Source organism: Barnesiella sp. An22, assembly GCF_963931395.1.
GTDB lineage: Bacteria > Bacteroidota > Bacteroidia > Bacteroidales > Barnesiellaceae > Barnesiella > Barnesiella merdigallinarum.
The window spans coordinates 1,787,309-1,902,651 of sequence record NZ_OZ007014.1 but is presented as its reverse complement, the minus strand read 5'-3'; the positions used below and the strand labels follow the sequence as shown (position 1 = coordinate 1,902,651).

At 50.0% G+C, this 115,343-nt stretch carries 99 protein-coding genes, 1 other RNA gene, 2 pseudogenes and 1 riboswitch (2 of these 103 running past the window's edge); of the genes and pseudogenes, 54 read left to right on the top strand and 48 right to left on the bottom strand.

Features of this window, described 5'->3' with window-relative positions; all coding sequences use genetic code 11:
• Both ABGT88_RS07770 and ABGT88_RS07765 read right to left on the bottom strand, forming a co-directional pair.
• On the bottom strand, positions 1-474 hold the 5' end (the start) of the coding sequence (locus ABGT88_RS07770) for a SusD/RagB family nutrient-binding outer membrane lipoprotein (RefSeq protein WP_346701366.1). It extends 1,311 nt beyond the left edge of the window; 474 of the gene's 1,785 nt are visible here — the first part of the coding sequence; its start codon is at positions 472-474; its stop codon lies beyond the left edge, outside the window.
• A gap of 28 nt (positions 475-502) precedes the next feature.
• The gene (locus ABGT88_RS07765; protein WP_346701364.1) at positions 503-3,820 is read right to left on the bottom strand and encodes a SusC/RagA family TonB-linked outer membrane protein; all 3,318 of its coding nucleotides are present in this window, start codon (positions 3,818-3,820) and stop codon (positions 503-505) included.
• 695 nt (positions 3,821-4,515) lie between these two features.
• On the opposite strand from ABGT88_RS07765, the gene ABGT88_RS07760 reads away from it, so the two are divergent.
• The 3 genes from ABGT88_RS07760 to ABGT88_RS07750 are packed head-to-tail and all read left to right on the top strand — an operon-like array spanning position 4,516 to position 10,253.
• Positions 4,516-5,766, top strand: coding sequence for an efflux RND transporter periplasmic adaptor subunit (locus ABGT88_RS07760; protein ID WP_346701362.1), 1,251 nt, complete (start codon positions 4,516-4,518; stop codon positions 5,764-5,766).
• Between the two features lie 6 nt (positions 5,767-5,772).
• Positions 5,773-8,871 (top strand): multidrug efflux RND transporter permease subunit, encoded by a 3,099-nt coding sequence (locus ABGT88_RS07755; protein ID WP_346701360.1) that lies wholly within the window; start codon positions 5,773-5,775, stop codon positions 8,869-8,871.
• Complete coding sequence (locus tag ABGT88_RS07750) at positions 8,868-10,253, top strand: efflux transporter outer membrane subunit (RefSeq protein ID WP_258327889.1); 1,386 nt, start codon at positions 8,868-8,870, stop codon at positions 10,251-10,253. Before ABGT88_RS07755 ends, ABGT88_RS07750 begins: the two co-directional genes overlap by 4 nt.
• A 90-nt stretch (positions 10,254-10,343) precedes the next feature.
• Here the strand turns inward: ABGT88_RS07750 and galK are convergent, their stop codons facing one another.
• From galK to queC, 5 genes are all read right to left on the bottom strand, one after another.
• Entirely contained in the window at positions 10,344-11,495 is a 1,152-nt protein-coding gene (galK, locus tag ABGT88_RS07745; RefSeq protein ID WP_087407500.1) for a galactokinase, read from the bottom strand.
• A 37-nt stretch (positions 11,496-11,532) separates the two neighbouring features.
• On the bottom strand, positions 11,533-12,609 hold the full coding sequence (locus ABGT88_RS07740) for an aldose epimerase family protein (protein WP_087407501.1): 1,077 nt from the start codon (positions 12,607-12,609) through the stop codon (positions 11,533-11,535).
• 286 nt (positions 12,610-12,895) lie between these two features.
• On the bottom strand, positions 12,896-13,477 hold the full coding sequence (locus ABGT88_RS07735) for a radical SAM protein (RefSeq protein ID WP_087407502.1): 582 nt from the start codon (positions 13,475-13,477) through the stop codon (positions 12,896-12,898).
• A complete protein-coding gene (locus ABGT88_RS07730; protein ID WP_087407503.1) occupies positions 13,474-13,833 on the bottom strand; it encodes a 6-carboxytetrahydropterin synthase in 360 nt (119 codons plus the stop codon). The genes ABGT88_RS07735 and ABGT88_RS07730 overlap by 4 nt, the downstream gene beginning before the upstream one ends.
• Positions 13,834-13,853: 20 nt before the next feature.
• Positions 13,854-14,507, bottom strand: coding sequence for a 7-cyano-7-deazaguanine synthase QueC (queC, locus tag ABGT88_RS07725; protein ID WP_346701356.1), 654 nt, complete (start codon positions 14,505-14,507; stop codon positions 13,854-13,856).
• A 406-nt stretch (positions 14,508-14,913) separates the two neighbouring features.
• Here queC and ABGT88_RS07720 point away from each other — a divergent pair, with 406 nt between their 5' ends.
• The 5 genes from ABGT88_RS07720 (at position 14,914) to ABGT88_RS07700 (ending at position 18,321) form a co-directional block, all read left to right on the top strand.
• Positions 14,914-15,342: a hypothetical protein gene (locus tag ABGT88_RS07720; protein ID WP_258327221.1), complete on the top strand. Its 429-nt coding sequence runs from the start codon at positions 14,914-14,916 to the stop codon at positions 15,340-15,342.
• A gap of 71 nt (positions 15,343-15,413) precedes the next feature.
• A complete protein-coding gene (gene trxA, locus ABGT88_RS07715) occupies positions 15,414-15,710 on the top strand; it encodes a thioredoxin (protein WP_258327222.1) in 297 nt (98 codons plus the stop codon).
• A 174-nt stretch (positions 15,711-15,884) separates the two neighbouring features.
• Complete coding sequence (locus tag ABGT88_RS07710) at positions 15,885-16,460, top strand: chromate transporter (protein WP_087407507.1); 576 nt, start codon at positions 15,885-15,887, stop codon at positions 16,458-16,460.
• Between the two features lie 9 nt (positions 16,461-16,469).
• On the top strand, positions 16,470-17,018 hold the full coding sequence (locus tag ABGT88_RS07705; protein WP_346702844.1) for a chromate transporter: 549 nt from the start codon (positions 16,470-16,472) through the stop codon (positions 17,016-17,018).
• A gap of 10 nt (positions 17,019-17,028) precedes the next feature.
• Complete coding sequence (locus ABGT88_RS07700) at positions 17,029-18,321, top strand: folylpolyglutamate synthase/dihydrofolate synthase family protein (RefSeq protein WP_346701353.1); 1,293 nt, start codon at positions 17,029-17,031, stop codon at positions 18,319-18,321.
• Here the strand turns inward: ABGT88_RS07700 and ABGT88_RS07695 are convergent.
• The 3 genes from ABGT88_RS07695 to rnpB all read right to left on the bottom strand — a co-directional run bounded on the left by ABGT88_RS07695 (position 18,302) and on the right by rnpB (position 20,446).
• On the bottom strand, positions 18,302-18,679 hold the full coding sequence (locus ABGT88_RS07695) for a RidA family protein (protein ID WP_289540910.1): 378 nt from the start codon (positions 18,677-18,679) through the stop codon (positions 18,302-18,304). The two genes, ABGT88_RS07700 and ABGT88_RS07695, sit on opposite strands and share 20 nt — an antisense overlap.
• An 11-nt stretch (positions 18,680-18,690) precedes the next feature.
• The gene (locus tag ABGT88_RS07690) at positions 18,691-20,064 is read right to left on the bottom strand and encodes a YihY/virulence factor BrkB family protein (protein WP_258327224.1); all 1,374 of its coding nucleotides are present in this window, start codon (positions 20,062-20,064) and stop codon (positions 18,691-18,693) included.
• 33 nt (positions 20,065-20,097) lie between these two features.
• Positions 20,098-20,446, bottom strand: an RNA gene (gene rnpB / locus ABGT88_RS07685) — RNase P RNA component class A.
• Between the two features lie 276 nt (positions 20,447-20,722).
• On the opposite strand from rnpB, the gene ABGT88_RS07680 reads away from it, so the two are divergent.
• The 8 genes from ABGT88_RS07680 to leuB all read left to right on the top strand — a co-directional run bounded on the left by ABGT88_RS07680 (position 20,723) and on the right by leuB (position 30,530).
• Positions 20,723-22,222 carry a Do family serine endopeptidase gene (locus ABGT88_RS07680; RefSeq protein WP_087407512.1) on the top strand — a complete coding sequence of 500 codons (1,500 nt, stop codon included), beginning with the start codon at positions 20,723-20,725 and terminating at the stop codon, positions 22,220-22,222.
• Positions 22,223-22,455: 233 nt separating this feature from the next.
• Positions 22,456-23,316: an RNA polymerase sigma factor RpoD/SigA gene (locus tag ABGT88_RS07675; protein ID WP_008862117.1), complete on the top strand. Its 861-nt coding sequence runs from the start codon at positions 22,456-22,458 to the stop codon at positions 23,314-23,316.
• Between the two features lie 133 nt (positions 23,317-23,449).
• Positions 23,450-24,064 (top strand): hypothetical protein, encoded by a 615-nt coding sequence (locus ABGT88_RS07670; RefSeq protein WP_346701350.1) that lies wholly within the window; start codon positions 23,450-23,452, stop codon positions 24,062-24,064.
• 315 nt (positions 24,065-24,379) lie between these two features.
• Positions 24,380-25,876: a 2-isopropylmalate synthase gene (locus ABGT88_RS07665; RefSeq protein WP_087407514.1), complete on the top strand. Its 1,497-nt coding sequence runs from the start codon at positions 24,380-24,382 to the stop codon at positions 25,874-25,876.
• A 10-nt stretch (positions 25,877-25,886) separates the two neighbouring features.
• The gene (gene leuC / locus ABGT88_RS07660) at positions 25,887-27,281 is read left to right on the top strand and encodes a 3-isopropylmalate dehydratase large subunit (protein ID WP_346701348.1); all 1,395 of its coding nucleotides are present in this window, start codon (positions 25,887-25,889) and stop codon (positions 27,279-27,281) included.
• Between the two features lie 12 nt (positions 27,282-27,293).
• The gene (leuD, locus tag ABGT88_RS07655; RefSeq protein WP_298664064.1) at positions 27,294-27,884 is read left to right on the top strand and encodes a 3-isopropylmalate dehydratase small subunit; all 591 of its coding nucleotides are present in this window, start codon (positions 27,294-27,296) and stop codon (positions 27,882-27,884) included.
• 10 nt (positions 27,885-27,894) lie between these two features.
• A complete protein-coding gene (locus ABGT88_RS07650; protein WP_162611664.1) occupies positions 27,895-29,442 on the top strand; it encodes an alpha-isopropylmalate synthase regulatory domain-containing protein in 1,548 nt (515 codons plus the stop codon).
• Between the two features lie 11 nt (positions 29,443-29,453).
• A complete protein-coding gene (leuB, locus tag ABGT88_RS07645) occupies positions 29,454-30,530 on the top strand; it encodes a 3-isopropylmalate dehydrogenase (protein WP_346701345.1) in 1,077 nt (358 codons plus the stop codon).
• A gap of 89 nt (positions 30,531-30,619) precedes the next feature.
• Here the strand turns inward: leuB and ABGT88_RS07640 are convergent, their stop codons facing one another.
• On the bottom strand, positions 30,620-31,807 hold the full coding sequence (locus ABGT88_RS07640) for an OmpA family protein (RefSeq protein WP_346701343.1): 1,188 nt from the start codon (positions 31,805-31,807) through the stop codon (positions 30,620-30,622).
• A 276-nt stretch (positions 31,808-32,083) separates the two neighbouring features.
• Between ABGT88_RS07640 and ABGT88_RS07635 the strand changes: the two genes are divergently transcribed.
• The 13 genes from ABGT88_RS07635 (at position 32,084) to ABGT88_RS07575 (ending at position 46,962) form a co-directional block, all read left to right on the top strand.
• Positions 32,084-32,953, top strand: coding sequence for a murein hydrolase activator EnvC (locus ABGT88_RS07635; protein ID WP_258327230.1), 870 nt, complete (start codon positions 32,084-32,086; stop codon positions 32,951-32,953).
• A 76-nt stretch (positions 32,954-33,029) separates the two neighbouring features.
• A complete protein-coding gene (locus ABGT88_RS07630) occupies positions 33,030-34,181 on the top strand; it encodes a 1-deoxy-D-xylulose-5-phosphate reductoisomerase (protein WP_346701341.1) in 1,152 nt (383 codons plus the stop codon).
• Positions 34,182-34,207: 26 nt separating this feature from the next.
• A complete protein-coding gene (gene rseP, locus ABGT88_RS07625; protein ID WP_346701339.1) occupies positions 34,208-35,530 on the top strand; it encodes an RIP metalloprotease RseP in 1,323 nt (440 codons plus the stop codon).
• Positions 35,531-35,536: 6 nt separating this feature from the next.
• Positions 35,537-36,718, top strand: a complete 1,182-nt coding sequence (locus ABGT88_RS07620) for a class I SAM-dependent rRNA methyltransferase (protein ID WP_346701337.1) — start codon at positions 35,537-35,539, stop codon at positions 36,716-36,718.
• A 22-nt stretch (positions 36,719-36,740) separates the two neighbouring features.
• Positions 36,741-38,789 (top strand): dipeptidyl-peptidase 3 family protein, encoded by a 2,049-nt coding sequence (locus tag ABGT88_RS07615; protein ID WP_346701335.1) that lies wholly within the window; start codon positions 36,741-36,743, stop codon positions 38,787-38,789.
• 125 nt (positions 38,790-38,914) lie between these two features.
• A complete protein-coding gene (locus ABGT88_RS07610) occupies positions 38,915-39,601 on the top strand; it encodes a DNA alkylation repair protein (RefSeq protein WP_346701333.1) in 687 nt (228 codons plus the stop codon).
• Between the two features lie 55 nt (positions 39,602-39,656).
• Positions 39,657-40,133: a Fur family transcriptional regulator gene (locus tag ABGT88_RS07605; protein ID WP_087407760.1), complete on the top strand. Its 477-nt coding sequence runs from the start codon at positions 39,657-39,659 to the stop codon at positions 40,131-40,133.
• A gap of 34 nt (positions 40,134-40,167) precedes the next feature.
• Positions 40,168-41,436 carry an adenylosuccinate synthase gene (locus ABGT88_RS07600; RefSeq protein ID WP_087407524.1) on the top strand — a complete coding sequence of 423 codons (1,269 nt, stop codon included), beginning with the start codon at positions 40,168-40,170 and terminating at the stop codon, positions 41,434-41,436.
• Positions 41,437-41,453: 17 nt separating this feature from the next.
• Positions 41,454-42,698: a DUF1015 domain-containing protein gene (locus ABGT88_RS07595; protein ID WP_346701331.1), complete on the top strand. Its 1,245-nt coding sequence runs from the start codon at positions 41,454-41,456 to the stop codon at positions 42,696-42,698.
• 159 nt (positions 42,699-42,857) lie between these two features.
• A complete protein-coding gene (locus ABGT88_RS07590) occupies positions 42,858-43,388 on the top strand; it encodes an RNA polymerase sigma factor (protein ID WP_087407526.1) in 531 nt (176 codons plus the stop codon).
• A 12-nt stretch (positions 43,389-43,400) separates the two neighbouring features.
• Positions 43,401-44,630: an outer membrane beta-barrel protein gene (locus ABGT88_RS07585; RefSeq protein WP_346701328.1), complete on the top strand. Its 1,230-nt coding sequence runs from the start codon at positions 43,401-43,403 to the stop codon at positions 44,628-44,630.
• Positions 44,631-44,679: 49 nt separating this feature from the next.
• Entirely contained in the window at positions 44,680-45,408 is a 729-nt protein-coding gene (locus ABGT88_RS07580) for a hypothetical protein (protein WP_346701326.1), read from the top strand.
• 417 nt (positions 45,409-45,825) lie between these two features.
• Complete coding sequence (locus ABGT88_RS07575; protein WP_346701324.1) at positions 45,826-46,962, top strand: hypothetical protein; 1,137 nt, start codon at positions 45,826-45,828, stop codon at positions 46,960-46,962.
• 96 nt (positions 46,963-47,058) lie between these two features.
• Here the strand turns inward: ABGT88_RS07575 and ABGT88_RS07570 are convergent, their stop codons facing one another.
• From ABGT88_RS07570 to ABGT88_RS07475, 20 genes and pseudogenes are all read right to left on the bottom strand, one after another.
• Positions 47,059-48,147 (bottom strand): GDP-L-fucose synthase, encoded by a 1,089-nt coding sequence (locus tag ABGT88_RS07570; RefSeq protein WP_346701322.1) that lies wholly within the window; start codon positions 48,145-48,147, stop codon positions 47,059-47,061.
• Positions 48,148-48,159: 12 nt separating this feature from the next.
• Positions 48,160-49,248, bottom strand: coding sequence for a GDP-mannose 4,6-dehydratase (gene gmd, locus ABGT88_RS07565; RefSeq protein ID WP_258327237.1), 1,089 nt, complete (start codon positions 49,246-49,248; stop codon positions 48,160-48,162).
• 147 nt (positions 49,249-49,395) lie between these two features.
• On the bottom strand, positions 49,396-50,157 hold the full coding sequence (locus ABGT88_RS07560) for a WecB/TagA/CpsF family glycosyltransferase (protein ID WP_346701320.1): 762 nt from the start codon (positions 50,155-50,157) through the stop codon (positions 49,396-49,398).
• Positions 50,158-50,346: 189 nt separating this feature from the next.
• Positions 50,347-51,510, bottom strand: a complete 1,164-nt coding sequence (locus tag ABGT88_RS07555; RefSeq protein ID WP_346701318.1) for a glycosyltransferase family 4 protein — start codon at positions 51,508-51,510, stop codon at positions 50,347-50,349.
• A 1-nt stretch (position 51,511) separates the two neighbouring features.
• Positions 51,512-52,684, bottom strand: coding sequence for a glycosyltransferase (locus ABGT88_RS07550; protein ID WP_346701316.1), 1,173 nt, complete (start codon positions 52,682-52,684; stop codon positions 51,512-51,514).
• Entirely contained in the window at positions 52,681-53,610 is a 930-nt protein-coding gene (locus ABGT88_RS07545) for a glycosyltransferase family A protein (protein WP_346701314.1), read from the bottom strand. The genes ABGT88_RS07550 and ABGT88_RS07545 overlap by 4 nt, the downstream gene beginning before the upstream one ends.
• A pseudogene (locus ABGT88_RS07540) lies at positions 53,607-54,398 on the bottom strand (DUF6625 family protein); the annotation flags it as partial. The pseudogene ABGT88_RS07540 and the gene ABGT88_RS07545, both read right to left, overlap by 4 nt.
• A 186-nt stretch (positions 54,399-54,584) precedes the next feature.
• Positions 54,585-55,970 carry a transposase gene (locus ABGT88_RS07535; RefSeq protein ID WP_346699889.1) on the bottom strand — a complete coding sequence of 462 codons (1,386 nt, stop codon included), beginning with the start codon at positions 55,968-55,970 and terminating at the stop codon, positions 54,585-54,587.
• Positions 55,971-56,259: 289 nt separating this feature from the next.
• Positions 56,260-57,558, bottom strand: coding sequence for an O-antigen ligase family protein (locus ABGT88_RS07530; protein ID WP_346701312.1), 1,299 nt, complete (start codon positions 57,556-57,558; stop codon positions 56,260-56,262).
• The gene (locus ABGT88_RS07525; protein WP_346702842.1) at positions 57,559-58,647 is read right to left on the bottom strand and encodes a glycosyltransferase family 4 protein; all 1,089 of its coding nucleotides are present in this window, start codon (positions 58,645-58,647) and stop codon (positions 57,559-57,561) included.
• Positions 58,648-58,680: 33 nt separating this feature from the next.
• Complete coding sequence (locus ABGT88_RS07520) at positions 58,681-59,802, bottom strand: hypothetical protein (protein ID WP_346701310.1); 1,122 nt, start codon at positions 59,800-59,802, stop codon at positions 58,681-58,683.
• Positions 59,802-60,521, bottom strand: coding sequence for a PIG-L deacetylase family protein (locus ABGT88_RS07515; RefSeq protein WP_346701308.1), 720 nt, complete (start codon positions 60,519-60,521; stop codon positions 59,802-59,804). Before ABGT88_RS07515 ends, ABGT88_RS07520 begins: the two co-directional genes overlap by 1 nt.
• Positions 60,518-61,747 (bottom strand): glycosyltransferase, encoded by a 1,230-nt coding sequence (locus ABGT88_RS07510; RefSeq protein ID WP_346701306.1) that lies wholly within the window; start codon positions 61,745-61,747, stop codon positions 60,518-60,520. The genes ABGT88_RS07515 and ABGT88_RS07510 overlap by 4 nt, the downstream gene beginning before the upstream one ends.
• A 32-nt stretch (positions 61,748-61,779) precedes the next feature.
• On the bottom strand, positions 61,780-62,928 hold the full coding sequence (gene wecB, locus ABGT88_RS07505) for a non-hydrolyzing UDP-N-acetylglucosamine 2-epimerase (RefSeq protein ID WP_258327250.1): 1,149 nt from the start codon (positions 62,926-62,928) through the stop codon (positions 61,780-61,782).
• 39 nt (positions 62,929-62,967) lie between these two features.
• A complete protein-coding gene (locus ABGT88_RS07500; RefSeq protein ID WP_346701304.1) occupies positions 62,968-64,206 on the bottom strand; it encodes a polysaccharide pyruvyl transferase family protein in 1,239 nt (412 codons plus the stop codon).
• Entirely contained in the window at positions 64,203-65,129 is a 927-nt protein-coding gene (locus tag ABGT88_RS07495) for a nitroreductase family protein (protein WP_346701302.1), read from the bottom strand. Before ABGT88_RS07495 ends, ABGT88_RS07500 begins: the two co-directional genes overlap by 4 nt.
• Positions 65,126-66,667 (bottom strand): sugar transporter, encoded by a 1,542-nt coding sequence (locus ABGT88_RS07490; protein ID WP_346701300.1) that lies wholly within the window; start codon positions 66,665-66,667, stop codon positions 65,126-65,128. The genes ABGT88_RS07495 and ABGT88_RS07490 overlap by 4 nt, the downstream gene beginning before the upstream one ends.
• Positions 66,668-66,717: 50 nt before the next feature.
• Complete coding sequence (locus ABGT88_RS07485) at positions 66,718-69,135, bottom strand: polysaccharide biosynthesis tyrosine autokinase (protein ID WP_346701298.1); 2,418 nt, start codon at positions 69,133-69,135, stop codon at positions 66,718-66,720.
• A gap of 11 nt (positions 69,136-69,146) precedes the next feature.
• Positions 69,147-69,881: a polysaccharide biosynthesis/export family protein gene (locus tag ABGT88_RS07480; protein ID WP_346701296.1), complete on the bottom strand. Its 735-nt coding sequence runs from the start codon at positions 69,879-69,881 to the stop codon at positions 69,147-69,149.
• A 97-nt stretch (positions 69,882-69,978) separates the two neighbouring features.
• Positions 69,979-71,100, bottom strand: a complete 1,122-nt coding sequence (locus tag ABGT88_RS07475; protein ID WP_346701294.1) for an MraY family glycosyltransferase — start codon at positions 71,098-71,100, stop codon at positions 69,979-69,981.
• Between the two features lie 793 nt (positions 71,101-71,893).
• Here ABGT88_RS07475 and ABGT88_RS07470 point away from each other — a divergent pair.
• Together ABGT88_RS07470 and ABGT88_RS07465 are read left to right on the top strand one after the other, a co-directional pair.
• Positions 71,894-73,180, top strand: coding sequence for a transposase (locus ABGT88_RS07470; protein WP_346701292.1), 1,287 nt, complete (start codon positions 71,894-71,896; stop codon positions 73,178-73,180).
• Between the two features lie 65 nt (positions 73,181-73,245).
• A pseudogene (locus ABGT88_RS07465) lies at positions 73,246-73,488 on the top strand (helix-turn-helix domain-containing protein); the annotation flags it as partial.
• A gap of 295 nt (positions 73,489-73,783) precedes the next feature.
• Here ABGT88_RS07465 and ABGT88_RS07460 read toward each other — a convergent pair.
• Positions 73,784-74,197: a hypothetical protein gene (locus ABGT88_RS07460; protein ID WP_346701290.1), complete on the bottom strand. Its 414-nt coding sequence runs from the start codon at positions 74,195-74,197 to the stop codon at positions 73,784-73,786.
• Positions 74,198-74,219: 22 nt separating this feature from the next.
• Positions 74,220-74,663, bottom strand: a complete 444-nt coding sequence (locus ABGT88_RS07455; RefSeq protein ID WP_022232494.1) for a DUF6557 family protein — start codon at positions 74,661-74,663, stop codon at positions 74,220-74,222.
• A 165-nt stretch (positions 74,664-74,828) separates the two neighbouring features.
• On the opposite strand from ABGT88_RS07455, the gene ABGT88_RS07450 reads away from it, so the two are divergent.
• Positions 74,829-75,623, top strand: coding sequence for a hypothetical protein (locus ABGT88_RS07450; protein ID WP_022232493.1), 795 nt, complete (start codon positions 74,829-74,831; stop codon positions 75,621-75,623).
• 129 nt (positions 75,624-75,752) lie between these two features.
• On the opposite strand, the gene ABGT88_RS07445 is transcribed toward ABGT88_RS07450, so the two are convergent.
• From ABGT88_RS07445 to ABGT88_RS07425, 5 genes are all read right to left on the bottom strand, one after another.
• Positions 75,753-78,041, bottom strand: a complete 2,289-nt coding sequence (locus tag ABGT88_RS07445) for a hypothetical protein (RefSeq protein ID WP_346701287.1) — start codon at positions 78,039-78,041, stop codon at positions 75,753-75,755.
• Positions 78,042-78,142: 101 nt separating this feature from the next.
• Positions 78,143-79,003, bottom strand: coding sequence for a hypothetical protein (locus ABGT88_RS07440; protein WP_346701285.1), 861 nt, complete (start codon positions 79,001-79,003; stop codon positions 78,143-78,145).
• 73 nt (positions 79,004-79,076) lie between these two features.
• Positions 79,077-79,820 carry a hypothetical protein gene (locus ABGT88_RS07435; protein ID WP_346701283.1) on the bottom strand — a complete coding sequence of 248 codons (744 nt, stop codon included), beginning with the start codon at positions 79,818-79,820 and terminating at the stop codon, positions 79,077-79,079.
• 1 nt (position 79,821) lies between these two features.
• Complete coding sequence (locus ABGT88_RS07430) at positions 79,822-81,087, bottom strand: RtcB family protein (protein WP_346701281.1); 1,266 nt, start codon at positions 81,085-81,087, stop codon at positions 79,822-79,824.
• A gap of 6 nt (positions 81,088-81,093) precedes the next feature.
• On the bottom strand, positions 81,094-81,612 hold the full coding sequence (locus ABGT88_RS07425; RefSeq protein WP_346701279.1) for a hypothetical protein: 519 nt from the start codon (positions 81,610-81,612) through the stop codon (positions 81,094-81,096).
• A 171-nt stretch (positions 81,613-81,783) separates the two neighbouring features.
• Between ABGT88_RS07425 and ABGT88_RS07420 the strand changes: the two genes are divergently transcribed.
• From ABGT88_RS07420 to ABGT88_RS07400, 5 genes are all read left to right on the top strand, one after another.
• Positions 81,784-82,746, top strand: coding sequence for a WYL domain-containing protein (locus ABGT88_RS07420; RefSeq protein ID WP_346701277.1), 963 nt, complete (start codon positions 81,784-81,786; stop codon positions 82,744-82,746).
• A complete protein-coding gene (locus ABGT88_RS07415) occupies positions 82,734-83,282 on the top strand; it encodes a 3'-5' exonuclease (protein ID WP_346701275.1) in 549 nt (182 codons plus the stop codon). The genes ABGT88_RS07420 and ABGT88_RS07415 overlap by 13 nt, the downstream gene beginning before the upstream one ends.
• Before the next feature lie 54 nt (positions 83,283-83,336).
• Complete coding sequence (locus ABGT88_RS07410) at positions 83,337-84,020, top strand: hypothetical protein (protein ID WP_346701273.1); 684 nt, start codon at positions 83,337-83,339, stop codon at positions 84,018-84,020.
• A gap of 273 nt (positions 84,021-84,293) precedes the next feature.
• The gene (locus ABGT88_RS07405) at positions 84,294-85,679 is read left to right on the top strand and encodes a transposase (protein WP_346701271.1); all 1,386 of its coding nucleotides are present in this window, start codon (positions 84,294-84,296) and stop codon (positions 85,677-85,679) included.
• Between the two features lie 325 nt (positions 85,680-86,004).
• Positions 86,005-86,490, top strand: coding sequence for a PaaI family thioesterase (locus ABGT88_RS07400; protein ID WP_346701269.1), 486 nt, complete (start codon positions 86,005-86,007; stop codon positions 86,488-86,490).
• A 110-nt stretch (positions 86,491-86,600) separates the two neighbouring features.
• Here ABGT88_RS07400 and ABGT88_RS07395 read toward each other — a convergent pair whose 3' ends face one another.
• The 5 genes from ABGT88_RS07395 to gltB form a co-directional block, all read right to left on the bottom strand.
• Positions 86,601-87,554 (bottom strand): calcium/sodium antiporter, encoded by a 954-nt coding sequence (locus tag ABGT88_RS07395; protein ID WP_346702840.1) that lies wholly within the window; start codon positions 87,552-87,554, stop codon positions 86,601-86,603.
• Between the two features lie 359 nt (positions 87,555-87,913).
• Positions 87,914-90,103: a glutamine synthetase III gene (locus ABGT88_RS07390; protein WP_087407549.1), complete on the bottom strand. Its 2,190-nt coding sequence runs from the start codon at positions 90,101-90,103 to the stop codon at positions 87,914-87,916.
• A gap of 60 nt (positions 90,104-90,163) precedes the next feature.
• Positions 90,164-91,837 (bottom strand): asparagine synthase B, encoded by a 1,674-nt coding sequence (gene asnB / locus ABGT88_RS07385; RefSeq protein WP_258327258.1) that lies wholly within the window; start codon positions 91,835-91,837, stop codon positions 90,164-90,166.
• Between the two features lie 37 nt (positions 91,838-91,874).
• Entirely contained in the window at positions 91,875-93,224 is a 1,350-nt protein-coding gene (locus ABGT88_RS07380; protein WP_346701266.1) for a glutamate synthase subunit beta, read from the bottom strand.
• 48 nt (positions 93,225-93,272) lie between these two features.
• On the bottom strand, positions 93,273-97,790 hold the full coding sequence (gene gltB, locus ABGT88_RS07375; RefSeq protein WP_346701264.1) for a glutamate synthase large subunit: 4,518 nt from the start codon (positions 97,788-97,790) through the stop codon (positions 93,273-93,275).
• Between the two features lie 235 nt (positions 97,791-98,025).
• Positions 98,026-98,118, top strand: a riboswitch (TPP riboswitch).
• 46 nt (positions 98,119-98,164) lie between these two features.
• On the opposite strand from gltB, the gene thiD reads away from it, so the two are divergent.
• The 8 genes from thiD (at position 98,165) to ABGT88_RS07335 (ending at position 104,895) form a co-directional block, all read left to right on the top strand.
• Complete coding sequence (gene thiD, locus ABGT88_RS07370) at positions 98,165-99,022, top strand: bifunctional hydroxymethylpyrimidine kinase/phosphomethylpyrimidine kinase (protein ID WP_346701262.1); 858 nt, start codon at positions 98,165-98,167, stop codon at positions 99,020-99,022.
• Positions 99,023-99,029: 7 nt separating this feature from the next.
• Positions 99,030-99,230, top strand: a complete 201-nt coding sequence (thiS, locus tag ABGT88_RS07365; protein ID WP_087407553.1) for a sulfur carrier protein ThiS — start codon at positions 99,030-99,032, stop codon at positions 99,228-99,230.
• Positions 99,231-99,253: 23 nt separating this feature from the next.
• Positions 99,254-99,844, top strand: a complete 591-nt coding sequence (locus ABGT88_RS07360) for a thiamine phosphate synthase (RefSeq protein ID WP_298663263.1) — start codon at positions 99,254-99,256, stop codon at positions 99,842-99,844.
• 4 nt (positions 99,845-99,848) lie between these two features.
• Complete coding sequence (locus tag ABGT88_RS07355; protein ID WP_298663287.1) at positions 99,849-100,484, top strand: thiamine phosphate synthase; 636 nt, start codon at positions 99,849-99,851, stop codon at positions 100,482-100,484.
• Complete coding sequence (locus tag ABGT88_RS07350; RefSeq protein WP_087407556.1) at positions 100,481-101,251, top strand: thiazole synthase; 771 nt, start codon at positions 100,481-100,483, stop codon at positions 101,249-101,251. Before ABGT88_RS07355 ends, ABGT88_RS07350 begins: the two co-directional genes overlap by 4 nt.
• A 23-nt stretch (positions 101,252-101,274) precedes the next feature.
• Entirely contained in the window at positions 101,275-102,978 is a 1,704-nt protein-coding gene (gene thiC / locus ABGT88_RS07345) for a phosphomethylpyrimidine synthase ThiC (RefSeq protein WP_087407557.1), read from the top strand.
• A 118-nt stretch (positions 102,979-103,096) separates the two neighbouring features.
• Positions 103,097-104,206, top strand: a complete 1,110-nt coding sequence (gene thiH / locus ABGT88_RS07340) for a 2-iminoacetate synthase ThiH (protein WP_087407558.1) — start codon at positions 103,097-103,099, stop codon at positions 104,204-104,206.
• Positions 104,206-104,895 carry a HesA/MoeB/ThiF family protein gene (locus ABGT88_RS07335; protein WP_346701258.1) on the top strand — a complete coding sequence of 230 codons (690 nt, stop codon included), beginning with the start codon at positions 104,206-104,208 and terminating at the stop codon, positions 104,893-104,895. Before thiH ends, ABGT88_RS07335 begins: the two co-directional genes overlap by 1 nt.
• A 275-nt stretch (positions 104,896-105,170) precedes the next feature.
• Here the strand turns inward: ABGT88_RS07335 and ABGT88_RS07330 are convergent, their stop codons facing one another.
• Genes ABGT88_RS07330 through tsaB form a run of 5 tightly spaced genes read right to left on the bottom strand, consistent with a single transcriptional unit; the run spans position 105,171 to position 109,053 of the window.
• Positions 105,171-105,815 (bottom strand): nitroreductase family protein, encoded by a 645-nt coding sequence (locus tag ABGT88_RS07330; protein ID WP_258327265.1) that lies wholly within the window; start codon positions 105,813-105,815, stop codon positions 105,171-105,173.
• Positions 105,816-105,838: 23 nt separating this feature from the next.
• On the bottom strand, positions 105,839-106,357 hold the full coding sequence (rimM, locus tag ABGT88_RS07325; RefSeq protein ID WP_087407560.1) for a ribosome maturation factor RimM: 519 nt from the start codon (positions 106,355-106,357) through the stop codon (positions 105,839-105,841).
• Between the two features lie 16 nt (positions 106,358-106,373).
• Complete coding sequence (murA, locus tag ABGT88_RS07320; RefSeq protein WP_087407561.1) at positions 106,374-107,678, bottom strand: UDP-N-acetylglucosamine 1-carboxyvinyltransferase; 1,305 nt, start codon at positions 107,676-107,678, stop codon at positions 106,374-106,376.
• 48 nt (positions 107,679-107,726) lie between these two features.
• On the bottom strand, positions 107,727-108,335 hold the full coding sequence (locus ABGT88_RS07315) for a DUF4290 domain-containing protein (protein WP_087407562.1): 609 nt from the start codon (positions 108,333-108,335) through the stop codon (positions 107,727-107,729).
• Positions 108,336-108,360: 25 nt separating this feature from the next.
• Positions 108,361-109,053 (bottom strand): tRNA (adenosine(37)-N6)-threonylcarbamoyltransferase complex dimerization subunit type 1 TsaB, encoded by a 693-nt coding sequence (gene tsaB, locus ABGT88_RS07310; RefSeq protein ID WP_087407766.1) that lies wholly within the window; start codon positions 109,051-109,053, stop codon positions 108,361-108,363.
• 163 nt (positions 109,054-109,216) lie between these two features.
• Here tsaB and ABGT88_RS07305 point away from each other — a divergent pair, with 163 nt between their 5' ends.
• The 9 genes from ABGT88_RS07305 to ABGT88_RS07265 form a co-directional block, all read left to right on the top strand.
• Positions 109,217-110,089, top strand: coding sequence for a YicC/YloC family endoribonuclease (locus tag ABGT88_RS07305; protein ID WP_346701254.1), 873 nt, complete (start codon positions 109,217-109,219; stop codon positions 110,087-110,089).
• Positions 110,089-110,664: a guanylate kinase gene (gene gmk / locus ABGT88_RS07300; RefSeq protein WP_087407564.1), complete on the top strand. Its 576-nt coding sequence runs from the start codon at positions 110,089-110,091 to the stop codon at positions 110,662-110,664. Before ABGT88_RS07305 ends, gmk begins: the two co-directional genes overlap by 1 nt.
• Before the next feature lie 4 nt (positions 110,665-110,668).
• A complete protein-coding gene (gene nadD / locus ABGT88_RS07295) occupies positions 110,669-111,259 on the top strand; it encodes a nicotinate (nicotinamide) nucleotide adenylyltransferase (protein WP_346701252.1) in 591 nt (196 codons plus the stop codon).
• Entirely contained in the window at positions 111,259-111,909 is a 651-nt protein-coding gene (locus ABGT88_RS07290; protein WP_346701250.1) for a DUF5063 domain-containing protein, read from the top strand. Before nadD ends, ABGT88_RS07290 begins: the two co-directional genes overlap by 1 nt.
• Before the next feature lie 5 nt (positions 111,910-111,914).
• Entirely contained in the window at positions 111,915-112,553 is a 639-nt protein-coding gene (locus tag ABGT88_RS07285) for a 3'-5' exonuclease (protein ID WP_346701248.1), read from the top strand.
• A gap of 14 nt (positions 112,554-112,567) precedes the next feature.
• Positions 112,568-112,810, top strand: coding sequence for a hypothetical protein (locus tag ABGT88_RS07280; RefSeq protein ID WP_258327271.1), 243 nt, complete (start codon positions 112,568-112,570; stop codon positions 112,808-112,810).
• A gap of 23 nt (positions 112,811-112,833) precedes the next feature.
• Positions 112,834-113,358 (top strand): hypothetical protein, encoded by a 525-nt coding sequence (locus ABGT88_RS07275; protein ID WP_087407569.1) that lies wholly within the window; start codon positions 112,834-112,836, stop codon positions 113,356-113,358.
• A gap of 33 nt (positions 113,359-113,391) precedes the next feature.
• Positions 113,392-114,828 carry an MFS transporter gene (locus ABGT88_RS07270; RefSeq protein WP_087407570.1) on the top strand — a complete coding sequence of 479 codons (1,437 nt, stop codon included), beginning with the start codon at positions 113,392-113,394 and terminating at the stop codon, positions 114,826-114,828.
• Between the two features lie 200 nt (positions 114,829-115,028).
• Positions 115,029-115,343, top strand: partial view of a BlaI/MecI/CopY family transcriptional regulator gene (locus ABGT88_RS07265; RefSeq protein WP_087407571.1) — the 5' portion only. The gene runs 51 nt beyond the window's last position; the window shows 315 of its 366 coding nt (coding positions 1-315); its start codon is at positions 115,029-115,031; its stop codon lies off the right edge, out of view.

Below are 115,343 nucleotides of genomic sequence, written 5' to 3'. Positions count from 1 at the left end.
CATGGGGTGGTTGATCATGTTGGCGATGTTGTTCTTGATGCTGAGAAATGCACCATAAGGGCCATCGCAGTAGTCCTGATTGTAGGCATAGGTCGAGTTGAGCAAGCCACCCTGACCATTTGAAAAATTGTGGGGTACTACCAGATAACCGGCATAGTTATCGACCGTGATGTTGTAGACATACTGGTATTGGTGCGGACCCGGGGTCTGACCATCTTTACCACCACGCAGGTAGTATTGGGCCGTCTTCATCTGAGCAAAGTATTGCTGCAATTCGGACATAGCATCGTTGAAACCCTGCTCCGAAATCACTTTCCGATAGTCGATGCTATCGGCTTTACCTCTGTACACGACCGGGTCCAAATCGGTCTGACCGCCGGTAAAGGTATCGGTAGGCATATCGAAATCCAAACACGAGTGCAGGCTTGCAGCCGCAAGCATGGCACAAAATGCCGTTAAAATGGTTTTTTTCATATTTCTATCTTAATTATTGGCTACTTACTTAAAAATCAATTTTCAAATTCACACCGATCGAACGGGTTGCCGGCATATTGAAGATATCGAATGCACCCAAACCGTTTTTGGTCGAAAGGGCGATATCGGGATCAATCGGAGCGTTCTTGTAGATGAAGAAGAGGTTACGACCGATAACCGAGAGCGACAGGTTGCGGATAACGCCACCAAAGAGGTTGCGGAAGGTGTAACCCAGCGAGAGCTCGGCCAGACGGAAGTTGGTAGCATCGTATACATATTGCGAACCCATGTAGTTACCACCTACGGTCTGGTAATATTCCTGGATAGGAGCCACATTGCCGTCGGGCATAATCATACCCGGTTTCGTTACCGATCCGTCGGGCGAAGTCCATACCAGATTGTGAGCGGCAGCATAGTCGCGAGCGTCGCCTACACGTTTCGAAACGCCTTGATAGTCGAGGTAAGCCTCGGTGAGCGAAATGACTTTACCACCGATGCGGCCGTTGATCAGGAAGTAGAGCGAAAGGTCTTTCCAGGTAAAGGTGTTGCCCCAACCCAGTTGGAAATCGGAGTTCATGTTGCCCAGATAAACAAAGTCGGTCGTACTTACCTGAGGAGTACCTTCGGAGCTCAACCAGATGCTGCCGTCGGCATTGCGACGGAAGTCGAGGGCGTACATGTCGCCATACGAACCACCTTCGTCATAACGAACCAAGATATTACCACCGGCAATCTTCTGCTCGAGTTTGGCAGGGTTGCCTTGGTCGTCCTTGAAGGTTTTTACAATCTTGTTGTCGTTGTACGAGAAGTTAACCGAGGTTCTCCACATCCAGTCTTTCGAGAAGTTGAGCGAGTAAGAGAGCGTGGTCTCGATACCTTGGTTGCGGATCAAACCGGTATTTACAGGTTTCATCTTACCACCCGTAGTCGTCTGCAGGAAGTAGCTGTTGCAAAGTTGCGTGTGATAGTAGGTCAAATCCCAGTTGAGGGCACTCTCGAAGAGCGATACATCGAAACCGGCCTCGAACGATTTGGAAGTTTCGGGCAGCGGGTTGTCGAAGTAGCCGTAGGTCGACGATGCGATGGCACCGGTAGCCAGGTTCTCGGAACCCATGCTGAATACCTCGTTGGGAATCGAGTTACCTACCTCACTATACGATGCGCGCAGCTTCAGGTGAGTGATGAACTCGGGCATGGTGATGTATTTGTGCATCAAGGTGTTGGCACCTACCGAGAAGTAACCGTAGTTATCGGGAGTACCACGATATTCGAACTGTTTGAAAGCGCGGTACCAGTCTTGACGGTAGCTACCCTCCAAATATACATAGTCTTTATAACCGATTTGACCGGTGAAGAAGAGACCCTTGTCCCAGTTGGACGAGAGGCTGTAGGTGCTCACGTTACCGGCACCCCACGAAGCGGTGGGTTCGAAGAAGTTGATGCGGGTAGGCAGTTCGTTCATCGAGGTGTAGGAGAAGTAGGTAGCGCGGTTCCACATCTTTTGGGTTTCGCCTTTCACCGTGTGCCCTACCCAACCGGCCGATGCCGAAATCGAGAAGTCTTTGATCTCTTTGTTATAGCTCAACATGGCATCTACATAGATGTCGTTGCTCCACAGGAGGTCTTGACCATACATACCATAGTCTTCCATCGTGGCTACGTTCCAAGTGGTGGCGTAGCGGTTGGTGAAGCCTTTGTATTTGGCGCGGTCGATATTCAAACGACCTTGAGCTTTCAAGCCGGGGATAATTTCGTAGCTGGCCGAAATGTATCCGTAGGCACGCTCTTCGGTATTCTCGCTCCGGTTCATGCCGGTAATCCAGTAGGGGTTGTTGTTACCCGGCGAGAAGTAGGCCCACTGTTGCATGGGACCCGACAGTTGAGCAGTACCGTTGGCAATCCATTGTCTCTGTTCGTTGTAGTAACCATAGATATTCGAGGTCCAGGTGCCTTGGCCCATGTAGTTCTTGCGATAGTAATCCATGTCGATGTTACGCGGCATGCGATACAGGTCGTACAAGGGGTTCATCACCGTACCACCACCGGGACGATTTTTGGTCGTAGCGTGTACATAGTTCAACGACAGGTCGATGTTCAGTTTCTTTTTGAACAGCGAGTAGTTCTGACGGAACGAGAAGGTGTTACGTTGATACGAGTTGTTGGGCACCATACCGTCGGAATAGGAGTTGGCATACGAGAAATAGGAACGAACCTTCTCGGTACCACCGCTTATCGAAACCGAGTTGTTGTAGGTAGCACCCGTCTCGAAGAAGTCGGCGATATCGTTTTGGGTATAATTACGCAGATGAGCGCCCGAGTAGGCGAGCTCGTCGGCCGTCATATCCGACACCTTCTTACCCCAGCTCGTGGTAGAGAGCTGATTGGCAGCCACGTTGACATCGGCACCATAGGTGTTTTGAATTTGGGGGAGAACCAGCGGCGACTCGAACGTCACATTGGAGTTCACGCTCACCGAGATGCTACCCTCTTTACCGCGCTTGGTGGTAATCATCAGCACACCGTTGGCAGCAGCACTACCGTACAGGGCGGCGGCGTTGGCACCTTTCAGGATGTTGATGCTCTCGATGTCGTCGGGGTTCACCAACGAAAGAGCGTCGCCACCTTCGGCCGTGCTCGAATAGGTAAGAGAGTTACCATCGCTGCTCCATGCCGAAGCGGCACCACCAATCTGGTTGGTCATAGGAATACCGTCGACCACAATCAGCGGGCTGTTGTTACCCATAACCGACTTGTTACCACGCAACAGAATCTTGGAAGTACCACCGGCACCACCGGCACTCTGTGTAATCGTTACACCGGCAGCCTTACCTTGCAATGAGTTTACAAAGTTGGCATCCTGTACTTTCATCAGCTCATCGCCTTTGATCTCTTGAGTAGCATAGGTCAGCGACGACTCCTTACGGGTAATACCCATGGCGGTTACCACCACCTCGTCGAGCAACTTGTCGTTGCTGTCCATCACTACATCAATCTTGCTCTGTCCGTTGATAGCTCTCTTGATGGTCTCATAACCGATATACGAGAACTCCAACTCGTTGCTCCCCGCGGGAACTTTAATCGAATAGTTACCGTCGATATCGGTTGCTACGACTACATTGGTGCCCACAACCTTTACGGTAAGACCGATAAGAGTCTCGCCCGAGGGGTCGGTAACCGTACCCGTAACCACTTTCGTACCTGCGGCTACATTCTGATTTACACTCTGGGCTTGTGTCGTACTCGACGCCACAGCCGGGGCTGCACTGGCATGCGCAGCGGTACCGATTCCAAAACCTGAAACCAGTACAAAAGCTACAATAATTGCTTTTAGATTTCTTCTATACATACGTGCATTTATAGGTATTCGAATACTAAAAAAAATTTACCTCTCTCATAAAAAAAACTATTACTTAATCTCCATAGGCTTTATATATTATCATTATGCTATTTTTATTCAAGAAAAGCTATCACTTGTAAAAACCCATACAACAAATTTTACACGTTCCAAATAGAAAACGCTTGCAATATATAAATATTTTTTTGATTTCCCTGCAAAAAAAGAAATGTTTTTTTCATGGTTCGTTCTTCTGGCATATTATACATTATATATAGTTTGCTATTTTTTCTCACGATATATTAAATAACTCCATTTCCCGATTTTCCCCTAGTAAAAAAAAATATTTTTTTTCTATTTTGTGTAATCATGGTACGAAGAGTCAATTTGTTAAAATTTAAATTCATTTATATTCAGTAATTTAATCACTCAACAGAAGCATCTTTTTTAAGTAAAATAAAATATGTTCTTTTTTGTAAATTGATTTTTTTACAAAAAAAGGGCCTTTATCAAACTTTAGCCGCTGCAAATATCCGATTTAAGTTGGAATAAAACAAAAAAAACTCCATTTTTCGCGATTCTTTTTCTAAATATTGCAATAGAATAACGCATATAAAAGGGAAAAAGTGTATTTTTGCAAACCATTCCATTCTTCATTAAATTAGGATTACTGTGTTTCGACACTAAAAAACAACGAATTAAATTTTATGAGAAAACTTTCTTTTGAGAATATTCGGCGCACGGCCCGAAGAATCGGTGGTTACATTTTGCTGCTACGAGAGCAACTTCGCCGCATTTCGTTACGCTCGTGGATATATATAGGTATAGCCCTGCTTCTGATATGCGGTGGCTTATACTGGTTCTTGCGACCGGCACCTCCGGCTCCCAACCTGCCGATTGTAGAAGTAGAGCCCGTGAAGACCGACGATGTAGAGATTTATGGCGAATATGTGGGTCGCATCAGAGCCCAGCAGTTTGTCGAAATACGGGCCCGGGTCGAGGGCTTCCTCGAGAAAATGCTTTTCGACGAAGGCACCTATGTAAAAAAGGGTCAGCCACTTTTCATTATCGACCCTAAACTGTACCAGGCCCGAGCCAACAAAGCCAAAGCTCAGTTGAACAAGAACAAGGCTCTGGCCCTGAAAGCCGAGCGTGACCTGGAGCGTATACGCCCCCTCTACCAGCAGAATGCTGCCAGTCAACTCGACCTCGACAACGCCATCGCTTCGTACGAGAGCGCCAAGGCCGAGGTGGAGATGAGCGAAGCCGACCTCACCCAAGCCGAAACAGCATTGGGGTATACAACCGTAAGCTCGCCCATCTCGGGTTACATATCGGAACGTAATGTCGACATAGGTACCCTCGTGAGCCCGGGTGGACAGTCGCTGCTGGCTACGGTGGTCAAGAGCGACACGGTGCGCGTAGACTTCAGCATGACGGGGCTAGACTACCTGAAAAGTAAAGCCCGCAACGTGAATCTGGGACAGAAAGATACAACCCGCACGTGGGAACCCTATATCACCATCACCCTGCCCGACAACTCGGCCTACCCGCAACGGGGTATCGTCGACTTTGCCGACCCGCAGGTCGACCCGCAAACCGGTACCTTCTCGGTTCGTGCCGAGATGCCTAACCCCGAGCACATCCTGCTGCCGGGACAGTTTACCAAAGTGCGACTTCTGCTCGATGTACGGGAAAAAGCGGTCGTAGTACCTACCAAGGCAATCATTATCGAAAAGGGCGGCGCCTACATCTTTGTCGTAAGAACCGACAGCGTAGCCGAACGCCGGATGGTCGAACTCGGTCCCGAAGTGGGTAACAACGTAATCATAGAGCGTGGCCTTGTCCCCAACGAAAACATCGTTGTAGAGGGATACCACAAACTTACCCACGGCGACAAGGTGATACCGGCCATTTATCGAGAAGAGTCCAAAAAAGAAGAAAGTCCCAAAAATTAGTGCATTATGAAATCGGACTTCTTTATTGACAGGCCCATATTCTCGATTGTCATTTCAATCGTGATCGTAATTGTGGGTGTATTGGGCCTTATCCTCCTCCCCATAGACCAATATCCCCAGATTGTTCCCCCGGTAGTCAAGGTCTCGGCCTCCTATCCGGGAGCGAGTGCCCAAACCGTTACCCAAGCCGTAGCCACACCTATCGAGCAGGAGTTGAACGGTACCCCCGGTATGCTCTACATGGAGTCGACCAACAGCAACTCGGGTAGTTTTTCGGCAACCATCACCTTCGACATATCGACCGACCCCGACCTGGCGGCCGTAGAAATACAAAACCGGGTCAAGCAGGCCGAAGCCCGTCTGCCGGCCGAGGTGGTACAAAACGGCATCTCGGTAGAGAAGCAGGCTTCGAGCAAGCTGATGACCGTTACGCTGCTGTCGAACGACCCGAAATTCGACGAGATTTATCTGAGTAACTACGCGACACTCAACGTAGTAGATGTGCTGCGACGTGTCAAGGGCGTAGGTAGCGTGTCGAATGTCGGCAGTCGCTACTACGCCATGCAGATATGGGTTCAACCCGACCGACTGGCCAACCTCGGACTCACGGTCGAAGACCTGCAAAAGGCCCTGAAAGACCAGAACCGGGAATCGGCTGCCGGTGTGCTGGGTCAACAACCCATCGAAAACATCGACGTGACCACCCCTATCATCGCACAAGGGCGATTGTCGTCGGTAGCCGAGTTTGAAGAGATTGTGATTCGGGCCAACCCCGACGGGTCGCTGACCCGCTTGCGCGACGTGGCCCGCATCTCGCTCGAAGCCCAGTCGTACAACACCGAGAGCGGTATCAACGGCGGTAATGCTGCCGTGCTGAACATCAACATGTTGCCGGGAGCCAACGCCATGGAGGTAGCCAAATCGGTGAAGAAAGAGATGGAGGCTATCAGCCGCAACTTCCCCGAAGGCATTTCCTACGAGATTCCGTTCGATATGACCTCCTACATCTCGCAATCGATCAGCGAGGTGTATCACACCTTGTTCGAGGCTCTTGTTCTGGTTATTCTGGTGGTATTCCTCTCCCTGCAGAACTGGCGGGCTACCCTTATCCCCGTGATTGCCGTACCTATCTCGCTGATCGGTACCTTCGGTATCATGCTGGCATTCGGGTTTTCGCTCAACATGATGACTCTGTTGGGTCTCATTCTGGCTATCGGTATCGTGGTCGACGACGCCATTGTGGTAGTCGAGAATGTCGAGCGTATCATGAATGAAGAGCACCTCGACCCCTATACCGCCACCAAAAAGGCAATGCGGGGACTGGGCAGTGCCATTATTGCCACCTCGCTGGTATTGTGCGCCGTGTTTGTGCCTGTGAGCTTTCTGGCCGGAATCACGGGTCAGCTCTATCGCCAATTTACCATCACCATTGCCGTATCGGTGCTCATCTCGACCGTGGTCGCCCTCACGCTGAGTCCGGCCATGTGTGCCCTGCTGCTCCGTCCGGCCTCGGGTAAAAAGAAAAACAAGGTATTCCGCTATATCAATCTGTGGCTGGGACTCGGGAACCGGCTTTACGAGCGACTCATTCGCAAGGGCCTGAAAAATCCGCGCCGGGTGCTGGTAGCCTTCGGGCTCTCCCTGATTGCCATCTGGCTGCTCAACAAGGTAGTACCGCAAAGTTTCATGCCGCAGGAAGACCAGGGATACTTCACCGTAGAATTGGAGTTACCCGAAGGGGCTACCCTCGAGCGTACCCGGACAATAACCGACCGGGCCATGAACTATTTGATGTCACGCAAGGATGTAGACTATGTGCTCAACGTAACCGGCTCGAGCCCTCGTGTAGGTACCAACCAGTCACGCAGCCAGTTGACCGTTATTCTCAAACCGTGGGAAGAGCGCAAGTCGTCGAACCTGCGCGAAATCATGGAAGAGATTCGTGAAGAGCTGAATACATATCCCGAAAGCAAAGCCTACCTGAGCACGCCGCCCGTTATCCCGGGTCTGGGTAGTTCGGGAGGTTTCGAGATGGTACTCGAAGCCCGTGGCGACGCTTCTTACGAAGACCTGCAACGAGCGGCCGACACCCTGCTCTACTACGCTTCGCAACGTAAGGAAATCAGCGGCCTCTCCTCATCGATTCAGAACGATATTCCCCAGCTCTATTTCGATGTCGACCGCGACAAGGCTCAGATGTTGGGCGTGAAAATCTCCGATATATTCTCGACTCTCAAAACCTTTACGGGGTCGATTTATGTCAACGACTTCAACATGTTCAACCGCATCTATCGGGTTTACATCCAGGCCGAAGCCCCCTACCGGGCTCACAAGGAGAATCTGGGCCTATTCTTCGTCAAGGGCAGCAACAACGCCATGATACCCATCACGGCCCTCGGCACTACTTCGTACACGACCGGCCCGGGTACGATACGACGGTTCAACATGTTCACCTCGACTACCATATCGGGCGAAGCGGCTCCGGGCTACAGCTCGGGCCAGGTGATGACCATCCTCGAGGATATTGCCAAGAAGCACCTCCCCTCCAACATCGGTGTGGAATGGAGCGGCCTCTCCTATCAGGAGAAGCATGTAAGCGGACAAACCGGCTATGTGCTGGCACTGGCCCTACTCTTCGTCTTCCTGTTCCTGGCAGCCCAGTACGAGAGTTGGTCTATCCCGGTAGCCGTGATTCTGTCCCTGCCGATTGCCGGTGTGGGAGCCTATCTGGGCAACTGGATATGCGGGCTCGAAAACAACATCTACTTCCAAATCGGTTTGGTCATGCTCATCGGTTTGGTGGCCAAGAACGCCATCCTTATCGTCGAATTTGCCAAAGAGGAGGTGGAGAAAGGCAACAACGTAGTCAATGCGGTAATCAAGGCCGCACACCTGCGGTTCCGCCCCATTGTGATGACCTCGTTGGCCTTCATCCTCGGCATGCTGCCGCTTGTCTTTGCCAGCGGTCCGGGTTCGGCCAGCCGCCAAGGCATCGGTACCGGCGTATTTTTCGGTATGATCGTGGCCATCACGATAGGTATTATCTTTGTTCCCCTGCTCTTTGTATGGGTATACAAGCTGAAATTTAAACTGATGAAACGATGAAAGAGACAAAAATAGTTCTATTCATACTGCTGGCCGCGTTGCTCTTGAACGGCTGTTCCATACAGAAGCGCTGCCAGGCGCCCGAGCTCAATCTGCCGGACGAAATCATCGCGGGGGAAAACGATACCCTCACGCTGGCCGATATGGCCTGGTGGGAGTTATACTCCGACTCGACCCTGAGCAAACTCATCGACAAAACGCTGAACAACAACCGCAACATGCGGGCAGCCGAAGCGCATATCCGACAAATGGAGGAGTTGTACCGCGTGAGCAAGGCGTCGCTGTGGCCCTCGATCGGAGGCCAGGTATTTGCCGACCGCGAGACCAATGCCTACTACGGCGAAAAGACCAGCATCGAACCCGAACTCAGCCTGAAAGCCTCGCTGAGCTGGGAAGTAGACCTGTGGGGCAGCCTGCGCTGGAGCAAGAAAAAAGGAGCAGCCGAATACCTCAATTCGGTCGAAGCTGCACGGGCCATGCAGATGACTCTGATTGCCGAAACGGCCACCGCCTACTTCGAACTGGTTGCACTGGACCAAGAGCTCGAAATTGTGTTGCAGACGGTCGAGACCCGCGAGGAGAGCGTCAACCAGGCCCGCCTGCGGTTCGAGGGTGGTCTCACTTCCGAGACAGCCTACCAACAAGCTCAGGTGGAATTGGCCAACGCATCGGCCCTCATCCCGAATCTGGAACAGAAAATAGCCTTGAAAGAGAATCAAATAGCCGTTCTGTCGGGAGAATATCCTTCAAAGATAGAACGGAAAAAATTTGACCTCAACGCCTCGCTTCCCGAAGAGATTCCCATAGGTCTCCCCTCTACTCTGCTGCAACGACGCCCCGACGTACGACAGGCCGAACAGCAGCTCAAATCGGCCATGGCTTCGGTAGGCATTGCCTATGCCGACCGTTTTCCCAGGCTGACCATCAATCTGGTGGGTGGTTTCGAGAACGACGAACTGAGAGGCTACTTCCAATCGCCCTTCTCCTACGTGGCAGGCAATCTGGTAGCCCCGCTCTTTACCTTCGGGAAGAAGAAGGCGCAATACAAGGCTGCCCTGGCGGCATACGACGAAAAGCGCTATGCCTATGAGCAGAAGGTGCTCGAGGTCTTTCGCGAGGTCAACGATGCCGTCATCACCTACCAGAAGAAGCGGCGCACTTCGGAGTTGCAACTCAACCTCTACGAAGCGGCCCAAAAATATGTCGACCTGGCTCAACTGCAATACCTCAACGGGGTAATCCGCTACATCGACGTACTGGATGCTCATCGTAACTTCTTCGACGCTCAAATCGGGCTGAGCAATGCCATACGCGACGAATATCTGGCCATGGTCAATCTCTACAAGGTATTGGGCGGAGGCTGGAGCACACAAGCCTATTAAACACAGGCCGAGACCAATATAGTATAAAGAAAATCCCCGGTGTGCATGACACGCCGGGGATTTTTTCTATCGAGTTATCTCTTCTACCACTTAGCAGAGCTTGCGGGCTCCGTCGGAGATGACAACGTCGTATACCTTGGGCATACGGCCATAGGTCTCTTTATAGCGGGCTTTGGCCGTTTCGATAAAGTGATCGTAGAGTTCGTTTTTCACCAGATTGATGGTGCAACCGCCGAAGCCGCCACCCATCACGCGCGAACCGGTCACGCCACATTCTTTGGCTATTTCGTTCAAGAAGTCGAGTTCTTCACAGCTCACCTCATAGAGTTTGCTCATGCCATAGTGAGTCTCGTACATCTTCTTGCCCACGGTCTCGTAGTCGCCGCACTCGAGGGCGTCGCACACGTCGAGTACCCGTTGAACCTCACCGATTACATACTCGGCACGCATGTAATCCTCGGCCGTAATCTCACCCTTCACCTCGTTGAGCATATCCATGTTGGCATCGCGCAGGAACTCTACGTGGGGGTGTCTCTTCTGGATGGCAGCCACTACATTCTCGCACGATTTACGACGGTCGTTGTAGGCCGACGAAGCCAACTCGTGTTTCACTACCGAGTCGAGCAATACCAGACGGTAGCCCTCGGGATTGAAGGGGAAATATTGATACTCAAGCGAACGGCAGTCGAGACGGATAAGGTGGCCGGCTTTACCGAATACCGAGGCAAACTGGTCCATGATGCCACAGTTTACTCCGCAATAGTTGTGCTCGGTAGCCTGCCCAATCTTGGCCAACTCGAACTTGTCGATACCACAGTCGAACATATCGTTCAAGGCATAGGCATAGGTGCTCTCCAAAGCGGCCGACGAAGACATGCCGGCACCCAGAGGCACATCGCCGGCAAATGCCGTGTTGAAGCCGGCAATCTTTCCGCCGCGTTTGATAATCTCGCGGCATACACCAAAGATATAGCGTGCCCAGCTTGCCCGGGGAGCATCCTCCTCGTTCAAACCGAACTCTACATAATCTTTCAAATCTATCGAGTAAGCCCGCACTTTGTTGGTTCCGTTTATTTTGAGCTCAGCTACCATGCCTTTGTCGATTGCGCCGGGAAATACGAATCCACCGTTGTAATCGGTGTGCTCGCCAATCAGGTTAATACGTCCGGGAGAAGCATATACCGACCCCGTAGAGCCATCGAAGTGTTTGATAAAACGACTTCTTACAAATTCTATATCCATAATACTAAATTAAAATGATTGTAATTTATATAACTGATTATTTTTGAATCGAAAACTTGAACTGGGTGTGACTTTCGAATTTCTCGTGCGGACGTAAAATGACCGACGGATAGTTCTCATGGTTGGGACTGTCGGGGAAGTGTTGGGTCTCGAGACAGAGAGCGGCCCGCATGGGATAGCGCTGGCCGTTCTTGCCAATGAAATTGCCCGTCATCCAGTTACCGGTATAGAGCTGCACGCCGGGTTCGGTCGTATACACATCGAGCACGATGCCCGTCTTGGGCGATATGCACTCGGCACAGAAGGCAAACTCGCCCGGGTGTTTCTTGTTCAGTACGTAGGTGTGGTCATAGCCCTTGCCGTAGATGAGCTGAATGAAAGGCTCGTCGATGCGGCTCCCCACCTCGTAGAGTTTTCTGAAATCCATCGGGGTTCCCTCTACGGACGATTTCTCGCCATAGGGAATGGCTGTATCGTCGGTAGGCAGATAGTAATCGGCATCGATGCACAGCAGATGGTCGCCGATATAGGGATCGCCCGCTCCCGAAAGGTTGAAGTAAGAGTGGTTGGTCAGGTTGAGAATCGTAGCCTTGTCGGTCTCGGCCAGATAGGTAATATCCACGGCGTTTTCGTCGGTGAGTTTGAAGGTGACCTTTACCCGCAGGTTGCCGGGGAATCCCTCTTCGCCGTCGGGCGACAAGCGCGAGAACTCGATGGTCTGGCCATCGATCTGGCGGGCATCCCATACCTGGAAGTTAAAGCCCTTGATACCGCCGTGCAGCGTGTTGGGGCCGTTGTTGATGGCCAGCTTGTCGTACAGCACACCGTCGATTGTAAACTTACCTTTGGCAATACGATTGGCATATCGGCCGCACGTAGCACCAAAATAAGGTTCTTCCGAAGAGAGGTATTCCTGTATATTGTTGTGACCGGTAACTACATCTGTCATTTTCCCCGTTTTGTCGGGAACCATAAGCGAAACGATACGAGCCCCGTAATTCGTCAAGGCCAGTTCGCATCCGTTCTTGTTCACCAATACATAGAGGGCTGTTTTCTTTCCATCGACAACTCCTTGAAAATGTGTCGGATTCAAGCCTGAAAGAGTCATATCCATATTCTTCTTTTTAAGGTTAACTGAATTATTGATTGATTGTGTAAAGTTAATGTTATCTTTTTTTCTTGCAAAAATTTTGGGCGGCTTTTACTTAAAATTATTCCGATTGTTAATATTTAACAAAATTTTATACACCAAATCTTGAAGGAACTTAGTTTCCTCACAACACCGATAGAGCTTCTCGGTCAAACGGCTCTATCTAAACAGCTTATATGAAAAGCTTTTCTCCGGGCCCATGGCCATGCCCGGTACTCTCCCACCCTCCTGACTCGGCAGAGATTGTTCTTCACGGAATATGGATGAGTTTGTGTGTCTGGAGCGAAAGTCGCCACTCGGGATGCTCCTTGATATAGGCCACTGCTCCATCGAGCAGAGAGGCATTGCGGTCTGCATCGCCGGTATCGCAGGGCTGCAAACTGCGACAGGCACCGTACGAGCAGGCCATCGCCTCGTAGGGAGCCATATCCTGCCCCTCATAAACCACCTTGAGTTCATCGACCCGCCCGATTTTCACGGGCAGAGCCTTGGGCGAACAGGTAATCCAGTCGATTGCGGCGACCACATCGGGCTCCAAAGCTATCGAGCCATTGGTCTCGATTTGTACGAATTTCCCCGCCTCATGCAGTTTATCGACCAGCAGGCGAGTAAGTTGCAAGGTAGGCTCACCGCCGGTAATCACCACATGCCGGGCCGGATACGAAGCAATGGCTGCCACAATATCGTTTTCGGTATAAAGAGTATAATCGTCGTGGCGGGTATCGCAAAAACTGCAACGCAGGTTACACCCCGACAACCGGATAAAGATGGCCGCCGTGCCGGTGAACCGACCCTCGCCCTGCAGGGAATAGAAAATTTCGTTGACTCTCATAGGGCAAAATCGTCATCGGCACAGTCGTCTACCCGATAGACGGCAATGTTTCCGCCGCTCTCCTGTACCTTGGTCTTATAACATTCGGGTATCTGCTCGGTTATCCAGCGGGCTATGTTCTCGGCCGTGGGGTTGAAGGGCAACAACTCGTTGAGGTTACCGTGGTCGAGATAGCCGTGAATCTTGTCCTTGATGTGCTTGAAGTCGCACACCATACCGTCGGCATTGAGCTCCCGGGCCTTGCAATAGACGGTAACAATCCAGTTGTGGCCGTGCAACTGCTCGCACTTGCTTTCGTATGAGAGCGTCAATGCGTGCGCTCCCGCAATCTCCATAGTCTTTGCAACGTAATACATATCGATGCTCTGTTCTTTTGTTATTCTTCGTATTCGGTAGGGTCGTCGATTCCGGCATCGCGCAGGGCCTCTTTGCGCTCGACACAGGTACCACACTTGCCGCAATGCTTCTCGCCGCCCTTGTAGCACGACCAGGTCGCGGCATAGTCGACGTGCAACTGCTTGCCCCGGCGGGCGATGTCGGTTTTGGTAATCTCGGTATAGGGTGCCAATATCTCGATATGCTCGTAGGTTCCCTCGCGCATGGCTTCGTTCATGGCCCGGATGAAGGAGGAGCGGCAGTCGGGATAGATGGCATGGTCACCACCGTGATTGGCGATGAGTACCCGCTTGAGCCCGTTGCTCTCGGCTATGCCGCAGGCTATCGACAGCATGATGCCGTTGCGGAACGGCACGACGGTGCTCTTCATGTTCTCGTCGGCATAATGGCCCTCGGGTATCGCCTCGCCCCCGCTCAGCAACGAACTTTTGAAATACTCCTTCATAAAGGCGAGCGGTATGACAATGTGCTTGATACCCAACTGCTCGCAATGGAGCCGGGCAAACGGTATCTCTCTGGCATTGTGATTGGCCCCGTAATCGAACGATACCCCCAACGCTATGCGGTCGGCATACTCGTGCAGCAGTGTGATGCTGTCCATGCCGCCCGAAACGACTATCAACGAATCTTTCATACTCTTCTTTTCATTAAATTCTCCCGGGTAAAAACTGCCTGTCCCCACAACCCGGATATAATCAGGAACTCGCGGCGAGCGACAACCGGGCCTCTTCTACATACCCAAACGGCTCACTTCAAACCTTGCCGAACGGCTGTCAACCTTCGTTATGTGCAAAGATAAACTAAAAATTGCAATACTCCCGGCAAATAGCTCATAAGCCTTTCAAAAAATAGTTATCTTTGTAGAAAAGATAAAGCGGCCAAGGCAAAGCATCACAGGCTCGTCAGACTTTTGCCGTCGGCTGCAGACATCGTTTTACAAAAGAAGGGGGATACTTTCGGCAAAAGGGTACCGACAGACGGGTCACCCGACCGACGACTTCCCCCCTTTTGCTTCATGTACCATCAAATTCAAACCCGCAATGAAAGCCAAGACACGCGTTCGCATCATATTCCTTACCCTCACCGCACTGGCCGTCGGTTTTCCGCTGCTGTTTCTCACGGCGCCGCCTGTCCCGCATCCGGTGGGACCCGAGGTGATTGCCATCTCGTTTGTCGAGAACCTCACCAACGCCAATTTCGACGAAGCCCGCAAACTGGTCACACCCGAATCGGTCGAGACCGTACACCTGTTCGAGACTCTGGTGGGAAGCCAAAGCGACGAATTGAAGAGCGAACCCACTCATTTCACCGTATCGCGTTCGGAGATGAATGCGACACAAGACACCCTCTTTATCGATGGGAAACTATTCTTTTCGAACAAGCATAAAATCATACGGCGCATCAGTCTCGTTCTGGTCAATCGCGAAGGACGTTGGTTGGTCGACTGTCACGACAACAACATCTTTTAGTACAACGAACCAAACGACTCGCACAGCCGTTACTTGCACGATTATATATCGATTGTTTAATACTTATTGCAATGGGAAAATTTCAGGAAATTATTGCCGGCAACACGCCGGTATTGGTCGACTTCTTTGCCGAATGGTGCGGCCCCTGCAAAATGATGAAGCCGGTACTCGAAGAGTTGAAACACAAGATGGGCGACAGACTCATTGTCCTTAAAATCGACATCGACAAAAACCAGCCGATGGCCATGGCCTACCAGATTCAATCGGTACCCACACTCATCCTTTGGAAAAACGGGCAGATTGCCTGGCGGCAGTCGGGGGCGCTTCCCCTGTACGAGCTGGAGCAAATTCTATCGTCCTATCTCTGAGAAGAGAGTCCACGGCGAGAGAGAGTTACCAAGTTTTCCATCACGGAAGAGTAGCTTTTTATCGCGTGTACCATATTATTTCGTACCTTTGCAGCGCCTAAAAAAGAGGGGCCAGGCGATTGTGACCCATAGCCTGCCCCTGTTTTGTACTTATATCGAACAGAGCAAAAGCCTATGAAAGCAGGTATATATCTGAAACTATTTACGTCGTTCCTGAAGATAGGAGCCTTTACCTTCGGAGGCGGCTGGGCCATGATACCCATTATCGAACGGGAGGTTGTAGACAAGCAGCAGTGGATCAAGCGCGAAGACTTCATCGACGCTCTGGCCATCGCCCAATCGCTGCCGGGTATCCTGGCCGTAAACATCTCGATTCTGGTGGGCAACCGGTTACGGGGCCTGAAGGGCAGCCTGACCGCTACGCTGGGCACGATACTACCCTCGTTCCTGATTATCCTGGCCATCGCCATCTGGTTCGTACAGGTCTACGACAACCCGGTAATCGAAAGCATCTTCAAGGGTATACGACCGGCCGTAGTCGCACTCATCGTGTCGCCCGTACTCTCGACCGCCAAGACAGCCCGCATCAACCTCAAAAACGTAATCATCCCTATCGTCGTAGCCCTGGGTATCTGGATGGGAGGCATCTCTCCTATCTGGTTCGTCCTGCTGGGTGGTATCGGCGGCGTCATTTATTACAATCACATCATCAGTCGCATCAAAAAGCGGTATAACGAGAAAAAGAAATAAGCCATGTGGATTGTCTATCTTAACTTGTTCTGGGCCTATTTGAAGATTGGCCTGTTCGGATTCGGCGGCGGATACGCCATGCTCTCCCTCATTCAGCACGAAGCGGTCGAGGTCATCCACTATGGCGAAAGCCAACCGTGGCTCACCCCTACCGAGTTCACCGACATCGTGGCCATTTCGCAAATGACCCCCGGCCCCATCGGTATCAACAGTGCCACCTATGTAGGCTATGTAGCCACGGGCAACAGCGTGTGGGGCTCGCTGGTAGCCACCTTTGCCGTGTGTCTGCCCTCGTTCATTCTGGTACTGATGATCAGTCACTTTATCCTCAAGCACAAAGAAAATCCTATTATCAAAAGCATATTTGCCGGTTTACATCCCGTAGTCGTGGGGTTGATTGCCTCGGCAGCCCTGCTGCTTATGAACAAGGAGAATTTCCCCGACTACACGCTGAGTATCGCCATCGCGGTCGTCTCGTTCGTGCTGGTGCACTACACCCGGCTACACCCCATACTGGTGATTGTTCTGGCCGGTGTGGCGGGATATGCTCTCTATTAAACAGACGATCATGAACTACGAAGAGACTTTGGAATATCTATACCGGCAGCTCCCGGTGTTTCAGCAAGTAGGGAGCGCAGCTTACAAACCGGGATTGCAAAACAGCGAAGCACTCGACGAGTACTTCGGGCATCCCCACCGCAAATTCCACACCCTGCACATCGCCGGCACCAACGGAAAAGGTTCAGTATCGCATCTGCTGGCCTCGATACTGCAGTTCAACGGCTATAAAACGGGGCTGTATACATCGCCCCACCTGGTGGACTTCAGAGAGCGCATACGCATCGACGGCCAAATGATTCCCCGTCAGGAGGTCATCGACTTTGCCGAGAAGCATCTGGCTCCCACGCTCCACATCCACCCCTCGTTTTTCGAGTTGACCATGATGATGGCCTTCGACTATTTTGCCCGCCAGGCGGTCGACGCAGCCGTCATCGAGGTAGGATTGGGCGGACGTCTCGACAGTACCAACATCATCACTCCCGACTTGTGCGTGATTACCAACATCAGCTACGACCATGTGCAGATGCTGGGGCACACCCTGCCCCAGATTGCCCGCGAGAAGGCCGGCATCATCAAACACGGCATCCCCGTAGTCATCGGTGAGGCACAGGGCGAGGTCAAACAGGTATTCATCGACAAGGCCAGCGAGGTGGGTGCCCCTATCTTCTTTGCCGAGGAGTGCGTGCGCTTCGACTCGGCCCGGCAGAGTGCCCGCGGATGGGAATTCGACTCGCCGGCATATCCCCACCTCTTCGGCGAACTGGGCGGCCTCTGCCAGGAGAAGAATGCCGCCACCGTGCTCACAGCTGTGGCTCGTCTGCGCGAGCTGGGCTATCGCATCACCGACCAATCGGTCTACGAAGCCTTTGCCCACGTCACCCGGCTCACCGGATTGATGGGCCGCTGGCAGCAGTTGCAGGCATCGCCCCGACTCATCTGCGACACCGGCCACAACACCGGCGGCATGCAGTATATTGCCCGCCAACTACGCAACGAGCACTACGACACGCTGCGCATCGTCATCGGTATGGTCAACGACAAGGATATTTCGGGGGTACTGGCCATGCTGCCCAAGGAGGCTACCTACTACTTTACCCGGGCCTCGGTTCCCCGAGCCCTGCCGCAAGACAAACTCGAAGCGCTGGCTACCCAGGCCGGGCTGAAGGGGCGGAGCTTCCCCACGGTAAAAGAGGCGGTAACGGCCGCACAAAAAGAGAGCCGCCCCGAAGACCTTATCTTCGTAGGCGGCAGTACCTTTATCGTGGCCGATTTGTTACAGTTTATGCCTTTACCGCAATAACTTCGATTTCGACCAATGCCTGCTTGGGCAACTCTTTGACGGCGAAAGCCGAACGGGCCGGGAAGGCTCCCGAGAACTGTTGGGCATAGACCTCGTTCATGGGGGCGAAGAGCGACATGTCGGCCAGGTAGACCGTGGTCTTGACGATGTGATCGACCGTACAACCGGCCTCGGCCAGTATGGCCTTGATGTTTGCGAACGATTGGCGAGTTTGCGCCTCGATGCCCTCGGGCATGGTGCCCGTAGCCGGGTCGATGGGGAGTTGTCCCGAAAGGAAAATCATACCGCCGGCTTCGATAGCCTGGCTGTAAGGCCCGATGGCCTTGGGTGCTGCAGTCGTGGAAATTACTTTTTTCATATGTCCGTAGTTTATTTTTGCGGGAGTTCCACACGGCTCTCCTCGATTTCTAAATCTTTCAAACCAACCTTGTCGCCGGCCTCTTCCATGAGCCGACGGGTATCGACGATAACCCGCCACTCGCGGGGAAAGTCGTCCTTCAAATTATTGATGAAGTCTTCATCGCCCTCGCGATCGATAGCCCGCAACAGATAGCCTACCGACAGTTTATTGATGTCGATAGCCGGCTGGTAGGCAGGCACCCGCTCCTCCTCCGAGAGGGTTTGCGACACGACACCGGCCTCTTCCAACGTCTCGACTGTCCGCTCCACCAACTGTATGGGTATGGCATAACGGCGCGAAATCTGCCCCTTGGTCAGGGGCGGCAGCCCGTCTCTGAAACGATGCACGATGACCGTAGCAATAACCAGCACGATGTAGTCGGAGTAGCGGCGCGAAATCTGGTTGGTCTCCTTCTCGAAATTGAAATTGACTACATTCTGAGACGAATAGGTAAGCACCGCCCCGAACAGACAGATGAGCCACGAGAACTGCATCCAGATAAGCAACAGCGGCAGAAATGCGAAGCTACCGTAGATGGCATTGTACTTCGACACCCATATCTGTCCCGATATATATATGTATTGAAATATCTGGAAAGACGTTCCGCAAATGAGACCCGAGATGAAGGCATACTTGAACTTTACCTTCGTGTTGGGGATGAAGATATAAATGGCGGTAAAAAAGAGGGCCGTAAGGATGTAGGGAGCCAACCGGAAGACCCAGCGCAGCAACGGCGTCATGAACTCAAACACCACCGACGAGTTGAGCATGGTAGACATGAAGAGGGAAAAACCGCTCGAGGCCACCATAAGGATGGGCAGAATCAGAAACATCGAGGTGTAGTCGGTCACCTTGCGATAGAACGAGCGACCGCCCTGCACCTGCCAAATATCGTTGAAAGCCTTCTCGATATTCGATAGCAGACTGATAAGCGTCCACAGCAGAAAACAGAGGCCTATCCCCACAAATACCCCACCCTTCATCTGGTCGAGGTATTGGTCGACAAAACTCAACATATACTCCAGCGCCTGACGCTGGGCCGGGAAATAATCGAAGAGCTGGCTCTGCATGATGTGCTGGAAACCGAAACCCTTGCAGATGGCAAAGAGCATGGCCAGCGCCGGCACAATAGCCAGAATGGAACTGAAGGTCAAAGCCGAAGCCTTCTCCTGCAACTTCTCGTTCAGGAAGCAGCGGACCGACAGGTTCAGGGTTTTGAGTATATGGATGTGCAGTTTATACTCGGTAATATGCCATATATCGACCGAGACAAATTGCCAAAACCACCTCACCCACGAACTGACTCGAGCAAAAAACGAGGGTTTCTTCTTACGCTTAGCCATATATTTATATTGCTCGGAACATATTTCACAAAAAAATACAGCAGGCCTGTAAGCCGGGTTATGTACTCCCTTGCGGGAGCGTCTGTCATTTATCTCGACCCTGTGTCACCACAGGGCTCTAGCGGTTTACCCCCCGGCATCGGGCGAGCAACCCTACAACGCCGGTATACATAACCTTACAACCCATAAGACGTACGGCACTCTACATTGCTGTAAAGCCCGGTGAGCTCTTACCTCACCTTTTCACCCTTACTGCTTGCGCAGCGGTTATTTTCTGTTACGCGACTCTACCCTCACGAATAGCTTCCCGTTAGGAAATATGGTGCTCTGTGTTGCCCGGACTTTCCTCCCGCACAAGGCGAGCGACAGACCGTCCTGCTGTACGAGACAAAGATAAGCATAAAAATGGCAAAGAAGGCAAAAGTGTCAGCCGATTTTTGACAAATAGATAATTTAACAGTCAATCTGACATACCAATCACCCCCTCAAGTTCGTTTTTTACTTGTGCGCCGCGTTAACCCCTGTTAAGCCGCTATCCCGCTTATTAAAAGAGCTTAAAAAGAGGTTGGCACGATTATAATGGCACGAGAAATGTATTAAATTTAACGTCACAAAAACTTAAATACAACAGAATATTAACACTTAAAACAAATAGATTATGAATTCTTACGGAAAAAAATTGATGGGTATTGCTTTAGTGGCAATCCTAAGTTCCGGGGTTACCATCGGAGCATTCAGTTTAATCAATAGATCCGCCAATTCAAAAATCGAGGATCAACCACTCGAAAGCGGTTATGCACAGCCCACCCGCTTCACACGAGTTGCCAACCATCCGGCTGTCGAGACCGACTTTACCATAGCGGCCGAAAACACGGTCAATGCCGTGGTAAGCATCAAGTCGACCTCTACCCCCAAGCAAAGCCAGATGGGCGGATTTACCGACCCCTTCTTCGAATACTTCTTCGGACAGGGCGGCCGTAACATCGAGCCTCAACCCCGTACGGGTCTGGGTTCGGGTGTAATCATCACCCCCGACGGATATATCGTGACCAACAACCACGTGGTCGAAGGGGCCGACAAGCTCGACATCACCCTGAACGACAACCGCACCTTCAACGGCCGGGTAATCGGCACCGACCCCTCGACCGACCTGGCCCTGATTAAAATCGATGCCAAAGACCTGCCTATCGTCAAATTCGGCGATTCGGACAATCTGAAAGTGGGCGAATGGGTATTGGCCGTAGGTAACCCGCTGGGACTTACCTCGACCGTGACGGCCGGTATCGTCAGCGCCAAAGCCCGTAGCATCAGCGCTCTCAACCCCCACAGCCAGAAGATGGGTATCGAGGCCTTCATCCAGACCGATGCAGCCGTGAACCCCGGTAACAGTGGCGGTGCACTGGTCAACACCGCCGGCGAGCTGGTAGGTATCAATACCGCCATCTACTCCGAGACCGGTAGCTATGCAGGCTACTCGTTTGCCATTCCTACCTCGATTGTGAGCAAGGTCATTGCCGACCTCAAGGAATACGGAACCGTACAACGTGCCGTGCTGGGTATCGGATATGTCGAAATCAACTCCGACGTAGCCAAGGCCAAGAACCTCGAGGTACAAGAGGGTATCTATGTTGGCGAGGTTTATAACCGCAGCGCTGCCATGGAGGCCGGTATCAAGGAGGGCGATGTAATCACCTCGATCAACGATGTAAAAATCAAGAACGGTGCCATGCTCTCCGAGCAGTTGAGCAAATACCGTCCCGGCGACAAAATCAAAATCGGGTTGCTGAGAGGCAAAGAGTCGAAGACCGTATCGCTCACCCTCAAGAACAGCCAGGGTAATACCGAGATCACCAAAATCGCCGGTATGGACTCGCTGGGCGCCGGATTCAAGGAGCTCGACGCCAAGAGCTTGAGAGAGATGAATATCCGCTACGGTGTACAGGTTATCGGCCTGAAGAACGGCAAATTCAAATCGGCCGGTATCAGAGACGGGTTTGTCATCCTCGAAATCAACAACACCCCCATGAAATCGGTAAGCGATCTGGAGAGCATGTACGACTCGATTGTGAAGTCGAACCAACCCCAGAAAGTAATGTTCATCACGGGTGTATACCCCAATGGAAAGATGATGTACTACGCCGTAGATTTGGCTGACTAATCATACCGGGGATAAGGCTCGCGAGGGCCTTATCCCTGTTTCTGTATCCAAATTCCAAATATCATTAACGAGGGAAACAGAACGAACCATCGAGCGTTGTATTGATGCGGATGATAAAGCCTCGGTTCTCAAATCGAGGATTTTACCGACACGCGTTCAAAATTAAACATTTTTTGTTACGTTATTAACAACAAATATACTATATTTGCAATCCCAAATCTCTATATTGCAAGATGAGACAATTAAAAATTACAAAATCGATTACCAACCGGGAGAGTGCATCTCTGGATAAATACCTGCAAGAAATCGGACGCGAGGACTTAATTACGGTAGAAGAAGAGGTAGAGCTCGCCCAACGCATCAAAAAAGGCGACCATGCAGCTTTGGAGAAGTTGACGAGAGCCAACTTGCGTTTCGTTGTTTCGGTTGCCAAACAATATCAAAATCAGGGATTGAGCCTCCCCGACTTAATCAACGAAGGAAACTTAGGATTGATCAAAGCCGCCGAGAAATTCGATGAAACCCGAGGTTTCAAATTCATCTCTTATGCCGTATGGTGGATTCGTCAGTCCATTCTGCAAGCCTTGGCCGAGCAATCGCGTATCGTACGCTTGCCGCTCAACCAGGTAGGCTCACTCAACAAGATAAGCAAGGCGCTGTCGAAATTCGAACAGGAGAACGAACGTCGCCCGTCGCCCGAAGAGCTGGCCGAAGAGTTGGATATACCCGTCGACAAAATCTCCGATACGCTGAAGGTATCGGGCCGTCACATCTCGGTCGATGCCCCGTTTGTCGAGGGCGAAGACAACAGTCTGCTCGACGTGCTGGTCAACGACGACTCCCCCATTGCCGACCGCTCGCTTATCAACGAGTCGCTCTCGAAAGAGATAGACCGGGCACTGAAACAACTCACACCGCGTGAAAGCGAAATTATCAAAATGTTCTTCGGCATCGGTTGTCAAGAGATGACCCTCGAAGAGATTGGCGATAAATTCGGTTTGACCCGTGAGCGTGTACGCCAAATCAAAGAGAAGGCCATCAGACGGCTCCGCACCGCCTCGAGAAGCAAATTGTTAAAAACTTATTTGGGTTAACTGCCTGCCCGTAAAGACAGTAAAAAAACCGACCTGCATGCAAGTCGGTTTTTTTATTTTAAATTTTTTTCTTGCGCTTCGATTGCTTAATCGCCAGAAATCCTCTATCTTCGTTTTCACAAAGCATATCATTATGAACAAATACCTATATCGTATCTTATTGCCGGTTATCCTGTTCGTTTCGGTACAAAATGCAACAGCACAAGAGTCGACCACAGGTTTTGAAGACGGCAACAACCAGTATGTCATGCGGGAAAGCAACCTGGCCGACCTCGGTGAGGACAAAAAGATAAAACCCTTTACCTTCGGAGCCGAGGTAGGCGCCTCGATCGACATGGCAGGTAACGACCTCTCGACCTTCGATGTCGACATCTTTGCCGGCTATCGCTCGTCGATGATCAAGTGTCTGGGGCTGGGTGTTGGTCTGCACAACTCCTTCTCAAGCAATCGCCAGTACCTCCCCATCTATCTGCTGTTCCGTAGCAACCTGCTCAAAAACAAATCTCTCTTCTTTGTCGACTTTCGGGCCGGTTACTCAAGCAATCAGATGTGCAAGGGCGAGAATCAAGGCGGATTTTTCGGATCGGCCGGACTGGGTATCAACCTCTCGGTAAGCAAACGATTCGGGTCGCATCTGCTCATCGGTTACAACTTTTACCAGGTATCACCCTTCACCGACGAAAAGGGAGCCTTCCAGGACATCAACGGGAATCACTTGGTATCGGTACGGTTGGGGCTCAGTTTCTAAGAGCCCGGTCTCGAGTTGCAAATAGATACGTTTTAGCGGGAATCGATTGCAAAAAACCAACCTATCTCAATAAAAACAGTCTTTTTATTTTGTTTTCTCGAAATAATAATTACCTTTGCAATCGCATCAAGCCAATACGACATGACTATATCGCTGCTAAATAACCTGATTATTATTATTGATCTTCTATCGAACAGTCCCGACGAGAAGTGAGAATCAGTGTTGCGCAGTAAACCGATAAAGAAACGTATATAGCCTTTCTCACGAATATGTTGGGAAAGGCTTTTTTTATTAACCTCATATATGTGTAAAAGTATGTCAGACAGATTGTACATTTTCGACACTACCCTACGAGACGGCGAGCAAGTGCCCGGCTGTCAGCTCAACACCGTAGAAAAAATACAAGTGGCCAAAGCGCTCGAAGCCCTCGGGGTCGACGTCATCGAAGCCGGATTCCCGGTATCCAGTCCCGGCGACTTTGCATCTGTCGTAGCCATATCCAAGGCCGTGACCTGGCCCACCATCTGTGCCCTCACCCGGGCAGTCGAGAACGACATCAAGGTAGCGGCCGAGGCCCTGCAATATGCCAAGCACAAACGCATACACACCGGTATAGGCACCTCGGACTACCACATCAAATACAAGTTCAACTCGACTCGCGAAGAGATTGTCGAGCGGGCTGTCGCTGCCGTCAAGTATGCCAAACGATATGTCGAGGATGTACAATTCTACGCCGAAGATGCAGGCCGTACCGACAACGAATATCTGGCTCGCGTCGTCGAGGCCGTCATCAAGGCCGGGGCCACCGTCATCAACATACCCGACACCACCGGCTACTGCCTGCCCGACGAGTTCGGCCAGAAGATTCGCTACCTCATGGAGCACGTCGAGGGGATAGACCGCGTGGTCATCGCTACCCACTGCCACAACGACCTGGGTATGGCTACGGCCAACACCATGGCCGGCATCCAGAACGGAGCCCGGCAGGCCGAGGTGACCATCAACGGCATCGGCGAACGGGCCGGCAACACCTCGCTCGAGGAGGTAGCCATGATTTGCAAGTGCCACCACGACCTGCAAGTCGAAACCAACATCAACACCCAGAAGATTTACAGCACGAGCCGCCTCGTATCGAATCTGATGAATATGCCGGTACAGCCCAACAAGGCCATCGTGGGACGCAACGCCTTTGCCCACTCGTCGGGCATCCATCAGGACGGCGTGCTGAAGAATCGCGAGAGCTACGAGATTATCGACCCCAAAGAGGTGGGTATCGACGAAACCTCGATTGTATTGACCGCCCGCAGCGGACGAGCCGCCCTCAAGCACCGCCTTCACCTGCTGGGCATCGAGCTCGACAAAGAGGCGCTCGACAAAGCCTATGAGGCGTTCCTCAAACTGGCCGACCGCAAAAAAGACATCAACGACGACGATATACTGATGCTCGTGGGTAAAGAGCGCACGGCCAATGCCCGCATCCGCCTCGACTTCCTGCAAGTAACGGCAGGCGTAGGCATCAAGTCGGTAGCCAGCATCGGGCTCGACATTGCTGGCGAAAAGTTCGAGGCTGCCGCTTCGGGCAACGGACCCGTCGATGCCGCCATCAATGCCATCCGCTGCATCATCCACCGCAAGATGGTGGTGAGCGAATTTCTCATCCAGGCCATCACCCGAGGCAGCGACGACGTAGGCAAGGTGCACATGACCGTCGTCCACAACAACGCCTCCTACTACGGCTTCTCAGCCAATACCGACATCGTAGCCGCCTCGGCCGAAGCCTTTATCGACGCAATCAACAAATTTATCATATAAATCACACGACATGAACACGTTATTCGACAAGATATGGGACGCCCACGTAGTTACCTCGGTAGCCGGTGGTCCCGATCAGCTCTACATCGACCGGCACTACTGCCACGAAGTGACCAGTCCGCAGGCTTTCAACGAGTTGCGCGAACGTAAGTTGAAGGTATTCCGCCCGCAGAAGACCGTCTGCTCGCCCGACCACAACATACCCACGCTCCACCAGGACCGACCCATTGCCGACCCCGTGTCGCGCAACCAGGTCGACACGCTCGCCCGCAACGCCCGGGAGTTCGGCCTCACCTACTACGGTCTGGGCAATGAGAAGAACGGCATCATCCACGTAATCGGACCCGAGTACGGGCTCACCCTGCCGGGCATGACTATCGTATGCGGCGACAGCCACACCTCTACCCATGGAGCCTTCGGCGCCATCGCCTTCGGTATCGGTACCAGCGAGGTAGCTATGGTACTGGCCTCGCAGTGCATCTTGCAGCCCAAACCCCAAACCATGCGTATCAACATCGAGGGACAACTCGCCCCCGGTGTCACCGCCAAAGATATAGCCCTCTATATCATCGCCCGGATGACTACAGGCGGGGCTACCGGCTACTTTGTCGAGTATGCCGGCGAGGCCATCCGCGCCCTCAGCATGGAGGAGCGCATGACCGTATGCAACCTCAGTATCGAGATGGGAGCCCGCGGCGGACTGATTGCCCCCGACGAAACCACCTTTGCCTACGTCAAGGAGCGCGAGTTTGCCCCCAAAGGCGAAGCCTGGGACCGGGCCCTCGCCTACTGGAAGACGTTGCACAGCGATGCCGATGCCACCTTCGACCGCGAGGTGACCTTCCAGGCCGCCGACATCGCGCCTCGCATCACCTACGGGACCAACCCCGGCATGGGTATTGCCATCGACGAGGCCATCCCTACGGAAGAGAGTATCGACGAGAGCGGCAAGCTGTCGTTCCGCCAGGCGCTTCGCTACATGGGCTTCGAGGCCGGCGAAAAGCTGCTGGGCAAAAAAATCGACTACGTCTTCTTGGGCAGTTGCACCAACGGTCGCATCGAAGACTTCAGAGCCTTTGCCCGACTGGTGAAGGGGCATCGGAAAGCCGACCACGTGACCGCCTGGCTCGTGCCCGGTTCGCAAGCGGTAGCCCGCCAGATCAAGGCCGAAGGGCTCGACCGCACGCTGGCCGAAGCCGGGTTCGAGATACGTCAGCCGGGCTGCTCGGCCTGCCTGGCCATGAACGACGACAAAGTGCCGGCCGGCAAATATGCGGTATCGACCTCGAACCGCAACTTCGAAGGGCGTCAGGGCCCCGGAGCCCGCACCATCCTGGCCGGGCCGCTGGTAGCGGCAGCCGCAGCCATCACGGGTGAGATAACCGATCCACGAAAATTTTTATAACTTTACACTGCCATGATTGAAAAAATAAATATCATAACCTCGTCGTGCATTCCCCTTCCCCAGGAAAATGTCGACACCGACCAAATCATTCCGGCCCGATTCCTCAAAGCCGTATCGCGCGAGGGATTCGGCGAAAACCTCTTCCGCGACTGGCGCTACGACAAGGAGGGGAAACCCGTGGCCGACTTCGTGCTCAACAACCCCGCCTACTCGGGCCAGATACTGGTAGCCGGCAAAAACTTCGGCAGCGGCTCGAGCCGCGAGCATGCCGCCTGGGCCATCGCCGGGTATGGATTCCGGGTGGTGGTATCGAGCTTCTTTGCCGACATCTTCAAGAACAACGCCCTCAACAACGGGGTGTTGCCGGTCGTAGTCTCCGAAGAGTTCCTGGCCGACCTCTTCCGCCATATCCAGGCCAACCCGAAAGCGACCGTAACGGTCAATCTCGAGGCGCAAACCATCACCGACAACACCAGCGGCGTATCGGAACATTTCGAAATCAATCCCTATAAAAAGAGCTGCCTGCTCAACGGTTACGACGACATCGACTATCTGCTCAGCAAAAAGCCGCAAATCGAAGCGTGGGAAGCCTCACACCAGTAAACGATTGCCTATGTTTATAGAAATCATGGATACAACGCTGCGGGACGGCGAACAGACCTCGGGGGTATCTTTTGCCCGGCAAGAAAAATTGAGCATTGCCCGGCTGCTCCTCGAGGAGTTGAAGATCCCCCGCATCGAAATAGCTTCGGCCCGAGTCTCGTCGGGCGAATACGAAACTGCCACCCAACTGTGCGAATGGGCCCGGAAACGAGGACACATCGACAAAATAGAGATTCTGGGATTCCTCGACAACGGAGCCTCGATCGAGTGGATACGCTCGTGCGGGGCCCGGGTGATGAACCTGCTCTGCAAGGGCTCGGAAAAGCACTGCACCTTCCAGCTCAAAAAGACGGTACAGGAGCATATCGCCGACATCAAGGCAGCCATAAGAAAGGCTCGGGAAGCCGGACTGAAAATCAACCTCTACCTCGAGGACTGGTCGAACGGCATACAGCACTCGCCGCAATATGTCTACCAACTGGTCGACGCACTGAAGAACGAAGCCGTAGAGCGGTTCATGCTGCCCGACACGCTGGGCATTCTCAACCCGCTCCAGACCCTGAAGTATTGCCGGGCCATGCGTCGCCGCTACCCCAACCTGCGGTTCGACTTCCACGCCCACAACGACTACGACCTGGCCACGGCCAACACCTTCGCAGCCGCCCTTACCGGCATACAGGGGGTGCACTGTACCGTCAACGGACTGGGCGAACGGGCCGGGAACGCGCCTCTTACCAGTGTATTGGCCGTCCTGCACGACCAGGTGAAGGCCACGACGGGTGTCACCGAAAACATGCTCAACAAGGTGAGCCGCATCGTCGAATCCTACTCGGGTGTGCGGGTAGCCGCCAACAAGCCCATCATCGGCGAGTCGGTCTTCACCCAATGTGCCGGCGTCCATGCCGACGGCGACAACAAGAACAACCTCTACTACAACGACCTGCTGCCCGAGCGCTTCGGCCGCAAACGCGAGTATGCCTTGGGCAAGACCTCGGGGCGGGCCAACATCCGCAAGAATCTCGAATCGCTGGGCATCGAGCTCGACGAAGAATCGATACAGCGGGTTACCCAACGGGTGGTCGAGCTGAGCGACAAAAAAGAGATGGTCACCCCCGAAGACCTCCCCTACATCATCTCCGACGTGCTGAAGCACCAGACCATCGCCCAGCACGTGAAGGTGGTCAACTACACCCTCAACCTCTCGCAGGGGCTCAAGCCGGTAGCCATTATCGCCATCGACATCAACGGCCAGGTGTACGAGGGGGCATCGACCGGCGACGGTCAGTACGATGCCTTTGTAAAGGCCATCCGCAAAATCTACAAGGAGCAGCTGGGCCGCACCCTGCCCCTGCTCACCAACTACACGGTGAACATTCCGCCGGGTGGTCGCACCGACGCCCTCGTGCAGACCGTCATCTCGTGGGACTACAACGGCGGCGTGCTGAAAACCCAGGGCCTCGATGCCGACCAGATGGAGGCCGCCATACAGGCCACCATCAAAATGCTCAACCTCATCGAAGATAAAGAACACAAGGAACACATCATAGCAAATTCTTAAAACACAACCGCATGAAGGAATTACATATCGCAGTATTACCGGGCGACGGCATAGGCCCGGAGGTAGTGGAACAGGCCTTGAACGTGACTCTGGCCGTCGGTAAGAAATTCGGTCACACCATCTTGCACGAAACGGCCCCGGTGGGAGCCTGCGCCATCGAAGAAACCGGCTCGCCCTACCCCGACTCGACCCACGAGTTGTGCATGCGCTCCGACGCCGTACTGTTCGGTGCCATAGGCTCGCCCAAATACGACAACAACCCCAACGCCAAGGTTCGCCCCGAGCAGGGATTGCTCGCCATGCGCAAGAAGCTGGGGCTCTTTGCCAACATCCGCCCCATCACCACCTTCCCGGGGCTGATTCACAAGTCGCCCCTGCGGGCCGAACTGATTGACGGGGCCGACTTCATGTGCATCCGCGAACTCACCGGCGGCCTCTACTTCGGCCGTCCGCAAGGCCGCAGCGAAGACGGCAGCGTGGCCTACGACACCTGCATGTACAGCCGCGAAGAGATTACCCGCATCGTACAGCTCGCCTACGACTATGCCATGCGCCGACGCAAGAAGGTGACGATGGTCGACAAGGCCAACATCCTGGCCACCTCGCGGCTCTGGCGCGAAGTGACACAAGAGATTGCCGCCGAATATCCCGAAGTAGAGACCGAGTTTCTCTTCGTCGACAACGCCGCCATGCGCATGATTCAATGGCCCAAGAGCTTCGACGTCATCGTGACCGAAAACATGTTCGGCGACATCCTCACCGACGAGGGGTCGGTCATCACCGGCTCGCTGGGCATGCTGCCCTCGGCCTCGATCGGGTTGCACACCTCGGTATTCGAGCCCATACACGGCTCCTACCCGCAAGCCGCCGGCAAAGACATAGCCAACCCGCTGGCCACGATTCTGTCGGCCGCCATGATGTTCGAATACGCCTTCGATCTGAAAGCCGAGGCCGACCTCATCAGGCAGGCCGTGGCCGAGTCGATGAAAGCCGGCATCGTAACCGAGGATATTGCCGACCCGGGAGCCCCCACCTGCCACACCCACGAGGTAGGCGAGTGGATTGTAAAATGGATTGAGCAACATTAAGACCGAACCGAGTCGCACTACCGACATACAAAAAGCGGGTGACCTGCACACAAGGTCACCCGCTTTCGCATTAAAAACAGACTCTGTTGTCACTGGGCCGAACCGGCAAAGACGACGATGCGGTTCCAGTTATTGTTCTTCGGATACAGTTGCGAGTCGCTGCCGTTAGCTACGATTTGTATCCGTTTTTTATCGATGTTGTATTTCCCGGTGAGCAGCTTTACCACCGATTCGGCACGGCGTTGGCTCAGTTGCTTGTTATACTCGGGAGTACCCGTATCCTTGTCGGCATACCCTATCACCGAGATATTGCACGAGGGGTTGCTCTTGAGCCACTGGGCGATGTTGTAGACGTTGACCATCTCTTCGTCGGAGACCACGGCACTGTTGATGGTGAAGCGTACCACACCGGTCAACTCCTGGTTGCAGCTGGCCGGCTCAACAACCGTTACCTCCTCGACAACCGGTTCGGGACAGGGCGGGCACTCCACCTCTTGCGACTCACACTCCTCGAGCTGGCCTCTCAACCGGTTCACTTTGTTGTTCAGCTGGTTAATCATCATCTGGTCGGCATACGCATCATAAGCTTTGAAGCGCTCTTTACCGAACTTAATCGAGAAACCGCCGACAGCCGAAACGACACTCTCAACCTCTTTTCCCTCGACAATACCGTTGAAGTGGTCGCCAATGAGGTTGCCACGACCTTCGAGGAAGAAGTCGACATAGTGCGACAATCTGAAATTCAACTTGATACCGGCCGTAATGGGGAAAGCATAGGTCTTGCTGCCATACGGCGTATTGTGGAACGAATAGATACCACCGGCACCGGCAAAAGGAATAATCGAGAAGACACGACGCTCGTTATAGCCGTGGAAGGTGTTGAACATATCCCACATCAAATCGCCATAGACTGCAGCGTAACGCATGTGCGTCATCACCCCTTCGGAGAATGGCCAGTTGGTATGCAGGGCTCCACCCATAGCCGACAGACGGAATCCCAGATAAGGGCTTATCCACTTGCCTACGGCAAAGTTCATGGCCAAGGTATATTGAGCATCGCCCGTGTGCTCGGTCAAGAAAGTCTGACCACCGGCACCCAACGAAATGAACCAGTTGTTTTTATGGCTATCGGAGTAGTATCGAGGCTTGCCGGGCAGAACCTCGGTCACCGAAACATCTTCTTCGACGATAATCGCTTGTGCCGAAGCCGATTCGACATATCCGCAAAGCGATGTTGTAGCCGCAGCTACTGCTAAAAAAAAGAATTTTGTTTTCATCTTCATGCGTTTTAGTTATACAATTTTGCTGTTTACAGTTCAAAAAGAGAGCAGCCGGTCGTCGCTACTATCTGTTTTTGTAACCTAAAACAACCGGATAAAAGAATGTGTTCACCGGCCGAAGAGAAAAGAATAGGAAAAATCCATACTATTTAGCCCTTGTAAGCGTCTCATAAAAAATGAAAACAGCATATAGCGGTTGGTAATAAATTACTAAATTTGCACGTAGCCGATGAATATCATACCTTTATAGTAGCAAACAGAGTCATAGAATCTATGAAACGAAATAAAAAGAGTTCCGATTTCTTTCCCCGGAAACGATCCAAATACAAACTGACCTTCTTCAACGAGAGTTCGCTGGAGGATGTGTGGACCATCTGTTTCTCGCGGACGGGAGCCATCATAACCGCCATACTACTCGTTGCCCTTATCGTCATAGCCATACTCTCGATTATCGTAGGTACCCCGGTGAGGAATCTGCTGCCCGGCTACCTGAAGGCCGAAGAGCGTATCGAGATGGTCGACAAAATCCTGCGGGTCGACTCGCTGGCTGCCGAGGTGCAACGGCGCGATGCCTACATCGAGAACCTCGCGGCCATACTCACGGGCGAAATCAAAATCGACTCCATCGGCCAGCAGGCCGACAGTCTGCTCTCGACCCGCAGAGATACCCTGCTGCCCCAGTCGCAACGGATGAAAGAGTATGTAAAGCAGTACGAACAGGAAGAGAAATATACCCTCAACGTCTTTACCCCCACCACCCCTATCGACGGCAAACTCTTCTACACGCCGCTGAAGGGCGAAATCGTGCAGGGCTACGACCCGCATGCGGGACACTTCGGCGTAGAGGTGCAGTGCCCGCGCAATACGGCTGTATCGTCGGTGCTCGACGGGACCATCGTCTCGGCCGGATACACTCCCGACTATGGCTATGTGGTGGCCATACAGCACAGCAACAACTATCTGTCTATCTACAAATACAACTCGGGCATCCTGAAAGCTATCGGCGAAAAGGTGCTGGGCGGCGAGAAAATTGCCGTTACCGGCTGGGGAAAGGGCAAATCGTCGAAACAATCGTGCACAGCCGAATTTCAGTTATGGCACATGGGACAATCGCTCGACCCCGAAAAATATATTACTTTCTGACCTCGATTCGCAGAAGATAGACTTTATTTTATACCTTTGCATAGTTTAACCCGAGGATTCTGACATCTTAACCCGAATGAAAAAACAATTAGCCATATTAGGTTCGACAGGCTCGATCGGCACCCAGACTCTGGACGTGGTTGCCGAATATCCCGACCTGTTCGAAGTATATACCCTGACAGCCAACAACAACGTAGAGCTGCTTATCGAACAAGCCAAACGATTCAACCCCGACTCGGTAGTCATTGCCAACGAGGCCCACTACTCCCGGTTGAAAGAGGCCTTGAAGGAGTATCCCATCAAGGTCTATGCCGGCGACGAGGCCATAGCCCAAATCGTCGAGGCTGCCCCCATCGACATCGTGGTTACCGCCATGGTGGGCTACGCGGGGCTGAGACCGACCATCCGTGCCATCGAGGCTCACAAGACCATAGCCTTGGCCAACAAGGAGACCCTGGTTGTGGCGGGCGACCTCATCAAACAGCTCGCGCTCGAATACCACGCCCCCATTATTCCCGTCGACTCGGAGCACTCGGCCATCTTCCAATGCCTGATAGGCGAGTGGGACAACCCCATCGACAAGATTATCCTCACCGCTTCGGGCGGCCCCTTCAGAGAGTTGACAGCCGAACAGATGAAACACGTCACCAAAAACGACGCCCTCAAGCATCCCAAGTGGAACATGGGGCATAAAATCACCATCGACTCGGCCACTCTGATGAACAAGGGATTCGAGATGATTGAGGCCAAATGGCTTTTCGACGTCGACCCCAAAGACATAGAGATAGCCGTGCACCCGCAATCGATCGTGCACTCGATGGTACAGTTCAAAGACGGTACGGTGAAGGCTCAACTGGGCGTGCAGGACATGAGGCTGCCCATTCGCTACGCCCTCTCCTACCCGGCACGACTCGAGAGCCCCAACTCGAAACTCACTCTCGAGCAGTATGCCCACCTCACCTTCGAGCGTCCCGACCTCGAGCGGTTCCCCCTGCTGCGCTATGCCTTCGATGCCGTAGCCGAGGGGGGCAACATGCCCTGCATCATGAATGCCGCCAACGAAATAGCCGTGGCTGCCTTCCTCCACGATGCCATCGACTACCCCAGCATTGCCCGCATCGTGGCCGAAACGATGGCTCACATCGAGTTCATCGCCTCACCCCGATACGAAGATTACGTACACACCAACCAGCTGGCTCGCGACTATGCAACCACGCTGCTTCAATAACCCGCTAAAACAATTTGTATACGCCGATGGAAACATTCCTCATAAAAACCGTACAACTCCTGTTGAGCCTCTCGATACTGGTCATCGTACACGAGTTCGGACACTTCATCTTTGCCCGCCTGTTCAAGGTTCGTGTCGAGAAGTTCTACCTCTTTTTCGACCCCTGGTTCTCGCTCTTCAAGTTCAAGCCCAAAAACAGCCACACCGAGTATGGCGTGGGCTGGCTGCCGCTGGGCGGATATGTGAAGATTGCCGGCATGATAGACGAGTCGATGGACCGCGAGCAGATGAAACAGCCCCCCAAACCGTGGGAGTTCCGCTCGAAACCGGCCTGGCAGAGACTGCTCATCATGGTGGCCGGCGTGGTCTTCAACTTCATCCTGGCCATCTTCATCTACTCGATGATTGCCTACACATGGGGCACCACCTACATCCCGTTCAAAAATGCCTACGCCGGCATGGAGTATTGCCAGTCGGCCAAAGAGATAGGATTCCGCGACGGCGACATACCCTTGACGGCCGACGGGGCTGACCTCGGATTCATGTCGAGCGAGACCCTGCAGCAAATCGTAGAGGCCAAGCAGGTACAGGTGCTGCGCAACAACGACACGGTGACGATTGCCATACCCAAGGACTTCATGCTGCGCCTTATCGACAAGGAGGAGCAGTTTGCCATGTACCGCATTCCGCCGGTCGTTTATGAAGCCTCGGCCAATACGGGTGCCCAACGGGCCGGATTGCTGAAGGGCGACCGCATCCTCTCCATCGACAGCGTAGCCACCCCGTCGCTCGACGAGCTGCACCAGGTACTCTCGACTCGCCGCGACACCACCGTGACCGTAGCCTACCTGCGCAACGGTGCGTTGCAGACCACGGCCGTAGCCACCGACTCGGTAGGCAACCCGGGCATTCTCATCTCGCCCCTGGTCGAAAGCTACGAAGTGGTAACCGAGCACTACGGCTTCTGGGAGTCATTCCCCAAAGGTATCGAACTGGGTGTGAGCAAACTGACGAGCTACGTCAACAGCATGAAATATGTCTTCACCAAAGAGGGAGCGCAAAGCCTGGGGGGCTTCGGAGCCATTGGCAGCATCTTCCCCGAGCGGTGGAACTGGGAGTCGTTCTGGAGCATGACGGCCTTCCTGTCGGTCATCCTGGCCTTCATGAACATCCTGCCCATACCGGCCCTCGACGGCGGCCATGTGCTCTTCCTGCTCTACGAGGTGATAACCCGCCGCAAGCCCAACGAAAAATTCATGGAGTATGCCCAAATGTGCGGCATGATTTTCCTGCTGGCCCTGCTCATCTATGCCAACGGAAACGACATCGTCCGCTTCTTTTTCAAATAACCGATTATGAACTATACGAAAATAACATTGAAACCGGGTAAGGAAGATTCGTTCCACCGCTTCCACCCGTGGGTATTTTCCGGCGCCATATACCGCTTTGAGAAACAGCCGGAAGAGGGAGAAATTGTCGAAGTGACCGACCACCAGGGCAACTTTATCGGTGTCGGGCAATATCAGATCGGCAGCATCGCCGTGCGCATCCTGTCGTTCAAACCCGAGACCATCGACGAGGCTTTCTATGTGAAGCGCCTGCAAGAGGCCTACAACGTGCGGCTCAGTCTGGCACTGCTCAACGAGCACAACAACACCTGCCGCCTGGTACACGGCGAGGGCGACAACCTGCCGGGCCTCATCGTCGACCTCTATGACCGCACGGCCGTCATGCAGGCCCACACGCCGGGCATGCACTATGCCCGTCACCAGATTGCCGAAGCGTTGAAAACCGTCCTGGGCGACCGCATCGACAACATCTACTACAAGTCGGAGACGACCCTCCCCTACAAGGCCGAACTCGATGCCGAGAACGAATATCTGCTGGGAGGCGACGCCCCCAACATCGCCACCGAAAACGGACTGAAATTCTATGTCGACTGGGTGCGCGGACAAAAAACCGGCTTCTTTGTAGACCAACGCGAGAACCGTGCCCTGCTCGAGCGGTATGCCAGCGGCCGTTCGGTGTTGAACATGTTCTGCTACACGGGTGGATTCTCGTTCTATGCCATGCGAGGCAATGCCAAGCTGGTGCACTCGGTCGACAGTTCGTCGAAAGCCATCGACCTCACCTGCCGGAACGTGGAGCTGAACTTCCCCGGCGACAGCCGTCACCAGGCCTTTGCCGAGGATGCGTTCAAGTTTCTCGACTCCATGGGCGACCAGTACGACCTCATCATACTCGACCCACCGGCCTTCGCCAAACACAAGAAGGTGCTGAACAACGCCCTGCAAGGCTACCGCAAGCTCAATGCCAAGGCCATCGAGAAGATTCGCCCGGGCGGCATCCTCTTCACCTTCTCCTGTTCGCAGGTGGTAAGCAAGGAGAATTTCAGGCTGGCGGTCTTCAGCGCGGCGGCACAGACGGGGCGCAACGTGCGCATCCTGCACCAGCTCACCCAGCCGGCCGACCACCCCGTAAACATCTACCACCCCGAGGGCGAATACCTGAAAGGGCTGGTTCTCTATGTAGAATAAACCAATTTCAAAATCACATTATATGAAAAAAATCGTTTGTACCATGGCTTCATTGCTAATCTTGGCCTCGTGTGCTACCCAAGAAAAGAAAGACGACTTCGACTACACCGTAGAGTCGTTTGCCGATCTGGAAATCCTGCGCTACAAAGTACCGGGATTCGAAGAGTTGACACTTCAACAGAAAGAGCTGGTCTACTACCTCTCCGAGGCTGCCGCCTACGGTCGGGACATTCTCTATGACCAGAACGGAAAATGGAACCTGGCTATCCGCCGTACCCTCGAAGCAATCTATCAGGACTATACCGGCGACCGCCAAAGCGAAGACTTCAAGAACTTCGAAGTATACCTGAAACGGGTATGGTTCTCCAACGGTATCCACCACCACTACGGATGCGATAAATTCGTGCCCGGTTTCTCGCAAGGGTTCTTTGTCGATGCCGTGAAATCGCTCGACCCGAAGAAACTGCCGCTCACCGAAGGTGCTACGGTCGACGACCTCCTCAATACGCTGGTGCCCGTTATCTTCGACCCTACGGTCATGCCTAAACGGGTGAACCAGGCTGCCGGCGAAGACCTCATCGCCACCTCGGCCTGCAACTATTACGACGGGGTAACCCAAGCCGAAGCCGAGGCCTTCTACAGCAACATGAAGGACCCCAAAGACGAGACTCCCATCTCTTACGGACTGAACAGCCGTCTGATAAAACGCGACGGCAAGATTATGGAAGAGACCTACAAAGTAGGCGGCCTCTACACCGAAGCTATCGAAAAGATTGTATTCTGGTTGCAGAAAGCAGCCGGCGTAGCCGAGAACGACCAACAGAAACAGGTCATCGAGAAACTCATCGAATATTACCAGACAGGCGACCTGAAAGACTTTGACGAGTACGCTATCCTGTGGGTAAAAGACCTCGATTCGCAAGTCGACTTCGTAAACGGCTTTACCGAGACCTACGGCGACCCGCTGGGCATGAAAGCCAGCTGGGAGTCGATTGTCAACTTCAAGAACCTCGAAGCCTCGAAACGCACCCACACCATCAGCGAAAACGCCCAATGGTTCGAAGACCACTCGCCGATAGATGCCCGCTTCAAGAAAGAGGAGGTAAAGGGTGTATCGGCTAAGGTCATCACCGCTGCCATGCTGGCCGGCGACTGCTACCCCTCGACCCCGATCGGTATCAACCTGCCCAACTCCAACTGGATTCGCCACCTGCACGGCTCCAAGTCGGTAACCATCGAAAACATTACCGAGGCTTACGAGAAGGCTGCCCAGGGTAACGGATTCAACGACGAGTTCGTATGGAGCGACACCGAGCGCGACCTCATCAACAAATACCTGCTCCAGGCCGACAACCTGCACACCGACCTGCACGAGTGTCTGGGTCACGGCTCGGGCAAGCTGCTCCCCGGTGTAGACCCCGATGCTCTGAAGGCTTACAGCTCTACGCTCGAGGAGGCTCGCGCCGACCTCTTCGCCCTCTACTACATGGCCGATCCCAAAATTCTGGAACTGGGTCTGCTCCCCTCGCCCGATGCTTACAAAGCTGCTTACTATCAATACATGATGAACGGTCTGATGACTCAGCTCACCCGCATCGAGCCGGGCAAGAATATCGAAGAGTCGCACATGCGCAACCGTCAACTCATCGCCCGCTGGGCCTATGAGCACGGCAAAGCCGACAAGGTAATCGAGTTTGCCAAACGCGACGGCAAGACCTACGTGGTAGTGAACGACTACGAGAAACTGCGCACGCTCCTCGGACAACTGTTGGCCGAAGTACAACGCATCAAATCGGAAGGCGACTACGAGAGCGGTAAAAATCTGGTTGAACAATATGGTGTCATCGTCGACCCCGAACTGCACAAAGAGGTTCTGGCCCGTTACGAGAACCTGCACATCGCTCCCTACAAGGGATTTGTCAACCCCGTATACACGCCGGTTACCGATGCCAACGGCAACATTACCGACATCAAGATTTCGTACAACGAAGGTTATGCCGAGCAGATGCTGAGATACTCGAAAGATTACTCGCCGCTGCCCATCTGCACACCCTTCCCGGTTAAGAAATAAGTTCTTATCCCGATAACCCGCTCGGCCCGACATTTCCAAAATGCCGGGCCGAGTTTTTTTTGCCAACTATCTTGTGTGCTCCCTTGTTTTTAATTCGTATCTTGCGGAAAAATTCTGAAATCGTCATGCAACAAAAACTCAAAGAGATAAAAATCAAATTCCGGCATGCCATGAACGGCATCGTGTCGCACAACATGAGAAGCCAGGGTGCCGACTACAAAATAAACTTCGGGCTCACCCTGCCCCTGCTGAAACGGATTGCCGCCGAAACCCCGACCGATGCCCAACTGGCCAACGCCTTGTGGGCCGACACAGCCGTGCGCGAGTCGATGATGCTGGCCCCGCTGGTCTATCCGATCGACGAGTTCACCGAGGCCGAGGCCAATCGTTGGGTGGAGACCATGCCCAACACCGAGGTGGCCGACATCTGTTGCAAATTCCTCTTCAGCCGGCTTCCTTTCGCACGGCAAAAGGCTTGCGAATGGAGTTGCAGCGACCGGCCGCTGACCCAATACACCGCCTTCCAACTGGCTACCGCCTGGCTCGTCGCTCACCCCGAAAACACCGAAGCCTCGAACTTCGGGCCGGTCATCGATGCCGCCATTGCCCAGGCCACGGGGCAGCGCGACAACCGGGCTTTTGCTGCCGTCAACCTGCTGAAACAAGCCATGCACAACGACGCGTTGGCTGCCCACATTCTGCCCCTGTTACAGACCAAGGCCAAGGCCGACACAGCGGCCCAACCGCTGCTCGACATGCTGACCGAAGAGCAGACGCTGTACCGCGAATTTTCGGGCCGCGATTCCCGCTGATTTTGTTTTGCTTGTAATGCAAAAATCGCTAAATTTGTAACATAGGTTTTTGATCATGCCAGAAGAAAAATCGAAAGAAACTGTAAAACAGTTGTTTATACAATTCTTGGAAGCCCGAAAATTGCGTAAGACTCCCGAGCGGTTTGCCATATTGGAAAAAATATATACCACTACCCAGCACTTCGATGTAGAGACACTGTACGAAGCCATGATCGAGAACGGATACCGGGTGAGCAAAGCAACCGTCTACAACACGATAGATCTGCTGCTCGAGGCCAACCTGGTGCGCAAGCATCAGTTCGGCGGCAACCTGGCCCAATACGAGCGGGTATACAATACCAACCACCATCACCTTATCTGCATCAAGTGCGGCAAGGTGCGCGAAGTGAAAGACCTGGACCTGATGTCGAGCCTGAACACCCGTAAATTCAACAAATTCACCACATCGTACTACACCCTCTATGTCTATGGCATCTGCAGCCGGTGTAACCAGAAGAGCAAAAAAGAGAAAGACAAAAACGAAAAAAAATAAACCCAATTTAAACATTCACGAAACACACTAAGTTATGAAAGTAGATGTTCTCTTAGGATTGCAGTGGGGCGACGAAGGCAAAGGCAAAGTCGTCGATGTATTGACGCCCAGATATGATATTATCACCCGTTTTCAGGGAGGTCCCAATGCGGGTCACACATTGGAATTCAAGGGCGAAAAATATGTATTGCGTTCCATTCCCTCGGGTATCTTCCAGGGTGGGAAAATCAACATCATCGGCAACGGTGTCGTATTGGACCCCGTCCTCTTCAAAGAGGAGGCCGAGAGCCTGGCTGCCAGCGGTCACGACCTGACCCAATGCCTGTGCATCTCGAAAAAGGCACACCTCATTCTGCCCACACACCGCATACTCGATGCTGCCTACGAGGCCGCCAAGGGTAAATCGAAAATCGGTACCACGGGCAAAGGTATCGGCCCCACCTACTCCGACAAGATAAGCCGAAACGGCGTGCGGGTTGGCGACATCTTCCTCAACTTCAAGGAGATTTATGCCACGGCCAAAGCCAAACATGAGAACATACTGCGTTCGCTCAACTACGAATACAACATCGACGAGCTGGAGGCCAAGTGGTTCGAAGCCATCGAATACCTCAAACGCTTCCGCATCATCGACAGCGAACACGTCATCAACAACTACCTGAAAGAGGGCAAGTCGATTCTGGCCGAAGGAGCACAAGGCACGATGCTCGATGTCGACTTCGGTTCCTACCCCTTCGTTACGTCGTCGAACACCATCTGCGCCGGTGCCTGCACGGGTCTGGGCGTAGCTCCCAGCAAGATAGGCGAGGTATACGGTATCTTCAAAGCCTACTGCACCCGCGTAGGCAGCGGTCCCTTCCCCACCGAACTGTTCGACGAGACGGGTAAGACCATCCGGGCCATCGGTCACGAATATGGAGCCGTGACGGGTCGCGAGCGTCGCTGCGGCTGGATAGACCTGGTAGCTCTGAAGTATGCCATCATGATCGACGGTGTGACCAAACTGATCATGATGAAGAGCGACGTGCTCGACAACTTCGACACCATCAAGGCCTGCGTGGCCTACCGCATCGACGGCAAGGAGGTGACCGAATTCCCCTACTCGATCGAAGAGGGCATCGAACCCGTATACGTAGAACTGCCGGGCTGGAAAACCGACATGACCAAGATTCACAGCGAAGCCGAATTTCCGCAAAGATTCAAAGAGTACATCGCCTTCCTCGAAAAAGAGTTGCAGGTACCTATCTACATCGTATCGGTAGGTCCCGACCGCGAGCAGACGATTGTCCTCTCCAATAAATAACCTATAAACTTATTACTATGGCAAAGATTAAACCGTTCAAAGGATTACGTCCGCCGAAAGAACTGGTCGAGCAAGTGGCCTCGCGCCCTTACGATGTGTTAAACTCCGAAGAGGCTCGCCAAGAGGCTCAAGGAAATGAAAAATCGCTCTACCACATCATCAAACCCGAGATCGATTTTGCCCCCGGTACCGACGAACACAGCCCCGAGGTATACCACAAGGCAGTAGACAACTTCAACATGTTCCAGCAGAAAGGGTGGCTGGTACAAGACAACAAGGAGCACTACTACATCTATGCCCAGACGATGAACGGTCACACCCAGTACGGACTGGTCGTGGGGGCTAACGTCGACGACTACATGTCGGGCGTCATCAAGAAACACGAACTTACCCGCCGCGACAAGGAGGAAGACCGCATGAAACACGTGCGCATCAACAACGCCAACGTCGAGCCGGTATTCTTCGCTTACCCCGACAACGACGAGCTCGACGCCATCATCAAACGAGAGACGTCGCGCGCGCCCGAGTACGACTTTATTGCCCCCGACGGATTCGGCCACCACTTCTGGGTCATCGACGACGACAAGACGATAGCCCGCATCACCGAAATCTTTGCCCATATTCCCAGCCTCTACATTGCCGACGGTCACCACCGTACGGCTGCAGCGGCTCTGGTAGGCAACGAGAAGGCCCAGCAGAACCCCGAGCATCGCGGCGACGAGGAGTACAACTACTTCCTGGCCGTATGTTTCCCGGCCTCGCAACTGAAAATCATCGACTACAACCGCGTGGTAAAAGACCTGAACGGGCTCACTCCGCAAGAGTTTATCGAGAAATTGAAAGAGCACTTCACCGTCGAGGAGAAAGGCGAACAGATTTATCACCCCGCCAAACTGCACAACTTTGCACTCTACCTCGAAGGTAAATGGTACTCCCTCACGGCCAAAGAGGGCACCTATGACGACAACGACCCCATCGGGGTACTCGACGTCACCATCTCGTCGAACCTCATCTTGCGCGACATCCTGGGCATTACCGACCTGCGCACCGACAAACGCATCGATTTCGTGGGCGGTATCCGTGGCCTCGAAGAGTTGAAACGCCGGGTCGACAGCGGCGAGATGAAGATGGCCCTGGCTCTCTACCCCGTTTCGATGAAACAGCTGATGGACATCGCCGACACGGGCAACATCATGCCGCCCAAAACAACGTGGTTCGAACCGAAGTTGAGATCGGGTCTCATCATCCACAAACTGGATTGACGCCAAAGACCCTGATTTCCTGAAATATAGGAATAGCGGTTCTTTGTATAATATTCTTTAACAAAGAACCGCTATTTATTTTTTTACCCTCATGCAGCAAAAAGAGCTCGAATTACGTCTACCTAATAGTAGTTGTTATTCGGGCCGAGTAAAATCGGTATGGACGAGAAAAAGTTGATAGAAGCTTGCAAAAATAACGACTCTCGAGCGCAAAGGCAACTCTATGAAACCTTTGCGCGTAAAATGATGTCGGTATGTTTGCGCTATGCCGGCAATCGAGAAACCGCCGAAGACTTTCTGCAAGAGGGCTTTATCCGTGTCTTCTCGTCGATACAGAGTTACAACTACGAGGGTTCTTTTGAAGGTTGGATGCGACGTATTTTCGTGAACACGGCTTTGGAAGCGCTGCGCCGAAACGACTTGCTGCGCAACGGAGTAGAGCTGGAGGCACTCGAACCTCAGCAAGAGGCCGACTACTCGGCCGTAGACCGTATATCGGCCGACGAGTTGATGGAGCTTATCGCCCAGCTACCGCCGGGATTCCGCACCGTATTCAATATGTTTGCCGTCGAGGGTTACTCCCACCGGGAGATTGCCCAGGCGCTGCACATTACCGAAAGCACCTCGCGATCGCAATATACCCGGGCCAAAAGGCTGCTTCAAAAATGGATTCAAGAACTGGAACAATAGGTATTAACGACTATGCAGATAGACGACCGACAATTTGAAAAGACGATACAATCGAAACTGGCAGGGCACGAAGCCGATGTCAGAGGCGATTTGTGGGCGGCTATCGAGTCGAAGTTACCCCAGAACGCTCCGCAGATTGCGACCCGTAGAGTTCCGCTCTACCGGCGTATCATCGCCTACTCGGCAGCCGCTGCGGCTGTGGGTATAGTCGTCGCTGTCGTATGGTGGCAGACGCCCGAGAAGCCTCTGGTTACCCCGATAGCCAACCAGCTATCGACTGAGGGTGTGGAGATGGTACAACCGGCAACAAACGACAGCGAGCAACCCCTCATTGCAGCAGCTACTCAACCGCAAACCACACACCCGGCACCCCGGGTTGCCCACAGCAAAAGGGTAACAGCTCCCGAAACTCAATCGTTGTTGGGTCACGAAGCTCTTGCCCAACCGGCTGAGCCGACGACTCCAACCCAGGTTGTCGCTCAACCCGAAGCAGCTACCTCCTCTACCGCTGCACAAAAATCGAACAACACCGACGCAGACTATCGCCGCAAGCTGGACCAGTTTGAAAACGACGGTCGGGAACTGAAAGAGAGCGGACTCACGGCCGACGAGTCGACGAAGAGAAAAGACTCCGGCATTCAGATAGGCGTGATGGCAGCTAATGCCACTACCGACAAAAGCCAGAATACGGCAACGGCAATCCGCACCAAGACACCCATGCTGTTGTCGCGACGCAATCCCGTCTACCACTTCGAGCACAGAATGCCCATATCGGCGGGTATCACCGTATCGAAGACCTTACCTAAAAACTGGGAACTGGAATCGGGATTGGTCTACACCTACCTCTATTCGAAATACAGTTCGACCAACGGCAACGGCAGCCAAGAGCTGCACTATCTGGGTATCCCCCTCAACGCAGTCTACCGCTTTGCCCGCATCAAGCGCCTGTCGTTCTACGCGGCAGCCGGCGGACAGGTAGATTTCTACCTGGCGGGAAGACAAAAAGACGAGGGATACGACGAGGGTATATCGGGTTCGGGATATAAGGAGCTGAAACACGAAAACGTGCAATTCTCAGTACAAGCCAATCTGGGCGCAGCCCTCACGCTGTACAAGCAGACCGAGCTCTATCTGGAACCCTACATGGCCTACTACTTCGAAAACAAATCGGAAATACATAATATCTGGAAGGACAAGCCTTTCAACTTCGGCTTGACCTTTGGCATAAGAACCGGATTTTAATCATAACCTAACTACCAAAATAGCAAACCAAACAATCTACAAGAAAACAATGAAAGCATTGAAATTTGTATCGGCTCTATCGTTGCTTTGCGGCGTCTTAACCCTCTCAAGCTGTCTGGGCGAAGGTGGCAATACCTTGTCGGTATACACCACCGGCAGCATCTACAAAACCAATACGGGCACCTCGTATATGTACCTCGACCGTACCGGACTGTCGGTCACAAGTAGCGAATTGCAAAGCGAAGATTGGGAGGATGGCGACCGCCTGTTGGCCACAACGACTATCGACTTCGACAACCAAGGTACCCAAGTGTCGAACTACATCTATAACGCCACCATCTCGGGTATTCATCAATTCGATTGCAAAGACTATCTGTACAATGGTGCCTTCGGTGCATTCCAGAGCGATACCCTCCCCTCGCTCTACTCGATAGAGCCCTTTATCAACTATCGCAAAGACGATACTATCCTCACCTTTGCCTATGTGAAATACGAGGTTGAAAGCGGTGAAGCCGGTTCGCTGGAACTGATTCAGCCCAAGATGTTCGACTTCGAGACCAAGACCGATACTCTCTATCTCGTCTACAACAAAGGAAATATCAAGGAGTCGAAAAGCTCGGACTACATCTCGTTCAAGCTGCCGCAATATCCGGTCAATACCGACATCAACGTGGTTGTGAGATACCAGGCAGCCAGCTCGAACTTCTCGACCGGTGGCAACGACAAGACCAGCAGATACTTCTCGTTCACCTACAACCGGCCCGAGACCTTGGAATAAAATCGAAAGAAAGCAACTTTTATTTTTGATGTTTATAATTTCAGACGGGGGTGTCCGTGAGGATACCTCTTTTTTTTATACCCTCTCGCGACCCGGGTTGCCATGAAATAGAGCAATCTTTAAGCCTATCAGCACAAGTCTGTCTTCAGAATTGCCGGCTCGACCCGGCGAAAGAATTGATTGCGCCATATCCCAGATGCGGTCTGCATCAATATAAGCACACACTACATCAACACCTCGAAATAAAAGCTCAACCTACTTATATTGGAGTTAGGCCGGTTTCCTCACGAATTGCCCGCCAACACGATCGCAACGAAAAGTACCTTATTCTTTTAACAGCCCGAAAAAACTTCTAACTTTGTACCATCAAAAGCAGAACGGGGACATAAAAAAACTTTCAGTATAAAATTATACCTGATGAAGAATCACAGAAAAATCGTATACCTATTGCTCTGCATGGCAATTCTCGGGAATTCCTGCCGTCCGGAACAGCAATCAGAAACTCAGTTTATCGATAAGGCTCAACAGTTATTGACCCTGAATGACGAAGGTATCATACCCGATACGGCGATAGACCAATTTTTTGATTGGATTCGAGAGAATCCTCAATCCTTGGATTCTCAATTAACCGATAGGAACCATAACATAGAGTCCATGGAGATAGCCACCTCGCCCGATGGCAATATGCGAACATACAGCATCGAACTATATGGCTTTGGCGGAATACCTTCGTATGGATTCGAGACTCGCACCTTGCTTCAATATCGGGCCAACGATTCGGTCGTTTGTTTGGAACTGGACAGCATTCAAGGATATGTATCCCAGATAATCCGAATAGAGCCTTCGAAATCGCTATATATGCTTGCCGACTGCGAAGAGTTTAACACGCAAGGGTCTCATGTTTACATGAATCTGTGGGGCCTGCAGATAACCGACCAAGGAACTATTGCTCCGGCTCCGATATTTAAGAAGGAGACACATCTATTGACACATCTCGATTGGAGATGGGACGAATATGGTTACAATGACGAAACCGACCAAATCATCTTCTCGGCCGAGTTGTCCGAGCCGTATGAAATAGCTTATGATACCGTTTCGAACGAATTACATCTTCCTTATATCGTAACACATGGCGAATATTCCATAGCTACAGAAGCACATCGGGTATACCGGTGGAATGGAAAATATTTTGTAGACAAAGGGGTTGCTCCCCTGTTCGATTTGCATAGTGACGACTTCCATATTATCATCGATATACAGGCCAATGGCAATTACCGATATAGGTGTTGGAATAAGGGACGCAAAATCGATGACAAACCCGACTTGCAAATTGAAAACGGCATTAGAAAATGTTGGGACCAAGACGGAGAAGTCTTTGATTACAATGCTTTTTGTGAAAATTTTCAAGCCAAGCCTGCCGGACAAATATATCTGTTTCAAAACCGTGGCTTCCGATATGAATATCACATGGGAGATATTCAAGGTAAAGTCGTCAACAAGTTGTGTATCTATAATCCTCAGAACAATCTGATTTACGAGCAATCTTACGATTGACATCCATTTCTGAAAAATCGCAACAAAACAACGACAGCCAACCGATTCAGAAAGAACCGATTGGCTGTCGCTATATGACTGTATAGGAATTACGGATTACCGATACATCTCGGCATGATCGGCCGTGTACCAGTCGTACATCTTCTGTACGCCCTCCTCGATTTCGATTTTGTGGTGCCAGCCCAGGTTGTGCAGTTTGGTCACATCGGTGAGCTTGCGCATGGTACCGTCGGGTTTCTCAGGGTTGAAGCGAACCTCGCCCTTGTACCCGATAACCTCCTGGATGCGATGAGCCAGAGCGGCGATGGTAATCTCCTTGCCGGTACCGATGTTGATGTGGCAGTTGCGCACCTCGGGATTGTCGCCCTTAACATCGGCAAAATCGACATGCTCGAGAATATAGACCGAAGCGTCGGCCATCTCCTCGCTCCACAGAAACTCACGCAGCGGTTTGCCTGTACCCCACAGCTCTACCCGGTCGGGATAGATGCCATACTTGGCCAGCACGGCAAGGATAGCCTCGCTGGTAGCTTTACCGTCTACGCCCTCGACAGGTCGCAACGAGAGGTCTTTGCGCACAGCCTCCCAATCGTTTTCCATCAGACACTTGGCCAAATGTATTTTACGAATCATAGCCGGGAGCACATGGCTGCGCTCGAGGTCGAAGTTGTCGTTGGGCCCGTAAAGGTTGGTGGGCATCACGGCGATATAGTTGGTACCATATTGCAGGTTGAAGCTCTCGCACATCTTCAGTCCGGCAATCTTGGCAATGGCATAGGGCTCGTTGGTATACTCCAGCGGCGAGGTGAGCAGCGCATCCTCCTTCATCGGCTGCTGGGCATCGCGCGGATAGATGCAGGTACTGCCCAGGAAGAGCAGCTTTTTCACGCCATGACGGAAGCTCTCGCCGATGACGTTTTGCTGAATCTGCAAATTCTGATAGATGAAATCGGCCCGATAGATGCTGTTGGCCATGATACCCCCCACATGAGCGGCGGCCAGAATCACATATTCGGGTTGCTCCTCGTCGAAGAAGCGTTTCACGGCTACCCCGTCGAGCAGGTCGAGCTCTTTGTGCGAACGGCCGATGAGATGGGTATACCCTTTGTCCTGCAAGTTTTTCCATATAGCCGAGCCCACCAGACCGTGGTGACCAGCTACATAAATCTTGGCATCTTTTTCCATGATAAATATCTCCTATTTAACAATACCTTTTTCCAAATATTCGGCCAGGTTCATGCGAATCTCGTCGCCGGCACGCTCGACAGCCACCTTGGCCATATCGGCATCGACCATAATCTTCACGAGCTCTTCGAACGAAGTCTTCATCGGGTCCCAACCCAACTCGCGCTTGGCCTTCGAGGGATCGCCCCACAGGTTCACCACGTCGGTCGGGCGATAGAAATCGGGCGAAACTTCTACGAGCACACGGCCGGTAGCCCGGTCGATGCCCTTCTCGTTCTCTCCCTCGCCTACGAAATCGAGCTCGATGCCCACGTGGTGGAAAGCCAACTGGCAGAACTCACGAACGGAGTGCTGCACACCGGTAGCAATCACAAAATCTTCGGGCTTGTCGTTTTGCAGAATGAGCCACATGCACTCGACATAATCCTTGGCATAACCCCAGTCGCGCAACGACGAGAGATTACCCAGGTAGAGCTTGTCCTGTTTACCCTGAGCAATACGAGCGGCAGCCAGCGTAATCTTACGGGTTACGAAGGTCTCGCCACGACGCTCCGACTCGTGATTGAAGAGGATACCCGAGCAGCAGAACATGTTGTAAGCCTCGCGATACTCCTTCACAATCCAGTATCCATACAGCTTGGCTACGGCATACGGGCTATACGGGTGGAACGGAGTCTGCTCGTTCTGAGGCACCTGCTCTACCTTGCCATACAACTCGGAAGTCGAAGCCTGATAGATGCGACAGGTCTCGGCCAATCCGCATTGGCGAACGGCCTCCAGAATACGCAATACGCCTGTAGCGTCGACATCGGCCGTGAACTCGGGAGCATCAAACGACACCTGTACATGGCTCTGGGCGGCCAGATTGTAAATCTCGTCGGGGCGCACTTTGCCTACGACCTGAATCAGACTCATCGAGTCGCCCAAGTCGGCATAATGCAGGTGGAAATGCGGACGGCCCTCCAGGTGGGCGATACGCTCACGATAATCGACCGACGAGCGACGAATGGTTCCGTGCACGTCATAACCCTTTTCCAGCAGGAACTCTGCCAAGAACGATCCGTCTTGACCGGTAATACCGGTAATCAATGCTGTTTTCATCTTGTATGCTTATGTTTGATTGTTTTCTTTTATTATAAAACTCTGTTATCTGAACTATATTCGTCGATTACACGACTGCAAAATTATCTAAATTCGAGAGAATTGTCAACCTCAATCGGGCTCTATTTACGACCAACGACGAGGATTCTATTCGACCTTGCCCGGCAACTTCTTGCGCCGGCGTTTGCGATTCCACTCCTGAACGAGCAACTTGGGCAACGACTCGATAATCAGCCAGCAACGACGCAACTGCTTCTTGGGCTCGCAATAGATGCGATGCAGGAACTCGAGGTGGGCCCGCACCATCCAATAGGGCGCCCGGTTCACATCGGTACCGCTGTAAAATTTAAAAGCAGCTCCCACGGCAATCATCACCCCACTCTTCAGGTAAGGCTTCAACTTACTCATAAAAATCTCTTGCTTGGGAGCCCCCAGTGCTATCCAGATAATCTCGGCACGATCTTTCTCCAGCATCTGGGCAATGGCCGGATAGTCAAAATCGTCGACCGCCTTGTAGGGCAACGAGTAGAACCACATGTCGTTGATGCGCGGGTCAATCTCTGTCAAATGACGTTTCAGCCCGTCCAGCGTCTGCTGTGTAGTACCCAGAAAGGCCATGCGATAGCGCCGCTGATGAATGATATCCATAAAAATCTCGCTACCGCAGTATTGCTTGCGCTCGATACCATAGATCCATCGCAAATACAACGGCACATAACCGCTGTCGCAAATCGAGAACATCGACCCGTCTACCACCTGACAATAAGCCGGGTCGCGATTTACCGTGGCCAGAATCACACCGTCGGATACACAAATATACCCCGGCTTCTTCATTAACAACGCCTCGTCGATAGCCCGAAAAACTGCATGCTTGTCGAACTCGTACCTGATGTTGAAATACTTCTCCATAAAAAATGATGTGTAAAGTTACCGTCGAGACTCCCCTAATCCCGACTACAAAACAATCTCGTCTCTTTTGGATGAAATCGAGTGAACAGATATTCGCTCCACTCGATATTCAAGTGAATTATACCTTATTTCTTAAAAATATCTATTTAATTACCAATAGAATATCTCAACCTATGGATCTTGTAAAAACTAATGTTTTCTCACTAATTCTTGAAACAAACTATCCCACTTCTTATAAATTACCTCCGATGAGTATTCACATTGTAACTTTTCGAAAGCCATCTGCCCCAATCGTGCAATCTCATCTGTATTATTCCACAACGAAACGATTTGCCGTTCCAAATCGTCGAGATTATTGGGCTCGAACAATTTACCAATAGCCAAATCGCCCCGACCGATAATCTCGGTAAATCCCCCATGAGCTGGTCCGATTGTAGGCTTACCATAGCAGGCAGCCTCGAGAATCGACATCGGGAAACCTTCGTACCACTTACTGGCCATTACAAAAAAAGCTGCTTCTTGATAGAATTGCGACAACGCATCGCCCGATAAATATCCAACAAGTTCGCAATTAGCTGGAATTTGCTCCACCAACTCTTTATCACGAACCTCTCCCGCCAACTTGAACGAAATATTGGGATTTCGACGAGCAACCTCGAGAATCAAATCAACCCCCTTCTCTCGACTTATACGACCACAAAAGGCTACATACTTTCCAACACCCGGTCGATACGATTGAGGAATCGGTAAAAAATTAGGAATCACCCGTATCTTCTGTGCATCATATCCGGCAGCAATCAACTTCTGCCGCTGAAAATCGGTAATACAAGCAAAGGCATCGACATTCTTTCGATACGCCCCCGTCCAGCGAGCATAGACATTGCGAAGAGTATATCCCAGCGACTTCAAGCGACTATGTTCGCAGTTATATCGCACACAGCTCCACTCATTCCCCCGCTCCAAGCAAGTCTCACAAGGCATACCATCGCGCATGAACAAGCCCGTAGGACAAATCAATCGAAAGTTGTGAACCGTCATTACCACCGGTACACCAGCCTTTTTACACTCAAAAAGAGCCGCCGGACTAATAAAGGGATAGAGATTATGCACATTTACGACATCAGGGCGCTCCCGGCGCAAAGCCTCTCGCATCCCCCGCACTCCCAAGGGAGAATAGATACCTGACAGAAAGCCTGCTACCTTACCGACAGCCGACTCTCTCAACCCCTCGGTCGTTCGGCGATAAAACGCCACCTCATGGCCATGGGCCGAGAGCATCGCCGCCATCTTATCGACCACAGCCTCCTCACCGCTATACTTCCCGTAGTTGTTATGTACCAGTAAAATTTTCATTCTATATCGGTCTATAACGTCCTTTCCACAATGACAAAATAATTCTTTCTAATATCGAAATTTTCCGTGATTGGACTTTGTCTACATAACATATAGCATCAAAACAACCTGAGACAAACCTATCTAATCCCCATTTCTGAATGAGTCTTGATGATTGTTTCCCCATCTCTTCTTGTTCTTCTTTTGTGAGACGAGAAAATAGAGCCAAAGCATTTACTAAAGACTCTCGACAATACGGATCAAAGACGAATCCATTTACGCCATTCTGTACCAATGTTTTTGTAGCCCCACATCGAGAACTAACAATCACAGGCAAGCCACAAGCCATAGCTTCATTTATAACAAGGCCCCATGTTTCATCATGACTACTGGCTAATATAAACCCTTGCGCCTTTTTATATACACTTCTCAGTTCTTCTTGGCTCAAGAAAGGAAGAAATTGAACATTAGAAAGAGATTTTTCTAAGCAAATTTGTTTTAATGCATCTTTTTCTGGACCGTCACCAACAATCAAAAGTCTATATTTAGAATTATTCGGCCATTGAGAAAATGCCTCTATCAAAAACTTGAAATTCTTTTTACTTATGGCCCGTCCTACTGATACGAAGTAATTTTCTTTTTCTATAGAAATATCATCACCCTCCCAAAAATTATTATCGACAACATCAACACCATAAAATAATTGTTCTCCCTTAAATTGCCAATATAGTCCCGTCTCCGTCCAATCTTCAGAAGGATATAACATAGCATCTACACACTTATAAATACACTGCTTTATAAATGTTGTCATTTTGCCTCGAGGAACATCCTCAATTTTAGCATCATCAAAAATAACGACCTTCTTCTTATGCCGTTTTGCCCATGCTGTAGCTAAAGCTCCAGAAGGAAAAGCAATTGCTCCTGCTATGACGACATCAGGACTCAAACTATTCAAAATACTGTCTACCGCATGCTTGATTTTTCTATCTTCCAATTCTTCCATCTTTCGATCTGGGAATAGAATATGCCAATTCTTATTTTCATTATTTTTCTGAGCAAAAGCATAGGGACTCCCTACACCAGCAATTTCAACTACGGACAAAAAGATTTGCTTACTTTCTAAGAAACAAAATAATGCCCTTAACCTAGCAGGCCAGTAAATACGGAAATCTGTATGAATAAAAACAACTTTCATTGAGTATTGGAATATCTAAAAATTTTCTTTGAAAAAGAAATAGGAAGAAATATTAAAACGAAAAAGAATAGAATTTTAATATTTATATCATATTTCATAGAAATAAAACACTCTTTTAAAGCTAATCGTCTATGACCCTTTTCTATAAAAATTCGGGTTCTCATTTTATGCCACAAAGCTAAATATGAGTTCAAGCTTCTCACTGTATGATTCTCTGCATAAATATTAAGAAGTTCTTTCCCTACAATATCTTCAACCTCTGGCATTCGTTGCCTTTGATCCTTGTTGAATAAAACTTCATCTCGAATAAATACCGCCAAAGGAGTTCTTGAGTAAGCGATCTTTCCTTTTACAGCCAATTTTGCCCAAGTCAACAAGTCCTCACCCGATTTAATTCCTACCGGGAATCCTCCAATCCCTTGTATTGCCTGCTTTTTTACCATAACAGCAGATGTCCATAAAGGAGGATGCGAGCAACTGGCCACCTTAAAATAATTAGAGAGAATGCCATCTTCCCTCGTAAATGGTAACTTTCGAATAATCGTCGGGGTTACTTTTCCTTCCGTATCACGAAATTCATAATTACAAGCAAAGACATTGCAATCGGGATATTTTTGAGAAAGATGATATTGAGTAGCTAAATACTCCGGCATCCACACATCATCAGCATCCAAGAAAGCTATCAAATCACCCTTTGCCGCCTCAATACCCCGATTTCGTGCAGCCGATACACCTGCATTCTTTTGATGAATCAATCGAATTCGTGAATCACTGAATTTCTCTACCTCTGCAACACTTCCATCGGTAGAACCGTCATCAACAATTACAATCTCAAAATCTTGAAAAGTCTGATTCAGTACAGATTGTAACGTATGAGCAATTTGTTTCTCTTTGTTGTATAAAGGAATAACTACGGATATTTTCATCGTAATTGTTTAATTGCAACTTTTAAAATTTTCTTTAAATCTCCTCGTTGAAATAGTTTTATAGCAGTTGTACTTTTTTTCTTCATAGATTGATATATTTGTCTTATATAATTCAAGTTAACAAATAATTGACAAAATAACAATGGATTCTTTTCTTCCTTATAAAATCCCCATTTATTCACATAAAATCTATCAGGAATAGTAGACCACGAAGGAATAACAAAAAATGCAGACTGCTTTGCCACAACATAATGAAAGAATATATAACTATTCCCTTCAGCGAAAACATGCCCTCGATCCCATACAACTAAATTAGGCCTACATTCATATGCCACATTCATAAACAATGCTGAAAAAGAAGTATTATTCAATCGTTTTACGGCATCGCTAAATGACTCATAATCTACACCTTTCACCCGCAAAATTTCATCAAATGCGAAATGCCGTTCATCCTGAAATATTTGTTTCCAGCCTCTCGCCTGTTGATATAACAATCTCATAGAATCTATATTCCTCATGATAGTTAATGCTCCCGAAATATAATCTTTTGTTACAGTTAATAAATCATATTGCATTTTTAACGATTCTGAGAAAATAGAATTTATATCTCCAAAAATCAAATCGATATCACACCATCCAACAAAATTATATTCCTTAACATAATCCTCAAAAATATGAGGCCATGCTGGTTTTATATCACATAGTTTATATCCATTCGCTATATCAATCCTTATACTACACTTTCGGGTAGCTAAATCATTAAAACACTCCTTATCAAAAGGAATATTCTTTACATTAGGGACAGTCGTTTAATTCCGTCATTATGAGTCAATCGGCAGACTGTCCCGGTAATTTTTCCGATCGAACTCATCTTTTTATATTTTCGGCTCCGTTTCGGAGCCCCTTTTTTCATTTTTGGACCCAACTGGAGCCAATACTCCAGTGAAAGGGCCGTTTCTCACTCACCTCGAACATCAGGCAGCCTGGGCAATTTCGTTGACTTCCCGCCGGACGAGCTGTACTGCATTCGCCGTGTGGATGCCAAAGAAGATGTACAGGATTTCGGTCAACTTCGTCCTTGCCTTGATGCGTTTCAGGCCATAGTGTTCCTTCTGCGTTCCGAACGAGCCTTCCATCCTCGTTGCCCTCACCCTCGCCAGCTCGTTGCGGATGATGTCGTTCTCTTTCTTTTCCAAGGACGGACGGCCACGCTTGACGAATGACGTCTGTATTCCTCTATCCTTGCAGTACCCCCTGTTGGCGCTGCCGGCATAGCCTGCATCTCCTCCGACCTTCTTCGCCTCCACACCGAAGAGCTTTCGGTGCATCTTCAGGCAGTGCGTAAGCCTGGTTCCCTCGTTGAAGGCATTGAATGACAGCTTCTCGATGAATGAGAGTCCGTCAACCTGGATGTTGTTGCACTTCGCACCGAACTCTACGCTCTTCACTTCCTTGCCTCTCACGATTGGCCTCACATACGGCTTGCTGATGCTCACTATCCTGTCCTTGACACTCTCGCGAGGATTGTTGTTCTCGAAGTGGGCCTTCTGCTGGCGGTACACTCTTGTGATGATTTCAATATCGCTCTTCTGTCTGGCTGTCAGCAATTTCTCCGCGCCTGCATTCTCCCTCTCCAGTGTGCGGGTCTCCTTCAGTATCTTCCCCAAAAGGTTGAGCAGGCGTCTGGTCAGTTTCCTGGTCTGGACTTTCGTATGCCTGCGCCGCTTCCTGTACGACAGGTTGGCCTTCTCTACGTCTACGTACTTCGTCCTCGGACGGTGCACATTCAGCTTGGCACTCAGAGTGCACATTATCTCATATGACTTCTCTATTCCTTCCCACAGAAGCTTCGCATCCGTAGGATAGCGCATCTCGCTCTCGTAACAGGTCGCATCCGTATACATCGTATCCAGGTCCTTCATGTACGGTTCCCAGGCTCTTGCCAGTATCTCCTGCTGCTGTTGGATCTTCAGCCCGCGGGCCAGCTCCGAAAACACGTCGTCCAGAAGTTTGTAGTTCGTCAGAGGATGCATCGGGTCTATTCTCACATCGCAGAAGAGCTGATAGTGGACGTTGCCGTTAAGATGCTCCATCAACCTCGGGCTGCTCAGACCTGTGTACATCTTCAGGAACATCAGCGCAACCTTGCCCTCCGGGGTGAAGTATGTTTTTCGCCCTTTCTTCGCTCTCATGCTCTTGCTTATCAGTCCAAAGTTCTCTGCCATCTCACCAAGCGGCAGCCTCTTCCTGATTTTTCCCAGCTCGCTAGTCTCGAACGTCCGCCTATACAATTCATAAAAATCGAACTCCGTGAAAGGAAGATCGGGTGATATTCCAGAGAAATTTTGTACCTTAGCCATGCAGATTAATTTTTGCGATACCTCCAAATTTGGCTTTTCTAGGGCAATTGGAGGTATTCTTTTTATCTTTAGCTAAGATACAAATTTTATATTACATTGGCAATCAATTCGTTATAAAGTTTTATTCTTTTTACGACAGTCCCTACATTATCTGGTATGTATAAATTGTGCCAATTCCAATCTGTGAAAAAATAGAAATCTATATTTTCCTGATATGCACAACTTTTCAAAAAAAGTTTTATATAATTAGGAATATTCCCAAAATATATAATTATGATGGCTGTATTCTTCATACTCTAATATTAATATTCAATTTATATAAGTCTATAGCCTTTAGGAAAATACCTATAAACATAAACGGAAATACAAAACACTGCTGTGAATAAGTTATCACATTATCAAACGACATAGAAAATAAAACTCCTGCACTACTCCCAATAGCCATTGCTCCTGATATTAATATAAAATCATCTTTATATTTATACCATCCGCAATAAAAAACCTTACATATCAGAAATATAAAATAAAGGACAAATAATGATACTCCTATTATTCCCATATCGCACAACATTTGGACCCAATCACTATGTATCAGATGAACTGTAAAATTTTCCTTAGTATAAGAAACTGATTCCCCTAAGCCTGACCCTATCAAAGGACTAGGATCATAAAATCTCTCAAGATTTGTTTCCCAAATAAATTCTCGTCCATTTGATTGTATATTGTCTATATTTAATGTCGTATTATCATTAGAAGCATCTACAAACATTTTTTCTCGAACTTCCGGAATAAAAAACAAAACAAAAAAAATGGATACAATAATTAATAATATATATGGAACTGATTTCCATTTATAAATAATAAATAAAAAGAAGACAGATGCTAAGCAAATTCCACCTATCCCTGTACGAACAACTTCTAATACGCTTGATAATAATAGTATTAAAGCCGAAAATATATAGATTTTTTTCTTTGTCATTACATATAGAGATAATGGAATCACAATTAAAGATGAAAAAAAGTCAGCTAGTGAGGCATAAGCGATAAATAAAGCTCCTGTTCTATACAATAACAAGCCATATAGAAAAGAATATAATTTAGCAGCAAATCCACCTATTAAAAAAGCATATATAATTAAAACTACATTTGTTTTCTTTAATAAGAAGAAAAAATCTTCCTTGGTATTAACAGCATTATATCCTAACCATAAATACATTAACGGTAAAATATATTTAATTAGAAGCATCACACCTTGATTAATCTCAGAGCTATAAGATATTGAAAAAAGAGCCCACAAAAAGAATAAAATGTAAGAAACAACAATAGCATCAAACTTGAGTCTAAATGAGAACAAAATTTGTAACAATAACATAAATATCCAATATCCATACTTCACTAAGGAAAAAGGTCCTAAAAATACCATGGAAGTTGCAATACTGAACCATAAAAAATGAAGATGCCTATTTAACGAATAGGTCATTCCCTGATACACTGGATTTGATACAATTCTCAGATTTCGACTTGTATATATTCTTATTCCATAGAAAAACAATATAATCCCGGCTAATAAGTTGATAATAACAGACATTTATTTTCTTATTTTTGTATACAAATGCAAAAAGAGTGTCTTATATCGTTCGAAGCTATATTGCCCCACATACGCCATAGCCGCCTCTGAATAGTGCTGCAAAAGGGTTATATCACCCTCCAACGAACCTATTTTATCGGCCATATCGTCGATAGATTCAGGAGCATGCAGCAACCCCACTTCTCGATCGCGCACAACTTCGGGAAGGCCACCTGTACGAGAGGCCACCACTACACACCCGTTGGCCATCGCTTCGATAGCGGTAAGTCCGAAGCCTTCACTACGCGAAGGCATCAGCACAATATCCATACGACTATACCAATCAGACAGTCTCTCCTGAGGCTGTCTACCAACCCATTCAATCCCATCTGCACAACCCAATTCTTGAGCCTGCTGCCGCATTCGTGCGCGTAATGAGCCATCGCCTACTACAATCAAGCGAGTATCGGGATATTTTGCTCTTACCCGCGCCAAAGCCGGAACCACTAAATCCATACCCTTAATCTCTTCCAACCGACTGACAACCCCTAAAGTCACAGGCCGGCTAAAACAACGAGGCTCCCGCCGAATCGAAAATCCAGCAGGGAGAGCATTGTAAATCGTAAAGTGATTACGCCGTTTCAATGGAGTATCCTCACTATATAGCTGCGAAGAACCGAAAAACGATTGCTCGGCCAGCTCGGTAATGCAAGTAAACGCTCTCACACAATGTCGCTGAATGAAATGAACCAACCGCAGATTGGGATATATATCGGCCGCCGTATGGGCCGTAGCAATAATTTGCCGAAAGCCCAACAACCGCAACAACAAGACAGGAATAGCCCCAGGCGCCATATATTGCACATGAGCCACATCGGGCTTATATTGTTTCAATACTTTCCACAGACCCTTATAAAGGAACAAGATTCCTCGCCAACCACTAATCCGAGTCCCCGTCGAACTAAGGCAGACCACCTCACTACCCGACCGACGAAATCGAGAGACCATATCCTCACTATATTCAAAATAACATACAGTCACCACCCGATGACCTCCAGCCACAAGTGCCTGAACGAGATTCAACGTCTGTATCTCCGTTCCACCTGTCATCAAGCATGGTATGCAAACAAGGATTGTCATATTCTATGAATGCAGCTTTTGTCTAAATTTACATTTATAATAACACAATACAGGATTTAGATCCTTAAAATTGATATTGATAAAACATTTCGTTCTCAAAAAGTCTCTTATCCATGTCCATAATGAGATAGTACCATCCTTTACATAAAGAAAATCCAAAGAATAATTCATCATATATACTTCGTGGACTTTATTTTTATCAATTTCCATATCCGGAGTTAAATATAGGGCATGCAAATTTGCACCAGCTACTGTTGCAGCATATGCCAATCCCTCATTCCGAAAATTCACCTCCATAAAATAATTTTTATTGTCTTTATGTAAAAATTCCACACTAAAAGGGCCATAATAATTAGACCGTTCCAGGAAATGAGAAACGCCATGTACATCAATATCCAATTCCTGTATAGGTTTGAACAATCCATAAGCACCTGCTCCAACTAACCATGGATAATGACGAATCTTCCTCACAGCACCAGCGATATAAACTTCCTTCTCTGTTCTCACTCCTATGCAATCAAGTTCATACTCTTTATCAATAAACTCCTGCACAATAAAATCAGAGCAATGACTTTCCTCGGCTAAAGCATTTTGAACATCATTTTGGTTTTGGCAAATATGAATATCTCCTTTTTCTCCTTTTGTACTATTAAGAGGTTTTAAAAGAATCGGATACTTCACATAAAGGTCATCAAAACAATCAGAGCGATGGAAATTTATAGACTTAGGGACTGTCAATCCACATTCTTCAGCCAATTTACACTGTGCATCTTTATTAAACAACCCTCCTATATGTTTTCCCCGTGCGGGAGTCTTATAATAAGGCGATAATTCAGACTCTTGACTGTCTACAAACACCGCAGCTTCATCAAAACTGCAAATTATATATTGTATCCATTTGTTATCTCTCAATTGTTGCAATATGGACAAACACTCTTCTATTTTTTGAATATGATAGATCTTACTTTTCTTGAGATATTTACTTTTCGACACAAAACAAATATCCTCATCACATTTAAGAATCAAAATTTGGTCAATATGAGCTTCACCGAGGCTACGAACAACACTTAATGTATTATTTGTAGAATCACCTATAATAATAGCTCGCCGTCTAATTTCTTTCATTATTTTATTCTAAAATAAAGTTCCTTTCTCCATCGATTTGCCCAAACAAAGACAGAAGGTAAGACTCCTGACCAAGGATTGCCACAAGGAGCTTTCGGCTTTATGTAGGCATCGATTGCTTCATTCTTACGAGAGAGCTCCTCTTCAGTCATCGTTAAGACAAATGCCTTTTTTCTATCGATATTCCAAACATTGTAGTACCAAAACCAAACGCAATATTCATAGAGAAGAACATCCGCCATCTCACCTACTAATTTTTGAACAATTCGTCCTGCTTCCAAATGATCGCTCCACCCCTCACCTTTATGAGGCACAAAAATCACCTTTGGCTGCAACGTTTCAATCAACTTTTTCAGACGGTCTGTTTCTGAGCAATCAAAAACGATACTACCATCTGGATAATCCAGGAAATGAAGATTCTCTAACGGTAGACCTAATATCTTAGCGGCTTTTCGAGACAGATTACGACGCGACTCTATCAAAGTTGATTCATCAATTCTGCAACAACCCGCATGACTCTTGCCACCTCCCGATAGAATAACTACGTCTACCCGCTTACCTTCACTTAACAATCGTTGTATCAATCCCGAGCACCCCAGCACCTCATCATCGGGGTGCGGTGCTACAATCAATACGCTATTCGGCATTACCAATTTTGAAGAATCTTGGAATAATACACGAAAAAGTAAGACTCTTATTCGACGAATAAAATCTTTCACGACAGTAGTTCTTTATAAAGGTCTACAACTCTTTGTGATGAAAAGTTTTGATATAATAGATTTGTATCATACTCTTCAAAAAGTTTTCTCTGCTCCCAACTCTGATAAAGTTTCAATAACCCCGACTTGATAGACGTATACTTTTCGTTATTAACCGCAATACCACCACCATATTGAGATAGCATGTCTTTTGCAAAACCTTCTTGAGGAGAAACAGCTAAAATTGGTCTGTTTAGTTGTGCATAATCGGTAAATTTACTAGGGAAAAATATACCCTTGTTCATCTTAGCTTCCAACAAGACAAGCACATGATAAGACTGCATTTTTTCCAATGCTTCCAAATAAGGGAATCCTCCAATAAATGAAACATAACCATTTAATGAGTATTTCTCAATCAATTGTTGAGTATAATCATTTATATGCCCCATAATATCCAGTTTTATCAATGCATATCCTTCATCTATCAATTCCCGAATAGCTTTAAACAGCAACTCTGGATTTCGCTCCGAAGATAAATTGCCCGAGTGACACATATATAATTTATCATCGTTAGGAGAATTTTTCATTCCATGTAATAAACTATCGGGCATTGCTATATGTGGTATTACAGCATTCCTTTTATTCTTCAAAAATGGATAATACTCCTGAAAGTGATTCAATAACCAATTAGAGGGGAATGTATTGATTGTTGCATGAGACAGACAAAGCTTATTATATCTATCCAAAACACGATATACTCTCTCCGAAAAATGATGAGTATATGGTTCTGGCCAAATTGTAGAAGCAGGATCATTCCAGTTAGCCACCCATTTCACCCCTGTCTTTTTTGCAAACTTGTATCCCACAATATGAGGTATATCATTGGGAGATCTTGTAATTATCACATCGTAGTGGTTCTTTTTATGTAACTCTAATGCTTTTTGATATGCCCTTCTAGCCCAACGAATGCCATTAATGGGGAATCCACACATGACCATGCTCGATGTAAGCAAATCATACATTCTACTCAATTTTCCACCTAAAGGATAAGAAATTTCGTATGTATGTTCCTTCAATGCTAACCAAGGAACTTGCCACTCTGTACTATATGTAGGCCCTTCATCTTTCTTAGAAATAACATCTATACTCCATCCGGCCTCTTGCAATGCGTAAACAAGCTTACCATTACATAAGTTTTCTGAAAATGTATATGGTAGATAGCCAGTTGCTATAAATAAAACTTTCATCTATGTAAGATTTATATTATAACCTATAGTAATCACTTTATCAGTTGCTCTACGATTCTTTCACATGCCTTACCGTCTCCATAAGGATTCACAGCTTCACTCATAGTTTGATAGTATTGAGCATCCTCTATCAATTGTGAAACCTCTTTCACTATCTTATCATAGTCTGTTCCAACCAGTTTAACAGTCCCTGCCTCTAAAGCTTCTGGACGTTCTGTCGTATCGCGCATAACCAATACTGGCTTTCCCAATCCCGGAGCCTCTTCTTGAATACCTCCGCTATCGGTCAAAACAATTGCCGATTTTTCCATTAAATATACAAACGACAAATATTCAAGAGGCTCAATAAAAAACATATTCTCATACTGTTTTCCATCAAATGCTTCATGAATAGGTTTTCGCACATTGGGATTCAGGTGCATCGGATAAACAAAATCTACATTAGGATAGGTTTCTACCAATGTCTTTATGGCTCGACAAATTTGGGTAAATCCATCCCCGAAATTCTCACGACGATGCCCCGTAATCAAAACCATCTTCTTGCCTTGCGATAAACGGACTACATCATATCCGTTTTGCAAAAGCTCATTATTTAATGTTCGATCCAACTCATCGTCGTTTTTTATTCTATCCACAACCCAATAAAGAGCATCAATGACCGTATTCCCCGTCACAAATATATGATTCTCATCTACCCCTTCATGTAACAGATTTTCACGACTTAAAGGGGTCGGTGCAAAATGATAAGTAGCAATACGACCTGTCAATTGACGATTAATCTCTTCAGGCCATGGACTATATATGTTGTGCGTGCGCAAACCGGCCTCAACATGTCCAACTGGTATTTGTTGATAGAATGCCGCTAATGCTGCGGCCATAGACGTAGTTGTATCTCCATGAACCAAAACCACATCAGGTTTCACATCCCGTAATACGTCTCTTAACCCGACCAATACCCGAGCAGTCACATCATACAGATCCTGCCCTTGCTTCATAATATTCAAATCATAGTCGGGCTTAATATCAAAAATCTGTAAGACCTGATCTAACATCTCCCTATGCTGACCGGTCACACATACAACTGTCCTAAAATCGTTCGGGTATTGCTGAAATTTTTTTACCAAAGGAGCCATCTTGATGGCTTCCGGGCGTGTTCCAAATACCAATAATATTGTTTTCATTTTTTGCCTAATTAAGGAATTTATTATTCAGTAAAACACCTAATTTAAATATATAACCTTTTTTAGATCTCCCAAAATTTTATCCGATAAAACACGAGCTTTACTAAATAAAGACACTCCAACCTGATCAAGCTCAGATTCAATGTTATCAAGTTTATTCATTAATATTTCACTTGAAAGATTTTTATCAACTACACAATAAAAAGAAACCGAAAACTGCTTCATAAACTCCTCGGTTTTAGGATGATAAGCTATACCAATAAGAGGAGTTCCAGTAGCAAGAGCAAAAATTGTTGAATGAGTTTTGTGTCCGACAAAAATTTGACATTTCGCAACTTCTCGTAAGTGTTCATCTGTAGGTAAATCTCTATCAATAAAATCACACAGGTTTTTATTATCGATCCTACTTATAATATCCAATATAACAGGCCGATCATCAGGCAAAGAATTTTTCAACTCCATAGGGAAAAATCGAACCAGATACCCCTTATCTATCGCATAATCTGCAAATGATGAAATACACTCTACATATCGTTCTCTATTTTCCTCTTTAAGTTGTGTACTATATATAGCTATTCCTATTCTCTTTTCTCTCGCACTAGGATACTCATACGTCTTAAACAAAGAATTCAAACTCAAAACAGACTCATAAGTATCTTTAATTTTAGAACTTGATATACCTAATTGGAGCAAATATTGTCGAGCAACATCCTCTCTTACATATAAAGATATACACTTTTGCAAAATTTTCTGCGTAAGAATCTGATTTCTTTTATTATAGAAAACAAATGGGCCAAATGATTGAGAAAAACAACTCAAATTTTTTCCCATCGAAAGAATAGCCATCGCATCAAAATTTATAGAAGAGACCAAGTCTCTCGATAGAATTGTCGTAAAATGATGACCTCCAACACTGATGACTACATCTGCTTTTTTTGCGATTCTATAAAATATCGGATTGATTAAGAATGTATTAACTAATCTGGAACATCCATTTAAATAGCATTCCCGCATAAGTGTAAATGTATATTTTTTTAGTCGATTAATCTTATTCCAATACCATCGACATTTATCAATCCTCTCATAATCCCAAGCTGATGGAATAAATTCTATTTCTTGTTCCTTATAATATTCATAGTTATCCCACAATTCCGGAGAAGAAGTGGAAACACTAATGTGAACCGAGTTGTCCAATGATTTTATCATAGAGCACATCGCGAACAAGACAGCTCTGTCACCCTTGTTCCCAGCATACTGATGAATTAATAATATATTCATTCTACATTTTTTCTTATAGGTGTTAAATAACGATATAAAGGATAACCAAGTACGGCACAAAAAACAATAGTACAATCATCAGGAATAGACAATAAACTTTTTAACTGAAGTTCTTCTTGTTTATTTTTTTGAGCCCAAGACAAAACAGTTCCTGATACACCAAATGTTTCTGCTGCTAAAAAGAGATTCTGAGCTCCTAAACTCACATCAATATAAGGTAAATACATCTCACTGGGCCAGACATACCCTCTAACATTTGCAGTAAACGCCCAAAAAGAAGGTATATAATCGCTAAAACCTGTTCCGCCTTTACAACATGCCAAACACTTTTTTGATAAGTCAGGATTATTCGTAACAAATAGTTGTATCGGCTGTTTATTACAACTACTTGCAGCCCAATTTGCGACCTCTTTCAAATGTCTTATCACATCTTCTGAAATTTGTCGCTCCTTAAATACCCGATTAGAACGCCGTTGCTTAATTAATGAAAATAAATTTTCATAACTAATTTGCGATGTTACAGGTTCTCCACAAAATGGTTCAAATGATTTAGGATCTCGCTGAAGCATTTCATACTTTTCCAGCTTCGACTCTGCCCATATATATGTGGCATCTTTACTATATCTTGTTTTAGACAATTTTCCTATTAGTAATTTCAAGTTCTCATATACACTTTTACTATGTCCTGGTTCAGCATCTCTCCTATGCAAGCCCTTGTCTAATATATGTGCATATTTACGCATCAAAAGCACATCTTTTTCAGGACTATCTAGCAAAGATAGATTCATATACTTTTCGGCATCCTCTATAATTGATTTATAATATGATGGAACTATAATAAATCCATTTGCAACCAATTTATAATACTTAAATGGTAGCAATCGTCTTAATATTTTAGCAACAAATGATTTTAATCTTTTCATTTCTTTTTATTTATAAATCTATATAAAAAATTTTTCATTCCCGATGTAAATACAAATAATAAAATCATGCTACTAATCGAATATAACAATACGATTATACCAGCATACAAAATCCAAGAGAGAAAAGAGTGCGATGGATTTATATCAAGTATGGGTAAAAAGAATAACTCAATAGCAATCCATGGAATAAATATCAACATCACATATTTTATCCAAGTTCCCCAATAATAGAATACACTTTCTTTAAACCCACAATGATATAAAAAATAAGGCTTCCAAATTCCAACAATGAGTATTTGACTTACTATTCCACCCATTAGTACTCCTGGTAATCCATATAACTTACCACAAATAATAGCAGTCCCAAGATTTAACACAATCTCTGCAACAGGAGCCCAAACATCACGAAATAGACCATACCCATATAAGAATTGCATTACACCTCCTCGAGTATAACTTATAAATATACTAATCGTTATTAAAACAAGAATTATATGATCTAATATATACTCTTTTCCTAACCATAAAACAATAAACGGGTCTATTAAATGATAGATTGAGAAACAGATCGTTCCAGCAATAAAATAACGTGCACTGAGCAACTCCCAAAACACAGATTTTATTTTAGACTTATTCCCTTCTGCTATTAAATTTCCAATACCAGCCCCAGTACTTTCCAAAAATGTATTCACAAAAACAGCCAACTTATCTGTTATAATTGTATAATTACCATAGAAAGCTACTACTTTTAGATTTACAAATGTATATATCAAAAACGGAGTAGTTTGCCATTGAACTATGCCACTAATTTTTTGCACAAACAACTGCTTGGTGTATTTCATCACCTCCGGATACTTTTTGAACAGTTTCTTGCCCAAGCGGACTTCGCTGTGTAACCAGGGATAAACTTGATTGATTTTCCAGTTGAGTATAAAAGAGTAGATGACACCAAATGTCAACTCTATCACAACCCACAGGTAGTAGCTGCCCGTGTAGTAGGCACTTGCCATTTGGATAAGGGTCTTGATAATCGTTGCCGTTTGGAAATAGGCAGTGACCACGTAGTTCTTCTGATCGGCTCCTAAAAAGGTTTGCTTGTAGTTGGCAAAATAGCCGATTAGCGATGATGCCAAAAAGGAGAAATAGGCAAAGAAGATGATGCCCATCTCGAATTGGGTATTGGGAAATATCAGGGGGAGGAAGCAAGCCAATACAAGACCAGCGCCCAAGATAATAAATCCTATCCAGCGATAGAGATACCCAAAGACAGAAATAATTTCGTTGATTTTTTCTTCATCGTGATCGAATAGAGGCTTATACAACACATATCCAATAGCACTACCAATACCCAATTCGGCCAAGTTTAAAAAGCCAAGTAGATTCTGCAGTGTTCCCGTAAGGCCTACGAAATCGGCACCTAAAGTATCGAGAAATATTTTCCGAGAAAAGAACGATAGGACAAGAGTCAAAAAGTAGAATATGAGATTGACTCTCGCATTCAACAGTGACTTTTTGACCCGCGACTCTTGTTGAGGCATAGACTACTACTCTCTTACATACTACGATTAAAGTGATACTACTACCAAAATTATCCTCTAAAAATACGGACTATCTTATGTGCCCATTTATAGACGACGTTACGTTTTTTCTTTCGCCCTTGATCGGCACCATAACCATAGCCATAGCCGTAGCCATAACCGTAACCGTAACCATAGCCGTATTTCTTGCTCTCCATTTCAATGCCGTTGAGGACGACGGTGAGATTTTTGAATTTGTTATCTTGATAGAGTTTTTCCAATTCGGGCAGATAGCGACGATCCAAGACTCCGGAGCGAATGACATATATTGTAAGGTCGGCTACACGACCAATGATACCAGCATCGGCAACAACCATGGCGGGTACACAGTCGAGGATGACATAATCGTACAATTTCTTCAACTCTTCGATCAAGGCCGGGAAACGGTCGCTCATAAGCAGTTCTGAAGGATTGGGCGGCATAATTCCGGCCGAAATCATATCGAACTGTTTGTGAATATTACTGGGTTGTATCAGCTCGGCTACGTTGTTGTTTTTGCCCGACAGCCAAGTAGATACGCCATTTTTCGTAGTCAAGTCCAACGTCTTGCTCAAGGTCCGTTTACGCAAGTCCATATCGAGCAGGATAACTTTCTTGTTGGTCATGGCCAGTGTTACCGCAAAGTTACGAGAGACAAAGCTCTTACCCTCACCGGGAATAGTCGAGGTGAACATAATCACACGGGCTTTGGGCGCTACAAAATCCATATTGGAACGCAATAGACGGAACGACTCAGCTACACTGCTGGTCTTGTTCTCGGCCACGACAATAGCTTGCTCTCCCTTCTCCTCTTTCATTGATGGAATCTCGCCCAAGATAGGCATCGACGTATAGTCTTCCACATCCTTACGACCTCTTACGCTCGTATTCCACATCAGGCGCAGCAACTGGATAGCCAAGGGAATAATGAGACCTATGATAAATGCACCCATCAAGAACATTCTACGAGCCGGAGCTACGGGTGCCGACGAACCAAACGGAGTTTCTATCACTCGAATATTGGCTTCGGTAATAGCCAACTGCATGGCATTCTCTTCCCGTTTGTTCAGCAAGAAGGTATAGAGAGCCTCTTTTATGTTTTGTTGACGCATGATACCCAAGGCCTGCTTTTCCTGTTGGGGTACCGACTCGATATAATTCAAAGTTTGTTCCTCGACCTTGCGGGCCTTCTCCAGCTTCAGTTTCAACGTAGAGATGTAGTTGCTCAACGAAGAGGCCAAGTTGATTCTAACCGAAGCCAAGTTCTTGTCAAGATCACGTACCAAAGGGTTGTTCTCTCCCGAATTGGCAGCCAGGCGCTCACGTTGCAGCAGCATCTCATTGTAGGCTTCTATCTGGCTTTGCAAACCAGCATCGCCCACCCCCGACACATTCGGTATCAGCTGTTTATTGTCTTTATCATTGGTGAATGCCCGCTGTACGGCTTGCGCGATAGCATACTCGGTTTCAAGTTGTACCAGTTCAGTACGCATCTGGCTGTTCTCACTCATAAACTGATTGGCTGAAGCATCGATACTGACAATACGATTTTTCTGTTTGAAATCGGTCAATTCATTCTCGACATCGCCCAACTCCCGGCTGATAATCTCAACCCGCTCGTTGATAAACTTGGCCGTACTGGTAGCTATGCGGTTTTTATCTTCGATAATGGTTTCACGATACACATCGATTAAGGCCATCAGAATAGCTTCGGCACGAGAAATATTGGAGTCGACACAGTTAATCTGGACCAATGTCGTACGCTCACCAGCCAAGGCAGCCGAAATCAACGAGTGATAAATATCGGCTGCCGTATTCAAATCCATACGGGAAACCTCGACCGGGACATTGTAATATGCCGGGAGGAACTCGGGAACCGACTCAACTACAATGCGACCTGCATCCGAAACAAGGGTATCGCCAAAAGCAATCTGCTGGTTGCCTTCGTTGGTTTTCTTTCCTCCTACACTCAACTCCTTCAACGCATAATAATTCTCATCAATCGGCGATACTTTCATCGAAACTGGCAACGTGTAGGCATCGAGGAAATGGACCCGAAGGGGCGACTCGGCATACAACTGCTTGTTATGTAAGAAGTCTTTTACCTGATAGGTTACGTCGAGATTCAAACGCTCCACAACCTCGCGCATCAGTTGACGCGATTGCAAAATATAGATCTCGTTTTCTACGCCGCTACCCGATATACCGCCATTCAACTCCAAGAGAGCCGACATATCGTTATTCGATTTATTTTCGGCTTTGACCAGCATTACAGCACTTCGCTTGTACAGAGGTGTCTGCATGGCCAAATAGATCCAAGCAACCGAGACACACACGGCAACCGACAATACGATCCAATACCAGTTGTCGAATACCAACTCGACGATATCACGCAGGGTTATACCCCCTTCATTCTTCTTCTCGTTTTTAGTTTCTTGAATGAGCTCCATATATAGAGAAATTACTTGTCTTTTAATACTATAATCATTGATACGATAGATAATACCGAAGCGATAACCGATAAGATACTGCTACTGGCCGAAACAAACGACAGGGTAGCACTACCCTTCACCCCTATCGACTTGTTGGGCTGTACATACACAACATCGTTTTGCTTCAAATAGTAACAGGGCGAAGTCAGTACCTTTTCGCTCGAAGTCAAATCGACAACATAGCTTACTCGCTGGTCACCCTCCTCGCGGACAACCAGAATATTATCACGTTTTCCCGACGGAGTAAGGTCGCCCGCCATTGTCAAAGCTTCGAGAATCGTCACCCGATCGCCTGATATAGCTTGAACTCCCGGACTGTTTACCTCACCCATTACCGTCACCTTGAAATCTTTAAGTTGAACTGTTACCGTCGGATCATTCAGATACTCACCTTCAATCAATTTGGCTTCAATAGCCTTGGCCAGTTCACCGCGAGTCAATCCGGCAGCCTGCATCTCGCCCAAAATAGGAACCTCGATTTTCCCTTGCTTGTCGACCCGAAGACCTATTGCTTCTTGAATCGTTGAAGAAGAAGAGGTAGAACTACCTAAAAGTTGACTATTGGCAAAGAGCTCCAACAACTCTTCATCTTTGCTACTGACCGTAATCAGCAACTGATCGTCGGGAACAATCTTCAACTCATAATTCTGCGCGATGGTTTGAGGCGTTCCAGACATCTCTTCGGCACCTTGCAGATAAATCATTTTCTTGGAAGGGACACACGATACCAGTCCTACAAGTATCATGCACATGAAAACTCTTGAAATATATTTCATCAGATAAAAAATAACTGTTAGCAAATCAGTGTTTCGAATCGGAAGCTTCCTTTACCTGTTTTATCCGATAAGACAGATAAAGCTGCATCACAGTCCAAATAAAGATATCCAGGAACAACAGGACGTTGATATTTACATGAGTAAGCAACAACAAGTTCATGGCGGCAAATCCGGCAGAGATGAGCAGAATCGTAATCATGGCTGCCCGGTGTGTAAAACCTAATGCCAAGAACTTATGATGGATATGATTTTTGTCGGGACTGAAGATATTTTTATGAAAACGGGCCCGGTGCAAAATGACCCGAACCACATCGAATACGGGAGTAATCAATACCGAAAAGGCAATGACAATCGCATCAGGAACACGATGCAACACCGTGACATCGGACATACTGAAACGAATAGCCAGGATACTCAACACAAAGCCAATCGTCAAAGAACCGGTATCGCCCATGAAGATTTTACGACCCCGAGCAGGGTTGCCGAACACATTGTAGTAAAAAAACGGAATAAGTGTACCCAGTGTCACAATCGCAAGCGAAGCATACAACCACACTCGTTGATAGGCAAAGAGTACGGTAAAAAAGAGGAGAGCGATACCACTCAAGCCAGATGCCAAGCCATCGATTCCATCGATCAGGTTGATGGCGTTGGTGATAAACACAATCGTAAAGACGGTAAATGGAATCCCCACCGATGCCGGCAACTCATAAATTCCGAAAATGCCATACAGATTGTTTATCCACAATCCCGAGGTAACCAGCAGTATGGCACAGAATATCTGAACAATGAACTTTTGATAATAGCGAACGCCTATCAAATCGTCGGTAATACCAGTCAAATACAAGAGTAACAAGCTGCTCAACCCAAACGAAAGCACAGCCGTGTCGCCACTACTGATTATCGACGGGAATACTTCCGGACCGTAAATTCGATTCAGGCCAGTCATCAGCGCCAATGTAAAAATTACGGCCGGGAAAAACGAAACGCCACCCAAGCGAGGAATCACACCATGGTGTACTTTACGCTCATCCGGTATATCGAACAGATGCTTCTTGAACGAAATCAATAAAATTCTTGGAATAATAAATATGGAAAATCCCAAACTGATAAAAAAAAACAACAACAAAATCGAAATATAACCCATAAAAATATTAGATTTAATTCCTCATTTTACAATATATTTTCAACACATTGACCCAATTTCCATGCAGAAATATTCTATTGAATTTACAAGCTTATTATCATCCCCTATTCTCCCTTCATAAAATCAGCTTCATCTGATAAAAAGCATTACAAACATCCATTATGTTATTCTCAAACAAATGGTTAGTTCTAAGAACCTAGTTAAACACTTTTACATTCTCTGGGGACACCGAGAAGAGAATTTCCCGGTCTTCTAACAAATCCAACACCAGCCAAATTCTCCTTTCCCTATCGCAGAAGAGAGGAGGCAATTTGGGTTTTGCAGTATGTTCTTTCATCTACCCAATTGATGATTGACAAATCGATCAAATCTACCGATGTATAAGAACTTTATTCTCCAAAACAGGGATGCAAACAGTGAAACAATTAGGACTAATTATCTCATCTAATTCCCCTATTTCCAACAGCTGCAAAGGTAAGGACAATTCTAAAAACCACCATAAAAAAACTTATAAAAATATTATTATTTTACAGTTATCTTATAATCCTTTAATTTTTAATATTTTATATCACTTCTCATGGTTAAAAAAAGAATCAATAGCGATTCTGTCCATACAATTTCCTAAACAAACAAAAAATATATTTAGTTTAGGGACTGTCGTAAAAAGAATAAAACTTTATAACGAATTGATTGCCAATGTAATATAAAATTTGTATCTTAGCTAAAGATAAAAAGAATACCTCCAATTGCCCTAGAAAAGCCAAATTTGGAGGTATCGCAAAAATTAATCTGCATGGCTAAGGTACAAAATTTCTCTGAAATATCACCCGATCTTCCTTTCACGGAGTTCGATTTTTATGAATTGTATAGGCGGACGTTCGAGACTAGCGAGCTGGGAAAAATCAGGAAGAGGCTGCCGCTTGGTGAGATGGCAGAGAACTTTGGACTGATAAGCAAGAGCATGAGAGCGAAGAAAGGACGAAAAACATACTTCACCCCGGAGGGCAAGGTTGCGCTGATGTTCCTGAAGATGTACACAGGTCTGAGCAGCCCGAGGTTGATGGAGCATCTTAACGGCAACGTCCACTATCAGCTCTTCTGCGATTTGAGAATAGACCCGATGCATCCTCTGACGAACTACAAACTTCTGGACGACGTGTTTTCGGAGCTGGCCCGCGGGCTGAAGATCCAACAGCAGCAGGAGATACTGGCAAGAGCCTGGAAACCGTACATGAAGGACCTGGATACGATGTATACGGATGCAACCTGTTACGAGAGCGAGATGCGCTATCCTACGGATGCGAAGCTTCTGTGGGAAGGAATAGAGAAGTCATATGAGATAATGTGCACTCTGAGTGCCAAGCTGAATGTGCACCGTCCGAGGACGAAGTACGTAGACGTAGAGAAGGCCAACCTGTCGTACAGGAAGCGGCGCAGGCATACGAAAGTCCAGACCAGGAAACTGACCAGACGCCTGCTCAACCTTTTGGGGAAGATACTGAAGGAGACCCGCACACTGGAGAGGGAGAATGCAGGCGCGGAGAAATTGCTGACAGCCAGACAGAAGAGCGATATTGAAATCATCACAAGAGTGTACCGCCAGCAGAAGGCCCACTTCGAGAACAACAATCCTCGCGAGAGTGTCAAGGACAGGATAGTGAGCATCAGCAAGCCGTATGTGAGGCCGATCGTGAGAGGCAAGGAAGTGAAGAGCGTAGAGTTTGGTGCGAAGTGCAACAACATCCAGGTTGACGGACTCTCATTCATCGAGAAGCTGTCATTCAATGCCTTCAACGAGGGAACCAGGCTTACGCACTGCCTGAAGATGCACCGAAAGCTCTTCGGTGTGGAGGCGAAGAAGGTCGGAGGAGATGCAGGCTATGCCGGCAGCGCCAACAGGGGGTACTGCAAGGATAGAGGAATACAGACGTCATTCGTCAAGCGTGGCCGTCCGTCCTTGGAAAAGAAAGAGAACGACATCATCCGCAACGAGCTGGCGAGGGTGAGGGCAACGAGGATGGAAGGCTCGTTCGGAACGCAGAAGGAACACTATGGCCTGAAACGCATCAAAGTGAATTAGTCAAGACTTAATCTGACAGTTACGCATAAAAAGAGTAGATTTGTAACATAAAAGCAGATTAAGTTATGACCACATCAGAAAAAGTCATCAAGAACAAACTGGGACTGCTTGAGCTGTCCCAACAGTTGGGAAACGTGTCACGAGCCTGCAAGATCATGGGATACAGCCGTGACAGTTTTTATCGTTTCAAGGAACTGTACGAGCAGGGCGGAGAACTGGCCCTGCAGGAGATCTCCCGTAAAAAGCCGGTGATAAAGAACCGCGTGGAGGAGCGTATAGAACAGGCTGTAGTGCAGATGGCCATAGATGTAATAGTCAAGGCAAGGACGAAGTTGACCGAAATCCTGTACATCTTCTTTGGCATCCACACGGCGAATGCAGTACAGCTCGTCCGGCGGGAAGTCAACGAAATTGCTCAGGCTGCCTGATGTTCGAGGTGAGTGAGAAACGGCCCTTTCACTGGAGTATTGGCTCCAGTTGGGTCCAAAAATGAAAAAAGGGGCTCCGAAACGGAGCCGAAAATATAAAAAGATGAGTTCGATCGGAAAAATTACCGGGACAGTCTGCCGATTGACTCATAATGACGGAATTAAACGACTGTCCCTAATATAGCTCCAATTCTAATCCGTCACGCATGGCTTCAATGACAGGCGTGAGGTATTTTCTGCCGGAAGGAATTTCTTCAAACAGGATTCTCCGTTTCAAATGATGGCTTTCGTTTATCAGATTATTAACGGCAAATGTATTGAGCAACCAGTTGCGAATGCCTCCCTTTTGCATATCATCCGCATTTTCGATATAATAATAGTAACCTCCCTTTCGGTTACAATTGATATTTATATCAAATACTTGTTCGATGGCAATACGCCAGTTATGAAAGGTTCTTAAAGGAATATCCTCTCCCTCACTCAATCGTGAACGAAGCCAACGCTCATTAATTTCCTCAAACGTGATTTTCCCGGCTCTGTAGATAGTGTCTACTAACCAAATGTATTTGTCAAATAAATCTTTTGTCATATCATTCCTTTTACAAAATCAGCTATTTGAACATTTTTTTAAGATGTTCTTGAATCATTTCTTCTGTTTCTCCGTAATAAGTGATTTCCCAAAGCAATCCGGCTGTCAGTTCTTGTAAAGTGATTGTTACATCTTCGTCAATATGAATATCCATACCTAAAAGAGCAGACCAAGGAGAGTAGCTTGCCACTGGGTAATAATCGCTATCTTCATCTTTTGGGTCATAAACAGAGCAATTCATATCAATCATCGGTGAGCATCCTTCCCATCTTGACACCAAATAAATGGCATATTGGGATTCAGATACATCATGCATCTGGAGTTTTTGATATACGCTACGGTAAGCTTCCCAATTAGCATGTTGCGCTTGTTTGGGCTGGTTCCGCTGATATAATGCTTTAAACTCAGGTAAGATGTCGTCAAAACCAAACCGGATAAGTAAAGATTTGAATGTCAGTTGTTCCATAATACAAAAATTTAAATTCGATACTACAAATATCGCATAAAGTTATGCTAAACTAAAGCATATGCTAAAAAGATTTTGTTATTATGAGAGAAAAGTATTCCTATGCTTCCATCTGGCATAAAGCTGATTTATTTTTGCCGCATCATTAAACAAAATATGACGGTTATGGATTTATATGCAGATGATTTGACAGACTACATCTATCAAGAAAATGATGTGGATAAAAAACGGGCTTTACTATTGGAAGTGGAAGCGGGAATCAAGAAACTCATGGGTGAACAGGAAAAGGGTAGTCTTAATTTGAGGCATATCGGCGCAGTACAGATAGAAAAGATACAGGACTTGATAGGTATACGGAGCTTGATTCTCAACCGGATGTTTCAAGCAACCTCGCAGGAAATCAAACGCTTTGAGGCAGTAAACGAATTGCTGAATAACTTGACCAAGAAAATGTACCATCGCATGGCAAATCTCTATCGTACATTGATTGATAGCCCAAAAGATGAGGCTTTTGATGACGATTATGTAGTTCGCGGTACATTGAAATATGTGTATGGCGAGGAAGAATATTCTATTTTGAAATTACCGGAAGACAGCTTTTATGGTTCTGACTTTGCTTATATGATAGAATTGATTTACTTGCTGAATGAGGATTTCTGTGGGGGGATACCTGAAATAGAAGAATGTTCAATCTGCTATTTGCCCCAACACACTTCCGATATGACGGATGAACAGCTGCATTGTGTGGATGTATGGGATGATGGCGTGACATGGGCGGAAGGGCATTTACGCAGTCCGGAACTGGAGCATATTGTTGTGTGTCATGCCGTACATGACATTTGCACGCACAAGCCTTACTCCATTCCGGACTTATTGCGGTTAAATGATTTTTGGGTGGAAGCCCATCTGGTATGCCAGCACATTATAGACCAAAACGGGAAACGCTATAACTCTGATTGACTATCTGTCTTGCAAAGCGCCTGAAAGGTGGAGACATTGCCAAACTTTGTGCTCCATTTTTCCTCGCGTTGCCCTCCTTGCCATGCGTGTCCGAAAATGCGAACAAATGTTTTCCTTTATAGTCCAGTCTCATTCGTATTTCTCCTGTCTTTGGCGATGTCGCTCCCAATAATCACGCTCCCATTGAATAATTTCTTCCGTTTCTTTCCAGTGCGAACAGGTCATCTCAATGAAACAGGGACAAAACACATCTGCCCAAGTCACTTGTGGGAACATCATCCATCCTTCCTTTTCTCTTATCTCCACAGGCATATCAAGCGTTTCACTCCAAGGCATAAGATTCATAACAACATCTTCAAGATCTTGGTGGACGTACTTTTTTTCACGGGAGCTATAAAGCCAGTAATAGGTATAACCGCCTTCGCAAACAATACGGTCAATGCCTGTGTAGTGGAAATCTTCTCGTGAACTCATATCATCGAATGCGGATTTATACTTTTTCCATGAATGTTCTTTCCATATTGGATAGCCACCTTCTTTTATCTTTGCTTTCACGTCACTCCAATTCAAGCAGCGCATATAATAAGAGAGTGGCAAGAATACGGGATCAAACGAGGCTTCCGCGATGGGTTCGCATTTTTGTCCTTTGTTCCGTTTCAGCAAATAGTCAAGAAAGCCCAACTGGTCAAGGTTTATGATATTTTTCATGCAAACCTTGGTCAATGCTGAGTATTGTGGATTCCAATCTACGTGATAAAGCTCCGGGTTGTCAGAACAGTCAAGTTGGGTAAGGCGATTATTTTTCCGGATATTCAATATCTTCAACTTGTTGCCGCGGCAAACCAGGCGTCCCAGTCTTGGATTTTTGGAAACATTCAAACGTTTCAATCCTTGATTGACACAATACAAGTCGATAAGTATCGGACATTGCGTTACATCCAATGCTTTCAGTGTACACGTTTCGCAAGTGTAATGGAAAGAGGTGAGGGTATGAGTCTCATCACTTTTCAAGCAGATATGCCATTCTCCTTTTTTCACATACGTATGTTCCGCATGGATTTCTTCCCCTTTCTCATTGTTTATCTCTTCCACTTGTCCGTCACCCCAATCTATCGTAAATTGGCAATCGCCATAACTGGTGAACAAGAATCCGCAAACGGATTTCTGCCCTTGGGCAGCAACCGTCATTCTTATCTCATCCTTTTGCTCGAACAATATCTTTTTCAAGCGACGGAATGAACTGCGAGCAGACAGAATTTTGTTTTTCTCTTCCTCTGAATCATGCTCATAAATCTTTCTATCAACAATTTTGTGATAACATTCAAACGCTTTACGCAAATCCTTCTTCGTGCCAAGGCCCTGCTCATACATTCGCCCTATGTTATAATTGTCATTTGCCTGCTTATAATAATAAAATGCTTTTTCCATATCGGGTGTGGTGCCTTCGCCTCGTTCATACATTCCACCCAGTTTGTACACATATTCTCCTGCCAAATAGCATTCCAAGGCTTTTTTGTATTCCTTACGTTCATAATAGACATCTCCAGCCCAACAAGCAGACGAGCCTCCCGTTTTCATCCCGATACCCGTCAACATATCCAACGCTTCTTGGTTGCCATTCTTAGCCAAATCAGATAGTAAACGAAGTGCATTCCTCGCGGAATACTCGTTTTTCTTTTCACATTCTGCCTCGTGATCTAACAACAACCGGAACCAATCGGTATGCAACAATTCATGCTCATCTATCTGCAAGTCATAATATGGCTTCCTTTGTGGGCTTCGGTATTTGCTTTCCCAAATGCGAAGTAAATGGTCAGCAGAACGGTAACAACCTTTCTTTGCCCTTACATAGAGTATTTTCACTACTTTATCTTTCACCTTTTGGGGTACATGAGGCGAATGGAGTAGATTTCCTATAACACAAACATCAAAAAAAGAATCATCTCCGCCGCTTTCTAATGCTTCTATATATAAGGACAATGCATGATTGAAGTCACATTTTAGGGTAAAGAACGATGACTGCTTGATTACGTGTTTGGCGGACGAACAGCTAACTATCGGAGTATACCATTCGGCAAGTTCTACCATTGCCTTAATATGTTTTTGCTTAGCAGCTTTTTCGTACCAATCAATCATTTTGCTGAAATCAGAGAAATCAGCTTTACATAATTCTGGTTTCCTTGACAAGTCTGACCAAAATATAGCTTTCTCAAAGTTGGAGTAATTTCTGACTACTGCTTCCGCTTCATGTACCATTTTATGGTAAAGCAGTTCTCCCATCTCGTATTGTGCATCAGCATTGCCTCGCCGGGCAATAGGTTCCAACAGTTGGGCAGCTTCATCATATCGTTTGCTCCGCTCCAATTCATCCAGTTGCTTTCGCAAACGTTTGCTCACAACATTGCTTTTCTTTTCCATACTCTTCCATTTTTAGTTGTACATAGGGGAAAATAAAACCTCATCTTTCCATCTATTTCAATGCAAAGATGAGGTTAGGTTATGCCAAAGTGATTCACAAGTTATTCTTTCTTTAATAATTGGTCGATGTTTTCTTTGATGTCGGCAAGGATGGCATGATAATTATCCCAATGGGCTTTATCTGATATTGTAGAGTTGGGATGGTGGGTTTTGTAAGCCAACTCCACTTCCTTGATTGGCAATTTGGTCACATCGTGTACAGATAGGGAGGCTAACGGTAACGGTTCGCCATCCATGGTAAAGTTTTCCTGAATATATCTATAATACGTATTCTCACCTGGTCCTGTGAAGAAGATTAGAATGTTTGGTTTAAGAATCTCGATTTCTTTAGGAATGACATGAAAATATTCATGTTCAATCTCATGTACTGAAGCATCGACTGGTCCACCGCCCGACTTTGTAATGGCTGACATTTTGGAGATATTGTTCCAAATCATTGAGATGGTTTTACCTGGATAAGATTTTTCCATCTCTTCCATTAGACATGAAAGAATTCCATTTATGGAGAATTTAAATAACCGACTTCTTAGCTTGTCTTGGTCAAAATATCCACCGTTCTTGTGCGTTACATAATTATCATCCAAGAATTTTTCATATGTATACATCAGGTCACCCACATCTGGAGTTTTCATGTCCTCATCCCATTTCTCCCACATATAAGGTTCCTGACCGAAAAACATTATTCTAATGTCTGCGTCAGTATACCAAGCTTCATTTTCAGGATTTTCTTCTACATCCAATTTATTTTCTTCACGCTTTTTTTCAATGTCAGCTATTCGTAATGCAGAAATCAAGAAGGGGCATTGCAGTTGGCCTCTCAATCCGTTGGCTTTCAATTGTTCTATTAAGCCGCCCCACTTACGTTTGTAGAGTTCGGTTAATTGTTCTGATAGTGTTTCCATAATCAATAAGTTTTATGAAGTTCCTAACAAATATACCTTTTAGTTGTTAGATTACCTAATGTTACTCAAGTTTTCACTCCCACCACTCCCTCATCTTGTAAAGACGTATCCGGTAATACAGCCGCTCCATCTTGCGGACATATATCTTCTTGCCGTAATAGAGCTTGTCGGGAAGTGTGTCGGCTTCCTCACCCGGTGTCGGTGCTTCTTTGTAAGCGTCAACAAGGGAGGAAGGAACTATATCTCCTACATTCCTGATATTCATCTGCTCAATCTGTTCCTGAGAAATATGCAAGCCATCATCTTTGATGTATTTCAACTGGCTGATACAAGTGTCTATCCAGCGGTTGAAACCGAAGTTTCCATTCTCGTCCGCTATCAAGGAATGCGAGAAGTAGGCTCTCATGCAGCGTAGCTTGGCATACTCCAATTCATATAAGAACTGCCAGTCGTATTGGGGGGCATGGGCAGCGTGTTCCACCAGCTCGTCAATGAGCGGTTGCAAATGTCCTTTCTTCCATTCATTGAAACGTTTGCGGTGATACCATAAACCACGTTCATACCTTGCGGTAACCATTTTCTCGACGTTTCTTTCTTCCTCTGTGGGCTTATGTCCATCGCTGTAGCTGTACGTGTTCCATTCAGCAAATACTGTTACCCATTGTTCAAACTCCTCGTCAGAATGCAATTCATTCGGAATGTGCATTCCTCGTCTTAGCAAGTCCTGTTTCTCTTTTTCTGATAGATGGGAAACGTCGGCCAATGGGTAGTCATAACTACCTTGATTCAAATTTGTCAATTCTTTAGGTTCATCCATATTATTCCGCTGCTTTGAAATTATAGACTGGCTTTATCACATTCACAATGTTTACAGTGTAATGGATATTCCCGATGATTTCATCTTTCGGTTTGTACACCATGGGTGACTCATCCTTGGTTTCTTCCGACAGGCTTTCGCTGTATATGCCAAGCATGGAAGCACGATAATCATCCATAGAGATAGTCTTGAATGCCTGACTCCGGCTCATGATGCGTCCGGCACCATGTGGAGCGGAACAGTTCCACTCCACATTACCCTTACCGATGCAGATAAGTGAACCGTCGCGCATATTTAACGGAATGATACACTTTTGTCCCTCATAAGCGGCTATCGCCCCCTTGCGGATGATGTTGTCATCGCCTATGTAGTTATGTACACTTTCAAACGCCAAATCATAAGGCTTCGCTTCCACATGTCCCTGTAATATAAAATAATCCATGATGAGATTGACAATCAGACCTCGGTTCATCTTTGCCCACTGCTGGCAAAGGCGCATATCATGCAGGTAATCCTCACGATAAACACCTTCCAGATAGGACAAATCTGGCGGTATCGTGGGCTTGCGCATCTTGAACGAATTATGCAGCTGGCGTATGGCATCCTGCAATTCGTCCTTACGCCCTGCCGCTTTATATTCAGCAATCATGCGGTTTTGCTCTTCCATCAGTTCTGCCCAACCCGACTGGCATTTCACGGCCAGCTTCTGATAGATCTGCGCCACCTGCTTGCCTAAATTGCGGCTTCCGGTATGGACCACCAAGTAGGTCATGCCACATTTGTCCTTGTCCAGTTCGATAAAGTGATTTCCACCGCCCAATGAGCCTATGGAGGCGTTCAAGCGTTTAGTCTCTTTCAATTCGCGGTAACAACGCAACTGTTTGATGATGTCCTTGGCTTCACGATATACATCCATGTACTTTTGCGGGAGCGGTGCATAACGGCTATCCCGATAATTGCGGCCGGACGGTATACACCGAAGAATAAACTCGTTGAGGGCATGGTAGTCTATGTCACCCTTGCAGGCGAACGGTTGTACCAAGATGCCACAGCCGATGTCCACGCCCACGATATTCGGAATCACCTTGTCGCCTAAGTCTCCGGTAAAGCCTATGACACAGCCTGCTCCGGCATGTACATCGGGCATGATACGGATTTTACACTTGCTGAACACATCGATGGACAGCAACTCCTTGATTTGCTCACTGGCACTGTCCTCGATGTTGTCCGTGAAGATTCTTACGTTATAGCCTTCTATGGTTTTCATTTTGTTTTATGAAAGGATGCGTATTTTTAATTGTTTCTTTTCGTCTTCAACCAACTTGTCCCATAAGCGGGAACGCTGCAGGACGGATGCCGGAATATAATCCTGGTATTTCTCCAGAAACTCCATACTGTACAATTCATCCCGGCGATAGCAGTCGATGATTTCATTCCAGTCCCAATAGTCAGCAAATTGCTCCAAGAGCGCAGGAGTCAGTTCTACACTGGAATTACCCGACAATTTGGACCAATTCCAATAATCCTTGTATCTTTCCAGATTTTCCGCTGTAAACAAATGTTCGTTGTCGGAACCGGAAAGTTCCTCCCAATCCACTTTGTTCTTAAACTTCTCAATCATGGATACAGTCCAAAGGATATTACTATTGTCGGAAATCTCTTTCCATACCACCTTGTCCTTGTACTTTTCCAGCAGTTGTTCGTTCCAAGCGAACTCACTTGACAGTTCTTTCCATGCAGCCTCTTCCAATACTTTGGCCATAAAATCGTTGTTCCAGTTTTTTGTTGCCATACTACTTGTTATTAAATGGTTTAACACAAATTCTGCTGCAAATTAAGGGTTGTCAAGTGCCAAAATGAGGCATAACTACAAAAAAATAAATTGAAAAGCAGAAAAATAAGGTTGTGCCGCAATTTTTCACAAGTAAACTGCTAACTTTGTAGCAGAACATTAAATAACAGTATGGCAGCAAATCTCTTTGGGCGGTATGTATGGCTGATAGATACCCTGCGCCGATACAAACGCCTGACATTTCAAGAAATCAGCGAGCTTTGGCAGGAAAGCGGACTGGGCTACGGTGAGGAATTACCTTTGCGCACATTCCACAATCATCAGAAAGCCATCAAGGACATCTTCGACGTGTATATTGAGTGTGACCGGAAAGACGGCTATCGGTATTACATAGATGAACCGGAACGACTGGAAGGAAACAACCTGCAAAGTTGGCTGATAAGTTCCTATGCCACCTTGAACCAGATTCAGGCGGACAATAAACTGGAAGACCGGATTATTTTTGAGGATATTCCGTCGGGACAAACATGGCTCACACCCATAGTCGAAGCCATGCGGCGCAATCGTGTGTTGATCATCACACACCAGGGATTCGACAAACCGGAAGCCAGCACGTTTGAGATAGAACCATACTGCCTGAAAGTTGTGAAACGCCGCTGGTATGTGGTGGCACGCAGTCCCTACTATTCAAACCGGAATAAAGAGAAAGGCATCAAGCCTGCCGATGTCTACCGGGTATATGCCCTCGACCGTATCTCAGACATCCAGGACACTGGCAAGGCATTCAAGATGAAGAAGAACTTCGATGTCAACCAATACTTCGAAGGATGCTGTGGGGTAATCACATCGGATGAACCTATACAGCGCATTGTTCTTTTGGCTTACGGTGGTTTTGCTGACTATCTGCGCACCTTGCCCCTGCACGAATCACAACGGGAGATAGAGGGCGATGACGAGTCCACGCTCTTTGAGTACCATCTGAAACCGACATTCGACTTCTATCAGTTGGTTCTTGCCCAAGGCGACCAGGTGGAAGTGCTGGAGCCGGAATCCGTGCGTAACGAAATGCACAACTTTGCCAAAAATATGTTGGACTATTATACTTGGGAGGAGGATAAACCATGCAAGGAGTAAATTTCATTGCTATCGACTTTGAGACAGCTACAGGCAAACGTGCCTCCGTCTGTGAGGCAGGTATCTGCGTGGTGCGGAACGGAAAGATTGTGGAAACCCGTTCGTGGCTCGTCCGCCCGCAAGGAAACAGCTACAGCTATTGGAATATGCAGATTCACGGCATCCGGCCGAATGATACCGTCAATTCACCGGAATTTCCGGAAATATGGGCAGAAATATCCGGATACCTTAAGGACATTCCCGTGCTTGTGGCTCACAATGCCGCTTTCGACATCAACTGCATCCGCCACTCGTTGGAACTATATGGCATAGAGAAACCGGACATCACTTATTATTGTTCTCTCCGTGCGGCACGCAGGCTTTACAACTTCGGCTGCAACAGTCTGGATTATCTCTGCGACCAGTTCAAGATACCTTACGAACAGCACCACCGGGCAGGTGATGATGCGGAGATGTGTGCACGACTGTTCCTGAGAGAATTGGAGGATGCTGGATGCAGATTAGATAAGATGGATTATTGTAGTGGAAGAGTATAGAAATCAATTATTAAAGTTAAATTCATATATGACAATAAATAATAAGCTTCAATTATGCCAATAACAATCATTGCTGTCGGTAACGGTGGATATAATCTTGCCTCCGACATTAAGAATGCCAAGCTTTTCACGGATGCCAAACTTATCGTTTGTGATACAGATAACAAAGAACTTGCCAACAATGCCGCGCAAGCTGATGCAAGTGTTCATCTTGATGAAATACGCAAAGCAAAGTCTGATTTAACAGGCTTTGTGGAAGATGTCATTTCTCAAGTAACCGACGCTATTTTAATTTGTGCAACCTTAGGCGGACAGACAGGGAGTATCTATGCCCCACTGATAGCCCTTGCTGCCATTCTCAAAGGTAAATTTGTGTGTTCAGCCTTTTCTATGCCATTTTACTTTGAGGGAGAGCGCAAAATAAAACAGGCAGAAACAGCAAAGATGCAACTTATAACAGCATCGAACTTTGCTATTCAACAAAACAATGAGATGCTAAAGGAGATTGGCAATACTGATATTGCAAATATGAATACGCCTATTATCGAGGCGATTAAAACTGCGATAAGTAGTTATTCCCTCATAGAACTTGCATCAGCAAACAATAAGGAAATCCAGGAAATTATACCTGAAAACTATAGAAAACAAAAAGAGAAGCCATTGATATGGCTCCGCAGTGACTGCTATCGTGGTATATCTGACAAAGATCGAAAGGAAGTTTTTGACAGTTTTCTATAATTTAAACTAATTGGGATGACAATCATAGAATTAGCTGACAGCCTAACGCAATAAAAAGGAATAGAAATGAATAATGATTTAGTACAAAACATAGTGGATATCTTCGGAAATAAGCAGATATATTATAATAGGGACTGTCGTAAAAAGAATAAAACTTTATAACGAATTGATTGCCAATGTAATATAAAATTTGTATCTTAGCTAAAGATAAAAAGAATACCTCCAATTGCCCTAGAAAAGCCAAATTTGGAGGTATCGCAAAAATTAATCTGCATGGCTAAGGTACAAAATTTCTCTGGAATATCACCCGATCTTCCTTTCACGGAGTTCGATTTTTATGAATTGTATAGGCGGACGTTCGAGACTAGCGAGCTGGGAAAAATCAGGAAGAGGCTGCCGCTTGGTGAGATGGCAGAGAACTTTGGACTGATAAGCAAGAGCATGAGAGCGAAGAAAGGGCGAAAAACATACTTCACCCCGGAGGGCAAGGTTGCGCTGATGTTCCTGAAGATGTACACAGGTCTGAGCAGCCCGAGGTTGATGGAGCATCTTAACGGCAACGTCCACTATCAGCTCTTCTGCGATGTGAGAATAGACCCGATGCATCCTCTGACGAACTACAAACTTCTGGACGACGTGTTTTCGGAGCTGGCCCGCGGGCTGAAGATCCAACAGCAGCAGGAGATACTGACAAGAGCCTGGGAACCGTACATGAAGGACCTGGATACGATGTATACGGATGCGACCTGTTACGAGAGCGAGATGCGCTATCCTACGGATGCGAAGCTTCTGTGGGAAGGAATAGAGAAGTCATATGAGATAATGTGCACTCTGAGTGCCAAGCTGAATGTGCACCGTCCGAGGACGAAGTACGTAGACGTAGAGAAGGCCAACCTGTCGTACAGGAAGCGGCGCAGGCATACGAAAGTCCAGACCAGGAAACTGACCAGACGCCTGCTCAACCTTTTGGGGAAGATACTGAAGGAGACCCGCACACTGGAGAGGGAGAATGCAGGCGCGGAGAAATTGCTGACAGCCAGACAGAAGAGCGATATTGAAATCATCACAAGAGTGTACCGCCAGCAGAAGGCCCACTTCGAGAACAACAATCCTCGCGAGAGTGTCAAGGACAGGATAGTGAGCATCAGCAAGCCGTATGTGAGGCCGATCGTGAGAGGCAAGGAAGTGAAGAGCGTAGAGTTTGGTGCGAAGTGCAACAACATCCAGGTTGACGGACTCTCATTCATCGAGAAGCTGTCATTCAATGCCTTCAACGAGGGAACCAGGCTTACGCACTGCCTGAAGATGCACCGAAAGCTCTTCGGTGTGGAGGCGAAGAAGGTCGGAGGAGATGCAGGCTATGCCGGCAGCGCCAACAGGGGGTACTGCAAGGATAGAGGAATACAGACGTCATTCGTCAAGCGTGGCCGTCCGTCCTTGGAAAAGAAAGAGAACGACATCATCCGCAACGAGCTGGCGAGGGTGAGGGCAACGAGGATGGAAGGCTCGTTCGGAACGCAGAAGGAACACTATGGCCTGAAACGCATCAAGGCAAGGACGAAGTTGACCGAAATCCTGTACATCTTCTTTGGCATCCACACGGCGAATGCAGTACAGCTCGTCCGGCGGGAAGTCAACGAAATTGCCCAGGCTGCCTGATGTTCGAGGTGAGTGAGAAACGGCCCTTTCACTGGAGTATTGGCTCCAGTTGGGTCCAAAAATGAAAAAAGGGGCTCCGAAACGGAGCCGAAAATATAAAAAGATGAGTTCGATCGGAAAAATTACCGGGACAGTCTGCCGATTGACTCATAATGACGGAATTAAACGACTGTCCCTAGTTTAATTTCATTAAGAATATTTGTATCTCTCCACTCTATCTCGCTTTTTCTCTGTTCTTTACTAATTCTCATCGAAAAAAGAGACAATAGCCCGACAAACTATTATCTTTGGTCTCAAATTTTACCGAACAAACAAATTCTCTACAATGAAAAAGATTATAAACCCCTGGATTCGACTCGAAAACGAGGGATACAACTGCTTTGGCTGTGCCCCTCACAATCCCTACGGATTGAGAATGGAGTTTTACGAGGATGGCGACGACATCGTTTCGTTCTGGACTCCGACCGACAACTACCAAGGTTGGCTGCACACGCTGCACGGTGGCATTCAATCGCTACTCATCGACGAGATTGCCGGCTGGCTCGTAGCTCGAAAACTCCAAACCTCGGGCATGACTACCCACCTGGATGTCAAATTCAAAAAGTCTATCCCCACGGGGAGCGATATTACTCTGGAGATACGGGCTCGCCTCATCGAAATCAAACACAACTTTGCCTTTATAGCCGCCCAAATCAGTTGCAACGGCCAGGTTTGTACACAGGGCGAACTGACCTACTTCTGCTTTTCGAAAGAGAAAGCCCAGTCGGAGTTCCACTTTACCCATTGCCCCACGATCGACGAGATTGAATAATCCCCTTTGAAAGCGCACGGCCCCCACGAGTTGAAATTCTCGCGGAGGCCGTGTGTCATATTCTCGATGCAGTCACTCCTCTCCCATTTCCGAGAGAGGTTGAGCAACTCTTACAGCTGATAAATCAAATAACCGGTATAGATCACATAGGCAAGAATCATTACAATACCCTCGGTACGAGTAATCATGCGCTCCTTGTGGTACTTTCCTACGAAGAACATCAATACCGAAGCTCCCAACAGATAGAGCAGGTCGAAGTTGGTGATGCCACCCAGAGGCAGCGGCGAGATAGCGGCACTGGCCCCCAACACAAAAAAGACATTGAACAGGTTGGAACCTATCACATTACCGATGGCAATCTCGGGATTTTTCTTCAAAGCCGCTACCACCGAAGTAGCCAACTCGGGCAACGAGGTACCCATGGCCACCAGCGTCAGACCGATAATCGACTCGCCTACTCCCAGCGAACGGGCTATCTCGCTCGACCCGTCGACAAACAGCCGACCGCCGAATATCAGAGCCGCAAGTCCGCCTATGATGTAAACCACACAACGCCACACGGGCAACGATTTGATTTCGGCCGACTCCTCGTCGCTATGGTTATGGGCAATAGCAAACGTATAGCCCAGGAAAATCAAGAAGAAGCAGAGCATAAGTAACCCGTCGGCCCGGTTGATGACATTCTCGGTGCCGGTACCCAAAAACAGGTCATTGGCACAAATGAGCACGACTACCGACGAAAGTATCGCCAGCGGTATCTCTTTCGTCAGCGTACCCCGGGTAATGCGAATCGGTGCCACTACGGCCGTCACCCCCACAATCATCAGGATATTGAAAATGTTGCTTCCCACCACATTACCAATTGCCAGTTCGGCACTGCCGTTGATGGCCGAAACCACGCTCACCGTCAACTCGGGAGCCGATGTCCCGAAGGCTACAATCGTGAGACCTATCACCAGCGACGATATGTTGAAACGCTTGGCCAAAGCGGCAGCCCCGTCCGTCAAAAAATTGGCCCCCGACAGAATCAAAACCAACCCCACAAGCAGGAGTATCACATGTATTATCATACCTATTCTTTTTTTATGTTTTATATGGGAACAAAGATAGCGAAAGGCGAGAGCAGAGGCAAATGGAAAACGAAGTTTTCAACATTTGACTATGCCAAGCCGCATCTTATCTTATGTAAAGATAGCGAAAGGCGAGAGGAGGTGAGAGGAGAAGCAAACCAAAATGAAATTTCGAGTTTGATTATTCCAAACCGCCTCCTATCTTATATACATAAAGCAGAGAGGCAAAAAGAAAACGAGAGCTTTCCGTGTCCGGCATTACCATTCTCCCCTCTCCCGATACTGAAAAAGGCCGGCCCTCCCCGCAGAAAAGGAGGCTCCGGCCTTCGTCCATCTAACCAAACTTAACTTATTTATCTGATAAAAAGCAGTTCGCGGTATTTAGGCAACGTCCACATCTGATCATCGACAATCAATTCCAGTTTGTCGATATGGTAACGTATCTGTTCCAACATCGGGGCAATCGTGTCGTGGTAGGCTATGGCCTTCTCACGCTCATCGGCAATCTTGTTGGCCACCTTGCGGGCATCGATCATCGAGTCGACATGCTCCTTGATGTAGCTGGTATGCTCGGCAATCTTGCGGATAATAGCCAGATTCTCGGCCGAGAGTTCTCGAGTCTCCTCTTCCGAGAAGAGTCCGCGCATCTTATACACGTTGTCAATCAACTTGGTCTGATACTCGGTAGCAACCGGTACAATGTGGTTCATCACCAGGTCGCCCAATACACGAGCCTCGATCTGAATCTTCTTCGTGTAGGTCTCCCACTTCACTTCGTTACGAGCCTCGAGCTCCTTGCGGGTCATTACTCCGGTCGACTCAAACATCTTGATGCTCGACATCGAGAGGTAGTTGTCGAAGATTAGTGGAACACTCGTCTCGCAATCGAGCCCACGACGTTCGGCCTCGGCCTTCCACTCATCGCTGTAACCGTTGCCGTCGAAGCGGATAGGTTTGCTCAGTTTGATATACTTACGCAACACTTGAATGATAGCCGGAATCTTCTCCTCGCCTTTTCCAATCAGTTCGTCTACCTCGTTTTTGAAGATGACGAGCTGCTCGGCCACGGCGGAGTTCAACGCTATCATAGCGCTGGCACAGTTGGCCTCGGAACCTACGGCACGGAATTCGAAGCGGTTGCCGGTGAAGGCAAAGGGCGACGTACGGTTACGGTCGGTGTTATCGATAAGCAATTCGGGGATTTGCGGAATATCGAGTTTCATACCATGTTTGCCCGAGAGCACTACCAAATCGTCGGCGGAACTCTCTTCCATGTGGTCGAGTACCCGACTCAACTGCGTACCCAGGAACGACGAGATAATGGCGGGCGGTGCCTCGTTCGCACCCAGACGATGGGCGTTGGTGGCACTCATGATCGAGGCCTTCAGCAAACCGTTGTGACGATAAACCGCCATCAGCGTGTTCACCACGAAGGTGATGAAGCGCAGGTTCTCTTCCGGCGTTTTGCCCGGCGACATCAGCAAGATGCCCGTATCGGTACCCAGCGACCAGTTGTTGTGCTTGCCCGAACCGTTGACACCCTTGAAAGGTTTCTCGTGCAGCAGCACTCTGAAGCCGTGCGTGCGGGCTACCTTACGCATGAGCGACATCACCAGCATGTTGTGGTCGACGGCCAGATTGCACTCCTCGAAGATAGGAGCCAGCTCGAACTGGTTGGGGGCTACCTCGTTGTGACGGGTCTTAACCGGGATACCCAGCTCCAGAGCCTGTATCTCGAGATCTTTCATAAAGGCGGCTACCCGCGTAGGAATGGCACCGAAGTAGTGATCCTCGAGCTGCTGGTTTTTCGAAGCCTCGTGTCCCATCAGCGTGCGACCGGTCAAGAGCAAGTCGGGACGGGCAGCATACAGACCCTCGTCGACCAGGAAATACTCCTGTTCCCAACCCAGGTAGGCCATCACCTTCTTCACGTCGGGATTGAAATAGTGACATACGTCGACCGCAGCCTTGTCGACAGCGCGCAACGCTTTGAGCAACGGGGCCTTGTAATCGAGCGATTCGCCCGTATAGGCGATAAATACGGTGGGGATACAGAGGGTATCGTCTACCACAAAGACGGGCGACGAGGGATCCCAGGCACTGTAACCGCGGGCTTCGAACGTGTTGCGGATACCACCGTTGGGGAACGACGAGGCGTCGGGCTCCTGCTGCACGAGCAACTTGCCCGAAAATTCTTCCATCATACCCCCTTTGCCGTCATGTTCGACAAAGGCATCGTGTTTCTCTGCCGTGCCTTCGGTCAAAGGCTGGAACCAGTGGGTATAGTGGGTTGCACCCAGTTCCATCGCCCACTTTTTCATTCCGCGTGCTACCTCGTCGGCCATATCGCGGTCGAGGGTGGCACCGTGGTCTATCACATCGACCAAGCGGTTGTAGGTCGATGTAGGCAGATACTTGAACATCTTCTCCCGATTGAACACATACTTGGCGAAATAGTCGCTCGGGCGTTCGTTGGGTACCGATACCTCTACCGGTTTTGCCTGAAAGGCTTTCTCTACTACTCTAAATCTCAACGTTGACATACTGTCTTAAATTTTATGGTTGGTTATTTATATAGCTTTCGTTTTACGATTCTCCGGTTTTTACTTTTTCCCGTAGGCCTCTTCGTGCACACCGGTCACGGCCCGGCCGCTCGGCTCGTTCATGTGGGCAAACGAGGCATCCCAGGCCAGGGCTTCGGCCGTAGAGCAGGCTACGCTGGGTACACTGGGCACACTGCGGGCTGCACTTTCGCTGGGGAAATACTCCTCGAAAATCGAGCGGTAGTAATACTCCTCCTTGTTTTGCGGCGGATTGATGGGGAAACGCTCGGCGGCGTGCTGCATCTGCTCGTCGCTCACGGCTTGTGCGGTGACGGCCTTCAGGGTATCGATCCAACTGTACCCCACCCCGTCGCTGAACTGCTCCTTCTGTCGCCAGGCCACCGTGTCGGGCAGCATGTCGGCAAAGGCTTCGCGCACGATGCGCTTCTCGATGGTCTTGCCGGGGCACATCTTGGCCTGCGGATTGAGCCGCATGGCCACGTCGAGGAACTCCTTGTCGAGGAACGGTACACGTCCCTCCACCCCCCAGGCCGAGAGGGCCTTGTTGGCCCGCAGGCAGTCATAGAGGTAGAGCTTCGACAGTTTGCGCACCGTCTCCTCGTGGAATGCCCGCGCATCGGGTGCCTTGTGGAAGTAGAGGTAACCGCCGAATACCTCGTCGGCCCCCTCGCCGCTCAGCACCATCTTGATACCCATGCTCTTGATGACCCGAGCCAGCAGATACATGGGCGTAGAGGCGCGCACGGTAGTGACGTCGTAGGTCTCGATGTAATAGATGACGTCGCGCACGGCGTCGAGCCCCTCCTGTATGGTGTAGTTTATCTCGTGATGTACGGTGCCTATATAGTCGGCCACCTCGCGAGCCTTGGCCAGGTCGGGAGCTCCGCGCAACCCGATGGCAAAGGAGTGGAGCTGGGGCCACCAGGCTTCCTTCTGTCCGTCGGTTTCGACCCGTCGGGCAGCGAATCGCTTGGCTATGGCCGAGATTACCGAACTGTCGAGCCCGCCCGAGAGCAGCACCCCGTAGGGCACGTCGCTCATCAGTTGCCGACGCACGGCCTCCTCGAGCGCTTCGCGCAACTCGAATATCGAGGCGGGATTATCCTTGACGGCATCGTAGCGGGTCCATTCGCGTTTGTACCAACGGACCATCTTCCCCTCGCGGCTCGAATAGTAGTGGCCGGGCAGGAAGGGTTCGTAGCGCTCGCAGAAACCCTCGAGCGCCTTCAGTTCGCTGGCACAATAGAGGGTGCCGTCGCTGTCGTATCCGATATACAACGGAATGACACCTATGGGGTCGCGGGCGATGAGAAACTCGTCGCGCTCTTCGTCGTAGAGGGCAAAGGCAAAAATGCCGTTCAACTCCTCCAGAAAGTCGATACCCTTGTCGCGGTAGAGTGCCAGTATCACCTCGCAGTCGCTACCCGTCTGAAACTCGTATTGACCCGCATACCGTTGCCGGATTTCGCGGTGGTTGTAAATCTCGCCATTGACGGCAAGCACCTGCTTGCGGTCGGGCGAGTAGAGGGGCTGGCCTCCGCTCTGAGGGTCGACAATCGAGAGTCGCTCGTGGGCCAGGATGGCCGAGCTTCCGCAATAGATGCCGCTCCAGTCGGGGCCCCGGTGACGAATCTTCTTGGCCATGGCCAAGGCTTTCTTACGCCACTCGGGCGATTGGCTCTTAATATTGAATATGGCTGCTATTCCACACATGACAAGCGTTGTTTTATGCTGTTCTATACTCCTGTTTCTATCGTTGGCCGGTAGTGCAATACCGGTCTATCTCCTGCGCGGCACGATGTCCCGAGGCGATACATTTGACCACCAGACTGGCACCCGAGGCGGCATCGCCGGCCACGAATACATTCTCCGGCAGGTCGGGCAACTGAGGCTTGAGGAATCCCATCGCCAGCAACACCAGGTCGGCCTTCAAAATCTCTTTCCGTCCCGTAGGCCGCATCTGCGGGCGACCGCCGTCGGGAGCCGGCAACCAGTCGACCTCCTCGACCTCGACGCCGCACACCCGCCCGTTCTCACCGATAAAGCGGGTGGACGAGAGGCTCCAGCGACGTACGCATCCCTCCTCGTGGCTGCTGCTGGTCTTCAGCACAACAGGCCACTGGGGCCAAGGTGTCGCGGGATTGTATCCTACGGGCGGCTTCGGCATGATTTCTATCTGGGTCACGCTGGCCGCACCCTGCCGGTTGCTCGTGCCTATGCAGTCGCTGCCCGTATCGCCGCCACCGATTACCAGCACATCCTTGCCGCGTGCCGTGATGCGCTCTTCGTCGCTGAAGGTCTGGCCTGCCAACACCCGGTTTTGCTGAGCCAGCATCTCCATGGCAAAATGGATGCCGGCCAAATCGCGCCCCGGAATATTGAGGTCGCGGGCCTGGGGCGTACCCGTGCAGAGACAGTAGACGTCGAAACCCTCGGGCAGATGGTCGAGCTCGACGGCATGGTTCACCTCGAAGGTGATGCCCTCGGCCTCCATCACCCGCACCCGACGGTCGATGATGGGCTTGTGCAGTTTGAAGTTGGGAATACCGAAACGCAACAGACCGCCCACATACTCCAGCTTCTCGAATACGGTCACGTCGTAGCCCAGCCGGTTGAGCCGATTGGCCACCGAGAGCCCGGCCGGGCCCGACCCGATGACAGCCACACGCCTGCCGTTACGCTTGTAGTGGTGAGGCTTGACGAGCCCCTCGCGGAAGGCGGCCTCGATGATGGCGGCCTCGTTTTCGCGAATGGTCACCGGCGCCTCCATGCTCAGGTTGAGCACACAGCTCTTCTCGCACAGCGCCGGACAGATGCGCCCCGTAAACTCGGGGAAATCGTTGGTCTGGGTGAGCAGCCGGTAGGCCTCGTCCCATCGGCCCCGATAGAGGGCATCTTGAAATTCGGGCGGGCGGTTGCCCAGCGGGCAGGCCCAGTGGCAGAAAGGCACCCCGCAATCCATGCAACGCGAAGCCTGCAGCTTGCGTTCGCTGGTGTTGAGGGTCTGCTCCACCTCGCCGTAGTCCGAAATACGGTCGTGTACGGGGCGGTATCCGGCCTCCTGCCGGGGTATGGTTAAGAATGCTTTCGGGTTTCCCATAATGCTTTATATCTTGCTATATCTAATCGTTCGTTTTTTTCGATAGGGTTAATAATCTCTCTGTACTTCGGCAATCTTCTCCTGGAGCTTGCGCATCTGCTCTTCGGCCAGAACCTTCTTGAACTCGATGGGGGTTACCTGGATAAACTCGTCGACATAGCGGTTCCAGTTGTCGAGCATCGTGCGGGCCAGCGACGAGCTGGTGTAGAAGTAGTGCTGGCGGATGAGCTCGTGCAGCTCCTTGCGGGCAGCCGCGTCTTCCAGCAGCGAGAGCTCGACCATATCCATGTTGCAGAAGTAATCGAACTTGCGGTTCTTGTCCCACACGTAGGCCACGCCGCCGCTCATACCGGCAGCGAAGTTGCGGCCCGTCTCGCCCAGAACGACTACCCGACCGCCGGTCATGTACTCGCAGCAGTGGTCGCCCACCCCTTCGACTACGGCAATGGCACCCGAGTTGCGCACGGCAAAACGCTCACCGGCCCGGCCGTTGATGTAGACCTCGCCCGAGGTGGCTCCATAGAGCAGCGTGTTGCCGGCTATCGTATTGTCTTCGGCGGCAAAGGTGCTGCGCACCGGCGGGTGTACCGCAATGCGGCCGCCGCTCAACCCCTTGCCCAGATAGTCGTTGGCCTCGCCCTCGAGCCGGAAGTTGATACCCCGGGTGAGGAAGGCTCCGAAACTCTGTCCGGCCGAACCTCTGAACTTGACCTGAATCGTATCGTCGGGCAAACCGGCCTCGCCATACCGCGAGGCAATGGCCCCCGAGAGCATGGCACCTACCGAACGGTCGGTATTGCCGATGGTATATTCGAGCGAAACCTCGCGTCGGTTCTCGATGGCTTCGCGAGCGGCTGCAATCATGGTTACGTCGAGCACCCCGTCGATGTCGTGCTGTTGGGGCATGACCCGATGCAGGGCCGTACCGTTGTCGACCCGGTGCAACATGCGGCTGAAGTCGAGCAGCGAGGATTTGCTTCCCGGTTCGGCGGGAGCTATCTCAATCAGGTCGGTGCGACCCACGATGTCGTTCAACCGGGTGAAGCCCATCTCGGCCAGATACTCGCGCACCTCTTGGGCCAGGAACTGGAAGTAGTTGACCACGTACTGGTAGTGACCTCTGAAACGCTCGCGCAACTTGGGGTCTTGCGTGGCCACGCCCACCGGACAGGTATTGGCATGGCACTTGCGCATCATCACGCAACCCAGCACAATGAGGGCGGCGGTACCAAAGGCAAACTCTTCGGCCCCGAGCAACGCCATGCTGATGATGTCGCGCCCGGTTTTGAGCTGCCCGTCGGTCTGCAGGCGCACCTTGCCGCGAAGGCCGTTCAGCACCAGCGTCTGCTGCGTGTCGCTCAACCCGATTTCGGGCGGGATACCGGCGTAGCGCATCGACGAGGCGGGCGAAGCACCCGTGCCTCCCTCGGCTCCCGAGATGACAATCAGGTCGGCCTTGGCCTTGGCCACACCGGCAGCGATGGTGCCCACCCCGCTCTCGGCCACCAGCTTGACGCTGATTTGGGCCCGGGGATTGACATTCTTCAGGTCGAAGATGAGTTGGGCCAAATCTTCGATGGAGTAAATATCGTGATGGGGCGGCGGCGAAATGAGCGAAATGCCCGGTATCGAATGGCGGGTGCGGGCAATCACTTCGTCGACCTTGAAGCCCGGCAACTGTCCACCCTCGCCCGGCTTGGCGCCCTGTGCCACCTTGATCTGTATCTCTTCGGCATTGACCAGATATTCGGTAGTGACCCCGAAACGACCCGAAGCCACCTGCTTGGTCTTGCTGCAGAGCGAAATGCCGTCGTAGGTCTCGTGGAAGCGGACCGAATCTTCGCCACCCTCGCCCGTGTTGCTGCGGGTTCCCAGTTTGTTCATGGCCAAGGCAAGCGCCTCGTGGGCCTCCTTGCTGATGGCTCCGAACGAGATGGCCCCCGTCACGAAATGTTTTACGATCGACTCGACCGGCTCTACCTGGTCGATGGAAATCGGGTTGCGTTTGAAGCGGAAGAAGTCGCGCAGGAAGATGGGGCTCTCCTTGTGGTCTACCGCCTGGGTAAACTGTTTGAATTTATCGTAACTGCCCAACCGGGTAGCCAGTTGCAGCAGACTGATGGTCTCGGGATTCCAGGCATGTTTCTCGCCATCCTTGCGATAGGAGAACTGCCCGATGTAGGGCAAGGGCTCGTCCTCGTCGTCGAGCCGATAGCCGGCATCGTGGAATGCCTCGTAGTCACGGGCAATCTCATCGAGACGGATACCGCCCACCGACGAACAACGGGTACCGAACCAGCGGTTCAGCAGCTCTTCGCTCAACCCCACGGCCTCGAAAATCTTGGCACCGCGGTACGAACGTATGGTGCTGATACCCATCTTGCTCATGATTTTGTAGAGCCCCTTGCACACGGCCTTGATGTAGTTCTTCTCGGCCGTCTCGTAGTTCATCTGCACGTCGCCACGCTTTACCAGATCGTCGAGCACGGCAAAGACCATGTAGGGATTGATGGCGCTGGCACCGTAGCCCAGCAACAGGGCGGCGTGCATCACCTCGCGTATCTCGCCGCTCTCGACCACCAGAGCCGTCTGCACGCGCTTCTGCACCGAAATGAGGTGATGGTGCACGGCACTCACGGCCAGCAGGGCCGGTATGGCGGCGTGGTCGGCATCGATGTCGCGGTCGGTGAGGACGATGTAGTTTACCCCCTCGTCGACCGACTCCTCGGCCTTGCGGCAGAGGGCAACGAGCGCCTCTTCCAGTCCGGTTTTTCCCCGCCCGGCCTCGAAGAGCATGGGCAGTTTCACCGTCTTGAATCCCTTATAGCGGATGTTGCAGAGAATATCCAGTTGGGTGTTGTTGAGGATGGGATGCGGCAACCGCACCATCTTGCAGTGGCTCTCGTCGGGCAACAGAATGTTGTTGCCCACAGCGCCGATATACTCGGTGAGCGACATGACCAGCTCCTCGCGAATGGGGTCGATGGGCGGGTTGGTCACCTGGGCAAACTGCTGTCTGAAATAGTTGAAAAGCGATTGCGGACGTTCGGAGAGAACGGCCAGCGGCGTATCGTTACCCATCGAGGCGGTAGGCTCCGACCCGGTGGTACACATGGGCGTGATGGTGCGCTCCACATCCTCGCGGGTGAAGCCGAAGGCGCGCAACTTGCGCTCGTAATCGTCGACGGTATTCACCACCTTGCGGCCGCTCTTGAGCGTGTCGAGCTCGATGCGGTTCTCGGCCAGCCACTGACGGTAAGGCCGGGCCGAGGCGAGTTGCTGCTTCAGCTCCTCGTCGTAATAGATGCGACCCTCCTGCGTATCGACCAGCAGAATTTTACCGGGTTGCAGGCGGCCCTTCTCGCGGATGGTCTCGGGGGCAAAACTGATGACTCCCGCCTCACTGGCCACCACCATCATGTCGTTACGGGTAATCAGATAGCGGGCCGGGCGCAGACCGTTACGGTCGAGCATTCCGCCGGCATAGCGGCCGTCGCTGAAGAGCAGGGCGGCCGGGCCGTCCCACGGCTCCATCAAAATCGAATGGTATTCGTAGAAGGCCTTCAGGTCTTCGCTGATGGGGTTCTTGTCGTTGAACGACTCGGGCACGAGCATGGCCATGGCGTGCGGCAGGCTCAACCCCGACTGCACGAAAAACTCGAGCACGTTGTCGAGCGACGCACTGTCGCTCATGTCGGGTTGCAGAATGGGACGGATGTCCTTTACCGGTCCCAACAACGGTGTGGAGAGCACACTCTCGCGGGCCTCCATCCAACCCCGGTTGCCACGGATGGTATTGATTTCGCCGTTGTGCGCCAACAGCCGGAAGGGCTGGGCCAACCCCCAAGTGGGGAAGGTGTTGGTGCTGAAGCGGGAGTGGACAATGGCCAGACCGCTGGTGAAATAGGGCTGCGTGAGGTCGCAGAAGTATTCGCGCACCTGCACCGACGACAGCATGCCTTTATAGATGATGGTCTTGCTCGAAAGCGAGACGATGTAAAAATCCTTGTGCGAAACCCGACGCTCTATCTTTTTACGAATGAGGTAGAGCTTGCGCTCCAGGTCGTCGGCCTCGCCGGTGATAAAAATCTGCTTGATGTCGGGCTCGGTCTCGGCGGCGCTCTTTCCCAGAATCGACGAATTGACCGGCACCGAACGCACGTGCATGAGCGAGAGCTTCTCGCGCTCGATCTCCTCGGCCATGATGTCGAGTATCTCGGTCTGATCCTTCAGGCTCTTGGGCAGAAACACCAGCCCCGTGCCATATTTGCCCTTCTCGGGGACCGGGATACCTTGCAACAAAATGAACTCGTGCGGAATCTGCAACAGGATACCGGCACCGTCGCCGGTCTTGTTGTCGGCGCCCTCGGCTCCCCGGTGCTTCATGTTCTCGAGCACCTTCAGGGCCGAATCGACCAACTCGTGCGACTTGTTGCCGTGGATGTTGACAATCATACCTACTCCGCACGCATCGTGTTCGTTGGCCGGGTCATACAGACCGGCCAATCCCCTCTGCGCTGCTTTCTCCTTTATCTCTTTACCTTTGACAAATGTAGTACCCTTCATCGGTTTACAGTTTCTTTTTATTTCGTCGTTCAAAATAAGCATTTCAATTTGCTTGCAAAAATAAATAACAGCTTTCAAAAATACAAACATATTGTAGATTTATTTACAAAATAATCTCTTTACAGTAAAACCTCTTACTTTTTACTACACTATATAATAGCAAGATATAGAGCTCTTAATTTTTATTAAAACCCTGGGGTATATCCCTCGGGAAAAAAATAATAGCTAACTTTGTGGTGTAACAAAGGGGTGCCTAAAAGCGGCTGAGATCATACCCTATGAACCTGATACGGATAATGCCGGCGCAGGAATTGTTCATAGTCCTATCTGTTTCGATACGGTTTTAAGCTACCCCCGAAGATAAAGCGAACCGTATGAAGACTTATCCCGTCGTATTGACCATAGCCGGCTCGGACAGCAGCGGAGGAGCCGGGATACAAGCCGACCTGAAGACCATGTCGGCCATCGGTGTGTTCGGCACCTCGGCCATCACCGCCATCACGGCGCAAAACACCTGCGAAGTGCGGGCCATCCAGGGCATCGACCCGTCCATCGTGCGCCAGCAAATCGAGGCGGTGCTCGACGACCTGCCCTGCCGCACGGTGAAGTTGGGCATGCTCTACGCCCGTCCCACCATCGAAGCCATTGCCGACTGTCTGGCGCACTATCCCCTCGACCACATCGTGCTCGACCCGGTAATGGTATCGACCTCGGGCTGCCGGCTCATCGAAGAGGAGGCCATCGAGGCGGTCAAATCGCTGCTGTTGCCCCGGGCTACGCTCGTCACCCCCAACATACCCGAGACCGAAATCCTGAGTGGTCTGCCCGTCACCAACGAGCGGGATATGGAGCTGGCGGCCCAACGGCTCTTCCGCATCGGATGCCGGGCCGTACTCATCAAGGGAGGGCATCTGGAGGGGGCCGAGTCGTACGACCTGCTCTTCACCCCGCATGCCGACCCGGTGCGCTACACCTCGCCGCGGGTTGCCACGCGCAACACCCACGGCACGGGCTGCACCTTCTCGTCGGCCATTGCCTCGTACCTGGCCCTGGGCCGCACGCTGCCCGACGCCGTTGCCGCCGCCAAGCACTACCTGACCCAGGCTCTGCGGGCCGGGGCCGACGTGACAATAGGCCACGGCCACGGTGCCGTAAACCATCTGTTCGCCCCCTGTGTTTTAACCGCACGGGACAACGAAGCACTGAACGAAAAAGAGAAACCCACTCATTGATACAACAATGAAAGTATATATCAACCAAAACGAAACCGAGGTACCCGAGGGCATCACCGTAAAAGAGTGGCTCGACCGGCAGCAGATTGCCGCCGAGGGTACCGCCATTGCCATCGACAACAAACTGGTACCCAAGAGCGAATGGAGCAACCGCACACTGGCCGACGGCGACAAGATTACCCTCATTCGCGCCACCTTCGGCGGATAACCGGCAAAACCGAACGTAACGCGATGAAATACATAGGTATCACACCCGAAGGTTTCCTGCCCGGCGAGGAGTGCTTGATAGCCGCGCTGCTCGACCACGGTCTGGACCGTCTGCACCTGCGCAAACCCGGGGCCTCGCGCCACGAGGTGGAGCAACTGTTGCGCACGATTCCCGACCGCTGCTACAGCCGCATCGTACTGCACGACCACTTCGAGCTGGCCGCAACGTACAGGCTGGCCGGGGTACACCTCAACCGTCGCAACCCCGAGCCACCCGCACCGGCTGACGGCTACACCCCCGCCCTATCGCGCTCGTGCCACTCGATTGCCGAGCTGGCCCACGGCGAAGGGTATGCCTATCAGTTCCTGAGCCCTCTCTTCGACAGCATCTCGAAGCAGGGATATACCGCGGGCTTCACCCCCGACGAGCTGACGGAGGCCGCCAGCCAAGGCATCATCGGCGAGCGGGTAATCGCCCTGGGCGGTATCACTCCCGAACGGATGGCTGCCGTGCGGGCCTGGCACTTCGGCGGAGTAGCCCTGCTGGGCTACTTGTGGCAGGACCCCACCCCCGAGGGAGTGGTGGCCCGACTGAAACGAATACGAACTGTTTAACACCATAGTCATGTTACAATTCATTACACACCAAACCCTGCGCTTCGGCATTGTCGAAGGCGCTGTCGCCGCCCTGAACGGAGGCTGCAAATGGATACAGCTGCGCATGAAAGAGGCTCCCCTCGAAGAGGTCGAGAAGACGGCCCGGCAACTGATTCCGCTCTGCAAGGAGCACGAGGCGATACTCGTTCTCGACGACTATCCTCAACTGGCGGCCGACCTCGACGTAGACGGCGTGCACCTGGGCAAACTCGATATGCCCGTATCGGAGGCCCGCCTGCTCATCGGCGAAAAGTACATCATCGGCGGTACGGCCAACACCTTCGACGACATCCAGAACCTCGTACGTCAGGATGCCGACTATGTGGGTCTCGGCCCCTTCCGCTACACCGAGACCAAAAAGAACCTGAGTCCCATACTCGGGCTCGAGGGCTATGCCCGCATCATGCAGCAGTGCCGCGACAACGGGCTGAAGATTCCCGTGGTGGCCATCGGCGGCATCACGGCCAACGACATTCCGGCCATTATGGAAACGGGTGTGGCCGGCATCGCCCTGTCGGGCACCATCCTGCAGGCCGAAGACCCCGAGGCCGAAACCCGAAAGATTATAGATTTACTCAACCAATATCGTAAAGCATGAAAAAATTAGTGATTGGAGGACGGGAATTCTCCTCCCGACTGTTTGTCGGAACCGGCAAATTCAGCTCGAACGAATTGATGGAAAAAGCCATCGAGGCTTCGGAATCCGAAATGATTACCGTTGCCATGAAACGTCTCAACATGACCCACGAAGCTACCGACGATATGCTCGCACACATCGACCGCACCAAGGTGCAGTTCCTGCCCAATACCTCGGGCGTGCGGAATGCCGAGGAGGCCGTGCTTGCCGCCCAGCTCTCCCGCGACTGCTTCGGGACCGACTTCATCAAACTCGAAATCCACCCCGACCCCAAATACCTCCTGCCCGACCCGGTAGAGACCCTGAAGGCTACCGAACAGCTGGCCAAGATGGGTTTCGTGGTGCTGCCCTACATTCAGGCCGACCCCGTGCTGTGCAAACGCCTCGAAGAGGCCGGTGCCGCTACGGTGATGCCGCTGGGGGCTCCCATCGGTACGAACAAGGGATTGCGCACGCGTGACTTCCTGCAGATCATTATCGAAGAGAGCAACGTGCCCGTCATCGTCGATGCCGGTATCGGGGCTCCGTCGCATGCTGCCGAAGCCATGGAGCTGGGTGCCGACGCCGTACTGGTGAACACCGCCATTGCCGTGGCCGGTAATCCCGTAGAGATGGCCATCGCCTTCAAAGAGGCTGTTCGAGCCGGCCGCCGTGCCTACGAAGCCGGACTGGGTGCCCAATACCACTTTGCCCAGGCCAGCAGCCCGTTGACTTCATTCCTGGACTAACCGCTTCGAAACTTCACACATTTATGGATACACAAAAAATCATCAAAGACTCCTACCCCGGTTCCGAGAAGGTATATGTACCGGGTAAACTCTTTCCCATTCAAGTGGGCATGCGCAAGATCAACCTGACCGACACCGTGACCATCGAGAACGGGAAACGGGTACATACCCCCAACCCGCCGGTCTATGTGTATGACACCAGCGGTCCCTATACCGACCCAGCCGTAGAGGTAGACATCAACCGGGGTATCCCCCGCCTGCGCGAGTCGTGGATTCTCGACCGCGGCGATGTGGAACGGCTCGACGACATCACCTCGCAATACGGGCGTGCCCGCCGCGACGACCCGTCGCTCGACCCGATACGGTTCAAAAACACACCGCTCCCCTACCGGGCCAAACCGGGACATGCCATCACGCAGATGTACTATGCCCGCCAGGGTATCGTCACCGCCGAGATGGAGTATGTGGCCATACGCGAGAATATAATGAACGAGCAATTGGGCATCAAGAGCCACATCACCCCCGAGTTTGTGCGCGACGAGGTGGCTGCCGGCCGTGCCATCATCCCGGCCAACATCAACCACCCCGAGGCCGAGCCGATGATTATCGGCCGCAACTTCCTGGTGAAACTCAATACCAACATCGGCAACTCGGCCCTCTCGTCGGGTATCGAAGAGGAGGTGGACAAGGCCGTATGGAGTTGCCACTGGGGCGGCGATACGCTCATGGACCTCTCGACGGGCGACCACATACACGAGACGCGCGAATGGATTATCCGCAACTGCCCCGTGCCCATGGGTACCGTGCCCATCTACCAAGCCCTCGAGAAGGTAAACGGCAAGGTCGAAGACCTCACCTGGGAGATTTACCGCGATACGCTCATCGAGCAGTGCGAGCAGGGTGTGGACTACTTCACCATTCACGCCGGAGTGCTCAAGGCACACGCCGACCTGGTAGGCGAACGGCTTACGGGTATCGTGTCGCGCGGCGGTTCGATTATGACCAAGTGGTGCGTTATCCACAACCAGGAGAGTTTCCTCTACACCCACTTCGACGAAATCTGCGAGATACTCAAGCAGTACGACGTGGCCATCTCGCTGGGCGACGGCATGCGGCCCGGCTCGATACACGACGCCAACGACCGCTCGCAGTTCCTCGAACTCGACGTGCTGGGCGAACTCACCGAGAAGGCCTGGGCACACGACGTGCAGGTGATTATCGAAGGCCCCGGCCATATTCCCATGCAGAAAATCAAGGAGAACATGGACCGCCAGTTGAGCAGTTGCCACGGAGCCCCCTTCTACACGCTGGGCCCGTTGACTACCGACATCGCCCCGGGTTACGACCACATCACCTCGGCCATCGGTGCCGCACAGATTGCCTGGCTGGGCACGGCCATGATTTGCTACGTCACCCCCAAGGAGCACCTGGGACTGCCCGATCGCGAGGATGTGCGCAACGGTGTCATCGCCTACAAGATTGCGGCCCACGCCGCCGACCTGGCCAAGGGATTCCCCGGCGCCCAGGTGCGCGACGATGCCATGAGCAAGGCCCGCTACGAGTTCCGCTGGAAAGACCAGTTCAACCTGGCCCTCGACCCCGACCGGGCTCTCGAGTATTACAAGCAGGGCTCGTTCCACGACGGCAACTACTGCACCATGTGCGGCCCCAACTTCTGCGCCATGCGGCTGTCGCAAGACATCACCAACTGCATCGAGAAGGAGTAACCCGCCCGGTGTACCCGCTAGTGCCGGTGGCGCAGCGCCATCGGCCTCGCCACAAGAGAGAGAGAATAGAAAAGAAATCGACCAACTACCAACGATTGAATAAAGAAAAAGAAGAAAGATGTTTTCCGAAGAATTAGAAAAATATTCCTGGGACGACATAACCGCCTGCATCAACTCGAAACAGAGCCGCGACGTGGAGATTGCCTTGGGCAAGGAGCACTTGACCATCGACGACTTCATGGCCCTCGTTTCGCCGGCCGCAGCTCCCTATCTGGAGCCCATGGCCGCCCTGAGCCGGCGCTATACCCAGGAGCGTTTCGGTAAAACGATACAGATGTATGTACCGCTTTATATCACCAACTCGTGCAACAACTTTTGCGTCTATTGCGGGTTCAACCACAACAACCCCATCTCTCGCATCATCCTCACCGAAGAGGAGATCGAGAACGAATGCCGCGCCATACGCAAGCTGGGCCCCTTTGAGAACCTGCTCATCGTCACCGGCGAGAATCCGCGCGATGCCGGTGTAGACTATCTGGAGCGGGCTCTGCATGTAGCCCGCCCCTACTTTGCCAACCTCTCGATCGAGGTGATGCCGCTCAAGAGCGAAGATTACTACCGGCTCACCAAGTCGGGTCTCAACGGTGTGGTTTGCTTCCAGGAGACCTACCACAAGGATCGCTACAAGACCTATCACCCCAAGGGGATGAAATCGATTTTCGAATGGCGTGTCAACGGCTTCGACCGCATGGGTCAGGCCGGCGTGCACAAGATAGGCATGGGCGTGCTCATCGGGCTGGAGCCCTGGCGCACCGATGTGACCATGATGGCCATTCACCTGCAATACCTGCGCAAGCACTACTGGCAGACGAAATACAGCGTCAACTTCCCCCGCATGCGGCCGTCGGAGGGGCACTTCCAACCCAACGTGGTGATGAGCGACCGGGAGCTGGCCCAGCTGATTTTTGCCTTCCGTATCTTCGACCACGACGTGGATATTTCGGTATCGACCCGCGAGAACCCCAACTTCCGCAACCACATTGCCACGCTGGGAGCCACCTCGATGAGTGCCGGCTCGAAGACCGACCCGGGAGGCTACGCCACCTATCCGCAGGCACTGGAGCAATTTGCCGTGAGCGACGAACGCACCCCGGCCGAGGTAGAGCAGGCCATCAAGGCCATGGGCTACGAGGTAGTATGGAAAGACTGGGATAAAATCTTCGATTGATGAACGAGCGATACAGCAGACAGACGATGCTCCCCGAAATAGGCGAAGCGGGCCAGGAGCGGCTGCGCCAGGCGCGAGTGCTGATTGTGGGGGTGGGCGGCCTGGGTTCGCCCGTCGCCCTCTACCTGACGGCGGCCGGCGTGGGCTGCCTGGGGCTGGTCGACGACGATGTGGTGTCGGTGAGCAACCTGCAACGGCAGGTGCTCTATACCGAAGCCGAGGTGGGAGCCCCCAAGGTGGAGTGTGCCCACCGGCGGCTGTCGGAGCTGAACAGCACGACCCGCATCGAGACCTACCCCACGCGGTTTACCCCCGAAAATGCCGCCGAACTCGTGGCCAACTACGACCTGGTGGTCGACGGCTGCGACAACGCGGCCACCCGCTACCTCATCGACGAGGAGTGCGCCCGCCAAGGCAAGCCCTACGTCTACGGCTCCATCGCCGCCTTCGAGGGACAGGTGTCGGTATTCAACTACCGGGGAGGCCCCCGGTACAGCGATCTCTACCCGCACCCGGCCGTGATGCCCGCGCCGCAACCGGGCGGCGTGATCGGGTCTATTCCCGGCCTCATCGGTTGCCTGCAAGCCTCCGAAGCCATCAAGATAATCGCCGGGTGCGGCGAGGTGTTGAGCGGCAAACTCTACTGGACCAACCTGCTCACCCTGCAGCACCAGATTATCGAACTATGAGTTCTTCGGCTCATAGTCTGTTGTATGGCTCAAAAGAGGTTTTCCAAAACCAATAGAGCGTTGACATAGAAACAAAAACGACAGCCTCGGCGATTTTCTGCCGAGGCTGTCGTTTATAAGTCAATTCGATATTCGATCTTCATCGTTGCTTACCACCAAAATTAAAAAGCCGGAATCTAATAAAAAACAATCGCAGCACTCTGTATTTGCGCAATTTTTCGATGATTTTACTCATTATGGCTAAGAAATTTTCTTGATTACATACTTTTATTCTATCAATAAGCATTCGCCCAGTTGTTCTTGCGAATGTTCTCGCGTTTCCACTTATCCTTGGGAGCAGTCTCGCCCTGCGGATAACCCATGGGGATGACGTTGAGCGGAATAATCTGTGCCGGCAAACCGAGTACCGAGCGAATGGCTTTTACCCGGCTCATCACAGGATAGGCACCCGTCCATACGGCTCCCAGCCCCAGACCGTGAGCAGCCAACAGGATATTCTCGGTAGCGGCCGAGGCATCCTGTATCCAATAGGTAGCCCCCTCGCCCTCGATGGCTTTGCTCAAGTCGCCGCACACCACGATGGCCACCGGAGCCGATGCCAGCATCTTGGCATTGGGCAGCGAGTCGGCCAACTGGGTCATCAGCGCCTTGTCGTCGATAACCACAAAGGCCCACGGCTGTTGATTGCGGGCGGTAGGTGCCGCCATGCCGGCACGCAGAATCTGCTCGATTTTCTCGGGCTCCACGGCCTGGTCGGTATAGGCCCGCACACTGGCCCGGGTTTCGATAGCCTCGAGTACCGGCATACCCTCGCCGCTGCTCTTCGAATCGCTCTTGGTGGTCGAGAAGAACATCACGAACACGACTACCGTGAAGATGAACCACACGGCCAGAAAAATAAATAAAACTCGTTTCATCATATCTTGTCTGTTTTTTTTTAAGTTTACAGCGTCAGCAGTCCCTCGGGAATACTCATGTAGAGCCGGCGGTTCTCCTCGTCGATTTCGCTCACAAACTCGTCGACGGCCGGCACCAGCAGCTCGCGGCCGGCGTGGTCTATCTCGAAGAGCACATTCTCGGTCGAGTCGTCGACGGCCACAATCTTGCCCAACTCGCCCAGCTCGCTGTCGACGACGGTAAACCCGATGAAGTAGTCGCTCGGGGCCTCCTCTTCGGCCTCCGTGTCGTAGTAGGATTTGGGGAAGTAGACATCGAGCAGCGAGAAGGCCCGGGCCTCGGTCTCATTGTCGACATCCTCGAGCTTTATCAAGGCCGTAGTGTCGCTCTTGAAGCGATACTCCTCGATGAAAAAGGGGACGAAGATACCGTCGATTTCGCAGACGATATAGGGACAGTCGGTGCGGTCGAACACATCGTCGGTAAAGGTGAAGGAGAGCTCCCCCTTCACCCCGTGCGGTTTGTTGAACCGCCCTATCTTGATCAATTCTTCACGTTCTATCATGATTGTTTCTCTTGTTTTACAGCCGGGTGATGCGCGCCCCTATGGCATTGAGCCGCTTGTCGATGTCCTGATAGCCCCGGTCTATCTGGTCGATGTTGTGGATGCGGCTCGTACCGTCGGCACTCATGGCGGCGATGAGCAGCGCGATACCGGCCCGGATATCGGGCGATACCATGTTGGCAGCCCGCAGCGTATGGGCGTGAGCCTGACCGATGACGGCGGCGCGGTGCGGGTCGCACAGGATAATCTGGGCCCCCATGTCGATGAGCTTGTCGACGAAGAAGAGTCGGCTCTCGAACATCTTCTGGTGGATGAGCACGCTGCCCTTGGCCTGGGTAGCCACCACGAGGAAGACACTCAGGAGGTCGGGGGTAAGTCCCGGCCACGGCGCATCGGCGAAGGTCATGATAGAGCCGTCGATAAAGGTCTCTATCTCGTACCCGTCGTGCTCGGGGATGTGGATGTCGTCGCCGTTTTGCTCGACGGTGATACCCATCCGGCGGAAGCTGTCGGGGATAATGCCCAGGTCGTTGTACGACACGTTTTTGATGGTGATGTCCGACCGGGTCATGGCAGCCATGCCGATGAAACTGCCCACCTCGATCATATCGGGCAGAATGGTGTGCTCGCACCCCTTGAGCGACGACACGCCGTGAATCGTGAGCAGGTTGGAGCCGATGCCCTCGATGCGGGCACCCATGCGGTTGAGCATCTTCGAGAGCTGTTGCAGGTAGGGTTCGCAGGCCGCGTTGTAGATGGTAGTGTCGCCCTCGGCCATGACGGCAGCCATGAGGATGTTGGCCGTACCCGTCACCGACGCCTCGTCGAGCAGCATGTAGCTGCCGGTGAGTTTGTCGGCCTTGATTTCGTAGCGTTGTGCCTTGGGGCAATAGGTGAACGTGGCCCCCAGTTTCTGGATACCCAGAAAGTGCGTATCGAGACGCCGGCGGCCAATCTTGTCGCCCCCCGGCTTGGGCAATACGGCATAGCCGAAGCGGGCAATGAGCGGCCCGATAATCATCACCGACCCCCGCAGGGCAGCTCCCTTCTGCAGGAACTCGTCGGTGTCGAGATAGTCGAGATTGATTTTATCGGCCTTGAAACTGTACGCATTCAACCCGATATGCTTCACCGTCACGCCCAGGTCGCGCAACAGTTGTATGAGGTTGTTTACATCGAGAATATCGGGGATATTGTATATCTTCACCTCTTCGGGGGTGAGCAACGTAGCACAAAGGACTTCCAATGCCTCATTCTTAGCTCCTTGCGGTATCAACTCTCCATTCAGACGATGCCCGCCTTCAATAATAAAAGATGCCATACTCTTTCTCTATTAAGGTTAATGAGGGAAAGATACAAAAAAAAGCGGTTATTTACCCGCTTTTTTCGAATTATTTTTCGACTTGTTGTTTCGCTGCGGCTGCACGACGGGTTCCCTCACATCGCGCAGGTGATAGGTGGCGGGATCGAGGTCGATTACCCCGTGGGTATACTCCCGCAAATCCTTCAAAATCTTTTCGTCCTCGACCGAGTCCTTGTTCCACTGATAGTAGAGTTTCTTCATGTGGTTGGCCAGCATCGACACGAGGGCATCGCGCTCGGGTCCGGCAGGCATCTCCTCGGCCTTCTTCAACATCCCCTCCATGATTTTACCGTAATGACGGTATTTGATGGGGGTCGTGTGGTAAGGTATAGCATCGGGATGCGTATGCAGATTCTCCTTTTTGACAATCTCGTAGGGATAGTCGATGTCGAGCTTGAAGTCGGACATGATGGCCAGGTGGTCCCACAACTTGTGCTTGAAGTCGTCGATGTCGCGCAAGTGAGGAAAGAGGTTACCCATAATATTGATAATGGTATTGGCGCAACGGGTACGTTCGGCACGATCCTCGATAGTCATGCAGTGGTCGACCATCTGTTGCACATTACGCCCATACTCAGGCAGAATCAGTTTCTTTAAGTCCGAGGTATATTGCATAATCTCTCTATATGATTTTCTTTATTTACAATACTTTGTTTTTGGGAGTGGTGGCGATGAACTCTTTCAGGTAGAAGGGCTCGAAATAGGCCACATCCTCAAACTGACCTTGCCGGTAAGCCCGCTCAGCAAGTGCCAGCATATCGGTAGCCAGAGGTACGATGTCGTCGACAAAGATGGCATTCTCGTGGCGGATGACCTCCTTGCACTTGGCAGCTCCGTTGCCCGAGAAGACGACACGACGGTCGGCCAACAAGTCGGCAAAGGAGTTTTCGTCGACCACACAGGCCTGCACGGGACGCACGGCGTTGAGCGCATTGTCGTAGACGGCGGTATAGACCTCCATGCGACGGGCGTCGATCATGGGACAATATAACACATCTTCGTCGAAATAGGTTTTAAACATGGTGGCGCAAGCCAGCAGTTCGAGGGTGTGCACGGCAATAAGGGGCACCTTCAGCCCGAAGCAAAGCCCCTTGGCCTCGGAGACCCCGATGCGCAGCCCCGTGTAGGAGCCCGGGCCGCTGCTCACCGCTACGGCATCGACCTTTATCGACTTGTCGCGGGCAAAGGTCATCAACTCTTTTACATAGGCTCCCAGCAGCGAAGCGTGCGAGGGGCCGTCGAAGTTCTCGAAATGGCATTGTACCACTCCGTCGGAAGAGAGCGCGGCCGAGCAGACCGACGTAGAGGTCTCTATATGTAGAATATTCGGCATAATTTTATCGGTAAACATACTGCCTCTCTGCCCTTTCCCCGGGCAAAAAGGTAAACAAACGTATTACAATCGCGTTAATGAGTGTACAAAAATAGCTCTTTTTTTTCAATAATATTGCTTTGGCATCGGAAATAAGATTAAATTTGCAAAAACATTTACAGACATGATACAATCGATGACCGGTTTCGGTAAGTCCGTGGTGGAACTGCCGCACAAAAAAATAACCGTTGAAATAAAATCGTTGAACAGCAAGCAGCTCGATTTGTCGACCCGCATTCCCCAACAATACAGAGAGCTGGAGATGGAGATTCGCTCGGAGATTGCCCGGCGGCTGGAGCGGGGTAAAGTCGACTTTCTGGTATACAGCGAGTCGATAGGCAAAGGAACCTCGGCCCAGATAAACGTGCCGGTGCTGGAGGGCTACTACCAGCAGGTGAAAGAGGCTTCGGAAAAACTGGGCATTGCCATGCCCGAAGACTGTTTCTCGATTTTGCTGCGCCTGCCCGACGCCCTGAGTACCGATAGTCAGGAAATCGACGAAACCGAAATCAACGCTCTGAAGAAGGCGGTCGACGAGGCCATCACCCACCTCGAGGAGTTCCGCATCCAGGAGGGGGCCATGCTGCAACACCTCTTTGAAGAGAAGATTGCCAACATTGCCCAGCTGCTGAAGGAGGTGGAGCCCTACGAGAAGGAGCGCATCGAAAAAATCAAGGGACGCATCATCGACGCCCTGACCAAAATCGACAACTTCGGCTACGACAAAAACCGGTTCGAGCAGGAGATGATTTTCTATATCGAGAAACTCGACATCAACGAAGAGAAGCACCGGCTCGACAACCACTTGAAATATTTTCTCGAGACCATGCAGGCCGGCAAGGGCCAGGGCAAGAAGCTGGGCTTCATCAGCCAGGAGATGGGTCGCGAAATCAACACGCTCGGTTCCAAGTCGAACCAGGCCGAAATGCAACGCATCGTCGTGCGCATGAAAGACGAGTTGGAACAAATCAAAGAGCAAGTATTAAACGTAATGTAATGGAAAAGAGAGGCAAACTGGTTATATTCTCGGCACCCTCGGGGTCGGGCAAATCGACCATCATACAATCGCTGCTGAACCGCGACCTGAACCTGTCGTTCTCGATCTCGGCCACCAGCCGTGCCCCGCGAGGCACCGAGAAGAACGGCGTAGAATACTACTTCATCTCGCCCGAAGAGTTCAGACAACGTATCGCCAACGGCGAGTTTCTGGAGTATGAAGAGGTGTATGCCGGCAAGTTCTACGGCACGCTCAAGAGCGAGGTCGAGCGCATACTCGACAGTGGCCGCAACGTCATCTTCGACGTCGACGTGGTGGGCGGGCTCAACATCAAGAAGTATTACGGCGACCAGGCACTGGCCCTCTTCATCCAACCGCCCAGCATCGAGGAGTTGGAGAAGCGGCTCAAACACCGGGCTACCGATGCCCCCGAGGTGATTGCCAGCCGAGTGGCCAAGGCCGAATACGAACTCTCGTTTGCCCCGCGGTTCGACCACATCATCGTCAACGACATTTTAGAAAAAGCCCAGGAAGAGGCCTACCAGACCATACGGCAATTCCTCGACAAACCCTAAACCCATGCAACCTATCCAGACAGCTTTCTTTTCAGGCACGTTCAACCCCGTCCACACGGGGCACCTCATACTGGCCAACTACTTGTGCGAGTTCGAGGGGTTCGACGAGGTGTGGATGTCGGTAACGCCCCAGAACCCCTTGCGGGAAAAGCTGTCGCCCGAGGCCGACCGCCAGCGCCTCGAAATGCTGCGGCTGGCCGTGACCGGCAACCCCAAAATCGTAGCGACCGACATCGAGTTTTCGCTCCCCCTGCCCTCCTACACGATTCGCACGCTCGACCACCTCAGGAGCCTCTACCCCGACCGCGAGTTCACCCTCGTCATCGGGGCCGACAACTGGCTGCTCTTCGACCGGTGGCGCGAGAGCCGGCGCATCGTCGACGAGTATCGGGTGTGCATCTATCCCCGCCGGGGCTACGACATCGACGAGGCGAAGCTCCCCCCTACCGTGCGGTACTGCCGGGCTCCCCTCATCGAGATTTCGTCGACCCAGATACGGCAGGGAATCGCCGCCGGCAAAAACATGAACTATTTTGTACCCCAGTCGGTATATACATACATTATCAACCACAGACTTTATAAAAACAACGAGTAATGGACGAACGCATCTATTCCAAAGATATTATCGAATTTGTCACCGTAGGTGCCGAATATTGCGCTTTCCTCGAACGTACTCCCGAACTGGAAAAAGATGAATTTATCGATAAAATCATAAAAATACTTCTGCTGCTCTACCTCAAAGCTACCCTACTCTCGCCCGAAGAACCCGAAGAGGAGGCCTATACCGAACGGTTCGTGACCGAAAGCATGTACGAGAGTGTGCGCATGAGCATCGAGAGCCTCCTGGGCGAAGACGACAACTACCTGGAGGTGTTCCAGTCGGGCATGGAATACAGCGAAGGCCCGTTGGCGGCCAGCATCTCGGAAGGGCTCGCCGACATCTATCAAGACTTGAAAGACTTTATCTCGGTATATCGCCTGGGCAACGAGCCGCAAATGCTCGAGTCGCTCTACATCTGCTACGAAAACTTTGTCTCCTACTGGGGGCAACAACTGGTCAATGTACTGCGGGCGCTGCACCATGTAAAATATTCGCAGCACGACGACGATGACGATGACGACGACACATGCGACTGCGGTCATCACCACCATCGGTCAACGGCTGACGACCATTACACCGATATATTCGGTCATCAACAAGGGGACGACGATATTTTCGACAAACTCAACGATGATGTGGATTAACGCTTATGGATAACGAGACTTCTGACAAAATAAAAATTAGTAAAGAAATCATTGCAACTTTACCTATCGAATCATTCCCCGGACGAATCGTCGTGGTCGACAACGAAGCCCAGGTAACCGAAGCTACCAGATGTCTGAGCCACGAGTCGATTATCGGATTTGACACCGAAACCCGACCGACATTCAAGAAGGGACAGAGCAACCACGTGGCCCTCATGCAACTCTCGACCCACGATACCTGCTACCTGTTCCGGCTTAACCGCATCGGGTTCACCCCGGCCTTGAAACGGTTGCTCGAAGACGAAACCCTGCTCAAGGTGGGTATCTCGCTCAAGGACGACTTCTGCATGCTGGGGCGACTCAACAGCGGGCCATTCACTCCGCGCAACTTTGTCGAGTTGCAGAAATTTGTCAAACGATACGGCATCGAAGACCAGAGTTTGCAAAAAATCTATGCCATCGTCATCGGGAAAAAGATTTCGAAAGGACAACGCCTCTCCAACTGGGAAGCCGACCACCTGACCGACAGCCAACAACTCTATGCCGCTACCGACGCCTGGAGCTGCATCAAAATCTACGAGGCCCTCAAATCGAAAGATTTCCAATTTTCCTCGATATTACAACAACCCCCTACAACACTCTAACTATTTTATTACAAATGAAACGGTACGACATTATTGCATTGCTCCTGGTTATCTATCTGGCCGTCATGGCCTACTTCGGTCGAGGTATGTTGCTGAGCGGCAACTATTGGGAATACTTCGGCATCATCGGCTTTACGCTCCTGATTATTCTGGCCTTGCGATGGGCCTTGAAACGCCGCGAGAAGATTCGTAACGAGCGCCGCCAAAAGCAAGATGTCATGGATCGCCGTACCATGCGCGACGACCACCACTCATAAAAAACTCATTTATCTCCACGACTATGGTAAAAAAAGTTCTTCTTATCCTGTCGGTTATCACAGCGTTATCGGGCACCGCATCGGCCCAGATTCTGAAAAATACCTGGATTGTCAACCCCCAAATCAGCGGATTCAACCTGGGCAGCACCCACACCCGCGAGACGGGTAACGAAACTTTCGACCTGGGACTGCAGGTCGAAACGGGTAATTTCATCGCCAACAACCTGCTGTTCTATGTAGGAGTCGGCGGCAACTTTTCGTGGAACAAGGAGTACCGAGACAACAACATAGATCTGAATGTGGGTATCCGATACTATACCCTCACCACCCTATTCATCGGAGTGAATACGGGATATACCCACGCCTGGTACAAACCCAAGGACGAATCGTCGGCCTGCGACGACTATCTCTATGTGGGCGCCGAACTGGGTTACGCCATCTTCGTGAGCCACAACATATCGCTCGACCCGGCTCTCTACTGGAAACACAGCTTCACCGACCAACTCGACCAGTATGGATTGAAGGTGGGCCTCTCGGTCTATTTCTAAACAGCGAATCGATAAATCAAAACACATAACACAATGACAGAAAAAATGACTCAACTGATGAAGGACATCCCGGCCGTACGATGGACGGCTCTTGTCCTGCTGGCGAGCGCCATGTTTTTCGGCTATATCTTCATGGATATACTCTCGCCTCTACAAGAATTGTTACAGAACACGAGAGGCTGGTCGCCCGATGCTTACGGCCACTACGCCGGTTCCGAAACTTTTCTGAACGTATTTGTATTCTTCCTGATTTTTGCCGGTATCATACTCGACAAGATGGGTGTGCGTTTCACGGCCATACTCTCGGGTGCCGTCATGCTGGTAGGTGCCTCGATCAACTACTACGCCGTGAGCAATGCCTTCATCGGCAGTGGGGCCGAGGCCTTTATGAACCGCTTTATGAACCTGCCGCTGGAGTGGTGGAACGTCACCCCGTTCTACGAAGGGATGCCCGCCTCGGCCAAAATGTCGGCCATCGGCTTCATGTTCTTCGGATGCGGTGTCGAGATGGCAGGTATCACCGTTTCGCGCGGTATCGTCAAATGGTTCAAGGGTAAAGAGATGGCTCTGGCCATGGGTGTAGAGATGGCTATCGCCCGTGTGGGTGTAGCCGTGGTGGTACTGGGTTCGCCGGTACTGGCCAACAAGTTTGCCCCGGTCGACGTATCGCGCCCCGTACTCGTGGCCGTGATTCTGCTGGCCATCGGCCTCATCTGTTTCATCACCTACGCCTTCATGGACAAGAAACTCGAGCAACAGATGGGCGAAAGCGGCGAAGAGAAAGACGATCCCTTCAAAATCTCGGACCTCAAATATATCTTCTCGAGCAAGGTGTTCTGGCTGGTAGCGCTGCTGTGCGTGCTCTACTACTCGGCCATCTTCCCCTTCCAGAAGTATGCCATCAACATGCTGCAATGCAACCTGGGCTATACGGCCGAACAGGCCGGCTGGGTGTTCTTCGTCTTCCCGCTGGGAGCCGCAGCCATCACCCCCATCCTGGGCAACTTCCTCGACCATAAAGGCAAAGGTGCCACCATGCTCATCTTCGGTGCCGTGCTCATGATTGCCTGCCACCTGGTATTTGCTCTGGTGCTGCCCGCCTTGAAAGGTACCGTCACCGCCGTGATTGTGGCCTACCTCTCCATCATCCTGCTGGGTATCTCGTTCTCGCTGGTACCGGCCTCGCTGTGGCCCTCGGTACCCAAGCTGGTCGACAACAAGCTGCTGGGCTCGGCCTACGCCGTTATCTTCTGGATTCAGAACATCGGTCTCTACTCCTTCCCCATGATTATCGGTGCCACACTGCGCATGTCGAACCCCGGTATCACCGACCCGCTGCAATACAACTACACCGTGCCGATGCTCATCTTTGCCAGCCTGGGAGTCTTGGCGCTCATCTTCGGGTTGTGGCTGAAGGTCGAGGACAAGAAACGGGGATACGGTCTCGAAGAGCCTAACATCCAAAAGTAACATAAAGCCTATTCAATCGGCTCATTCCAAACCCCATACATGCGGCAGTCGGCATCGAAACCGGCTGCCGCATCTTGTTTTCTTTTTTATTCAACTAAAAAATATAGTTATAAAACTACCCCATTTAGTTTTATTAACTACAAAAATTAGTTGAATAACTAAAACTTTTAGTTTATTTGCAAAGAGAAAAACGAAAACCTATGAAAGGACTTACCGCAAAAGAAGAAGAAATCATGAACTACTTCTGGCAAAAAGGCCCCCTGTTCGTGAAAGAGTTGCTCGATTTCTACGACGAGCCCAAACCCCACTTCAATACCCTGTCGACCATCGTGCGGGGTCTCGAAGAGAAGGGTTACCTGGCCCACAAGGCATTCGGCAAAACCTACCAGTACTACGCCGCCGTGAGCGAAGAGTCGTTCCGTCGGGGGACCCTCCGTCAGGTGGTGCGCAAGTATTTCAACAGCTCCTACCTGGGCGTGGTCTCGTCGCTCATCGAGGAGGAGGACATCTCGCTG

Excerpts from the sequence above, each read along its gene's own strand:
- ABGT88_RS07765 (WP_346701364.1), bottom strand. The coding sequence starts at position 3,820 with ATGTATAGAAGAAATCTAAAAGCAATTATTGTAGCTTTTGTACTGGTT.
- ABGT88_RS07760 (WP_346701362.1), top strand. The coding sequence starts at position 4,516 with ATGAGAAAACTTTCTTTTGAGAATATTCGGCGCACGGCCCGAAGAATC.
- ABGT88_RS07755 (WP_346701360.1), top strand. The coding sequence starts at position 5,773 with ATGAAATCGGACTTCTTTATTGACAGGCCCATATTCTCGATTGTCATT.
- ABGT88_RS07750 (WP_258327889.1), top strand. The coding sequence starts at position 8,868 with ATGAAAGAGACAAAAATAGTTCTATTCATACTGCTGGCCGCGTTGCTC.
- galK (WP_087407500.1), bottom strand. The coding sequence starts at position 11,495 with ATGGATATAGAATTTGTAAGAAGTCGTTTTATCAAACACTTCGATGGC.
- ABGT88_RS07740 (WP_087407501.1), bottom strand. The coding sequence starts at position 12,609 with ATGGATATGACTCTTTCAGGCTTGAATCCGACACATTTTCAAGGAGTT.
- ABGT88_RS07735 (WP_087407502.1), bottom strand. The coding sequence starts at position 13,477 with ATGAGAGTCAACGAAATTTTCTATTCCCTGCAGGGCGAGGGTCGGTTC.
- ABGT88_RS07730 (WP_087407503.1), bottom strand. The coding sequence starts at position 13,833 with ATGTATTACGTTGCAAAGACTATGGAGATTGCGGGAGCGCACGCATTG.
- queC (WP_346701356.1), bottom strand. The coding sequence starts at position 14,507 with ATGAAAGATTCGTTGATAGTCGTTTCGGGCGGCATGGACAGCATCACA.
- ABGT88_RS07720 (WP_258327221.1), top strand. The coding sequence starts at position 14,914 with ATGAAAGCCAAGACACGCGTTCGCATCATATTCCTTACCCTCACCGCA.
- trxA (WP_258327222.1), top strand. The coding sequence starts at position 15,414 with ATGGGAAAATTTCAGGAAATTATTGCCGGCAACACGCCGGTATTGGTC.
- ABGT88_RS07710 (WP_087407507.1), top strand. The coding sequence starts at position 15,885 with ATGAAAGCAGGTATATATCTGAAACTATTTACGTCGTTCCTGAAGATA.
- ABGT88_RS07700 (WP_346701353.1), top strand. The coding sequence starts at position 17,029 with ATGAACTACGAAGAGACTTTGGAATATCTATACCGGCAGCTCCCGGTG.
- ABGT88_RS07695 (WP_289540910.1), bottom strand. The coding sequence starts at position 18,679 with ATGAAAAAAGTAATTTCCACGACTGCAGCACCCAAGGCCATCGGGCCT.
- ABGT88_RS07690 (WP_258327224.1), bottom strand. The coding sequence starts at position 20,064 with ATGGCTAAGCGTAAGAAGAAACCCTCGTTTTTTGCTCGAGTCAGTTCG.
- ABGT88_RS07680 (WP_087407512.1), top strand. The coding sequence starts at position 20,723 with ATGAATTCTTACGGAAAAAAATTGATGGGTATTGCTTTAGTGGCAATC.
- ABGT88_RS07675 (WP_008862117.1), top strand. The coding sequence starts at position 22,456 with ATGAGACAATTAAAAATTACAAAATCGATTACCAACCGGGAGAGTGCA.
- ABGT88_RS07670 (WP_346701350.1), top strand. The coding sequence starts at position 23,450 with ATGAACAAATACCTATATCGTATCTTATTGCCGGTTATCCTGTTCGTT.
- ABGT88_RS07665 (WP_087407514.1), top strand. The coding sequence starts at position 24,380 with ATGTCAGACAGATTGTACATTTTCGACACTACCCTACGAGACGGCGAG.
- leuC (WP_346701348.1), top strand. The coding sequence starts at position 25,887 with ATGAACACGTTATTCGACAAGATATGGGACGCCCACGTAGTTACCTCG.
- leuD (WP_298664064.1), top strand. The coding sequence starts at position 27,294 with ATGATTGAAAAAATAAATATCATAACCTCGTCGTGCATTCCCCTTCCC.
- ABGT88_RS07650 (WP_162611664.1), top strand. The coding sequence starts at position 27,895 with ATGTTTATAGAAATCATGGATACAACGCTGCGGGACGGCGAACAGACC.
- leuB (WP_346701345.1), top strand. The coding sequence starts at position 29,454 with ATGAAGGAATTACATATCGCAGTATTACCGGGCGACGGCATAGGCCCG.
- ABGT88_RS07640 (WP_346701343.1), bottom strand. The coding sequence starts at position 31,807 with ATGAAAACAAAATTCTTTTTTTTAGCAGTAGCTGCGGCTACAACATCG.
- ABGT88_RS07635 (WP_258327230.1), top strand. The coding sequence starts at position 32,084 with ATGAAACGAAATAAAAAGAGTTCCGATTTCTTTCCCCGGAAACGATCC.
- ABGT88_RS07630 (WP_346701341.1), top strand. The coding sequence starts at position 33,030 with ATGAAAAAACAATTAGCCATATTAGGTTCGACAGGCTCGATCGGCACC.
- rseP (WP_346701339.1), top strand. The coding sequence starts at position 34,208 with ATGGAAACATTCCTCATAAAAACCGTACAACTCCTGTTGAGCCTCTCG.
- ABGT88_RS07620 (WP_346701337.1), top strand. The coding sequence starts at position 35,537 with ATGAACTATACGAAAATAACATTGAAACCGGGTAAGGAAGATTCGTTC.
- ABGT88_RS07615 (WP_346701335.1), top strand. The coding sequence starts at position 36,741 with ATGAAAAAAATCGTTTGTACCATGGCTTCATTGCTAATCTTGGCCTCG.
- ABGT88_RS07610 (WP_346701333.1), top strand. The coding sequence starts at position 38,915 with ATGCAACAAAAACTCAAAGAGATAAAAATCAAATTCCGGCATGCCATG.
- ABGT88_RS07605 (WP_087407760.1), top strand. The coding sequence starts at position 39,657 with ATGCCAGAAGAAAAATCGAAAGAAACTGTAAAACAGTTGTTTATACAA.
- ABGT88_RS07600 (WP_087407524.1), top strand. The coding sequence starts at position 40,168 with ATGAAAGTAGATGTTCTCTTAGGATTGCAGTGGGGCGACGAAGGCAAA.
- ABGT88_RS07595 (WP_346701331.1), top strand. The coding sequence starts at position 41,454 with ATGGCAAAGATTAAACCGTTCAAAGGATTACGTCCGCCGAAAGAACTG.
- ABGT88_RS07590 (WP_087407526.1), top strand. The coding sequence starts at position 42,858 with ATGGACGAGAAAAAGTTGATAGAAGCTTGCAAAAATAACGACTCTCGA.
- ABGT88_RS07585 (WP_346701328.1), top strand. The coding sequence starts at position 43,401 with ATGCAGATAGACGACCGACAATTTGAAAAGACGATACAATCGAAACTG.
- ABGT88_RS07580 (WP_346701326.1), top strand. The coding sequence starts at position 44,680 with ATGAAAGCATTGAAATTTGTATCGGCTCTATCGTTGCTTTGCGGCGTC.
- ABGT88_RS07575 (WP_346701324.1), top strand. The coding sequence starts at position 45,826 with ATGAAGAATCACAGAAAAATCGTATACCTATTGCTCTGCATGGCAATT.
- ABGT88_RS07570 (WP_346701322.1), bottom strand. The coding sequence starts at position 48,147 with ATGGAAAAAGATGCCAAGATTTATGTAGCTGGTCACCACGGTCTGGTG.
- gmd (WP_258327237.1), bottom strand. The coding sequence starts at position 49,248 with ATGAAAACAGCATTGATTACCGGTATTACCGGTCAAGACGGATCGTTC.
- ABGT88_RS07560 (WP_346701320.1), bottom strand. The coding sequence starts at position 50,157 with ATGGAGAAGTATTTCAACATCAGGTACGAGTTCGACAAGCATGCAGTT.
- ABGT88_RS07555 (WP_346701318.1), bottom strand. The coding sequence starts at position 51,510 with ATGAAAATTTTACTGGTACATAACAACTACGGGAAGTATAGCGGTGAG.
- ABGT88_RS07550 (WP_346701316.1), bottom strand. The coding sequence starts at position 52,684 with ATGAAAGTTGTTTTTATTCATACAGATTTCCGTATTTACTGGCCTGCT.
- ABGT88_RS07545 (WP_346701314.1), bottom strand. The coding sequence starts at position 53,610 with ATGAAAATATCCGTAGTTATTCCTTTATACAACAAAGAGAAACAAATT.
- ABGT88_RS07535 (WP_346699889.1), bottom strand. The coding sequence starts at position 55,970 with ATGGCTAAGGTACAAAATTTCTCTGGAATATCACCCGATCTTCCTTTC.
- ABGT88_RS07530 (WP_346701312.1), bottom strand. The coding sequence starts at position 57,558 with ATGTCTGTTATTATCAACTTATTAGCCGGGATTATATTGTTTTTCTAT.
- ABGT88_RS07525 (WP_346702842.1), bottom strand. The coding sequence starts at position 58,647 with ATGACAGGTGGAACGGAGATACAGACGTTGAATCTCGTTCAGGCACTT.
- ABGT88_RS07520 (WP_346701310.1), bottom strand. The coding sequence starts at position 59,802 with ATGAAAGAAATTAGACGGCGAGCTATTATTATAGGTGATTCTACAAAT.
- ABGT88_RS07510 (WP_346701306.1), bottom strand. The coding sequence starts at position 61,747 with ATGAAAGTTTTATTTATAGCAACTGGCTATCTACCATATACATTTTCA.
- wecB (WP_258327250.1), bottom strand. The coding sequence starts at position 62,928 with ATGAAAACAATATTATTGGTATTTGGAACACGCCCGGAAGCCATCAAG.
- ABGT88_RS07500 (WP_346701304.1), bottom strand. The coding sequence starts at position 64,206 with ATGAATATATTATTAATTCATCAGTATGCTGGGAACAAGGGTGACAGA.
- ABGT88_RS07495 (WP_346701302.1), bottom strand. The coding sequence starts at position 65,129 with ATGAAAAGATTAAAATCATTTGTTGCTAAAATATTAAGACGATTGCTA.
- ABGT88_RS07490 (WP_346701300.1), bottom strand. The coding sequence starts at position 66,667 with ATGCCTCAACAAGAGTCGCGGGTCAAAAAGTCACTGTTGAATGCGAGA.
- ABGT88_RS07485 (WP_346701298.1), bottom strand. The coding sequence starts at position 69,135 with ATGGAGCTCATTCAAGAAACTAAAAACGAGAAGAAGAATGAAGGGGGT.
- ABGT88_RS07480 (WP_346701296.1), bottom strand. The coding sequence starts at position 69,881 with ATGATTTATCTGCAAGGTGCCGAAGAGATGTCTGGAACGCCTCAAACC.
- ABGT88_RS07475 (WP_346701294.1), bottom strand. The coding sequence starts at position 71,100 with ATGGGTTATATTTCGATTTTGTTGTTGTTTTTTTTTATCAGTTTGGGA.
- ABGT88_RS07470 (WP_346701292.1), top strand. The coding sequence starts at position 71,894 with ATGGCTAAGGTACAAAATTTCTCTGAAATATCACCCGATCTTCCTTTC.
- ABGT88_RS07460 (WP_346701290.1), bottom strand. The coding sequence starts at position 74,197 with ATGACAAAAGATTTATTTGACAAATACATTTGGTTAGTAGACACTATC.
- ABGT88_RS07455 (WP_022232494.1), bottom strand. The coding sequence starts at position 74,663 with ATGGAACAACTGACATTCAAATCTTTACTTATCCGGTTTGGTTTTGAC.
- ABGT88_RS07450 (WP_022232493.1), top strand. The coding sequence starts at position 74,829 with ATGGATTTATATGCAGATGATTTGACAGACTACATCTATCAAGAAAAT.
- ABGT88_RS07445 (WP_346701287.1), bottom strand. The coding sequence starts at position 78,041 with ATGGAAAAGAAAAGCAATGTTGTGAGCAAACGTTTGCGAAAGCAACTG.
- ABGT88_RS07440 (WP_346701285.1), bottom strand. The coding sequence starts at position 79,003 with ATGGAAACACTATCAGAACAATTAACCGAACTCTACAAACGTAAGTGG.
- ABGT88_RS07435 (WP_346701283.1), bottom strand. The coding sequence starts at position 79,820 with ATGGATGAACCTAAAGAATTGACAAATTTGAATCAAGGTAGTTATGAC.
- ABGT88_RS07430 (WP_346701281.1), bottom strand. The coding sequence starts at position 81,087 with ATGAAAACCATAGAAGGCTATAACGTAAGAATCTTCACGGACAACATC.
- ABGT88_RS07425 (WP_346701279.1), bottom strand. The coding sequence starts at position 81,612 with ATGGCAACAAAAAACTGGAACAACGATTTTATGGCCAAAGTATTGGAA.
- ABGT88_RS07420 (WP_346701277.1), top strand. The coding sequence starts at position 81,784 with ATGGCAGCAAATCTCTTTGGGCGGTATGTATGGCTGATAGATACCCTG.
- ABGT88_RS07415 (WP_346701275.1), top strand. The coding sequence starts at position 82,734 with ATGCAAGGAGTAAATTTCATTGCTATCGACTTTGAGACAGCTACAGGC.
- ABGT88_RS07410 (WP_346701273.1), top strand. The coding sequence starts at position 83,337 with ATGCCAATAACAATCATTGCTGTCGGTAACGGTGGATATAATCTTGCC.
- ABGT88_RS07405 (WP_346701271.1), top strand. The coding sequence starts at position 84,294 with ATGGCTAAGGTACAAAATTTCTCTGGAATATCACCCGATCTTCCTTTC.
- ABGT88_RS07400 (WP_346701269.1), top strand. The coding sequence starts at position 86,005 with ATGAAAAAGATTATAAACCCCTGGATTCGACTCGAAAACGAGGGATAC.
- ABGT88_RS07390 (WP_087407549.1), bottom strand. The coding sequence starts at position 90,103 with ATGTCAACGTTGAGATTTAGAGTAGTAGAGAAAGCCTTTCAGGCAAAA.
- asnB (WP_258327258.1), bottom strand. The coding sequence starts at position 91,837 with ATGTGTGGAATAGCAGCCATATTCAATATTAAGAGCCAATCGCCCGAG.
- ABGT88_RS07380 (WP_346701266.1), bottom strand. The coding sequence starts at position 93,224 with ATGGGAAACCCGAAAGCATTCTTAACCATACCCCGGCAGGAGGCCGGA.
- gltB (WP_346701264.1), bottom strand. The coding sequence starts at position 97,790 with ATGAAGGGTACTACATTTGTCAAAGGTAAAGAGATAAAGGAGAAAGCA.
- thiD (WP_346701262.1), top strand. The coding sequence starts at position 98,165 with ATGAAGACTTATCCCGTCGTATTGACCATAGCCGGCTCGGACAGCAGC.
- thiS (WP_087407553.1), top strand. The coding sequence starts at position 99,030 with ATGAAAGTATATATCAACCAAAACGAAACCGAGGTACCCGAGGGCATC.
- ABGT88_RS07360 (WP_298663263.1), top strand. The coding sequence starts at position 99,254 with ATGAAATACATAGGTATCACACCCGAAGGTTTCCTGCCCGGCGAGGAG.
- ABGT88_RS07350 (WP_087407556.1), top strand. The coding sequence starts at position 100,481 with ATGAAAAAATTAGTGATTGGAGGACGGGAATTCTCCTCCCGACTGTTT.
- thiC (WP_087407557.1), top strand. The coding sequence starts at position 101,275 with ATGGATACACAAAAAATCATCAAAGACTCCTACCCCGGTTCCGAGAAG.
- thiH (WP_087407558.1), top strand. The coding sequence starts at position 103,097 with ATGTTTTCCGAAGAATTAGAAAAATATTCCTGGGACGACATAACCGCC.
- ABGT88_RS07335 (WP_346701258.1), top strand. The coding sequence starts at position 104,206 with ATGAACGAGCGATACAGCAGACAGACGATGCTCCCCGAAATAGGCGAA.
- ABGT88_RS07330 (WP_258327265.1), bottom strand. The coding sequence starts at position 105,815 with ATGATGAAACGAGTTTTATTTATTTTTCTGGCCGTGTGGTTCATCTTC.
- rimM (WP_087407560.1), bottom strand. The coding sequence starts at position 106,357 with ATGATAGAACGTGAAGAATTGATCAAGATAGGGCGGTTCAACAAACCG.
- murA (WP_087407561.1), bottom strand. The coding sequence starts at position 107,678 with ATGGCATCTTTTATTATTGAAGGCGGGCATCGTCTGAATGGAGAGTTG.
- ABGT88_RS07315 (WP_087407562.1), bottom strand. The coding sequence starts at position 108,335 with ATGCAATATACCTCGGACTTAAAGAAACTGATTCTGCCTGAGTATGGG.
- tsaB (WP_087407766.1), bottom strand. The coding sequence starts at position 109,053 with ATGCCGAATATTCTACATATAGAGACCTCTACGTCGGTCTGCTCGGCC.
- ABGT88_RS07305 (WP_346701254.1), top strand. The coding sequence starts at position 109,217 with ATGATACAATCGATGACCGGTTTCGGTAAGTCCGTGGTGGAACTGCCG.
- gmk (WP_087407564.1), top strand. The coding sequence starts at position 110,089 with ATGGAAAAGAGAGGCAAACTGGTTATATTCTCGGCACCCTCGGGGTCG.
- nadD (WP_346701252.1), top strand. The coding sequence starts at position 110,669 with ATGCAACCTATCCAGACAGCTTTCTTTTCAGGCACGTTCAACCCCGTC.
- ABGT88_RS07290 (WP_346701250.1), top strand. The coding sequence starts at position 111,259 with ATGGACGAACGCATCTATTCCAAAGATATTATCGAATTTGTCACCGTA.
- ABGT88_RS07285 (WP_346701248.1), top strand. The coding sequence starts at position 111,915 with ATGGATAACGAGACTTCTGACAAAATAAAAATTAGTAAAGAAATCATT.
- ABGT88_RS07280 (WP_258327271.1), top strand. The coding sequence starts at position 112,568 with ATGAAACGGTACGACATTATTGCATTGCTCCTGGTTATCTATCTGGCC.
- ABGT88_RS07275 (WP_087407569.1), top strand. The coding sequence starts at position 112,834 with ATGGTAAAAAAAGTTCTTCTTATCCTGTCGGTTATCACAGCGTTATCG.
- ABGT88_RS07270 (WP_087407570.1), top strand. The coding sequence starts at position 113,392 with ATGACAGAAAAAATGACTCAACTGATGAAGGACATCCCGGCCGTACGA.